This window comes from Xenorhabdus bovienii, from assembly GCF_024721015.1.
GTDB lineage: Bacteria > Pseudomonadota > Gammaproteobacteria > Enterobacterales > Enterobacteriaceae > Xenorhabdus > Xenorhabdus bovienii.
The window spans coordinates 1-93,812 of sequence record NZ_JANAIF010000008.1 but is presented as its reverse complement, the minus strand read 5'-3'; the positions used below and the strand labels follow the sequence as shown (position 1 = coordinate 93,812).

The 93,812-nt window shown below is 45.4% G+C and carries 76 protein-coding genes, 4 tRNA genes and 2 pseudogenes; 31 read left to right on the top strand and 51 right to left on the bottom strand.

Going from position 1 to position 93,812, the window contains the following annotated elements; translation table 11 throughout:
* From NXS07_RS04270 to NXS07_RS04195, 16 genes are all read right to left on the bottom strand, one after another.
* Positions 1-77 (bottom strand) — tRNA-Arg (locus NXS07_RS04270).
* An 87-nt stretch (positions 78-164) separates the two neighbouring features.
* A tRNA-Arg gene (locus tag NXS07_RS04265) sits at positions 165-241 on the bottom strand.
* A 10-nt stretch (positions 242-251) separates the two neighbouring features.
* Positions 252-344 (bottom strand) — tRNA-Ser (locus tag NXS07_RS04260).
* Positions 345-778: 434 nt separating this feature from the next.
* A complete protein-coding gene (csrA, locus tag NXS07_RS04255) occupies positions 779-964 on the bottom strand; it encodes a carbon storage regulator CsrA (protein WP_010845367.1) in 186 nt (61 codons plus the stop codon).
* Between the two features lie 247 nt (positions 965-1,211).
* Positions 1,212-3,839, bottom strand: coding sequence for an alanine--tRNA ligase (gene alaS, locus NXS07_RS04250; RefSeq protein WP_258086217.1), 2,628 nt, complete (start codon positions 3,837-3,839; stop codon positions 1,212-1,214).
* A gap of 314 nt (positions 3,840-4,153) precedes the next feature.
* Complete coding sequence (recA, locus tag NXS07_RS04245) at positions 4,154-5,230, bottom strand: recombinase RecA (protein ID WP_038192428.1); 1,077 nt, start codon at positions 5,228-5,230, stop codon at positions 4,154-4,156.
* A gap of 105 nt (positions 5,231-5,335) precedes the next feature.
* Complete coding sequence (gene pncC / locus NXS07_RS04240) at positions 5,336-5,839, bottom strand: nicotinamide-nucleotide amidase (protein ID WP_238126704.1); 504 nt, start codon at positions 5,837-5,839, stop codon at positions 5,336-5,338.
* A gap of 25 nt (positions 5,840-5,864) precedes the next feature.
* Positions 5,865-7,061, bottom strand: a complete 1,197-nt coding sequence (gene lplT / locus NXS07_RS04235) for a lysophospholipid transporter LplT (RefSeq protein WP_258086216.1) — start codon at positions 7,059-7,061, stop codon at positions 5,865-5,867.
* A 4-nt stretch (positions 7,062-7,065) separates the two neighbouring features.
* The gene (gene aas, locus NXS07_RS04230; protein ID WP_038218665.1) at positions 7,066-9,213 is read right to left on the bottom strand and encodes a bifunctional acyl-ACP--phospholipid O-acyltransferase/long-chain-fatty-acid--ACP ligase; all 2,148 of its coding nucleotides are present in this window, start codon (positions 9,211-9,213) and stop codon (positions 7,066-7,068) included.
* A gap of 134 nt (positions 9,214-9,347) precedes the next feature.
* Positions 9,348-9,872 (bottom strand): shikimate kinase AroL, encoded by a 525-nt coding sequence (gene aroL / locus NXS07_RS04225; RefSeq protein WP_038208310.1) that lies wholly within the window; start codon positions 9,870-9,872, stop codon positions 9,348-9,350.
* 165 nt (positions 9,873-10,037) lie between these two features.
* Entirely contained in the window at positions 10,038-11,291 is a 1,254-nt protein-coding gene (proA, locus tag NXS07_RS04220) for a glutamate-5-semialdehyde dehydrogenase (protein ID WP_038208313.1), read from the bottom strand.
* A gap of 39 nt (positions 11,292-11,330) precedes the next feature.
* Positions 11,331-12,434 (bottom strand): glutamate 5-kinase, encoded by a 1,104-nt coding sequence (proB, locus tag NXS07_RS04215; protein WP_038208369.1) that lies wholly within the window; start codon positions 12,432-12,434, stop codon positions 11,331-11,333.
* A 113-nt stretch (positions 12,435-12,547) separates the two neighbouring features.
* A complete protein-coding gene (gene crl, locus NXS07_RS04210) occupies positions 12,548-12,949 on the bottom strand; it encodes a sigma factor-binding protein Crl (RefSeq protein WP_038208316.1) in 402 nt (133 codons plus the stop codon).
* A 73-nt stretch (positions 12,950-13,022) separates the two neighbouring features.
* The gene (gene frsA / locus NXS07_RS04205; protein WP_038208319.1) at positions 13,023-14,270 is read right to left on the bottom strand and encodes an esterase FrsA; all 1,248 of its coding nucleotides are present in this window, start codon (positions 14,268-14,270) and stop codon (positions 13,023-13,025) included.
* Between the two features lie 15 nt (positions 14,271-14,285).
* Positions 14,286-14,747: a xanthine phosphoribosyltransferase gene (gene gpt / locus NXS07_RS04200; RefSeq protein WP_038208322.1), complete on the bottom strand. Its 462-nt coding sequence runs from the start codon at positions 14,745-14,747 to the stop codon at positions 14,286-14,288.
* A gap of 29 nt (positions 14,748-14,776) precedes the next feature.
* Positions 14,777-14,971, bottom strand: coding sequence for a hypothetical protein (locus tag NXS07_RS04195; RefSeq protein ID WP_038208324.1), 195 nt, complete (start codon positions 14,969-14,971; stop codon positions 14,777-14,779).
* Between the two features lie 43 nt (positions 14,972-15,014).
* On the opposite strand from NXS07_RS04195, the gene pepD reads away from it, so the two are divergent.
* Positions 15,015-16,475, top strand: coding sequence for a beta-Ala-His dipeptidase (gene pepD / locus NXS07_RS04190; protein WP_038218668.1), 1,461 nt, complete (start codon positions 15,015-15,017; stop codon positions 16,473-16,475).
* 62 nt (positions 16,476-16,537) lie between these two features.
* Here pepD and dinB read toward each other — a convergent pair whose 3' ends face one another.
* The 3 genes from dinB to NXS07_RS04175 all read right to left on the bottom strand — a co-directional run bounded on the left by dinB (position 16,538) and on the right by NXS07_RS04175 (position 21,234).
* Positions 16,538-17,593: a DNA polymerase IV gene (gene dinB / locus NXS07_RS04185; protein WP_258086215.1), complete on the bottom strand. Its 1,056-nt coding sequence runs from the start codon at positions 17,591-17,593 to the stop codon at positions 16,538-16,540.
* A gap of 156 nt (positions 17,594-17,749) precedes the next feature.
* Positions 17,750-18,943, bottom strand: coding sequence for a Cmx/CmrA family chloramphenicol efflux MFS transporter (locus NXS07_RS04180; RefSeq protein ID WP_238126699.1), 1,194 nt, complete (start codon positions 18,941-18,943; stop codon positions 17,750-17,752).
* A 248-nt stretch (positions 18,944-19,191) separates the two neighbouring features.
* A complete protein-coding gene (locus NXS07_RS04175; protein ID WP_038208333.1) occupies positions 19,192-21,234 on the bottom strand; it encodes a choline transporter in 2,043 nt (680 codons plus the stop codon).
* A 209-nt stretch (positions 21,235-21,443) separates the two neighbouring features.
* Between NXS07_RS04175 and betI the strand changes: the two genes are divergently transcribed.
* The 3 genes from betI to betA are packed head-to-tail and all read left to right on the top strand — an operon-like array spanning position 21,444 to position 25,258.
* A complete protein-coding gene (gene betI / locus NXS07_RS04170) occupies positions 21,444-22,040 on the top strand; it encodes a transcriptional regulator BetI (RefSeq protein WP_038208336.1) in 597 nt (198 codons plus the stop codon).
* Between the two features lie 20 nt (positions 22,041-22,060).
* Positions 22,061-23,539, top strand: coding sequence for a betaine-aldehyde dehydrogenase (betB, locus tag NXS07_RS04165; RefSeq protein WP_258086214.1), 1,479 nt, complete (start codon positions 22,061-22,063; stop codon positions 23,537-23,539).
* Between the two features lie 27 nt (positions 23,540-23,566).
* Entirely contained in the window at positions 23,567-25,258 is a 1,692-nt protein-coding gene (gene betA, locus NXS07_RS04160; protein ID WP_258086213.1) for a choline dehydrogenase, read from the top strand.
* 167 nt (positions 25,259-25,425) lie between these two features.
* Here betA and NXS07_RS04155 read toward each other — a convergent pair whose 3' ends face one another.
* Both NXS07_RS04155 and NXS07_RS04150 read right to left on the bottom strand, forming a co-directional pair.
* A complete protein-coding gene (locus NXS07_RS04155) occupies positions 25,426-25,863 on the bottom strand; it encodes a GNAT family N-acetyltransferase (protein ID WP_038218673.1) in 438 nt (145 codons plus the stop codon).
* Between the two features lie 156 nt (positions 25,864-26,019).
* Positions 26,020-26,541 carry an apolipoprotein A1/A4/E family protein gene (locus NXS07_RS04150; RefSeq protein WP_258086212.1) on the bottom strand — a complete coding sequence of 174 codons (522 nt, stop codon included), beginning with the start codon at positions 26,539-26,541 and terminating at the stop codon, positions 26,020-26,022.
* Positions 26,542-26,880: 339 nt separating this feature from the next.
* Here NXS07_RS04150 and NXS07_RS04145 point away from each other — a divergent pair, with 339 nt between their 5' ends.
* Together NXS07_RS04145 and NXS07_RS04140 are read left to right on the top strand one after the other, a co-directional pair.
* On the top strand, positions 26,881-29,196 hold the full coding sequence (locus tag NXS07_RS04145; protein WP_258086211.1) for a TonB-dependent hemoglobin/transferrin/lactoferrin family receptor: 2,316 nt from the start codon (positions 26,881-26,883) through the stop codon (positions 29,194-29,196).
* Positions 29,197-29,386: 190 nt separating this feature from the next.
* Entirely contained in the window at positions 29,387-29,902 is a 516-nt protein-coding gene (locus NXS07_RS04140) for a sigma-70 family RNA polymerase sigma factor (protein ID WP_038221817.1), read from the top strand.
* 79 nt (positions 29,903-29,981) lie between these two features.
* Here the strand turns inward: NXS07_RS04140 and nqrM are convergent, their stop codons facing one another.
* The 8 genes from nqrM to NXS07_RS04100 form a co-directional block, all read right to left on the bottom strand.
* Positions 29,982-30,206, bottom strand: coding sequence for a (Na+)-NQR maturation NqrM (gene nqrM / locus NXS07_RS04135; protein ID WP_258086210.1), 225 nt, complete (start codon positions 30,204-30,206; stop codon positions 29,982-29,984).
* A 12-nt stretch (positions 30,207-30,218) separates the two neighbouring features.
* A complete protein-coding gene (locus tag NXS07_RS04130; RefSeq protein WP_258086209.1) occupies positions 30,219-31,250 on the bottom strand; it encodes an FAD:protein FMN transferase in 1,032 nt (343 codons plus the stop codon).
* A 72-nt stretch (positions 31,251-31,322) separates the two neighbouring features.
* On the bottom strand, positions 31,323-32,549 hold the full coding sequence (gene nqrF, locus NXS07_RS04125; protein WP_238126134.1) for an NADH:ubiquinone reductase (Na(+)-transporting) subunit F: 1,227 nt from the start codon (positions 32,547-32,549) through the stop codon (positions 31,323-31,325).
* A 15-nt stretch (positions 32,550-32,564) separates the two neighbouring features.
* Entirely contained in the window at positions 32,565-33,161 is a 597-nt protein-coding gene (gene nqrE / locus NXS07_RS04120; protein WP_012989677.1) for an NADH:ubiquinone reductase (Na(+)-transporting) subunit E, read from the bottom strand.
* An 8-nt stretch (positions 33,162-33,169) separates the two neighbouring features.
* Positions 33,170-33,799, bottom strand: a complete 630-nt coding sequence (locus NXS07_RS04115; protein ID WP_038194182.1) for an NADH:ubiquinone reductase (Na(+)-transporting) subunit D — start codon at positions 33,797-33,799, stop codon at positions 33,170-33,172.
* A complete protein-coding gene (locus NXS07_RS04110) occupies positions 33,792-34,586 on the bottom strand; it encodes a Na(+)-translocating NADH-quinone reductase subunit C (RefSeq protein ID WP_038194180.1) in 795 nt (264 codons plus the stop codon). Before NXS07_RS04110 ends, NXS07_RS04115 begins: the two co-directional genes overlap by 8 nt.
* Positions 34,579-35,817: an NADH:ubiquinone reductase (Na(+)-transporting) subunit B gene (locus NXS07_RS04105; protein ID WP_238126120.1), complete on the bottom strand. Its 1,239-nt coding sequence runs from the start codon at positions 35,815-35,817 to the stop codon at positions 34,579-34,581. The genes NXS07_RS04110 and NXS07_RS04105 overlap by 8 nt, the downstream gene beginning before the upstream one ends.
* A gap of 3 nt (positions 35,818-35,820) precedes the next feature.
* The gene (locus tag NXS07_RS04100; RefSeq protein ID WP_046337332.1) at positions 35,821-37,164 is read right to left on the bottom strand and encodes a Na(+)-translocating NADH-quinone reductase subunit A; all 1,344 of its coding nucleotides are present in this window, start codon (positions 37,162-37,164) and stop codon (positions 35,821-35,823) included.
* Positions 37,165-37,597: 433 nt separating this feature from the next.
* Between NXS07_RS04100 and NXS07_RS04095 the strand changes: the two genes are divergently transcribed.
* Positions 37,598-38,338: a L,D-transpeptidase family protein gene (locus NXS07_RS04095; protein WP_038218677.1), complete on the top strand. Its 741-nt coding sequence runs from the start codon at positions 37,598-37,600 to the stop codon at positions 38,336-38,338.
* On the opposite strand, the gene NXS07_RS04090 is transcribed toward NXS07_RS04095, so the two are convergent.
* Together NXS07_RS04090 and lpcA are read right to left on the bottom strand one after the other, a co-directional pair.
* Positions 38,314-39,081 (bottom strand): class II glutamine amidotransferase, encoded by a 768-nt coding sequence (locus NXS07_RS04090; RefSeq protein WP_038218678.1) that lies wholly within the window; start codon positions 39,079-39,081, stop codon positions 38,314-38,316. The two genes, NXS07_RS04095 and NXS07_RS04090, sit on opposite strands and share 25 nt — an antisense overlap.
* Before the next feature lie 23 nt (positions 39,082-39,104).
* The gene (lpcA, locus tag NXS07_RS04085; RefSeq protein WP_258086208.1) at positions 39,105-39,686 is read right to left on the bottom strand and encodes a D-sedoheptulose 7-phosphate isomerase; all 582 of its coding nucleotides are present in this window, start codon (positions 39,684-39,686) and stop codon (positions 39,105-39,107) included.
* 252 nt (positions 39,687-39,938) lie between these two features.
* Here lpcA and fadE point away from each other — a divergent pair, with 252 nt between their 5' ends.
* Positions 39,939-42,386, top strand: a complete 2,448-nt coding sequence (gene fadE, locus NXS07_RS04080) for an acyl-CoA dehydrogenase FadE (RefSeq protein WP_258086207.1) — start codon at positions 39,939-39,941, stop codon at positions 42,384-42,386.
* 60 nt (positions 42,387-42,446) lie between these two features.
* Here fadE and lysA read toward each other — a convergent pair whose 3' ends face one another.
* On the bottom strand, positions 42,447-43,730 hold the full coding sequence (lysA, locus tag NXS07_RS04075; protein WP_258086206.1) for a diaminopimelate decarboxylase: 1,284 nt from the start codon (positions 43,728-43,730) through the stop codon (positions 42,447-42,449).
* Between the two features lie 185 nt (positions 43,731-43,915).
* Here lysA and NXS07_RS04070 point away from each other — a divergent pair, with 185 nt between their 5' ends.
* The gene (locus NXS07_RS04070; RefSeq protein WP_038192460.1) at positions 43,916-44,845 is read left to right on the top strand and encodes a LysR family transcriptional regulator; all 930 of its coding nucleotides are present in this window, start codon (positions 43,916-43,918) and stop codon (positions 44,843-44,845) included.
* Here NXS07_RS04070 and NXS07_RS04065 read toward each other — a convergent pair.
* Positions 44,828-45,742 carry a LysR family transcriptional regulator gene (locus tag NXS07_RS04065; protein WP_258086205.1) on the bottom strand — a complete coding sequence of 305 codons (915 nt, stop codon included), beginning with the start codon at positions 45,740-45,742 and terminating at the stop codon, positions 44,828-44,830. The two genes, NXS07_RS04070 and NXS07_RS04065, sit on opposite strands and share 18 nt — an antisense overlap.
* A 139-nt stretch (positions 45,743-45,881) precedes the next feature.
* Here NXS07_RS04065 and NXS07_RS04060 point away from each other — a divergent pair, with 139 nt between their 5' ends.
* Complete coding sequence (locus tag NXS07_RS04060; RefSeq protein WP_258086204.1) at positions 45,882-46,766, top strand: MBL fold metallo-hydrolase; 885 nt, start codon at positions 45,882-45,884, stop codon at positions 46,764-46,766.
* A 140-nt stretch (positions 46,767-46,906) separates the two neighbouring features.
* On the opposite strand, the gene NXS07_RS04055 is transcribed toward NXS07_RS04060, so the two are convergent.
* Both NXS07_RS04055 and NXS07_RS04050 read right to left on the bottom strand, forming a co-directional pair.
* Positions 46,907-47,722 (bottom strand): MBL fold metallo-hydrolase, encoded by an 816-nt coding sequence (locus NXS07_RS04055; protein ID WP_258086203.1) that lies wholly within the window; start codon positions 47,720-47,722, stop codon positions 46,907-46,909.
* 74 nt (positions 47,723-47,796) lie between these two features.
* Entirely contained in the window at positions 47,797-48,264 is a 468-nt protein-coding gene (locus NXS07_RS04050) for a prepilin peptidase (protein WP_258086202.1), read from the bottom strand.
* A gap of 342 nt (positions 48,265-48,606) precedes the next feature.
* Here NXS07_RS04050 and rsmE point away from each other — a divergent pair, with 342 nt between their 5' ends.
* The 4 genes from rsmE to ruvX all read left to right on the top strand — a co-directional run bounded on the left by rsmE (position 48,607) and on the right by ruvX (position 51,387).
* On the top strand, positions 48,607-49,338 hold the full coding sequence (gene rsmE, locus NXS07_RS04045) for a 16S rRNA (uracil(1498)-N(3))-methyltransferase (RefSeq protein ID WP_238126101.1): 732 nt from the start codon (positions 48,607-48,609) through the stop codon (positions 49,336-49,338).
* A gap of 9 nt (positions 49,339-49,347) precedes the next feature.
* Positions 49,348-50,307 (top strand): glutathione synthase, encoded by a 960-nt coding sequence (gshB, locus tag NXS07_RS04040; RefSeq protein ID WP_238126099.1) that lies wholly within the window; start codon positions 49,348-49,350, stop codon positions 50,305-50,307.
* Between the two features lie 91 nt (positions 50,308-50,398).
* Positions 50,399-50,962, top strand: a complete 564-nt coding sequence (locus tag NXS07_RS04035) for a YqgE/AlgH family protein (protein WP_258086201.1) — start codon at positions 50,399-50,401, stop codon at positions 50,960-50,962.
* Positions 50,962-51,387: a Holliday junction resolvase RuvX gene (gene ruvX, locus NXS07_RS04030; protein WP_238126095.1), complete on the top strand. Its 426-nt coding sequence runs from the start codon at positions 50,962-50,964 to the stop codon at positions 51,385-51,387. Before NXS07_RS04035 ends, ruvX begins: the two co-directional genes overlap by 1 nt.
* Positions 51,388-51,438: 51 nt before the next feature.
* Here the strand turns inward: ruvX and NXS07_RS04025 are convergent, their stop codons facing one another.
* Positions 51,439-52,440 carry a type IV pilus twitching motility protein PilT gene (locus NXS07_RS04025; RefSeq protein ID WP_258086200.1) on the bottom strand — a complete coding sequence of 334 codons (1,002 nt, stop codon included), beginning with the start codon at positions 52,438-52,440 and terminating at the stop codon, positions 51,439-51,441.
* A gap of 22 nt (positions 52,441-52,462) precedes the next feature.
* On the opposite strand from NXS07_RS04025, the gene NXS07_RS04020 reads away from it, so the two are divergent.
* Genes NXS07_RS04020 through hemW form a run of 5 tightly spaced genes read left to right on the top strand, consistent with a single transcriptional unit; the run spans position 52,463 to position 56,373 of the window.
* A complete protein-coding gene (locus NXS07_RS04020; RefSeq protein WP_038194049.1) occupies positions 52,463-53,164 on the top strand; it encodes a YggS family pyridoxal phosphate-dependent enzyme in 702 nt (233 codons plus the stop codon).
* Between the two features lie 43 nt (positions 53,165-53,207).
* The gene (gene proC / locus NXS07_RS04015; protein ID WP_038203178.1) at positions 53,208-54,029 is read left to right on the top strand and encodes a pyrroline-5-carboxylate reductase; all 822 of its coding nucleotides are present in this window, start codon (positions 53,208-53,210) and stop codon (positions 54,027-54,029) included.
* Positions 54,030-54,062: 33 nt separating this feature from the next.
* Positions 54,063-54,626 carry a YggT family protein gene (locus NXS07_RS04010; protein WP_038194045.1) on the top strand — a complete coding sequence of 188 codons (564 nt, stop codon included), beginning with the start codon at positions 54,063-54,065 and terminating at the stop codon, positions 54,624-54,626.
* A 30-nt stretch (positions 54,627-54,656) separates the two neighbouring features.
* Positions 54,657-55,250: an RdgB/HAM1 family non-canonical purine NTP pyrophosphatase gene (gene rdgB, locus NXS07_RS04005; RefSeq protein ID WP_038221835.1), complete on the top strand. Its 594-nt coding sequence runs from the start codon at positions 54,657-54,659 to the stop codon at positions 55,248-55,250.
* A complete protein-coding gene (gene hemW / locus NXS07_RS04000) occupies positions 55,243-56,373 on the top strand; it encodes a radical SAM family heme chaperone HemW (RefSeq protein ID WP_258086199.1) in 1,131 nt (376 codons plus the stop codon). Before rdgB ends, hemW begins: the two co-directional genes overlap by 8 nt.
* Before the next feature lie 180 nt (positions 56,374-56,553).
* On the opposite strand, the gene NXS07_RS03995 is transcribed toward hemW, so the two are convergent.
* The 5 genes from NXS07_RS03995 to trmB form a co-directional block, all read right to left on the bottom strand.
* Positions 56,554-57,498 carry a siderophore ABC transporter substrate-binding protein gene (locus NXS07_RS03995; RefSeq protein WP_258086198.1) on the bottom strand — a complete coding sequence of 315 codons (945 nt, stop codon included), beginning with the start codon at positions 57,496-57,498 and terminating at the stop codon, positions 56,554-56,556.
* Between the two features lie 122 nt (positions 57,499-57,620).
* Positions 57,621-58,343 carry a DUF2884 family protein gene (locus NXS07_RS03990; protein WP_258086197.1) on the bottom strand — a complete coding sequence of 241 codons (723 nt, stop codon included), beginning with the start codon at positions 58,341-58,343 and terminating at the stop codon, positions 57,621-57,623.
* Between the two features lie 80 nt (positions 58,344-58,423).
* On the bottom strand, positions 58,424-59,350 hold the full coding sequence (gene glsB, locus NXS07_RS03985; RefSeq protein ID WP_155362257.1) for a glutaminase B: 927 nt from the start codon (positions 59,348-59,350) through the stop codon (positions 58,424-58,426).
* A gap of 90 nt (positions 59,351-59,440) precedes the next feature.
* Positions 59,441-59,767, bottom strand: coding sequence for a YggL family protein (locus tag NXS07_RS03980; RefSeq protein WP_038203189.1), 327 nt, complete (start codon positions 59,765-59,767; stop codon positions 59,441-59,443).
* Positions 59,767-60,486 carry a tRNA (guanosine(46)-N7)-methyltransferase TrmB gene (trmB, locus tag NXS07_RS03975; RefSeq protein ID WP_038218710.1) on the bottom strand — a complete coding sequence of 240 codons (720 nt, stop codon included), beginning with the start codon at positions 60,484-60,486 and terminating at the stop codon, positions 59,767-59,769. The genes NXS07_RS03980 and trmB overlap by 1 nt, the downstream gene beginning before the upstream one ends.
* 243 nt (positions 60,487-60,729) lie before the next feature.
* On the opposite strand from trmB, the gene mutY reads away from it, so the two are divergent.
* The 4 genes from mutY (at position 60,730) to NXS07_RS03955 (ending at position 63,525) form a co-directional block, all read left to right on the top strand.
* Entirely contained in the window at positions 60,730-61,770 is a 1,041-nt protein-coding gene (gene mutY, locus NXS07_RS03970; RefSeq protein WP_258086196.1) for an A/G-specific adenine glycosylase, read from the top strand.
* 29 nt (positions 61,771-61,799) lie between these two features.
* Positions 61,800-62,072 carry an oxidative damage protection protein gene (locus NXS07_RS03965; RefSeq protein WP_012989710.1) on the top strand — a complete coding sequence of 91 codons (273 nt, stop codon included), beginning with the start codon at positions 61,800-61,802 and terminating at the stop codon, positions 62,070-62,072.
* A 152-nt stretch (positions 62,073-62,224) separates the two neighbouring features.
* A complete protein-coding gene (gene mltC / locus NXS07_RS03960; protein WP_238126057.1) occupies positions 62,225-63,298 on the top strand; it encodes a membrane-bound lytic murein transglycosylase MltC in 1,074 nt (357 codons plus the stop codon).
* A gap of 151 nt (positions 63,299-63,449) precedes the next feature.
* Positions 63,450-63,525: transfer RNA gene (locus NXS07_RS03955), tRNA-Phe, on the top strand.
* A 354-nt stretch (positions 63,526-63,879) separates the two neighbouring features.
* Here NXS07_RS03955 and NXS07_RS03950 read toward each other — a convergent pair.
* From NXS07_RS03950 to NXS07_RS03925, 6 genes are all read right to left on the bottom strand, one after another.
* Positions 63,880-64,887: a tyrosine-type recombinase/integrase gene (locus NXS07_RS03950; protein ID WP_238126055.1), complete on the bottom strand. Its 1,008-nt coding sequence runs from the start codon at positions 64,885-64,887 to the stop codon at positions 63,880-63,882.
* Between the two features lie 210 nt (positions 64,888-65,097).
* Positions 65,098-65,997: a TraI domain-containing protein gene (locus tag NXS07_RS03945; protein ID WP_238126053.1), complete on the bottom strand. Its 900-nt coding sequence runs from the start codon at positions 65,995-65,997 to the stop codon at positions 65,098-65,100.
* A gap of 209 nt (positions 65,998-66,206) precedes the next feature.
* Complete coding sequence (locus NXS07_RS03940) at positions 66,207-66,896, bottom strand: N-6 DNA methylase (protein ID WP_238126044.1); 690 nt, start codon at positions 66,894-66,896, stop codon at positions 66,207-66,209.
* Positions 66,897-66,991: 95 nt separating this feature from the next.
* Complete coding sequence (locus tag NXS07_RS03935; RefSeq protein ID WP_258086195.1) at positions 66,992-67,909, bottom strand: DUF1281 domain-containing protein; 918 nt, start codon at positions 67,907-67,909, stop codon at positions 66,992-66,994.
* A gap of 83 nt (positions 67,910-67,992) precedes the next feature.
* A complete protein-coding gene (locus NXS07_RS03930; protein WP_238126014.1) occupies positions 67,993-68,535 on the bottom strand; it encodes a hypothetical protein in 543 nt (180 codons plus the stop codon).
* A gap of 129 nt (positions 68,536-68,664) precedes the next feature.
* Positions 68,665-69,129, bottom strand: coding sequence for an antirestriction protein (locus NXS07_RS03925; RefSeq protein WP_238126012.1), 465 nt, complete (start codon positions 69,127-69,129; stop codon positions 68,665-68,667).
* Positions 69,130-69,272: 143 nt separating this feature from the next.
* Between NXS07_RS03925 and NXS07_RS03920 the strand changes: the two genes are divergently transcribed.
* Positions 69,273-69,557 (top strand): hypothetical protein, encoded by a 285-nt coding sequence (locus NXS07_RS03920; protein WP_238126010.1) that lies wholly within the window; start codon positions 69,273-69,275, stop codon positions 69,555-69,557.
* Between the two features lie 98 nt (positions 69,558-69,655).
* Here the strand turns inward: NXS07_RS03920 and NXS07_RS22535 are convergent, their stop codons facing one another.
* Both NXS07_RS22535 and NXS07_RS03915 read right to left on the bottom strand, forming a co-directional pair.
* Positions 69,656-70,153 (bottom strand): FidL-like protein, encoded by a 498-nt coding sequence (locus tag NXS07_RS22535; protein ID WP_498063292.1) that lies wholly within the window; start codon positions 70,151-70,153, stop codon positions 69,656-69,658.
* Positions 70,150-70,953, bottom strand: a complete 804-nt coding sequence (locus NXS07_RS03915; RefSeq protein ID WP_238126009.1) for a winged helix-turn-helix domain-containing protein — start codon at positions 70,951-70,953, stop codon at positions 70,150-70,152. The genes NXS07_RS22535 and NXS07_RS03915 overlap by 4 nt, the downstream gene beginning before the upstream one ends.
* Before the next feature lie 599 nt (positions 70,954-71,552).
* Between NXS07_RS03915 and NXS07_RS03910 the strand changes: the two genes are divergently transcribed.
* The 7 genes and pseudogenes from NXS07_RS03910 to NXS07_RS03885 all read left to right on the top strand — a co-directional run bounded on the left by NXS07_RS03910 (position 71,553) and on the right by NXS07_RS03885 (position 93,240).
* Entirely contained in the window at positions 71,553-71,870 is a 318-nt protein-coding gene (locus tag NXS07_RS03910; protein ID WP_155272393.1) for a hypothetical protein, read from the top strand.
* 276 nt (positions 71,871-72,146) lie between these two features.
* Positions 72,147-77,318 carry a Tc toxin subunit A gene (locus tag NXS07_RS03905; RefSeq protein WP_238126008.1) on the top strand — a complete coding sequence of 1,724 codons (5,172 nt, stop codon included), beginning with the start codon at positions 72,147-72,149 and terminating at the stop codon, positions 77,316-77,318.
* Positions 77,319-77,413: 95 nt separating this feature from the next.
* The gene (locus NXS07_RS03900) at positions 77,414-81,997 is read left to right on the top strand and encodes a Tc toxin subunit A-related protein (protein WP_238126007.1); all 4,584 of its coding nucleotides are present in this window, start codon (positions 77,414-77,416) and stop codon (positions 81,995-81,997) included.
* Between the two features lie 98 nt (positions 81,998-82,095).
* Positions 82,096-85,830, top strand: coding sequence for a Tc toxin subunit A-related protein (locus tag NXS07_RS03895; protein WP_258086194.1), 3,735 nt, complete (start codon positions 82,096-82,098; stop codon positions 85,828-85,830).
* Between the two features lie 29 nt (positions 85,831-85,859).
* Positions 85,860-86,825: pseudogene (locus tag NXS07_RS22170) on the top strand (SpvB/TcaC N-terminal domain-containing protein); the annotation flags it as partial.
* 1,011 nt (positions 86,826-87,836) lie between these two features.
* The gene (locus NXS07_RS22165) at positions 87,837-90,317 is read left to right on the top strand and encodes a toxin TcdB middle/C-terminal domain-containing protein (RefSeq protein WP_414079670.1); all 2,481 of its coding nucleotides are present in this window, start codon (positions 87,837-87,839) and stop codon (positions 90,315-90,317) included.
* 79 nt (positions 90,318-90,396) lie between these two features.
* Complete coding sequence (locus NXS07_RS03885) at positions 90,397-93,240, top strand: RHS repeat domain-containing protein (protein WP_238126004.1); 2,844 nt, start codon at positions 90,397-90,399, stop codon at positions 93,238-93,240.
* A 151-nt stretch (positions 93,241-93,391) separates the two neighbouring features.
* On the opposite strand, the gene NXS07_RS03880 is transcribed toward NXS07_RS03885, so the two are convergent.
* Both NXS07_RS03880 and NXS07_RS22160 read right to left on the bottom strand, forming a co-directional pair.
* Complete coding sequence (locus NXS07_RS03880) at positions 93,392-93,568, bottom strand: hypothetical protein (protein WP_238126003.1); 177 nt, start codon at positions 93,566-93,568, stop codon at positions 93,392-93,394.
* Positions 93,569-93,670: 102 nt separating this feature from the next.
* Positions 93,671-93,812 (bottom strand): annotated as a pseudogene (locus tag NXS07_RS22160) (IS6 family transposase); the annotation flags it as partial.

The following is a 93,812-nucleotide window of genomic DNA, read 5'->3' as shown; positions in this document are numbered from 1 at the left end:
TGGTGCATCCAGGAGGATTCGAACCTCCGACCGCTCGGTTCGTAGCCGAGTACTCTATCCAGCTGAGCTATGGATGCGTTATCAGTTTTCTATTTCTGGCTAGGCGCTATTGATTGCCTTATTTCCAGAATCTAAATACCATAATAAAATCATGGAATTGAATATGGTGCATCCAGGAGGATTCGAACCTCCGACCGCTCGGTTCGTAGCCGAGTACTCTATCCAGCTGAGCTATGGATGCATTCTTAAAATGGCGGTGAGGGAGGGATTCGAACCCTCGATGCAGCTCTTAACCACATACTCCCTTAGCAGGGGAGCGCCTTCAGCCTCTCGGCCACCTCACCATTCGCTTTAAAACTTGCGACTTTGAAGTTTTCACTTCGTGAACTTTCAGAACCTTTACTTCTGAATCTTACTCAGAAGCTTTTCTTCAAGCTCTTCGTCGCTGCGATGGCGCACATATTACTTTCCCTGCCTGATAAGTCAAACAATTTTTCGCAACTTTTTTCCGTTTGGATACTTAGCACGCATAATGCTTAGTTTAACGGCTAAGGGGATGTTTTATCAACAGCACAATCCCTTAAATCTCGCTAAAATTTATGAAAATGATTATTCACCGCTATAACCTCATGAACGATGCTTTTTCAACAGATAGAAAATAAAAAGACGTGAGAGAATAAAAATAAGGTAGTAACGAAGCGTGAATCACTTCAATTTGGAAAGAGGGGGAAGCAGAGTAGCGCCCAAGTCTTAAAAAAGAGTGGACGCCATTCTTGAATTAAAAAGTTGTAGGCTGAGATTTCTCTGCCTGAATCCGTTGATAAATTTCTTCACGGTGAACAGAAACTTCCTTGGGCGCATTCACACCAATGCGAACTTGGTTGCCTTTAACTCCCAGTACTGTGACTGTTACCTCATCGCCTATCATGAGCGTTTCACCAACTCGACGAGTCAGAATAAGCATTCTTTGCTCCTTGAAAATTTAAAAGAGTCGGGTCTCTAGGTTTCCCCGCTATTATCCATCAAACACCGTGAAAACGTAAAGCAATGATATCTACTTAAAGTATAAGCAGTTTTGAACACATTTCCTATATCTATAGGATAGCTAAAATATAAGTATGCGCCCAACATTTCAACAATTTCACAACAAAAAAACATCCGGCACCATAAAAAACACTTTCATGGTGCCGTGGCTGTCACGGCAATACCAACTATAACCGCAATGTTACCCACTCTTCTACACTAGCCAATGCGGAAGGAAGAGCTGCTATATCAGTTCCGCCAGCCTGTGCCAGATCAGGACGTCCTCCTCCTTTACCTCCAACTTGCTGGGCAACAAAAGAGATTAAATCGCCTGCTTTTATTCTAGCAGTCAAATCCTTCGTTATACCAACAATTAGGGTGACTTTATCACCAGTCACAGTAGAAAGCACAATAATTGCTGATCCCAGTTGGTTTTTCAGATCATCAACCATCGTTCTGAGCATTTTTGGTTCAGTATCACCCAATTGTGTCACCAGTAGACGAACTCCCTGGATCTCTTTAGTTTGATTCGCCAAAGAGGAGCTTTCCTGAGCTGCTTGCTGAGACTTCAACTGCTGCAACTCTTTTTCCAACTGTTTTGTTCTATCCAGTGTCGTTTTCACTTTTTCATTCAGGCTACTTATATCACCTTTCACAAGATGAGCAATATCTTGCAGTAAATCCGTCTGCTGATAAACAGAATTCAGTGCAGTTTGCCCCGTGATAGCTTCTATACGACGAATCCCTGCAGCTGTACCTGATTCACTGGAAATACGAAATAACCCAATATCACCAGTACGGCTAGCATGAGTTCCACCACATAACTCAGTAGAAAAGCCTCCCATGCTCAATACACGTACCTGTTCATCATACTTTTCACCAAACAGTGCCATGGCACCTTTGGTTTTTGCTTCTTCCAATTCCATTAATTCTGTAACAATTGATGAATTTTTGCGGATTTCTTCATTCACCAGATTCTCTACCTGACGGATCTGTTCTGGCTTCATTGCTTCAAAATGAGAGAAGTCAAAACGCAGATATTTATCATTTACTAAAGAACCCTTCTGAGAAACATGTTCCCCCAGAATCTGACGCAATGCCGCATGTAGCAAATGGGTTGCGGAGTGATTCAAACGAATCGAATCTCGGCGTACTATATTAATCTCGGCATTGGCTGTACAATTTACACTCAAAGTGCCATTTATCAATTTACCAATGTGACCAATTGCCTGACCGTATTTTTGTGTATCCGCAACCTCAAATATCCCGTTACCATTGGACAGATTACCTGTATCACCAACCTGTCCACCAGATTCAGCATAGAACGCGGTCTTATCAAGTATCACGATCGCTTCTTCACCTGCATGAATTTGGTCAACCGCTTCACCATGACGGAAAATCGCCATCACCGTCGCTTGCTGTGAGTTGTGTTCGTAACCTGAAAAATCACTGCGCCCGTCAACTTTGATCTGTTCGTTATAATCTGTGCCAAAACCACTGGATTCACGTGCTCGGCGACGCTGGTTTTCCATCGCAACATCAAAACCAGCTTCATCGACTTTGATATTACGCTCACGGCAAACATCCGCCGTCAGGTCAACCGGGAAACCATAGGTATCATAGAGGCGAAAAGCAGTTTCGCCATCAAGAATGTCCCCAGACAGTTTTGCCAGCTCTTCATCCAGCAATTGCAGGCCTCGTTCCAGCGTACGGGCAAATTGCTCTTCTTCAGTTTTCAATACCTGTTCAACCAACGACTGCTGGTGTTTTAGCTCATCGCCTGCCGCACCCATAATTTTGATCAGTGGAGCAACCAGTTTATAGAAGAAGGTTTCTTTTGCGCCCAGCATGTTGCCATGGCGAATTGCACGGCGAATGATACGGCGCAACACATAACCACGGTTCTCATTCGACGGGATAACCCCATCACAAATCAAGAAGGCGCATGAGCGGATATGGTCTGCAATAACACGCAGAGATTTGTTGGTAAGATCGGTTGTGCCAGTCACTTCTGCCACAGAAGCAATTAGATCGCTGAATAAATCGATATCGTAGTTGGAATTGACGTGCTGTAACACTGCGGTGAGACGTTCCAAGCCCATTCCGGTATCAACAGAAGGTTTTGGTAATAGCTCCATTGTGCCATCCGCGTGGCGGTTAAACTGCATAAAAACGATGTTCCAGATTTCAATATACCTGTCACCGTCTTCTTCTGGGCTGCCTGGAGGCCCACCCCAAATATGCTCGCCGTGGTCATAGAAAATTTCTGTGCAAGGACCGCAAGGACCGGTATCTCCCATTTGCCAAAAGTTATCTGATGCATAAGGAGCGCCTTTGTTATCACCGATTCGAATAATTTTTTCTGCTGGAACGCCAACTTCTTTGTGCCAGATATCATAGGCTTCATCGTCTGTCTCATAGACAGTAACCCACAGTTTTTCTTTTGGCAGATTGAACCATTCTTTGCCTGTCAGCAGTTCCCATGCGTATTTAATCGCATCTTGTTTAAAATAATCGCCAAAACTGAAATTACCCAACATTTCGAAGAAAGTGTGGTGACGGGCTGTATAACCAACATTTTCTAAATCGTTATGCTTACCGCCAGCACGAACACAGCGCTGAGCCGTTGTTGCTCGAGAATAAGGCCTTTTATCCAACCCAAGAAAAACATCTTTAAACTGGTTCATCCCTGCATTAGTGAACAACAAGGTTGGATCATTATTTGGCACCAGTGAACTGCTTGGTACTATCTGGTGCCCTTTAGTGTGAAAAAAGTCAAGAAACGCCTGACGGATCTCAGCGGTGCTTTTGCTCATAATTGTCCCGAAATCAAGCTGAAAAAACAGATTCATGTATGGTTGAGGTGGTATAGCGCATCACCATTTCAACTCACGAATAAATTAAAATAGGGTTAAGATAGAATGTCTTCCATAAGAAGTAAAATCCCATATAAATTCATCCGCTTTTCAGCATTGTAATTCGTCTGGACATTTTCTGAAAGTCTGTTTGTCAAGCCAGTTTCAGTATCCCTGTATCAATGATGTTGATTACTCCTATAAAAACAAAAACCACATCCCGACAGGATGTGGTTCTTCAGAAAACAGTTTGTCACAACAGAGTGAACGAGTAATTAGAACTCTTCGTTTTTCACTTCTTCACCGTTATCTTCATAATCGGCTACATAATCAGAGACTGCACTACTGAATCCACCTGTATTATTCAACAGCAATTCACGCAGTTTTTTATCCAGCTCAGCAGAGACTTCTGGGTGCTCTTTCAGGTAAATCGTGGCATTAGCTTTACCCTGCCCAATTTTATCTCCGTTATAGCTGTACCATGCACCTGCTTTTTCGACCATTTTGTGCTTAACGCCCAAGTCGACCAATTCGCCAAAGGTGTTAATACCTTCACCATACAAGATCTGGAATTCAGCTTGTTTGAACGGTGCCGCAATTTTGTTCTTGACTACTTTCACACGAGTCTCGCTGCCAACAACTTCATCGCCATTTTTTACGGAACCAGTGCGGCGGATGTCCAAACGGACAGATGCATAAAATTTCAGTGCATTACCACCTGTTGTGGTTTCTGGGTTACCAAACATCACACCAATTTTCATACGGATCTGGTTGATAAAGATTAGCAGAGTATTCGAGTTTTTCAGGTTACCTGCCAACTTACGCATGGCCTGACTCATCATACGAGCTGCCAAGCCCATATGGGAATCGCCGATCTCACCTTCGATTTCCGCTTTCGGGGTCAATGCAGCAACGGAGTCAACAACGATGACGTCAACCGCCCCAGAGCGTGACAAGGCATCACAGATTTCCAGTGCCTGTTCACCTGTATCAGGCTGGGAGCACAGCAGGTTATCAATATCTACGCCCAACTTTTTGGCATAAACCGGATCAAGGGCATGTTCGGCATCAATAAAAGCACAGGTTTTGCCTTCACGCTGGGCAGAAGCAATAACTTGCAGTGTCAATGTTGTCTTACCCGAAGATTCAGGCCCGTATATTTCAACAATACGGCCCATTGGCAAACCACCCGCACCTAATGCTATATCCAGTGACAGTGAGCCAGTAGAGATAGTTTCAACATCCATTGAGCGGTTTTCGCCCAGACGCATGATAGAACCTTTACCAAATTGTTTTTCAATTTGACCCAGCGCCGCTGCTAGTGCTTTTTGTTTGTTTTCATCGTTAGCCATGTTTACTCCTTCGTAAGCAATGAAGGGGCTGCCCCACTGCTGATAAACCGTTTCTGATACCAAAGTGCTGGAATTAATTATACTGTATAATCATACAGCATCAAGCTAATTTTTTATGATTTCTTCCAGCAGTGTTTTTAAAGAAAAAATGACAGCCTGGAGCCGTACTGCATTGCGATCACCCGTAAAATGCTGGCGATATGTCACGGTATGTACATCCTCACCATTACGGTAGGTAAACCCAAAGTAGACCGTTCCCGTCGGTTTTTCTTCACTGCCACCATCCGGACCTGCGATGCCACTGACAGAAACAGCAAAATCTGCTCTGGCCGCCTTTAATGCCCCTACTGCCATTTCTTTAACGACCTGTTCACTCACCGCACCAAACTGCACCAGTGATGCCTGTGATACACCCAGCATTTCATTTTTAGAATCATTGCTATAGGTCACGAAACTGCGGTTAAAATAGGCCGAACTTCCCGCAATATCTGTGATCACTTTAGCAATCCAGCCCCCTGTGCAGGATTCTGCACAGGTTAAGGATAATTTTTTCCGTTGGAGTTTCTTTCCAAGTTCAATACTAAGCTGATTCAGGATTTTTTCATCCATAACAAGCCTTCAATTCTATAAGAAATTAATTTTTCCGAAGCAGATCCCAAATCCATACTCCCCCCATTGTCAGCGAGAACAAGATACCAAAACCAATACCGACGGCAACGACCGAGGCGCCCAGCATGATGGAAATTAGGTACAGACCCAACATCACCAGCATCGCGCTGTTTTCACCAAAATTCTGCACAGCGACAGCCTTACCTGCGCCCATCTCGCGTTTTCCATGCTCCTGCAATAAAGCATTCAATGGAACGACAAAGAGGCCGCCAAATAGACCCAGGACAGTTAGGATCAAGTAAGAAGACCATATCGATTGCTGAACAGCAAAAACAATCACCATAATGCCAATCAGAATACCTGCGGGCATACAACGACGAACTGTTTTCAAGGTGATAAACCGTGCAGCCAGCCCGGCTCCCACAATGATACCAACGGCAACCATTGCATTCATCAGCGTAGGTGTCGTATTACCCTCAATCCCCAACACGACGGGAACCCACGCTACTAACAGGAAGCGCAGCGTTACCCCGGCTCCCCAGAACAGACTGGTTCCTACTAGCGAAAATCGTGTTTCCTGATTACGCCAAAGCGCAGAACAGACAGCCATAAAATCCACCAGCATTTTTTTGGGATTCCATCCCTTACCCTGGCGCGCAGCAGCAAGCCGGGGAATATAGAAATTAGCCACCACAGCCGCACCATACATCAAAGCACAAAGACCCAATGCCAATGCCAGATTGATATCAGACAGGAAACCGCCAGCCACTGAACCAATTAAAATAGCGGCGATTGTCGAAGCTTCCATCACACCATTGGCTTTGACCAAACGACCACCATCGGTTAATTCGCCCAATATTCCGTATTTAGCGGGAGAATAGGCAGCGGCGCCTATCCCCACAAGGGTATATCCGAGGAAAGGATTCATATCGATGCAGATACTGATGGCACCAAGTAATTTGATGCCATTGGCGAAAAGCATAACCCGGCCTTTCGAAAACCGATCAGCAATTTGCCCCACGAAGGGGGCAAGCACAATATAGGTCAGCACGAAAACAATTTGCAGGGCTGGCAGACTCCATCCAGGGTAAGCTTCAGCCTTCAATTGAGCTAAAATGGCAAAGAACAGCGCATTGTCAGCAAAAGCAGTGAGAAATTGAGACAGTAATACTGCTTTCATTCCTTTATTTAACAGTGGTTGTGTCTCTACAGTGCCATTCATTTACTTACTCCTGTTCTGCCATTTTTCTTAATGTGACAAAATCCGGTTTTCCGCTGCCAAGCAACGGTAATTGCTTCACATAACGAATATCGCGTGGAACCGCCAGTTCAGGCATTCCCATTTCTCGGGCAACCCCCGACATCGTATTTCTATTCAGATTAGCATCGGTTGTAAAGAGTACCAGCGCTTCACCTTTGCTAAGATCACTCTTAGCTGTAGCTGCATGTAATGCGTCAGGAGAGACTCGCGATGCAATTTGCTCTACAGCTTCGAGAGAAACCATTTCTCCTGCCAATTTTGCAAAACGCTTTACTCGCCCTTTGATCGTACAAAAACCTTCGTCATCAACAGAAACGATATCGCCTGTATCATACCAACCGATATGAGTATTACCTTCGGCATCTTCTGCGGTTGGTGGTTCCAGACGCTCAGGCGCTTCAACACGCAGATACCCCTTCATGACATTCGGCCCACGCAATTGTAAACGACCGCCGCCCTCAATGCCCTGTACAGGAAGAAGGCGAGCTTCCATCCCCGGTAAGATCCGTCCGACAGTTCCCATTTTAGCTGCCATGGGTACATTAATTGCTACAACAGGGGCACACTCTGTCACACCGTAGCCTTCCAGAATGCGAATACCGAATTTATCCAACCAAACACGCTTAGTGTTTTCTGACAGTTTTTCTGCCCCAGCAACCACATAGCGCAAGCGGGCAAAATCATAAGGATGGGCAAAACGGGCATAATTCCCCAAGAACGTTGAAGTCCCAAACAAGACGGTACAATTACGATCATAGACCAGTTCAGGCACGATACGGTAGTGCAATGGGCTTGGGTAGAGGAATACACGGCTACCTGTCATCAACGGAGTAAATAAACCGACTGTCAGACCAAAAGCATGGAACAGCGGTAAAGAGGACATAAAACGATCCTGAGGGGTAAAATCAGCAATCGTTTTAATTTGCTCAACGTTCGCCAATAAACTGGCATGACTGTGTACAACACCTTTCGGCGCACCTTCAGAGCCTGAGGTAAACAGGATCAGAGCATCATCATCAGGTTTCTGGGAAGACATGATGGCCTTGGTAGGAAAAATCAGGTGCCATAGTATCCAAAATTTATCTTCCCGCGTAATCGTGTCTTTCAGATCTTCAAGATATACCCAATTGGCTTCCGTAACCTGTTCTGGCAGGTGGGTTAATTGCCCTTTTTCCAAAAATTGACGAGATGTCACGATGGTTTTGATTGTTGCCGCTTTCATGGCATTTTTAATACCATTCGTTCCCGCAGTGTAGTTCAACAGAGCAGGCACCCGCCCTTTCAGCGAAGCACCGTATATGGCAGCGGCCATAACTGTAGCATTAGGTAACAGAAGTCCAACCCGCTCATTTTTTTGAGTAAACCGTTCTAAAATCCGACTGACACCCAATATTTTTTTCAGCAATGCGTGATAGCTATCTTCCTTTAAAGCCACATCTTCAATACAGGGTTTGAAGCGGCCAAAACGTTTTTGCGCAGCAAGGTAAGCACTAAATAACGTCTCTTTTGGACGGGTCTGCATCCTCACATCCATCATGATGGCGTGAAGATGTTCTCCCGCCAAACGACGACGAGTTGAAGAATTTGGTGCATCCGGCATAGGGAAATCGACCGCAGGCAAAACCTTGATGGTGATTTTCGGAAACCAATGCAGTTTCATAATCTCTTTCAGGCGCCCAAAAATACTTTGCTCTGCGCCATCAATACGGACTGGAACCACTTTTGCGCCTGATTTAGCCGCGACAAAAGCAGCACCGTCATAGATCTTCATGAAAGAGCCCGTTATCGTGATCCGCCCTTCTGGAAAAATAACGATAGGGCGCCCGTTATCAACCTCTTTAACCAACGTCCTGACTGCCATAGGATTGTTCGGATCTAAGGGGACAACATCTGCATAAGGCTTAATCAATCTGAGAAAAGCGGGGGTCGCAAGATGGGAATAAACGGCGAATACCGGCTTTACCGGCAGAAAAAGCCCAATCAGAAGACCATCCAAAAAAGAAATATGATTGGGTGTAATAATACATTTGGGATGGTTGAACTGCTTATCATCACCTTCTACCGTGACTCTAAAGAGCACACGAACAACTAATCGTATAAATTTTACGAACATATCCATATCTCAATATAATTAAATAAAATTAAAGTGAGTCAGTAAAATGATACTATAATTGGTATAAGCAGTCTGAGATATAAAATTTTCCGGCTATATAAAAAATAAGCACAAAGATATTTGGATATATCAAATTATCCTATTTCTTGGTTTAAAATATAGCTAATAATTAAAGATAAAATATTTTCTGTCGAAGAATTAGCATCCACAATGAAATTTGCACATTCACGGTATAACTGTTCTCTTTCAGTCAAGATACTTTCGATTTCTTCTGTGATCGATTTACCTGTCAGACTGGGGCGCTGTGTATTTTCTGGGTTGAACGATAGTCGTTTGATTAAAACTTCTGCTGGAGCCTGTAAATAAGTCACAATGCCATTTTGTTGCATATACTGGCGGTTTTCAGACGACAGTATCATTCCGCCTCCCGTTGAAATAACGCACTTATTCTGACTGACAGTTTTTAGTATTTGGCTTTCTAATTCCCTGAAATGTGTCCAACCATATTGTTCAACAAGGTCAGCAATGGTCATTCCACAGGAGGCTTGAATACTTTTATCAGTATCAATAAACGCATACGATAGTGCTTCAGCCAACAACTTACCTATTGTCGTCTTCCCAGCACCTCGTGCGCCTACGATAAATAGAGTCTGTTTCATTTCGTTGTTTTCCTGAAGGTATATAGTTAAGCTTAAACACAAAGTGTAGTAACTAAATATTTACACCAATATAAAAAATACTTTTCATCAAGCAAAAAGCCACACTTACGATAAAGTGTGACTTAACATCGCTTAATGAACGCTATCTAACAATGGATTTCGACATTAACGACGGGATAGATAATCGCCATAACCAATCCACTTATAAGTCGTCAACGCATCCAGCCCCATCGGGCCTCTGGAGTGTAACTTCTGGGTACTGACAGCAACTTCTGCCCCTAGGCCAAACTGGCCGCCATCAGTAAAGCGAGTACTTGCATTCACATACACGGCCGATGAATCCACATGACTGACAAAATAATTAGCCTGTTGCAGACTCTCTGTCAGGATAGCATCCGAATGAGCAGTACCATATGTGCGGATATGGCTAATAGCCTGATCGATACCACTGACAATCTCAACATTCATATCCAGCGACAACCATTCATCGCAGTAATCTTCTTCTATTACTTCAACGACTTTTGCCGGGCCATCTTTCAGCAGTGCCATCGCAGATACTCCTGCGTGCAGTGTCACGCCCTGCTCTTTCATTCTGGTACTTAATGCTGGCAGAAAATCAGACGCTATTTTTTCATGCACCAGCAAAGTTTCCAAGGAATTACAAGCACTTGATCTCTGAACTTTTGCATTAGTGATCACATCCAGTGCCTTTTCAACATCGACACTTTCATCCACGAATGTGTGACAGACACCAATCCCCCCGGTGATCACCGGGATAGTAGATTGTTCACGACAAAGCTTATGCAAACCAGCACCACCACGCGGGATCAACATATCAACATAGCTATCCATTTTCAGCAATTCAGCAACTAACTCACGATCGGGTTTACTGATGGCCTGAACCGTAGTGGCAGGTAAACCACTTTGCTCCAACGCCTGCTGAATAACTTTAACCATAGCCTGATTGGTATGATGAGTTTCCTTGCCACCACGCAAGATAACCGCATTTCCAGTTTTCAAGCACAGTGAGGCGACATCAATCGTGACATTTGGACGAGCTTCATAAATCACGCCAATAACGCCCAAAGGAACACGACGACGACTAAGTTGCAGACCATTATCCAATGATTGCCCATCTATCACCTGCCCAACCGGATCAGCCAAGCGACAAACCTGACGCACATCATCAGCGATGGCACGCAATCGTTCAGGTGTCAGCAATAATCGATCAAGTAGCGCTTCACTCATGTTTTGTTCACGAGCCTGTTCCATATCTTGCTGATTAGCTGCAAGAATCACTTCTGTTTCTTTTTCAAGCAAGTCAGCAATGTGACTCAGAGCCTGATTTTTCTGGCTGGTACTCAATTGAGCCAGTTGCCATGATGCTGCTTTAGCTGCTTTTCCCATCTGCTCTAGCATGGTGGAATCCTTAACTCACTATCAATTACGATCAGTTAACTAACTTACGATCATATCATCACGGTGCACAGCAACCGCGCCATACTCATAACCCAGTATCTGGCTGATTTGCTGTGAATGATGGCCTGCAATCAGACGTAAAGCGTCGCTATTGTAACGACATACACCGCGGGCTAGCTCCTTGCCGGACAAGCTGCGGATACGGATCACTTCACCACGGGAAAAATTACCTTTGACGTTTTTCATCCCTTTTGGCAGTAAGGAACTGCCTTTTTCAAGGATGGCGGCTTCTGCTCCGTGATCAACGATGATTTCCCCTGCGGGAGGCGCACCAAAGATCCAGCGTTTACGATTTTCCATCGGGCTGGCCTGACCATGAAAACGAGTGCCAACTGATTTGCCTTCGATGACATCTGCAACAACGTCCGGTTTATTACCCGCTGCAATGATGACATCGATCCCCGCACGCCCTGCAATTCCCGCAGCCTGAAGTTTTGTGGCCATTCCGCCTGTACCCAGACCTGAAACGCTATCCCCTGCCATCATTTTTAACTCATCGCTGATATCATGCACTTCAGGAATAAGCTTCGCTTCAGGGTTATTACGCGGATCGGCAGTATAAAGCCCTTCGATATCAGTCAAGAGCAACAATTTATCTGCACTACCCAGAATCGCAGCCAGCGCAGAAAGGTTATCGTTGTCGCCGACCTTGATCTCTGCTGTTGCAACAGCATCATTCTCATTAATAATGGGGATAATGTGGTTATCAAGTAGTGCATGAAGCGTGTCTCTTGCATTCAGAAAGCGTTCACGATCTTCCAGATCCGCACGGGTCAGCAACATTTGACCAACATGAATACCATAAATGGAAAAAAGCTGTTCCCACAATTGAATCAATCGACTTTGCCCAACGGCCGCCAGCAATTGCTTTGAAGCAATCGTAGCAGGCAAATCTGGATATCCCAGATGTTCCCGTCCTGCTGCAATCGCACCCGAGGTCACAATGATAATACGGTGGCCTTTTTCATGCTGTTGGGCACATTGCCGAACCAGTTCCACAATGTGAGCACGATTCAAACGACGAGAGCCACCAGTCAGTACACTCGTTCCCAGTTTCACAACCAATGTTTGGCTGCCATTCATCATATTTCTGCCATTACAGTAAGTTTGAAAAAACAATGCTCAGTTTTAACAGGAGAGGAGCGTTATGCCAACCGACATAACGCAAAATTAAAAAAAGCGGCCTTAGAACAGACTCATGCCATAATTTGAGTCTGAAGAGCGATGGTGTTTTTGGACGGGATCAACGTAAGTTTGAAAGTATTAAAAGAATCAGTCAGACGTTTGTGAAATGCCTGCAAAGTTGATTCAAGATGCTCAAGATCAGCAATTTTTTTGATACCCATCGGCTGCCATTCACCATTTTTATCAAATAGACCTATCTGATAGTTATAAACAAACCCTTTTTCGTCTTCTTCCAATTCCAGCCACCATCCCCAAAACTCCCTTTTTTCCGGAACCACCTTTGCACTGACACAAACAGCTAGGCAATCAAAGAAAAAATAGCCATTTTGGCATTTTAATTCACGTATATACGGTCCTAATGCAGAAAAGCTCTTCAACAACTTATTTCTAGAATAATTTACGGGTAAAGTCATACAAAGGTCTCCTTCATATACAGAAACACGGTTGCATCAAACGGTTTAAAAATATCATTCCTTAAATTTAAGTTTAAGAAGCTTTATCTTTCAACCATACACTTGTTTCATGTAACGCCTTATTAAAACCACTATAGACTGGCGTAGAAGGAATTGCCAATAACGAACCATCCATTGATGACATTGCAATAAATTTTGAGTCTTCCCTTGGGCTGAAAACATCATCTTTCCAATAAACGGAAAGCATTGGCACAGAACAGCGACGCCCCAGCAATCCTTGGTTTTTCAGTGAATAACAGCTCAATTCTAAACGTAAGGCGGCTTCATCGACGTGATAGAGTCCCAAACGATTAGCAAGCACATCAATGTACATTGACGGTATATTCTGCTGTCGTTTCTCGTCATTCAGCAATGTATGAACTATCGGGCCAATAACGGCCACGCCCTTAATAAGTTGAGGCTCCAGATAAGCAAGACGTACTGCAATATTTGCGCCGAAACGAAAGCCCATAACGCCTACACGAGTATGATCAATCCACGGAATTTGATTCAACTGCTGAAGAACCTGCTGATGGAGTATGCACGTATCCTGCGTCAATTTGAATTTGGCAGAGTAACCAACAGCAGGCATATCTACTGTCAACATGGCAAAACCGAGTGGAGCAAGATGATCACGAAACAGTCGCCAGAAGTCACTCTGCACATTGTCAAGGCTGGTACAGACCAATATTGTTGGACATGGCTCTTGAACGTTAGGAGGAAGATGCAATAAGCCTGTGACACTTTTGCCCTCTTCTAACTGAAATTCCAGCTTTTTCAATTCATAGTCAGAACAGTGAGCCGCATTTTCATAGGCTTTACTGGCCAACGCAGCAGCCTGTTCAGCCAGTTCATCACCGCGCAAATGAGGATAAGCCGCAATGCTATATAACATCGCAGCCTTTAGCCAAGATGTTCCTGCTTCAGATGTCTGCTCCGCACGCAGCGCCTCCTGTTGCCAGTACATAGCCTGCTGCGTCCATTCAAATGCCCAGTTTCCCTTACGATAGCCGATCACAGTATCCAATAAATGGTCATCACTGCGTTCGGCATCTATCACTGCAATCCTGCTGAGAACATCCTGAATTTCCAGTGGATTGATTCCCCTCCAGATCCAAGCAAGCCAATCAATCATCCGATACCAGTGCTCGCGGCGTTCTCCACTAAGTATCCTATCACTGGCCGCTGTGGACTGTGGACGGACATATTTTACCAGTGTAGACGTTTCCTGCTGTTTAAGCCGAGGCTTAAACAGCGATTCTGAAAGGTTTTGTTTAGTCATAACAAAAGAAAAAGATTACGGTTTATTACAAATAGGCGGAACGAATACCACACCCATATCCCATGGCTGTTCGATCCATGTATCTTGCGGGATATCAATCAAATAATCATCCACTAAAGGACGGCCGGCAGGTTTGGCGAAAATAGTCACGAAATGCGCTTTAGGATACATGTTACGGATTGCCTGCGCTGTACCTCCGGTATCAACCAAATCATCGACAACGATGAAACCTTCTCCATCGCCTTCCGCTTTTTTCACTACCGTCAATTCACGCTGATTGTCATGATCATAGCTGGAAATACAAACGGTATCGACATGACGGATTCCCAGTTCACGTGCCAACAATGCACCCGGTACAAGCCCACCACGACTAACGGCAATGATGCCTTTCCATTGTTCTACAGGAAGTAAACGTTGTGCTAATTTACGGGCATGCATTTGCAACATATCCCACGTTACAACATATTTTTCGCTCATATGATTTGATCCTGAAAACTAAGAATATCTCAGAAAAGAGTTTTTTGCGGAAAAAGAAAAAAAGGTTGCGCGGGATTATAGTGATTTGGATCGGCAAAAACCAGTAAAAAACAAGGGAAATACTGATCCTGACTGCACATCTCAAACAAGAAAATGATATCCTCGGGCATGGCATGGGCATTGGGACAGCTCAAGATGACAAAAGCTCCCAATGCGTCAGACATTACTATTTCCATCTCATCAAGATGCAGTTACAGGAGATTCGCCGTGTCCGAATTATCAACATTATCCCCTCAACCATTATGGGATATTTTTGCCCAGATTTGTTCCATCCCACATCCGTCCTATCACGAGGAAGCACTCGCGTCCCATATCATTGAATGGGCCAAGAGCAAAAATTTTCATGTAGAACGGGATGAAGTCGGTAATATTCTGATCAGAAAACCAGCCACAAAAGGTATGGAAAACCGCCAGTCAGTCGTGCTTCAGGCTCACCTTGATATGGTGCCTCAGAAAAACAATGATACACAACACGACTTCACAAAAGATCCTATTCGTACTTATATTGATGGTGACTGGGTAACTGCTGAAGGTACAACACTGGGCGCTGATAACGGCATCGGCATGGCTTCTGCTCTTGCAGTACTGGCAGATGAATCCGTCAAGCACGGCCCACTGGAAGTTTTACTGACTATGACTGAAGAATCCGGCATGGATGGCGCATTCGGACTGCAATCAGGCTGGTTACAGGCTGATGTTCTGATCAATACCGATTCAGAAGAAGAAGGCGAGATTTACATGGGTTGCGCTGGTGGCATTAATTTTGTCTCAACCCTGCCACTTTCCCGCGAAACATTGCCTGCGGGTTACCAAACTTTGCAACTGACTATTAAGGGATTAAAAGGTGGCCATTCTGGTGGTGATATTCATCTGGGATTGGGCAACGCCAACAAATTGCTGGCACGTTTCCTCGCCGCACATTCAGATGAATTGAATCTAAAATTGATTGATTTCCAAGGGGGAACCCTGCGCAATGCTATTCCTCGCGAAGGTTCTACCGTCATTGCCGTTCCGGCAACTCAGCTCGAAAAACTGCACCAATTGACAGATGACTATCTGGATACGTTGAAAAACGAATATGCGGTCGTTGAAGCAAATTTGATCGTCCTATTGGATGAAATCGAAACTTCCTCACAGGCACTCACTACAGATTGCCAGACTCGCTTCCTATCCATGCTAAATACCATGCCTAATGGTATGATCCGTATGAGTGATGTTGCTGAAGGCGTAGTTGAAACTTCCCTGAACGTAGGCATTGTCACTATGGAAGAAGATAAAGTCGAGATTATCTGCCTGATCCGTTCATTGATCGACAGTGGCAAGGCTTACGTTGTTGATATGCTAAATTCTCTGGCAAAACTGGCAGATGCAGAAACAGCAGCAAGTGGCAACTATCCGGGCTGGCAGCCAGATGCCAACTCGCCAGTCATGCATTTAGTTCGTGAAACCTATCAGCAATTATTCGACAAGATTCCCAATATTATGGTGATCCACGCAGGTCTGGAATGTGGTCTGTTCAAAAAACCGTATCCGGATATGGACATGGTTTCCATTGGCCCAACCATTCGTGGCGCCCATTCGCCTGATGAAAAAGTTCACATCAAGAGCGTTGGTCAATACTGGCAGTTGTTAACCGCTATCCTAAAAGCGATCCCGGTTAAAGAGTAATACGTGCCTCCCCTGCTTATCAGCCGTAGGGGAGCTTCCCTTTCAGCATTACCAGCCCAATATTACCATTCCAGTAATAATTGCCGTTCCAATTGTGGATTCTGTAAAGTCACATGCAGCCCAACCAACCGCACCCCCCTTCCTTCTCTGCGCATTTCCCAAGCCTGTTTTGCCACCTGAATTAGATCCGATTTATCCAATAATGGGTGAAGATGTTCCTGTGTCGTCAATTGAAAATCATCAAATTTTAACTTGATGCCCTGACGGGCAATGCGGAGATCGGGTTTTACCTTACCTAAACGTTTTTCCAATTCTGGGTAAAGTTTTTCAATGAGTCCAACACAATCACGCCATTCATGAATATCCTGTGCCAACGTTTTTTCTACGCCAACAGACTTACGTAAGCGATCGGGGCTAATTTGCCGCTCATCAATACCATGACTGCGCTCCCAAAGTGCCAGCCCAAATTTCCCCAGTTTTTTAATCAACGCAACCTTGTCGTAGTTTTGTACATCAGCACAGGTTTCCAACCCCATATCAGATAGACGCTTGGATGTGACTTTTCCCACTCCTGGAATTTTGCGTAATGGCAATGACTTGACGAATACCTCAATCTGTTCAGGGGAAATAACATATTGCCCGTTAGGTTTATTGATATCAGACGCAATTTTTGCCAGAAATCTGACCGGGGCAACACCTGCTGAAGCGGTCAGTTGCAATTCATCAAAAATCACCTGACGGATTTGCTGAGCAATTAACGTCGCCGAGCCGTGGCAATGTTGACAGTCTGTCACATCCAAATAGGCTTCATCCAGTGAAAGCGGTTCAATCAGTTCAGTGTAACGGGAAAAAATCTGGCGAATATGCTGAGAAACTTCTTTGTAGGATGCCATTCGCCCAGGTATGACTTTCAATTGAGGACAGAGTTTCAATGCCATTGCTGTAGACATGGCACTGTGTACACCAAAACGGCGAGCGGAATAACTTGCTGTGCTGATCACTCCACGCCTGTCTGCGCTGCCACCAACCGCCATGGGAATATCGCGGAGTGATGGATTATCCCGCGTTTCAATGGCAGCAAAAAAGCAGTCCATATCAATATGAATAATTTTGCGCATTTCACCTCTCCATGCCTCTTTCCACGCCAAAATAACTGTATAAATATACAGCCTCATATCATTGAGCGCTACTTGTTTTTTAAGAACTAATTCCTGTTACAAGTTAGCGCTCTGTATGAAGTTTTGTTTATATTTAGCCTTGATGGGATGAAATTTTTAATCGTTGTGACAATTTTTATGATGTAAACGCGCGTCAATCAGTATTGGGACAAGTGCAATAATTGCCAGTAATGCTCCCACTCCAGCCACAGAAGATAAACCGTAACCTGCCCCGATTGCAAAGCCAGCCAGCAAGGGGGCTAATGTGATCCCGAGCTGGAAAGCGGATACATTAGTTGCACCTGCCAGTGTCGGCGCATTAGCAGCAATGGTATAGACCCGGTTCATGACGGCAGGGTTAACAACGAAACCAGACACTCCGAGCAGAAATACCAGACAAGTTGTGGCTATCACGTTTTCAGCTAAAAAAGTCAACGCAATAGAAGACACAATGATACCAATAGTGCCAATCATCAGCGTCTTGAATGGGTATTTGTCTGCTGTCCGCCCACCTATAGTCAATCCGATAAAAGCGCCGATACCAAACAGTGCAAGCACCGCAGGAACCCAAACCACCGCCAGCTTGCTGATATCAATCAATAATGCCCCCAAATAGCCGAATGTCGCCATATAAGCGGCGGTTGTCAGCATAGTAGTGGTATAAGCTACCCATAATTTCGGTTGTGCCATGGTTTTCAATTCAGTATCTAATACCGGAACCTCTACCTGATTCGGTTGTATCTCCGGCAACATAAACCACAATGCTATCGCCATGACTGATGTTGCTGCGGCAACCGCCCAGAAACCGGCACGCCACCCCGCTATATCACTAATCACCGTTCCTAATGGCCCACCCACTACCATCGCCAGACTCAATCCGCTGACAACCACGGCCAATGCCCTTGCCGTGCGATCCTGGGTCACTAAATTAACTGCCGTCGTCGCAGCAACTGCCCAAAACCCAGCGTAAGCGATACCACTGACAACTCGGGCAATCAATAACGGCCAATAATCGGGCGACAGCATTCCAATGGCGGTAGCGGCAACAAACAGAGCCTGACTCAACAATAATGTTGCTCGTCTGGGCCAACGCAATGTTGCTACAGCCAACGAGGGCGCTCCGAACAGAACACCAACGGCAAATGCAGAAATTAACATCCCCGCAGAGGGTAACGAGACTTGCAGATCCTCAGCAATTTTTGGCAGCACACCTGCGATTAAAAACTCTGAACTTCCCATCGCAAACAAACTTAAACCCAGTAGATACACAGCAATAGGAATTTTGGATTGCATAGCATTCGAAATAGACATGGATGAGCTCCCAGAGCCTTCATTAAGGCGAGATGACTATAAATTACCGATTAAAGTACAACACTATTAATCAATAAATCAATTGAATAATTAAATATAGAATGGAGACTTATGTTGATATTCTTGAATATGATTGATATTGGTAGGCTCGAATTCGTTAACTTAATTAGCAATTACAGACAAGGTAAAAAACAAAAAAACTGCCAACAACTCAATATATTGCAGGCAGCTTCCGTTATAAATCTATATTATCCCCCGTTCGGGAAAATCAACGTCTGACCCGGTGCTTCGCGATTCAGATGAATAAAGTTCAGATGCTTTTCGTAGTGATCGAGAATATCGCTGATAATTTGTTCTTTGGTGTAATCCATCAAGTCATTGCCCTGAGTCCCTTCCATCAAGAAAGTTTCCAATCGGTAATAGTAAGATTTACCCGATCTGGCACGATAGGTAAATCCAGGCACGGAATAACGCTGCGGCCAGACTTGGTACACAAAGTTTTGTTCATCCCCCAGATCGACAATTAACTCAAGCGGGCTCAGTCGTTCGTCCCCTTCTGATGGCAGCGCATTAAACTGTACTTTCGCACCACGTAATTCCAGCTCTTTTGCCACTTCCTGCATGGCAGGACGACAAACCACATCCAGCATTCGTTGGGTACTTTTCGTGCCCGGAAAATTCATCATGCGGCTCAGACGTTGCTTCCAGTTCAACGAACCATTGTCATGTACCAATGTTGGCGAGGTATTCTGCAATGAACTGGCTTTGCGGAAATCCTCCACACGCAAAGATTTGTACAATCCTGCCATGACAAAAAAAATCACAAAGCTAAAAGGCAAGCCCATGATTACCGTCATATTTTGCAAAGCAGAAATGCCATCCGTCATTAATATACCCAGTGTTAATACACCAATCGCTACTGACCAAAAGACACGTAGCCAGTTAGGAGCATCATTATTGATATCGCTGAGATTTGAGGTGAAATTCCCCAGAACCAACGACCCTGAATCTGCCGATGTGACATAAAACAGCAATCCCGTGATCGTAGCAACAGAGGCGCTAAACGTGAAGGCCGGATAAAGTGCCAGCAAGCCATAAAAACCTTGCTCTGGGTGCTCCAATACCGTTTCGGCCAATTGACGATTACCATGCAGGATTTCATACAATACACTGTTACCAAAAATTGATAACCATAACAACGTAAAGACAAACGGAATGATCAGCGTTCCCATCACAAACTGGCGAATGGTTCTGCCACGGGAAATACGCGCAAGGAATAATCCAACAAACGGTGACCAGGCAACCCACCATGCCCAGAAAAACAGCGTCCAGTTATTCATCCATTCGGTCGGGCGCTCAAATGCAAAACTATTGAGTGTCATTCCCATGAAACGGCTGATGTAATCCCCCACATTCTGCACTAATCCATTAAGTAGAAATTCAGTATTCCCTACACACAGAATAAACAGGATCAAGCCCAGTGCCAACAGCACATTCAGCTCGGACAGGAACCTAATACCTTTGTTCACGCCAGAGGTGACAGAAACAATGGCCATCACAACCGACAACAGTATCAGCCCGCCCTGAACCCCCAAACCTTGAGGCAATCCAAATAGCACTTTCAGACCATAATTCAATTGCACCACCCCAATGCCCAGCGTGGTTGCAATACCGAAAATCGTACCTATCACTGCCGCAATATCTACGGCATGACCAATGGGACCTTTTATTCGATTGCCAAAGATAGGATAAAGTGCAGAACGAATGGTCAATGGCAGGTTATAACGATAGCTGAAATATCCCAGCGCGATCCCCATCAAGGCGTACATTGACCAGCCCGTCAGGCCATAGTGGAACAGTGTCCACACCATCGCCTGACGGGCTGCTTCAATAGTTTCTCCTTCACCCGTTGGCGGCCGCATGTATTGTGTGACTGGCTCAGCCACCGAGAAAAACATCAAATCAATACCTATCCCTGCGGCAAACAGCATTGCAGCCCAACTGAGTAAACTGAATTCCGGCTTAGATTGTTCCGGCCCCAATTTGATAGAACCAAAACGAGAGGCGGCAACAAAAATAACAAATACAATGTAAAGCGTTGCGGCCAGCAAATAATACCAACCGAATGTTTTGGACACCCAATTCAGCGTATTTTTTATCCAGATACTTGTCGCATCAGTGAAAAAAATCGTGAATAAAGTAAAAACGATAATCAGCCCTGCTGAGGTGAAAAAAACGACAGAGTTCAGAGTATCCTTCTGAGTGTTTTTTGGACTGTCTGGTATGTTCATAGGCAGTTCCTGAAATTAATAAAAATAAAAAGACAAAAAAGAATAAAACAATTAACCGTTTGAATAAAAAACAAAAATTATGCTATATCGAATAAATTTAACCTGCCATTGTGAAAATATTGTAATAAAACATATTTAATTTTGATTGAACATTCAATTAAAAAAAAGTTTAATAACTGCCGAATGATTGATTTTCTGAGCATAAAAACATGCCAAAAATTGGAATGCAGTCGATAAGAAAACAGCAACTCATTGATGCAACATTAGCCGTAGTCAATGAGGTTGGAATGCAGGATGCTAGTATTGCGCAAATAGCCCGAAAAGCAGGCGTTTCCAACGGTATTATCAGCCATTATTTCAAGGATAAGAATGGGTTATTGGAATCCACCATGCGTTACTTATTGCACCAACTCGGAGTAGCTGTAGCACGGCGGTTACGACTGCTCGATAATGCAACCCCAGCCCAGAGGCTGAAAGCCATTGTTGAAGGGAATTTTGATGCCAGTCAAATCAGCAACGCAGCAATGAAAACCTGGTTAGCTTTCTGGGCAAGCAGCATACACCAACCCAATCTATACCGACTACAACAGGTGAACGAACGTCGTTTGTATTCCAATATTTGTGTCGAATTCAGGCGTGTCTTACCAAAAACAGAAGCTCGGCTGGCAGCACAAGGGCTGGCTGCCCTGATTGACGGCATCTGGCTGAGAAGTGCATTAAGCAGCAAACCTTTTGACATAAAAAGCGCGTTTACTATCACCATTGATTACATCGAACAGAAACTCGGAACACCTTACACAGCCTGAGTTCTGACTAAGGAGAATCCATGACTCGTTTTGGCTTACAAAAGCTTTATATCCACGGCACTTACGTTAATAGCGTTAATCCCGATAAAAATACTTTTGATGCGATCAATCCAGCTAATGGTGAGGTCATCGCTCAATTACAATCTGCAACAGAGCAGGATGTTGAGCTGGCCGTCAAAAGTGCTCAGAAAGGGCAGAAAATCTGGGCAACGATGACTGCCATAGAACGTTCACGGATCTTACTCAAAGCGGTTAATATCCTGCGCGAACGCAATGATGAACTGGCTGAGTTAGAAACACTGGATACCGGCAAGCCACTGTCTGAAACTCAATATGTTGATATTGTCACTGGTGCGGATGTGCTGGAATATTACGCTGGCTTGATCCATTCTCTCGAAGGTCAGCAAATTCCATTGCGCGAATCTTCCTTCGTCTATACGCGCCGTGAGCCACTCGGTGTCGTTGCCGGTATCGGGGCCTGGAACTATCCAATTCAAATTGCCCTCTGGAAATCAGCGCCAGCACTGGCGGCCGGTAATGCCATGATTTTCAAACCCAGTGAATTCACGTCACTCACCGCCCTGAAATTAGCCGAGATTTATACTGAAGCAGGTGTGCCAGATGGGGTGTTTAACGTTCTGACTGGCGCGGGTCATGAAGTGGGTCACACTCTGACAGTACATCCGAAAATCGCCAAAATGTCGTTTACGGGTGGCATTGTCACAGGCAAAAAAGTCATGGCGAATGCATCAGGATCAAACTTGAAAGAAGTCACGATGGAGCTGGGTGGAAAATCCCCGCTGATCATCTTTGATGATGCCGATCAGGATCGTGCTGCCGATATCGCCATGATGGCAAACTTTTTCAGCTCCGGTCAGGTCTGCACTAATGGGACACGAGTTTTTGTCCCGAAAGGACTGGCTCCCCAATTTGAAGCCAAAATTGTTGAGCGTGTTAAACGCATTCGCATTGGCTCTCCCCTCGATCCAAATACCAACTTTGGCCCTCTGGTGAGCTTTCCACATATGGAATCTGTATTGCGTTACATCGAAAGTGGTAAGTCTACCCATGCACGACTACTGTGTGGCGGTGAGCGTCTGCTGGAAGGTGAATTGGCGAAAGGCGCATTCGTTGCACCAACGGTATTTAGCGACTGCACAGATGATATGCTGATTGCGCAGGAAGAAATTTTCGGCCCTGTCATGTGTATCCTGACCTATGAAACGGAAGATGAAGTGATCAACCGCGCCAATAACACCGATTATGGCCTCGCAGCAGGATTAGTGACACAAGATCTATCCCGTGCACATCGCGTGATCCATCAACTGGAAGCAGGGATCTGCTGGATCAACACATGGGGAGAATCTCAAGCCGCCATGCCAGTCGGTGGCTACAAACATTCTGGGATTGGCCGTGAAAATGGGCTCGTCACACTGCAAAATTACACACAAACCAAATCAATACAGGTGGAACTGGGTAATTTTGAATCCCTATTTTAATCCATGACTGAAACAGAGGAGATAACAATGGTATTTGATTACATTATTATCGGAGCTGGTTCAGCAGGTAATGTGCTTGCAACCCGTTTAACGGAAGATCGCGATGTCACTGTCCTGCTGCTCGAAGCTGGCGGGCCTGATTACCGATTCGACTTCCGTACCCAAATGCCAGCTGCGCTGGCATATCCCTTGCAGGGAACCCGTTATAACTGGGCGTATGAAACCGACTCTGAACCCCATATGAACAACCGACGCATGGAATGTGGCCGTGGCAAAGGGCTTGGTGGTTCTTCACTGATCAACGGCATGTGCTATATCCGCGGCAATGCGCTGGATTTTGACAACTGGGCAACGCTATCAGGTCTGGAAGACTGGGCTTATCTCGACTGCCTGCCCTACTTCCGCAAAGCGGAGACACGGGACATGGGGGCAAATGACTATCACGGTGATGATGGGCCAGTCAGCGTCACTACGCCCAAACCGGACAATAATGAACTTTTTCATGTGATGATAGAAGCCGGTACCCAAGCAGGATATCCACGTACTGACGATCTGAATGGCTACCAGCAAGAAGGTTTTGGCCCAATGGATCGTACCGTCACTCCTGAAGGCCGACGTGCCAGCACTGCCCGTGGTTATCTGGATCAAGCACGGGCGCGCTCAAACCTCACTATCATTACTCACGCCTTGACAGATACTCTCGAATTTGAGGGAAAAATGGCCGTCGGCGTTAATTTTTATCAAGGTAATGATTCAACTTTAACGCAGGCAAGAGCACGTAAAGAAGTATTACTTTGTGCTGGCGCGATCGCTTCCCCACAGATTTTGCAACGCTCTGGCATTGGCCCTGAAGAAGTACTAAACGAGTTTGGCATTCCGGCGGTACAGATATTACCGGGAGTTGGGCAAAATCTACAGGATCATCTTGAGATGTATTTGCAGTATGAATGCCTCAAACCTGTTTCTCTCTATCCAGCCCTGAAATGGTACAACCAGCCAAAGATTGGCGCTGAATGGTTATTCAAAGGCACAGGTATTGGAGCGAGCAATCAATTTGAAGCAGGTGGATTTATCCGTACCAGTGAAAAATTTGCATGGCCGAATATTCAGTTTCATTTTTTGCCTGTTGCCATCAATTACAACGGCAGCAATGCAGTCAATGAACATGGCTTTCAAGCTCATGTCGGCTCGATGCGTTCTCCAAGCCGTGGTCGAGTCAAGATCACTTCGCGTGATCCACGCCAACACCCCAGCATTTTGTTCAACTATATGTCAACCGCGCAGGACTGGCAGGAATTCCGTGATGCCATCCGCATTACACGTGAAATAATGACACAGCCTGCACTGGCTCCTTACTGTGGTCGAGAAATCAGCCCTGGTACTGACATCCAGACAGATGAACAATTAAATACCTTTATTCGTGAACGTGCCGAAACCGCCTTTCATCCATCCTGTAGCTGTAAGATGGGTACTGATGAAATGGCCGTTGTGGATGGTCAGGGACGTGTGCATGGTGTTAAAAACTTGCGTGTGATTGATGCTTCGATCATGCCGGAAATTATTACCGGTAATTTGAATGCCACAACGATTATGATCGCAGAAAAAATCGCCGATAAAATTCGGTGTCGTACTCCACTACCACGCAGTCAGGCAAAATATTATGTTGCCAATGGCGCACCAGCTCGCAAATCGGCACAGAATACGCCATCAGTGAATTAATTTTCGCCAATATAAAATCAACGACCAGTACGGGAAAATTGGATATATGCAATACTGTTTGCACAACCATATTTCTCGTATTGGTATTTAAAACAAGCCAGATATTGATGGATACCTATTTTCAATACCAAGACATTTTTCTTAAAAAGGAAGCAACGAAAAAATGATTATGCTAAATCCAATGTCATAAAAATATGTTCTGCACCTTCTTCCAAATAGATTTCCCCACGCGCTTGATAGCCTAAACTTTCATAAAATCGCTGGGCATGGCATTGCGAGGATAAACCGATAGCTACAACGCCATTTTTACGTCCATAATCTTCAATAAACTCCATGACCTTACGACCAATGCCTTTACCTCGATACTCCTTCAATACCGCGACACGCCCGACTTTGAGCATATTATTGTCCATTGGAACTGCGCGTAATACTCCAATGGGTTTTTCACCATCAAATATCAGTACATGCAGAGCAATATCATCATATTCATCGATATCAATTTCTGCGTCAAATCCTTGCTCATCAGTAAATACTTGTTTGCGAATGGCAAAAGCCTGCTGAATTAATTCTGGATTTTCTCTTCCTACGCTGTATTTGATTTCCATTATTATGTCCTGAATGTGATTTGCAGAATGGGTATTAAATTACGGGTGAGCAGATAGCTAAGTCAAGTTGATAACAGAGGAAAAATAAGGGCAACCTTTTTCAGGTCGCCCTTCAGTATTAATTTATTTTTACTGACAGGATATTAAATCGCAGAATTAACTTTCCTCTGTTTTATCGCCGTCATTTTTGAAGCTATTGATAAAATCATCAGCCTGCTTATTGGCATCAGATTTTATTTCTTCCGCCTTTGATTTCACATCATCTTTAAGCTGGTTAGCCTTATCGGTGGCTTGATGCTGTATATCATCCGTTTTGGTTTTCACCTTATCCAGCGTATCATTCACAGACTTCGTGACTTCATTTTGCACATCTGCCGCTTTAGATTTCACCTGATCGGCCAGGTGATTGGCAGAATGACTTATCTGATTTTGTACTTCCTTAGACTTATCTACCAGACTATGACCTTCACGCATGGCACCTTCTTTCACTTCCTGTGATTTTTCCTTAGCACTATCCACTATTCCAGTGGTTTTCTGTTCAGCGTCATTTTTCATCTGGGTAGCACTTTCTTCAGCTTGTTGGGTAGAGTCTTCCACTTTTTGGGAACCATCATCACAACCAGCAAGCAATGCTACGATACCTGCAAAAATCAGAGAACTGAGAATCTTTTTCTTCATTGACTAACCCCTTGTACTTAAGGAAATTGCACTTACAGAAATGACCTCGCCAATGAGTGTTCTGACCGTTTGGTGCCACAACATCCCATAAGCACTTTGATCTCACTGCCAACGCAGTCAGCAATTGAGAAGGCATAACGACACGGATAATCATTTCAATCATCCAGCAGTAAACCCGTAAAAATGTCAGACAACATGATCTATCACAGTGCATTTCATCTCCATAACACTTCTCAAAACATGCTTATAAAAATAATTCTCATTTTTATTTACCCGATTTGATTTCTTAGGTGACTTATAACAATGCAATATTTCATTCAGTTATGTTTCAGGAAATTTATGGCAAATAATAGTCAAAATTTAGGAAAACGCCCAATTATGGCCATCATTCGAAAAATTTTAAGAAGTACATTCTCAGGTACATTAGTGTTGGGTAGTGCATTTTCCAGCCAAGTTTTAGCCGCTGAAAATCCATCTGACCAGAAATCTGAAAAGCAAAATGAGGTGGTTAAATTACCATCGCTTTCAGTTGTAGGTAGTTTACACAACAGCATCAGTGCCGGTAGTTCCGTGCTAAAGAAAACTGATATTGAACGCACTCAGGCAGATAATGTTGCTCAGTTGCTGGATCAACTACCTGGGGTTTCTATGTCTGGTTCTCCACGTCCCGGTGGACAAACTTTGAATATTTGGGGCATGGGTGAGTCAGAAGATATCAAAATCACGCTGGACGACGCCCCAAAAGGATTTGAGAAATATCTCCAGGGTTCCATCTTTATTGAGCCTGAATTAATCAAGCGTATAGATGTTGATAAAGGCCCGCACAATTTGTTGAATGGCAATGGTGGATTTGGTGGCTCCGTTAAGATTGTCACCAAAGATGCCGGCGATTTATTACGTCCCGATGAAAATTTTAGAGGTTTGATCAAACAGAGCTATCACACCAATGATAGACAATGGATTAATAGTGGCACCATATTCGGCAGAGATCCCAATGGTTTTGTCGATGGGCTTTTATATGTCAGTAAACGCGATGGTCACAATATTAAGCGTCCTGATGGAACACATTTTGAATACTCACAAAATAACCAGACCTCCTATTTATGGAAAACGAATGTTTATCCCAATGATACTCATACATTGAGTTTTTCAGCCATGCGTTCTGAGTCAGATGGCTGGCAACCGTGGGCTGCCAAGCGGGATGGCATAAGTGCTCCATCCGCCAGTGATATAGAAAGATATGGTTGGAATGAGGCATGGAAAAGAAAACTAGTTTTTCGTGATCAGATCGACCAGAACTACTCCGCCAAATGGAATATTGCGCCAGAAGATAATCCATGGCTCAATCTGACACTCACGTCTGCCTATTCCATAACCAAGCAAAACGATCGTCGCCTTGATAACAAAGATATAAAACCTACTTCAGCGGGGCTTATGGGACAAAAAAGTTGGGTTAAATATATCGATACGATGGTCGATATCAACAACAAAAGCGTGTTTTCAACAGGCAGTATAGAACACAAATTATTAGTAGGAACTCGCTGGCATAAGAACGATCGTGATGTCTTAATGTTCGATAAAAATACAGTTAATGACCAAGAATTTAATTACGGTTATTACCAACCTAACTATATGCCAGCCGGAGAACAACAAATTTACAGCATATATATGCAGGACTCTTTGAAACTGGGAAGTGTAACCGTAACTCCGGGCGTCCGTTACGATCATATAAAGAATATTGGTGAAGAAAATAAAGCACCCAGGTATAACAACACATCACCTAAAATAAACCATGATTATAGTGGTGTAACTTATGCTGGCTGGTCTCCTCATTTGGGTATTATGTGGCGGACAAACAAAAATCTTTCGCTCTTTGCTGATATCAGCCGTACTTGGCGGGCACCAGTAGTCGATGAGCAATATGAAGTTCAGTCATATAAAACCAGCCTTCCGGGTTCCAGCCGCAATCTTGAAGTAGAAAAAATGACTGGCATACGCCTGGGTGCCATTCTCGATTTCGATAACCTGATGCTTGAGAATGACAGCCTGCAAATTCGCACTACCCTGTTCCGTAACCGTGGCAAAGATGAAATTTTCAAAACTCGTGGTGTTTACTGTAAAGCTCAGGCTGACGGTGCATCACCCACCTCATGTGAAAAACCGATAGCAAATCATCGTAATCTGCCGGGATATACCATTGAGGGACTGGAAATAGAAACGTTCTACGATAGCAATAAGTTATTCGGAAAACTTTCTTTCTCCACCATGCGCGGTCAGCGTGATGCTTCTATGCGTGATCCGTGGATAGGACAAAAAACCTGGATTGCTGAAATCCCACCCACTTCTGCACATGCAATGTTAGGATTTAAGATCCCACAATGGCAGATGTCTATGGGCTGGAAAGGTGATTTTATCCGCAAACAGGATCGTTCCCCTGTAGATGGGGATCCAAAAGCGAGTTATTGGTCTCTGCCAACCAGCAAAGGTTATGCCCTGCACGGGTTGTTTGCCAACTGGCGCCCGCCTTATATGAAAGGCTTTGAAGCTAGAGTCACTGTCGATAACCTATTTAACCGCGATTACTCCCCATATTTAGGGGGAACGATCCCAGGGATTGGCCGTAATTTCAAATTCAGCATTTCACAGCAGTTTTAACTGATATTCAATCAATCAACTACCAATAGATTTCAAGTTGCAGCTTTGTTGGCTGCAACTTGAAAGATGAAGAGTATAACCCTGTTAATTTTTAAGAGGATTATGCCTGCAATACTGCGTTGACTTTCAATCCATAAATGAAAATAATAATCATTATCGTATTTATCCTACCCCTTCAGGCAGTATCATCATGGCGGTACAAAAAAGCACATGCGGGCACAATGACATAGCCCAGAAACTCTATTTCGAATACCACCATTGGTTATGCAGCTGGATCAGGCAGAATAATGTCTGCCCCAACCATGCAGAAGATCTCACCCATGATACCTTCATCAAATTGATGCAGTCGGCAGATCTTGAAAATGTCCGCCACCCCAGAGCTTTTTTAATTACGATAGCCCGTAGAACTATCGCCAATTACTATCGACGGAAAAAGCTCGAAGACAATTATCTGGAATATGCCAGCACGATGGCGAAAACGACAACAAACTCGTCAGAGTATCGGCTTGTACTGCTAGAACAGTTGGAAAAAATAGATAAGACGCTTGATGAGCTGCCAAAAAAAGCCAGACGGGCATTTCTTCTCACGCAACTTCAAGGTATGCGCTATAAAGAAGTCGCAAAGAATTTGGATGTTTCAATGAGCTCCGTGAAAAATTACTTACAGCAGGCTCACAGCAAATGTCACTCTCTCAACATCATCTGAACAGCCAACAAAAACCCGCTGTGTATCTGACAGCGGGTCGCATTTTTTAGCTAAAAATTGTTTGACCGCAAAAACACCCTCAAAAAATTCGGTTTTTTTCCAGCTTCTCATGACGAGCAGCTTCCCTTGCCAGGCGTTTTTTACGAGTATCGCAGGGTTCTGGGCAATCACAAACTTTCTCCACACCAATACTCCCCAAACCACCACAACTTCCCTGAATACTTTTACGCTTAAAAATGTAGCCCAGTGCCATTCCTGCAAAAGCCAACAAGAAAAAGATAAAGGCTGCAATAAAGACTTCCATAACCTTTCCTCCTCATTTCTTCTGTTGTATGTATGGCTTAAAGGCTGAACTATAGCGCTCTTCAAAGCCATCTTGGGTTTTGACAATCATAAAGACGGGAATATTCAGCGTCTCAGCCACTTCCATTCCCTTATCTGGCCCCAATACATCCAACCCCGTAGAAAAGCCATCTGCACTCATGGATGTCGGGGCAATAACGGTAATTGAAACCAGATTATGGGTGATAGGCCTGCTCGTTTTGGGATTAATGGTGTGAGAATAACGCACTCCATTCTGTTCGAAATAATTGCGGTAATCACCCGATGTTGCAATAGACATACTACCCGGTTCAATAATTTCTTGAGCCTTCTGTTCAAGGCCACTATCCGATGGTTTTTCGATGGCAATCCGCCACGGAGCGCCTTTGCCATTATTACCCAGTGTGCGTACTTCTCCGCCAATATCAACCATATAATTTTTGATGTTCTGGGAGGCTAGATATTCAGCCACAACATCAACCCCATAGCCTTTGGCGATGGAGGAAAGATCGACATAAAGTTCAGGGATAGATTTAATCAGGCTATTGCCTTCAACAGACAATTTATCGATACCCGTCCACGCACGACGCATGACCAGTTCTTCATCCGTCGGCGCCTTGGTAATTCGCCCTTCCGGCCCAAACCCCCACAGATTCACCAATGGCCCCACTGTCACATCCAAAGCACCATCCGTCAGTTGATTGATCCGAATGGCTTCCTTGACCACTTTGGCCGTAGCGGCGGATACCAGAAAAGGTGTGTTGACTTCACGGCTTTGATTAAAACGACTTAATTCAGAATTTGGCCGATAAGTGGACATCTGGTCATTTACTTCTTCCAGCAGCCGATCAATCTCTTTTTGCAGGTTTTCAGGGGAAGGTATCGATGAGTCAGCAACATATTTGACGGAGTAATAAGTCCCCATCGTTTGCCCGCTCAGATTTTGCTGTTCGGGGCCACCACAGGCTGACAGCAGCAAAACCGCAAACATCAGCACACCCCAATGGATAATTTTTTTACTCAGCATAACTTACTCTTTCTGAATCGTCAGCGCCCACAAAGTGTGGGCGCTTGTCGTTAAATCAACGTGTTACAACCATCAACCACCGAAATCATCCAGCATGATGTTTTCGTCTTCCACGCCAAGGTCTTTCAACATCTTAATGACCGCAGCGTTCATGACCGGAGGCCCACACATGTAGAACTCACAATCTTCTGGGGCAGGATGATCTTTCAGATAGTTCTCAAACAGGACATTATGAATAAAGCCGGTGTAACCATCCCAGTTATCTTCCGGTAAGGCGTCAGACAGGGCCACATGCCAGTTAAAGTTTTCGTTCTCTGCCGCAAGCTGGTCGAAATCTTCGGTATAGAACATTTCACGTTTGGAACGCGCACCATACCAGAAGCTGATCTTACGTTTGGAATTCAGACGATTGAGCTGATCAAAGATATGAGAACGCATTGGTGCCATACCTGCGCCCCCACCGATGAAGACCATCTCCGCTTCGGTATCTTTTGCAAAGAATTCACCAAATGGACCGGAAATTGTCACTTTATCACCGGCTTTCAATGACCAGATGTAAGAGGACATAATACCCGGTGTCACGTCTGGATTTCTTGGCGGCGGCGTGGCGATACGCACGTTCAGCATGATGATGCCGTGCTCTTCTGGGTAGTTCGCCATTGAATACGCACGGACAGTCGGTTCTTTTACCTCAGAAACATAACGGAACAGATTAAATTTATCCCAATCTTCACGATATTCCTCTGGGACATCATAATCCGCATAGCGGGCTACGTGCGGAGGACATTCAATCTGAATGAAACCACCTGCACGGAATGGCACTACTTCTCCGTCAGGAATTTTCAGCTTCAATTCTTTAATGAATGTTGCCTTGTTATCGTTAGAGATAACTTCACATTCCCATTTTTTGACGCCGAAGATTTCTTCTGGCAATTCAATTTTCAGGTCTTGCTTAACGTTAACCTGACATGCCAGACGACAACCCTCTTTTGCTTCACGTTTATTGATGTGAGAAAGCTCAGTTGGCAGGATGTCACCACCGCCTTCCTTAATTTTCACACGACACTGACCACAGGAGCCACCGCCGCCACAAGCAGAGGAAACGAAAACCCCCTGACTGGAAAGCATGTTCAACAATTTGTCGCCAGCAGGAGCCGTAAAGCTTTTCTCCTCATCGCCATTGACTTCAATTTTAATATCCCCGGTGTTCACCAACTTTGATTTTGCGAACAAAATCATAGCCGTCAGCGCCAACACAATCAGGGTAAACATTACTACGCCTAGAATGATTATATCCATGAATTCTTCTCGCCTTTAGAGCTGCACGCCGGAGAAGGACATAAAGCCCAATGCCATCAATCCGGTGGTGACAAAGGTGATCCCCAATCCTTTCAGACCTGCTGGAACATCCGCATATTTCATCTTTTCACGGATCGCGGCCATCAGAACAATTGCCAGCATCCAGCCCATACCTGAACCGAAACCATATACAACGGATTCGCTGAAGTTATAGTCACGCTGTGCCATGAAAGAAACACCACCGAAAATCGCACAGTTCACGGTAATCAACGGCAGGAAAATCCCCAGCGCGTTATACAGTGCAGGCACATAACGATCGAGGATCATTTCCAGAATCTGTACCAGTGCAGCAATCACCCCGATAAAGGTGATGAAGTTCAGGAAGCTCAGGTCAACCCCATCCATCAAGGCGCCATCGCGGAGTACCAGATTGTAGACAAGGTTGTTGGCAGGAACAGAAATCCCCAACACAACAGTTACAGCAACGCCCAGGCCAAAAGCTGTCTTCACATTTTTTGACACCGCCAGAAACGTACACATACCGAGAAAGAAAGCTAACGCCATATTCTCAATAAAGACGGCGCGGACAAACAAACTAATATAATGTTCCATGTTGTCTGTTACTCCTTCTCAACCTGCGCAGGTTTCAGAGTCCGCAGACCCCAAATCAGCATACCAATGATGAAGAATGCGCTCGGTGCCAGCAGAAACAGACCGTTCGGCTGATACCAGCCATCATTCTTGACAGATTCCAGCACCGTCATGCCGAGCAGTTTTCCTGAACCAAACAGTTCACGTAAAAAACCCACCAACAACAGAATGACACCGTATCCCAAGCCGTTGCCGATACCATCCATAAAACTTTCAACGGGTGGATATTTCATGGCATAGGCTTCAGCGCGTCCCATCACAATACAATTGGTGATGATCAGACCCACAAACACAGATAACTGTTTGGAGATTTCGTAGGCATAGGCCTGCAAAATCTGGTCTACCACGATAACCAGCGATGCAATGATCGCCATCTGTACAATGATTCGCACACTGCCGGGAATGTAATTACGAATCAATGAAATGAAAAAGCTAGAAAATGCTGTCACCAATGTCACAGCAATCGTCATCACCAGCGCAGTTTCCAGCTTGGTGGTGACAGCCAGTGCCGAACACACTCCCAGAACCTGCAATGCAATTGGATTATTATCAAACAGCGGCCCAAGAAGGACGCGTTTTACCTCTTTACTATCAGCCATCTTTCAAGGCTCCCTCACGTACTTTTTTCAGGAATGGGCCAAAACCGTTATCACCCAGCCAGAAATCAAACATATGCTGAACACCGTTGGAGGTCAGAGTCGCTCCAGACAAGCCATCTACACCGTAAGGGTTATCGCCAGCACCACCGCGAACAATTTTAATCGCCGGAACACCTTGCGAGTTGTAGAGTTTTTTACCCACCCATTGCCTGCGCCATTGCGGGTTATCCACTTCGCCACCTAAGCCCGGTGTTTCACCATGAGAGTAGTAAGTAATGCCGCGAGAGGTTACGCCATCCACATCAATAGAAATAAATGCATACATCATTGACCACAGGCCAGAACCATATACTGGCAGCACCAGCTCGGTGGTTTTGCCTTGATCATCTTTCACCAGATAGATTTCTGCCATATCAGCGCGGCGGTGGATTCTCGCCAGATCCTGTTCCGATGACAGAGTCATACTGGTTTCATCACTACGCAGGGCATTTTTCAGGTCAAATTTACCATCGCCTTTTTCAAGCGTTGCCGTCTTCAAATCAAGCAATTCAGGTTGAATGCGGCTGCTATAGGTTTCTTTCATCTCCGCTGTAGTCATATTGGGTTTCAGTAAACCCGCTACATCCAGAATATTGCGCTGCTTATCCAGTAGCTTCTGTTCCTGTTGCTGCGCTTTCAAGCCTACGGCTGACCCTGCAACCACAATCGAACATATAAGGCACAGCACAAAAACAACGAGGAACGTTCTACCAACGCTGTCATTATTTTTTGGTTTCTCATTAGCCACGGGCTTTTCTCCGCTTGATATTGGCCTGCACGACCAGATAATCGAACAGTGGCGCGAACAGGTTAGCGAACAGGATCGCCAACATCATCCCTTCCGGATATGCTGGGTTTACGACTCTGATAAGAATACACATGACACCAATCAGAATGCCGTATGCCCACTTCCCTTTATCCGTGAATGCAGCAGATACAGGATCAGTCGCCATAAAGATCATGCCGAAAGCAAAGCCACCCAGCACCATGTGCCAGTACCACTCCATAGCGAACATTGGGTTAGTGCTGGAACCAATTGCGTTGAACAGGCTAGACATCGCTATCATCCCGACCATCACGCCGGCAACAATGCGCCATGAGGCAATGCGGGCAAACAGAATGATGGCACCACCGATGAAAATCATCAGAGTGGAGACTTCACCAATTGATCCTGGGATGTTACCAATGAAAGCATCCATCCATGTGACCGGCTGGCCGGTAATGGTATTCATTAAGCCGTGGCTACCCTCATTTGCCCACTGGGACAATGGTGTCGCACCGGAAAAGCCATCAGCCGCAGTCCAAACCATATTTCCTGAAATCTGAGCAGGGTAAGCGAAGAACAGGAAGGCACGGCCAGCCAACGCCGGGTTAAGGAAGTTACGACCCGTACCACCAAAGATTTCTTTCGCAATCACTACACCGAAAGTAATCCCCAGAGCAGCCTGCCATAATGGCAATGTCGGAGGAACAATCAGCGCAAACAGAATGGAACTGACAAAGAAACCTTCGTTGATTTCATGCCTGCGGATCATGGCAAACAGAACTTCCCAGAAGCCACCAACCGCGAACACAACGGCATAAATTGGCAGGAAATAGGTTGCACCCAGCAACATTTTACTGCCCCAGCCAGCATCCGGCGTCAGTGATGCACCAAGATACTGAGCAACCACGTAATGCCAGTCAGAAGCCAGAATCTGCTGTAATGCTTCTCCGCTGTATAAATGAGTCAGGGCGGGTATCGCCTGATTACCGACGTTATACATTCCCCAGAACATTGCCGGAAAAACAGATAGCCATACCAAAATCATCATGCGTTTGAGATCGATGGCATCACGGACGTGGGCACGTCCTCGCGTTACTGTTCCCGGAGTATAAAAGACGGTGGAAACTGCCTCATACAGAGGATAATATTTTTCCAGTTTGCCGCCGGCCTCAAAGTGATGCTCTACTTTTTCAAATAAATTTTTCAGGCCCATGAATTACCCTTCCTGCTCAATCTTAGTCAGCACGTCACGCAGTACCGGACCGTACTCATATTTGCCAGGGCAAACATAAGTACACAATGCCAAATCTTCTTCATCCAGTTCCAGGCAACCCAATGCCTGGGCACTGTCGCTATCGCCTGCAAGCAAGTCGCGCAACAAATGCGTTGCCATGATGTCCAGTGGCATCACCCGCTCATAGTTGCCGATTGGCACCATAGAGCGTTCCCCGCCATTCGTGCTGGTTGAGAAGGCAAAACGTTTATTTTTCAGGAAATGACCAATCGTGGTACGGGTAATCGAGAACTTATTAACTCCTGGTGCAATCCAGCCAAACAGTTCTTTCTCACGGCCTTCAGCAAGAACAGAGACCAAGGTATGGAAACGACCAAGATAATGACGAACTTCATCTGATTTTGTACCACACAGTACAGAACCAGAAACAATACGGTTTTCACCTTCTTTCAGCTGATCTTGCGTCAATTCCTGCAAATCAGCCCCCAGACGGCTACGTACTAAGCGTGGTGATTTAACTTGCGGGCCCGCCAGAGATACGACGCGATCAGTATAAAGCTCACCGGTTGTGAATAACTTACCAATGGCAATAACATCCTGATACCCCAAGTGCCACACGCTTTTCTTCACGCTGACCGGTTCAATGAAATGAATGTGAGTTCCAACCAGACCTGCCGGATGTGGGCCCGCAAATTGATTGTAAGTAATTTGAGTGTTGTTTCCTGCATTTGGAATATTTCCAGCGCCATGACAGACGTGGACTTTTCCCTCTGTCAATGTTGACAGAATATTCAGGCCATCAACAAAAGCCTCTTCCTGCGTCGCAATAACGACTAATGGATCGGCAGCCAATGGCTGAGTATCCATTGCAGTAACGAAGATTGCCTTTGGTGTGGAACCGGGAGCAGGAGAATGACTGAAAGGACGTGTACGTAATGCCGTCCACAGCCCAGATATGAGCAGGTTCTTTTCCACCTGTTCACGAGTCAGGCCAGCAAGTTCTGCGCGATCATAGCGATCAAACATGACTTGTTCATCACCACTCACCTCAATCACAACAGATTGAAGTACACGGCGTTCACCACGCCCGATGGTAATAATTTTCCCGCTAGCGGGACTCGTAAAAATAACCCCTGGATTCTTTTTATCTTCAAAAAGAATTTGCCCTTTTTTGACATGCTCACCTTCCTTAACCAGCATAGAAGGACGCATTCCAACATATTCTTCGCCTAATAAAGCAACATGACGAATTGTCGGACCATCTTCTATAACTTGGGCAGGCGCTCCTGCTATTGGGAGGTTGAGTCCTTTTTTAATTTTAATCATAAGATTTGCACAAGTTTATCAGTTAAATCATATGCTACAGATTACCCTGAGGTATTCCTTGGGTAATATAGCGACTTCAGTAATAAAAAACGCCTTGAGCGGCATATGTCTCAAGTTATTCACTCCGATAATCGTTACAATTTTCTCTTAATTTTCGCCGACGGTAATTCTAACATCTCCCCTCACAAGCTGTCTGATTAATCGAGTGATTCAGCTCAAGCAAATAAGAATAATTTCTCTGCTAAATCGTTAATCATTCGATAAAGACGAACTAAAGCCTCATCTTTCCCGATAACAGAGCATTTATTGGTCGCTCCACCATTTCACAGATGCCAAACATCGCTGCTATATTTGTATTCAGCTCATTGTCAATACATGGCAACTTTCAATCCGATATTTCATTAAATTTGTTATCCTTTTATACGGCTCTGTTATGAAAAAAACGGCGTTTTATCTTTCACTATTTCTGTTATTTCATATGCCCTGTTCTGCTCTGGCGCAAAGCACTCCATCGTGGCTCCAGTCACCCAATGAACGACTCCGGCTGAAACAACTTGGTGCCGAGATTTTCATTCAAATATTCAAGGAAGAAAAAGTGCTTGAACTTTATACGAAAGACAACACAGGCCATTACCAATTGGCTCAAAGTTACCCTATCTGTAATTACTCTGGAGGGCTTGGCCCTAAGACACTGACAGGTGATTTCAAAAGTCCCGAAGGTTTTTACCATGTTAGCCTTAAACAGTTAAAGCCCAATAGCCGCTATTATCGAGCGATTAATCTGGGCTTTCCCAATGAATTTGATAAATTCCGAGGCTATTCTGGTAATAACTTAATGATTCATGGAGGGTGTAAATCCATTGGCTGCTATGCCATGACCGATCGCTATATGGATGAAATCTACCGATATGCAGAAAGTGCAATATCTTACGGACAGGATGAAATCAAAATAAATATTTATCCTTTCAGGATGACGCAACAGAATATACAGCGTTATCGTAATAACGATAATTATTCGTTTTGGGCTCAATTACAGCCCGCCTATGAATACTTTGCCAAAAATGGCAAACTTACCACTATCAGCATAATAAACGGGCAATATATTGTTAGCGTGAAACCCGAAAGTTCGTCATTCTTCAGTAAATCAACTCAAACTATGCGTTCACCAAGGTGAAATAACTCATAGCACCCCGGTTCAATACGTTGCCAATCTTCATTACCAGTTAAAGGCTGGGTAGCAATCATTGACACCACATCATCAGGATGAGTATGTTGCTGAAAATCAATTTCAACATCCTGATCAAGCAATTTCGCCATGCCAAAAGGTGCCCTACGGGTGATCCAATGCAATTGGGTCGAGCAATAGGCCATGACAAACTGCCCATCTGACAGCAGCATATTGAAAACCCCTTTTTTCCTCAGCTCACCTGCCAGCGAGGCAATGAAGCGAAATACCGCAGGCCAATTGGAAGGCCGCTTAGGATACTTGATCGATAACTGTTGCAGTATCCAGCAAAATGCCCATTCACTGTCTGTCTCACCGACCGGCCGGTAATTGCCTGTTTTCAGGTTACGGTATCCCTGCAATTGCCCATTGTGAGCATAAGTCCAATATTTTCCCCATAGCTCACGGGTAAACGGATGGGTATTGACCAGAGAGACATTGCCTCGGTTCGCCTGACGGATATGAGAGACAATAACTTCTGACTTAATCGGATAGCTCTGAACAAAGCGAGCAACAGGTGAATGATAACTGGATTGGTGATCCTTGAACGTCCGGTATCCCAACCCTTCATAGAAGGTGATCCCCCAACCATCCTTGTGGGGGCCAGTATACCCTCCACGCTGAATGAGCCCACTCAGACTGAAAACGATATCTGTTGGCACATTGGCACTCATGCCAAGTAATTCGCACATTACCTACCTCTAACACACTACAATCAGGCTGTTACCATTTCTTTCTCAATCAGTTGAATCAAGATATGAATCACTTTGATGTGGATCTCCTGAATGCGATCTGCATAACCGAAATGCGGTACACGAATTTCAACATCCGCCGTTCCTGCCATCTTCCCGCCATCCTTGCCTGTCAGCGTAATGACTTTCATGCCTTTCGCACGGGCTGCTTCAATCACCTTGATAATGTTGCCGGAGTTACCCGAAGTCGAAATACCCAGCAGTACATCGCCTTTCTGCCCTACCGCTTCAAGATAACGAGAAAATACATAGTCGTAACCAAAATCATTGCTCACACAGGATAAATGACTCGGATCGGAAATCGCGATACCCGGATAGCCCGGACGATTTTCGCGGTAACGACCAGTCAGTTCTTCCGCAAAATGCATGGCATCACAATGTGAACCGCCATTCCCACAGGAAAGTACTTTTCCCCCTGCTTTGAATGAATCAGCCAGCAAAACGGCTGCTTGTTGGATAGCGTCAATATTTGCATCATCATTAAGGAATTTAGCCAGCGTATCTGCGGCTTCAGACAACTCACTGCGGATCAGATCTTGATACATGGGACTCATACTCCTGAACGGTCTTAGGAATTAATAAAATCTGCCGATCAGTGTAACGGATTCCCTCTCTCGAAAGAAGATGCCATCACATCTCCGTGAAATTATCACACCGCAAACTGCAATGACTTTGTGAGCTACATTGTAATTAAGATGTAAATATATTGATAAATACGTTTTCCTCATCTAAAAAGAAGAACACCACAACAGGTCAGACCTCTGATGTCTCACCTGAGATTAACAGGAGTTTTTACTATGACCGCTCTCAGCATTATTTTGTTTTTAGTCTTGATTGGCGGGCTTTGTTACCGCAAAGTCAGCCTGGCTGCCAGCAGCCTGCTACTTGTTGCCTATACACTCGTCATGGGCATAACGGGTCTTTGGAGTTACTGGCTACTATTACCACTTGCCATTATTCTGTTCCCCCTTATCTTCACACCAACGCGTATATCTCTATTTTCTGCACCCGGCTTAAAAGCATTCCGTAAAGTCATGCCAAGCATGTCTACAACAGAGAAAGAAGCCATTGATGCAGGAACAACCTGGTGGGAAGGTGAGCTGTTCCGTGGTAATCCTGATTGGAAAAAACTGCATAACTATCCGAAGCCACAGTTAACTGCTGAAGAGCAGGCATTTATTGATGGCCCTGTGGAAGAAGCCTGCCGCATGGCAAATGATTTCCAAATTAGCCATGAATTAGCGGATCTCCCGCCAGAACTCTGGACATACCTGAAAGAAAATCGCTTCTTTGCCATGATCATCAAGAAAGAATATGGTGGCCTGGACTTTTCAGCTTATGCCCAATCACAAGTACTACAAAAACTGTCTGGTGTCTCTGGTATTCTGGCGATTACTGTCGGTGTTCCAAACTCACTGGGGCCGGGTGAATTATTACAGCACTATGGTACAGATGAGCAGAAAAAACATTACCTTCCCGGCCTTGCCCGTGGCGAAGAAATCCCCTGCTTTGCCTTGACTAGCCCAGAAGCAGGCTCAGATGCCGGAGCGATTCCCGATACTGGCGTCGTCTGTATGGGTGAGTGGCAAGGCGAGCAAGTGCTCGGTATGCGTCTGAACTGGAATAAGCGCTATATCACCCTTGCTCCTATCGCGACTGTTTTGGGATTAGCATTCAAATTGTATGATCCTGAACATTTGATCGGGAATACCGAATCACTGGGTATAACCTGTGCCTTAATCCCCACTAGTACCCCGGGGGTTGAAATCGGCAACCGCCATTTCCCACTGAATGTTCCATTCCAGAATGGGCCAACCCGCGGTAAGGATATTTTCGTTCCTATCGATTACATCATTGGTGGACCGAAAATGGCAGGCCAAGGCTGGCGTATGCTGGTTGAATGTCTATCGGTCGGCCGTGGTATTACCCTGCCATCCAACGCAACAGGTGGATTGAAAAGTGCAGCTATGGCAATCGGTGCCTACTCCTATATTCGTCGCCAATTCAAACTCCCGATTGGCAAAATGGAAGGTATCGAAGAGCCACTGGCCCGTATTGCAGGTAATACTTACCTGATGGATGCCGCGGCAACGATGATTACAGGCGGCATTATGCTAGGTGAAAAACCTGCGGTTCTGTCTGCTATTGTGAAATACCACTGTACCCACAGAGGGCAACGCTCGATTATTGATGCAATGGATATCGCTGGCGGTAAAGGCATCTGTCTTGGCCCATCCAACTTCCTTGCCCGTGCCTATCAGGGTGCCCCCATTGCTATTACCGTAGAAGGCGCGAATATCCTGACTCGTAGCATGATCATCTTTGGTCAGGGTGCGATCCGCTGCCATCCTTATGTACTGGCTGAAATAGCCTCTGCAGAAAATAACAATGTCAAAGCCTTTGATAAAGCCCTGTTTGGCCACTTGGGCCATGTTGCCAGCAATACCCTACGCAGCCTGTGGCTTGGCATCACTAATGGCAGAACCAGCCGTACGCCAGTCAGCGATGCAACTCGCCGTTACTACCAGCACATCAACCGTCTAAGTGCTAACCTTGCCCTGCTCTCTGATGTTTCAATGGGCGTATTGGGTGGCAGTCTGAAACGCCGTGAACGCATTTCAGCTCGTCTTGGGGATATTCTGAGTCAAATCTTCTTGGCTACAGCAGCCCTGAAACGCTATGAAGACGAAGGCCGTCAGAAAGAAGATCTGCCATTGTTACAATGGGCGGTAGAAGATAGCCTGTATCAGGCAGAGCAGGCCCTGAACGATTTACTGCGCAATTTCCCTAACCGTTTGGTTGCTGGTTTAATGCGAGTGATGGTGTTCCCATTGGGCCGTTCACATACTGCACCGTCTGATAAATTGGATCATAAACTGGCTCAGATATTACAAACACCTTCCGCAACGCGCAGCCGGATTGGTCGTGGGCAATATCTGACACCAAGCGAGCATAATCCTCACGGGTTATTGGAAGAAGCTCTGCACGATATCATTGCCGCAGAACCCATTCATACACGCTTAAGCCGCGAAGCAGGCAAAAACCTGAGCTTCACACGTCTGGATCAGTTAGCTGAACGTGCATTGGCGGATCACAAGATCACCCAAGAAGAAGCGGATATCCTGAAACGTGCGGAAAATAGCCGGCTGCGTTCAATCAATGTTGATGAGTTTGAGCCGGATGCATTTGCTGTACCTCATTCAGCAAAAAAGCCTGAAAGTCAACATCAGACTAAAGCCGCTTGATGTTGACCGAACAATATAAGTCATCGAGAATACGGGGACAAAAAATGCCCCGTATTTTATTTATACCGCTTCCAATGCCAGCAATTCTTCTATTGTTTGCCCACGTCGAATCAAGCGGGCATCACCATCAATAAATAAGATTTCGGGGATCAAAGGGCGGCTATTGTAGTTTGAAGACATAGATGCACCATAAGCGCCTGTGTCGTGGAAAATCAAATAATCCCCTACACGAACACGAGGCAACAAACGCGGTATAACATCCCCACCTGCTGATTGGGTAAACACATCACCGGATTCACATAACGGCCCTGCAACTAACGTTTCATGTAACTCAGCATCCTGCGAATTAGCCTCATCAATATGTTTGCTATCCACCGACAAAACAGAAATATGATGGTAACTTCCATACATCGTTGGGCGCATCAAATCGCTGAAACCCGCATCCACCAGCACATAATGACGGTTCCCCATTGATTTCACCGCCCTCACTTCAGCCATCAAAATACCTGATTCAGCCACCAGAAAACGGCCGGGTTCAATTTCCAGTTCAACATGATGCCCCAAGTGCTGTTCAATGCGCTGGCGAGCTTCATGCCACAGACTGTAATAGTGTTCAGTATCCACTACTTCGTCACCCATTTTATAAGGAATTGATAATCCGCCTCCTGCTGAAATGGCCTGAATATCCTCACCGCACAATATGACTTGTTCCACCATAGCGTTACATACATTGGCAAGATGCTGATAATCCACTCCAGAACCAATGTGCATATGCAGTCCCACCAATTTCAGCCCATATTGGCGGACTTTCTCAATCGCCAGCGGTAAATCCTGAAACCAGATCCCGTGTTTGCTGTTTTCACCGCCCGTATTGGTTTTCTGACTATGACCATGACCGAATCCCGGATTAATGCGCAGCCAGATAGGATGACCCGACTGACGTGTACCCATCTGCTCCAGCATATCAATGGAACCGACATTGACTGGAATATCCAACTCAATCACTCGATTAAGTGTTGCTTCATCAATCAAATCCGCCGTGAACACAATTTCGGATCGATCACGGCCGGGCTGATATCCAGCGTAAAGAGCCCGTTCAATTTCCCCTAATGACACCGCATCCACTTTTACTCCCTGTGCTCTCATCAAACGCAGGATATGGGTATTGGAACAGGCTTTCTGTGCAAACCGAATGATATCGAATCGTTTTAATTTATTGATTTTTCGAATAATAATGTCACTGTCATAGACCCATAATGGTGTTCCGTAATCAACGGGCAAACGAAGCAGATTCTCTGGAGTAAAGTTTTCTCCTGAAAAACCAGTAAAAGTTGATGTCGTCATTGAAATTTCTCACAAGACCAGCAGATGCTTCATTATTGACAGCAATAAGGCAGGAAGAAAAATATCTATTTAGCTATAGTCTATTTATTTATGATATCGTTTTGATTGTTTTTCAAACTAATCATGTTATGTAGATAGCGCATTAACCATGATGAAATAGCAATCCGTATTAAAGAGATGAAATTATGCACTCTTGTTCATGGCGACACATTGAGATTTTTCATGCAGTAATGACCACCAAAAACCTGACTGACGCCGCGGTATTGTTGAAAACTTCGCAACCCACTGTCAGCCGTGAGCTCGCGCGTTTTGAACAGTTGCTGAAATTCAGGTTATTTGATCGGATCAAAGGGCGTTTATTTCCCACGGCACAGGGATTGCGGTTATTTGAAGAAGTCCAGCGTTCTTATTATGGGCTGGAGAGGATACTCAATGCAGCAGAAAGCATTCGTCAATTTGAACATGCACAGCTTTCCATTGCCTGCCTGCCGGTGTTTTCCCAATCTTTACTGCCAAAAGCCTGCCATAGTTTTATTCAACGCTATCCGGAAGCGAAACTGACCATCGTCCCGCAAGAATCCCCACTGCTGGAGGAATGGCTTTCAGCACAACGCCACGATATCGGTTTAACCGAACATTTGCAGGCTCCCGCAGGTACTGAGCAAGAAACGTTGATTACCTTGAATGAAGTCTGCGTCCTCCCTGCCAGTCATCCACTCAGTCAAAAATCACGACTGATGCCCGAAGATTTTCATGAGCAAAAATTTATCAGCCTGTCGATAACAGATAGTTACAGGCAGCTCATCGATACCATATTTAGCGAACATCATGTCAATCGCAATATGATCATGGAAACTCACAGCGCAGCTTCAATCTGTGCCATGATCAGTGAAGGTATCGGTATGTCTGTCGTGAATCCCCTGACTGCCTTGGATTATCTGGATAAGAATGCGGGGATCTGCGTCCGGCCATTCAGCATAGACATCCCATTCACGGTCAGTTTAATCAAGCCCATACATCGGCCATTCTCGGAACCCGTCGAAATATTCATTACCCATTTAAAACAACAGACCGGCCTGTTTCCGAGAAAATTGGCATTAGCTTTTCAACATTAACTGCTGCCAGTGGGGTGCATTAGCAAACCAGTCCACCAGAAAATCCAACAATGCCCGCAAAGTAACCGGCATATTCTGACGACTGGCATAAATACCATAGATCCCCATTGCCTGAGGTTGATAATCCGGCAATAACTCAACCAACTGCCCAGACATTAAATACGGAGCAGCAGAATAATGAGGCTGCATGGCAATGCCTGCTCCCTGTAATGTCGCTTCCATCAGTACTGTTGATTCGTTGGCACTAAGCGTACCACTGACAGGAACTGAATACTGCTCATGCTGTTTTTCAAACAGCCACAAACTTTTGCCAAAAAAATTATATGTCAGGCAGTTATGTGAGGCTAAATCAGTGGGTTTCTGCGGAATAATTTTTCCATCTAAGTAAGAGGGCGCCGCACAAACAACAGAATGACAAATGGATAATGGACGGGCAATCAGATTCGGTTCCAAATTATTAGTAATGCGAATCGCTAAATCAATACGCTCTTCAATCAAGTTGATGACTTTGTTGTTAATTTGTAAGTTGACGGCAATTTGTGGATACCTGCGCATAAATTCAGGAATAGCAACAGACAACGCGCTAGTACCCAGCGATTGAGAACAACTCACTCTCAGCAGCCCTCTCAGGGTTTGTGATTCCAGTGATTGCTGAACTGGCATTGTCTCCGCTAATTCCAACAACTTTAGACTGCGCTGATAAGCGTTTTCTCCTGCCGAAGTCAGACTGATTTTACGTGTTGTACGATGCAGTAGACGAACACCTGCCCATTTCTCCATTTCAGCCAGATAGCGCGACACCATTGCCCGTGACATATCAAGCCGTTCCGCCGCCGCAACCAAGCTCCCCTGCTCCACAATCGTGACAAAAACCTGTGCTGCCGTGATCCTATCCATTCTGCCTGTTTATCCCCTGCCGTAATTAGATCGATATATGCAACAAATAATTGCAGATTTTGCGGTTTTTAAATCGAAATATGCAACTTATTATACGTGCCATTCAAGCAAATAAACATTTTGATACAGGAATTCAATAATGGCTCGCAAAACAACATTAAATATCGCTCTGGCGGCGACCCTTTCTCTGGGAATGGCATCACTGGCTCAAGCAACCGATCTCAAGTTAGATATCTACAATCCAGGTGAAACCGGCATATTTCCTGTTTCTTCTGAAATCATCAGTGGTGACCATGAAGTTGTTCTGATTGACGCGCAATTTAAAAAGAGTGACGCCCAAGCGCTGGTCAAAATGATCCAGCAAACCGGAAAAAAACTGACAACGATCTATATCAGCCAGTCTGATCCTGATTTTTACTTTGGTCTTGATGTGATCACGACCGCTTTCCCTGAAGCCAAAGTGATCGCTTCACCTGAAACCATCAAAGCCATCAATGAAACCAAAGACGGTAAACTGGCATATTGGGGTGGCATTCTGCAAGATCAGGCCCCGAAAAAGGTTATTGTGCCAGAGCCACTGAAAGGAAATACCTTCACCGTTGACGGTGAAAAGCTGATTGTGGAAGGTTTAGATGGCCCAGCCGCAGATCGTACTTTCGTTTGGGTGCCTAAATTGAAAGCTGTTGTTGGCGGCGTCACCGTTTCTGGCAATATCCATGTATGGATTGCAGATACTCAAACCAAAGTATCACGCCAGCACTGGATGCAGACATTAGATCGCATCAAAAACCTGAAACCTGACACTGTTGTACCTGGCCATTATGTGGGTAGTGCACCGATGACGCTGGAATCAGTCACATTTACGCAAAAGTATCTGACCACACTGGAAAAAGAGTTACCAAAAGCCAAAGATTCAGAGGCGTTGATTGCAGCCATGAAGAAACACTATCCAAACCTTGCTGATGAATCCAGCCTTGAGCTGAGTGCCAAGGTATTGAAAGGTGAAATGAAGTGGCCTCAGTAAGTTGAAAATATAACCATACAGGATTTATTGGCATATTTCCTTTGGGCTCCATGAATAACGTTATTCATGCAACAAACTTTAAAGACGATGCTGTTATTTTAATATAGCAGCATCATTTTTTATCTAAAAATAGAATAACATTAATCAATCTCAATTGACTGCCCAGTAGAAAGACTTTTAGCATTAGGTAACCATAACTTCCCCCACATACCACTACAGTGGCAAGCATAAACATGCTGTATATTTTCTTTTTTGATGTACTTTCTGATAGGCAATAGTTTAAACGGCGAAGCATAACGTAAATGTAGCCCACCAATAACCGCATAAACTTGATCAATGCCCGTTATCTGCTTACAAAATTTGATAATTTCAATAACACCACGATGCCCACATCCAATAAAAATAATTAACCCATGTCTAGATTTATAAATTAAAACACCTTCATCTTTGACAAAATCAGGAGAATATTTTCCTTCATCTTTTTCTCCAACAATAACGCCATAGCGTTTATTCTCTTCTTTTTTTATTTCTCCTGAATAGATAAATTTATCATTAATATAAGTCTCACCCTTTGAAAAAAAAGTATCAAATTTTCCGTAATCAACTTGTTTGGATAATTTTTTGAATGTAAGTGCTTTGTTGTCCGTGATTACCCAACCATAATATCTTTCATTTTTAACCTCAGGATGGCAAATAACTTTAGCATCAGTAGAGAAAAAAGGCAGCCCACCGCAATGGTCAAAATGGCCATGTGATATCACAACCGCTGAAACCTTAGATAAGTCGATATTTAATTTCTTTGCGTTATCAATAAAGCTACCATCTGGCCCAGTGTCAAACAGGATTGTAGTATCTTGATCCTGAATCAGTAAACTCAGCCCGGGTTTACCCGTCAAAACCGTTTTGTAGGGCGCAAAAACCTGATTTTCCAGTAGTGCCGTAATCTTTAATACCATAATAGAAATTCTCTTCTCCAATAAATAAGGTGAGAGAATGAACGTTTTACACCAAACCTGCAAGTTGCTCTCGATTAAATCCCCATGATATGGATACCACTTACTCTAAACCCCATCAACACTATCGCAGACAAACAAATATAAGGCCCAAACGCAATAAAGTCAGGGTATGTTCTTCTTTTAAACCAAACTATCATAAACCCGAACAATCCAGATGTTGAAGACAGTAACATCAATACAGGGATCGTTTCCATACCCAGCCATGCACCAATAGCAGCCGTTAATTTCAGATCGCCATATCCTATTCCCTCTTTCTTTAAGTTATATCGACAGACCCTATTTAATAGCCATAAAAATAAATACCCTGATATAGCGCCATATATCGCACTCTTGATCGATACTAAATTTTCACTGCTATTAAAAACAAGACCAATCCATAATAAAGGCTGAGTGATAATATCTGGCAATTGATAAGTTCTAATATCAATAATTGATAAAAAAATTAATGTACTACAGAAAACCATAATCATGATATTATCCATGTTGGCTAAACAATCCTTTATTATCATCCATGAAAATATTCAACATGGCACTCGTGAGTAACATCCCTGTCATTAAATTCCTTATCTATTTTTCTGACCGCAATCAGAACACGAAGAATATTAATTTATCACTCAGGTGGTTAGCAATAAAAAATCAGTTAAAACAGTCATTATAAAATAAATATGCGAGCCGGCTCGCAAGTGCATACCGTGTTCTCTGTGGTTTAAGAGATAGCTTGATCACGCAATCAGCGCTCATTTATCATGGCGATGAATCAATTTTGTGATATGGCTATTGCGTCATACCGGAAACATCCGGAAAAAAAGAAGGAAAGAAGAAATATGCGAATTCCCCGCATCTATCACCCTGAACAGCTCTCTGTAGAGACTGAAATCTATCTGAGTGATGAGGCTGCCAACCACGTTGGCCGGGTACTTAGAATGAGTAATGGACAACCATTACAGTTGTTTGATGGCAGCAATCAGGTTTTCGATGCAGTACTTATTGAAACCAATAAAAAAACGGTCAAAGTAAGTATTACTGATGGCAAACTATCCGATCATGAATCACCACTAAACCTGCATCTGGGGCAAGTGATGTCCCGTGGGGAAAAGATGGAATTCACAATTCAAAAATCGGTTGAGTTGGGTGTCAATACTATTACGCCATTACTTTCTGAACGCTGTGGTGTAAAGCTGGATGCGGAAAGGCTAGAAAAAAAATTACAGCAATGGAAAAAAATTGTGATCTCGGCCTGTGAACAATGCGGGCGTAACCGTATTCCAGAAATTCGCCCGATCATGTCACTTGAAGCATGGTGCATGGAAAACGATAGCAGCCTAAAATTAAATCTGCATCCCCGTGCCAGCCAAAGTATCAACACACTGCCACTGCCAGTGGAAAAAGTACGCCTGTTAATCGGCCCTGAAGGGGGATTATCCGCTGAAGAGATCGAAATGACGGCAAATCACCAATTTACTGATATCCTGTTAGGCCCTCGCGTCTTGAGGACAGAAACTACGGCACTCACCGCAATTACGGCATTGCAAGTGCGTTTCGGTGATCTGGGTTAAGGAGAAAGAATGATCAAGCTCGGCATAGTGATGGACCCAATTTCATCCATCAAAATCAAGAAAGACACAAGTTTTGCCATGTTGCTGGAAGCGCAGAAACGCGGGTGGGAAATCCATTACATGGAGATGAATGATCTCTATCTATATCAAGGAGAGGCTCGGGCCCGTACCCGCCTGCTCACGATCGAAGAAAACCCGCAGCAATGGTATCAGTTCGGCAGCGAGCAAGAGATTGCTCTCGATACCTTGCAGGTGATTCTGATGCGTAAAGATCCTCCTTTTGATACAGAATACATCTACGCTACTTATATTCTGGAAAGAGCTGAAGCCAAAGGCAGCCTGATCGTTAACAAGCCGCAGAGTCTGCGCGACTGCAACGAAAAACTGTTCACAGCCTGGTTCCCAGAATTGACACCAGATACACTGGTGACTCGCAATGCAAAAACCTTACGTGAGTTCCATCAAAAACATGGCGATGTTATCTTTAAGCCACTGGACGGTATGGGAGGAGCTTCCATCTTCCGTTTAAAACAAGATGACCCGAATACAGGTGTCATTATTGAAACGCTGACCGAACATGGCAGCCGTTATTGTATGGCGCAAAATTTCTTGCCGGCCATTAAGGACGGGGATAAACGTGTTCTGGTTGTTGATGGCGAGTCTGTACCCTATTGCCTTGCACGCATCCCTGCACAAGGGGAGACCCGTGGTAACCTTGCGGCAGGTGGGCGCGGAGAAGCCCGACCTCTGACAGAAAGTGACTGGGCAATTGCCCGTGCTGTTGCGCCAGTCTTGAAAGAAAAAGGGTTAATCTTTGTCGGGCTCGATATCATTGGCGACCGTTTGACTGAAATCAACGTCACCAGCCCGACCTGTGTACGTGAAATAGAAGCTGCGTTCCCAGAAATTTCCATTACTGGTATGCTGATGGATGCCATCGAAAAACGATTGGAAAAACAGCCGGCATAACAGGCTGGACAGCACTTGCCATTTATAATGTTGGCTCACATACTGTGAGCCAAATCACGCTAACATTGCCAAAATAATTATCAGAAAACACATGAACCTACTGCACCATTTTCTTATTGCCATGCCTTCGCTCTCTGATCCTTATTTCAACCGTTCGGTAGTTTATATCTGCGAACACGATCAAAACGGGGCAATGGGGTTAGTTATCAATAAACCTATAACCCAAATTTCTATCCAAAGCATCCTAGAAAAGTTGGATATCACTCCCGAAGATAGAGACGATAGCATCAACTTAGATAAACCCGTGATGGCAGGTGGCCCACTGTCTGAAGAACATGGCTTTATCTTGCACACTCCACAATCCGGGTTCAGTTCAAGTATCCAGATCTCTGATGAAACGATGATAACCACGTCCAAAGACGTGCTGGAAGCATTAGGTACGCCACGCCAGCCCGAAAATGTTTTAATGACCCTGGGGTATTCAAGCTGGGAAAAAGGCCAGTTAGAACAAGAGATCATGGAAAATAGCTGGCTGATCGTCAGTGCAGAATCCTCTATCATTTTCGATACACCCGTTGCCGATCGCTGGCATGAAGCCGCTTCACTGCTCAGGATCAATATTTACAACCTCGCACCACAAGCAGGGCATGCCTGATGAAAAATCGCACAATAATCGCATTCGATTTCGGTACTCACAGCATTGGTACCGCTATCGGACAAGAAATAACCGGTACAGCCAGAGCATTGAGCGCCTTCAAAGCCAAAGAGGGTTCTCCCAGTTGGCAACTCATTGAAAAACTCCTCAAAGAGTGGCAACCCGATCTGGTCATTGTCGGATTACCACTGAATATGGATGGCACAGAACAACTCGTCACCGCTCAGGCGCGTAAATTTGCCAATCGGCTACACGGGCGTTTTGGCGTTCAGGTTGAACTGCACGATGAGCGATTGACCACCATAGAAGCACGCTCTCACCTGTTCGATCACGGTGGTTACAAAGCACTGGATAAAGGCAAAGTTGATTCTGCTTCTGCTGTCGTCATTCTGGAAAGCTGGTTTGAGCAACAATATTCACAATAACAATACTCACAATGAAATATGAGTGTCATTGTGGAACAACAGCCAGCAATACTATTCCGCCAGCAATCCCAACGATTCACGCTGTTGCCGGCTTTGCTCATGAGTTTGCATACCGCAGGCAGCACCTGTCTGCATTAATGTCGCGATTTGATGATTTTTTCCTTCCCTGATCAAATGGCTGGCCGCTTGGTTGACGACCAAAACTTCATAAATGGCTACTCTTCCCCCCTCTCTGGCCGGAAGCAGTTGTTGAGAAATAACTGCTTTTAAACTTCCTGCCAGTTGGCTGCAGATCCAGCCCTTTTCTTCTGCGCTGAAAACATCAACCAAACGGTCTAGTGCCTGAATTGCCCCACGGGTATGTAATGTTGACAGAACCAAATGCCCTGTTTCAGCCGCTGTCAATGCCAAGCGGATCGCCTCTTTGTCACGCAATTCTCCCAGCAAAATCACATCAGGATCTTGCCGTAATGCACCTTTCAAAGCCGTTTGATAATCCGGCACATCCCTGCCGATTTGTCTTTGCTGTATCAGGCAATTTCGGCTTTGATGAACGAATTCTATCGGGTCTTCCAACGTGATAATATGTTTGTTGCCATGATTATTGAACGCATTGATTATCGCCGACAAAGTCGTGGATTTACCGCTTCCCGTTGCGCCTGTCACTAATACCAGCCCACTTTTCTCCTGCAAAATCAGACGTTGGATAATGTCCGGCGCATATAATTGTTCCAGAGTAGGACATTTATCCGCGATTAACCTCAATACCAATGAAACCTGACACTGTTGGTAAAACAGATTCCCTCTGAGCCGCTGTTTATCTGGCATTTCCACCACAAAATCAACATGACCGTATTCCTGTAACTGCTGCTGTTGTTCTTCGGTCAATATTTTTCTGCTCCATGCCATGAGGGTATCATCCTGCATTTCTGCCAGTTGCATCTGTGGGTACAGCACACCATTGATACGCAAAACCGGAACTTTCCCGACACAAAGATGCAGATCAGAAGCATTATGCTTTACACTAAGAGCCACCAATTTTTCCATATTCATTTTTTAATCTCCTGAGTCACTTATGAACAATATCAAACAAAATCTTCACGATGTCAGGAACCGCATAGCCCTTACAGCACAGAATTGCGGACGCTCTCCACAAGAAATTACATTGCTTGCAGTCAGTAAAACCAAACCTGCGGACGCTATCGCAAAAGCCATAGCGACTGGTCAGCGGGAATTTGGTGAAAATTACGTTCAAGAAGGGGTTGAGAAAGTTCAACACTTTGCCAATCATCATGATTTGGTATGGCACTTTATCGGCCCCTTGCAGTCCAATAAAAGCCGCTTGGTAGCAGAACATTTTGACTGGTGCCATACCATAGACAGATTAAAAATCGCCCAGCGCTTAAGTGAGCAACGCCCTGAAAACATGGCGCCACTTAATATCCTGATTCAAATTAATATCAGTGGCGAAGACAGCAAATCGGGCATTATTTTGGAATCACTGCCGGAACTGGCAAAGACCATCAATGCGCTACCCAATCTGGTATTACGTGGGCTGATGGCGATCCCGGCACCAGAAAGCGATTTTGAACGTCAGATGGCGATATTCCACCAAATGGAACAGGCGTTTATTGAATTGAAAACGCAATATCCACGAGTTGATACACTTTCAATGGGTATGACGGATGATATGGAAGCCGCTATCTCCTGCGGCTCTACATTGGTGCGCATTGGAACGGCAATTTTCGGTGCCCGTCAGTACAATACTCAACCCTAAATTAACTGGCCAAAATCAACTGATTAATATGCGAGACTATTTAATGGAAAATCGTAAAATCACCTTTATTGGCGCTGGCAATATGGCTCATGCCATTATCGCCGGACTGGTCAGAACAGGTTATCCTGCTGGACTCATCACTGTCTGCTCCCCAAATACAACCCGTCGTGACGTTCTGGCAAAAGAGTATGGCATCAACAGCGAAAACGATAACATTCGTTATGCCCAAGAAGCCGATGTCATTGTTCTGGCAGTAAAACCTCAAATGATGGAAGAAGTTTGTGATTCACTGCGTTCACAAATAGATTTCAGTCATAAACTAGTACTCTCCATTGCCGCTGGCATTCCTGTTAGCCGTTTTTACACGCTATTACAGGATCAACTCAACATCATCCGCATCATGCCAAATACGCCCGCACTTGTAGGGCAGGGGCTCAGTGGATTATTTGCGCCTGAACACGTCACTCAGCCTGATCGCCAGTTTACCGAATCGCTGATGTGCGGTGTTGGTAAAGTCTGCTGGGTCAATGATGAGAATGGCATCAACAATATTATTGCCGTCGCAGGCAGTGCGCCGGCCTATTTTTTCCTGTTCATGGAATCCATGCAGCAAGAAGCTGAACGTCTGGGATTCGATAGCCAAACTGCCAGGGAACTTGTCCTGCAAGCGGTTACGGGTTCGGCTAAACTTGCTGAGTCACAGGCAGATCTTCCTTTTGCTATTCTGCGCGAGCAGGTAACATCTAAAGGCGGTACAACTGCCGAAGCTCTGCGCATTTTTTATGAAGGCCATCTACCAGAGATCGTATCCCGCGCCATGCAGGCAGCAATCCGCCGAGCGCAGGAAATGGAAAAACTATTTTAATTCAATCAAGTGTCATTTAATCAGGGCTGCTACATGCAATTCTTAAACTTTATCTTTCTTACAATTCTAGATTTATATATTGCGGTTTTACTGCTTCGAGTCTGGATGCAATGGGTACGTTGTGATTTTTATAATCCATTCGCGCAATTTATCGTTAAAATCACCCAACCCGTGGTACGCCCATTACGCAGGGTCATCCCCGCCATTGGTCCTCTCGATACAGCATCCATAGTATTTGCCTATCTGATCGTTCTTCTTAAGATGCTGATACCTGCATGGCTCGCAACGGGACAATTTGTGATACCTCTCGCGATTCTGTTCCCTGTCGGGCTGATTGAACTACTTACCGCAGCCGGAAAACTCATATTCTGGCTCGTCATTGCCCGTGCATTATTAAGTTGGATCAGTCAAGGGCGCAATCCGGTTGACTATGTTTTGATTCAATTGACTGAACCGTTAATGTCACCTATCCGTCGTATCATTCCTGCCATGGGTGGCATTGATTTTTCTGCCATGATTGTCATATTAGTTCTCTACGCGCTGAATGCCCTACGTTACGATGTCATGGCGTGGTTAATTTCAATGATAAGCGGTTGATTAGATAAATAGATTAATTGGATAAAAGCAATGCAAAAAGTTGTTCTCGCCACAGGTAATGCTGGCAAAGTTCGTGAGTTGGCTGATTTACTGACTGACTTTGGCTTAGATATCGTGGCTCAAACCGAGCTGGGTGTTGATTCAGCCGATGAAACAGGCCTGACTTTCATTGAAAATGCCATCATCAAGGCTCGCCATGCAGCGGCAATAACGGGATTACCCGCAATAGCAGATGATTCAGGGCTATCAGTCAACGCCTTAGGTGATGCACCGGGCATCTATTCTGCCCGCTACGCAGGTATTGATGCTTCCGATCGGAATAATCTGGAAAAGCTGCTGGAAGCGATGCGTGATATTCCTGATGAAGAGCGCCAGGCACAATTCAACTGTGTGCTGGTCTATCTACGCCATGCAGAAGATCCGACTCCACTGATTTTCCACGGTCGCTGGTCTGGCATCATTACCCATGAACCCGCTGGCAATGGCGGTTTTGGCTATGACCCGATTTTTTATGTGCCAGAATTTAGCTGTACGGCAGCAGAGCTGAGTCGCGAACAAAAAAGTGCAGTTTCACATCGTGGACAAGCGTTGAAAATGCTGTTGGAAGCCATGCTTAATGCTTAAATTACCGCCACTAAGTCTTTATATCCATATTCCCTGGTGTGTACAAAAGTGCCCTTACTGTGATTTCAATTCACATGCGTTAAAGGGAGATGTACCATATCAGGAGTATGTTGATCACCTGCTGGCAGACTTACGTGCTGACTTGCCGATGATTGAAAATCGTGAAGTATCGACAATTTTTATCGGCGGCGGAACCCCCAGCCTGCTCAGCTCTGAGGGTATGCAACGCCTACTTGACGGAGTACGGGCGTCACTGCCACTCTCTTCGCAGGCAGAAATTACGATGGAAGCCAATCCGGGAACCGTTGAAGCTGGCCGTTTCAGCGCTTACCAGAAAGCAGGCATCAATCGAATTTCCATCGGCGTACAGAGCTTTGGTTCAGATAAGTTGATTCGCCTAGGGCGCATCCATGGCCCAGACGAAGCAAAACGGGCTGCACATTTGGCTGCCGACCTTGGTTTACGCAGTTTCAATCTGGACTTGATGCACGGGTTGCCCAACCAAACACTGAATGAAGCATTGGATGATTTACGTCAGGCGATTGAACTTTCCCCGCCGCATCTGTCTTGGTATCAATTGACGATTGAACCCAATACCAGTTTTGCTTCCCGCCCGCCTGTCCTGCCGGACGATGATGCGCTATGGGATATCTTCTCCCAAGGGCATCAATTATTGACAGCTGCGGGCTACCAGCAATATGAAACTTCGGCCTATGCCAAAGCGGGTTATCAATGTCAGCATAATCTCAATTACTGGCGTTTTGGTGATTACTTGGGTATTGGCTGTGGCGCCCATGGAAAAATCTCGTTTGAAGATGGCCGTATTCTCCGTACAGTCAAAACCAAGCACCCGCGCGGCTATATGCAGGGACGTTATCTGGATCAGCAAACTCAAGTGGATAATGACGAGCGGCCATTTGAATTTTTCATGAACCGTTTTCGTTTGCTGGAAGCCATGCCACGACACGATTTCAGGGATTTTACCGGATTACCGGAAAGTGCCATTCGTCCACAACTTGATGAAGCACTGGCTAGAGGTTATATCACTGAAAACGCAACGCACTGGCAGATCACCAAACACGGCAAGTTATTCCTGAATTCGCTGTTAGAACTGTTTCTTTAAAAATATAATCTGCACCTGCAAATATCAGGTGCAGTTTTTATTGACGGATACCCTGCAAAAATTGTTTTAAATCTCGCCTGTTTTTGATGGTAATGATATCAATATTAATACCAATCAACTCATTAGAATTTAGTATTCATTTCTCGGGCTAATTGAATAAAGAATCATTGATTTATGGAATTACAATACATCAGCAACCGCATTAACTTGCCGCGCCAAACTATCCAGCCCGCCGCCAGACAAATACCATAGATCAGATTGTAGATAAACGATCTTGCTATTTTTATAGGCATTGGTTGATTTCACCTGATCATTTTCAAACTGATCTTTTGTCAATTCGCCTGCACCAATCGCTTTGCTGCGGTCGATGATAAAAATAGCATCAGGGTTTGCCTGAGCAATCACTTCTGCCGTTACAACACGGGACTTTTCTTTATCTGTAGGAAGTGGTAATTCCGCACGCTGTGCTTTAACCACGTCATAAACAATTGCTTGGTTGTTCGGATATAAGTTGCCGGCGTTATGTAAAAGAACTAATACCTTACTATCTGAAGATTTGGCTTTTTCCTGCGCTGTGGCAATCGTTTTTTCCAGATCTACAATCTGGGCCTTAACCGCATCCTGCTTGTTAAATAGTTCACCTAATAACTTTAAATTGCTTTCAACAGACGACAAATAATTTTTACTGTCAGTATCTAAATTCACTGTTGGGGCAATTTTTGACAGAGATGGATAGAAATTCCCCTGACGCCCGGTAATCACAATCAGATCCGGTTTCATGCCAGCCAATTTTTCTAAATCCGGTTCTTTCATTCCCCCTGCATTCTGCATATTTGCTGACATATTGCCACGCACATATTCAGGGGCATTGCCGACAGGTAATGCGATAACGCGATCGGATAAACCCAGTTTTACCAGTGAATCATAAATCCCAAAATCAAACAGGACGATCCGCTCAGGGTTCTTTTTAACCTGTGTTTCACCAGAAAGATGTTTTACTGTGACGAAATCACCAGATTGTACTATCACGGAATTAGGGGTGAATAACACTGATGGCTGACTGAATGCAGAATAACTAGTGACAGAAAGTAGTGACGCTAAAACAACTGGCAGGATTTTTTTCATTGTTACACCTGAATTACGCATGTTAGTAATAAGTGACTCGCATTCTAGGTGGCAACACTACGATGTCAATCAAATAAGAATCAATTTCATATTGATTCTTATTTTTAGTGATGTGCAGTGATTTACTTAATAGAATTCATGAGATTGATGCGTAGTTGTTCCAATTGGTTAGCTTTACTGCAAACTTCGCCTTTAAAGCGGTTCAGCTCTTGTTCCTGCTTTTTCCATTCTGCATCAAAACCATTTTGCATCCCGCCCAATCCACCGAGAAGAGACATCAACATCTGTTTGCCATCACCATTCTGCTCACTCTTCTTACGGCTCATTTCGTTAATGCTATCCTGCAAAATACCGCCAAGGCTCTGCTGAATAAGATTCTGCCCTTCGGACTCCACCTTCTTAATGGCCTGAGAGTTGAATGCAACGCCATCAGAACGAGTTTCAAGTACTTTATCAATTTGCTTATTGAGGCCAGATTCCAATTGGGATAAACGGTTACGGATATTACTCTCCTTCCCCATTGTATTGACGACAACTTTATCCAGCGCTTGACGGGCACTTGTCAGATGGCTCAGTGCTTCTGTCTTAACCCACGGTAGATCCTGCCGAATAGCCTGCTGATATTGCTGAGCCTTACCACGCTGTTCTGAATTCAATGACAGTGCTTTACCGTTACGGAGCATAGAACCATCTGGCAAAATTCTCAGGTTTCCACTGGCTCCAACAATCTGAACCGACTTTGACGTGACAATAATGTCATCCTGAATTGTCGTCTGACAGTCAGAACCTGCCTGTACCTGAGCGACAAATAATAACGATGCAGCAATCGCGATTCTGCGTAACATACGTTCTCCTGATTTGCTTTGCCTGACGACACCCGGCCTACAGAGACAAGGGTTTCGGCTGTTATTTACTAAGGTTTGAACTAAAAAATAGAACGCCCGATACGCTCAGCCAATTTTTCCAATGCCGCACAACCCGCCAGTGAGTTACCGGAGCTATTCAGTTCAGGAGACCATACAGCAACCGTGAACTCCCCTGGCACAACACAGACTATTCCTCCGCCAACACCGGATTTCCCGGGCATTCCGATCCTGAAAGCAAACTCTCCAGAACCATCATACATACCACACGTCAGCATCAGCGCATTAATCTGTCTGGTTTGCCGAAGACTTAAAATTTGTTGTCCAGAACCGATCATACGGCCTTGATTCGCTAAGTAGATAAAACATTGGGCCAGTTCAACACAATTCATTTTCAAGGCACAATAGTGGAAATAAGTTTGGAGAACCGTGAGCACATCATTCTCAAAATTACCGAACGATTTCATCAAATAAGCAATTGCAGCATTACGACTGGAATGCTCCATTTCTGAACGGGCAACGATATCATCATAGCAAATGTGCTTTTGCCCAGTGAGGCTACGAACGAACTCCAGCATTCTATGCTTAGGCGCACTTAACCGTGATTGCAACATGTCACAGATAACCAAGGCACCTGCATTAATGAAGGGATTACGGGGAATGCCCTTTTCCAATTCCAACTGTACTAATGAATTAAACGGCTGTCCCGAAGGTTCCGTCCCCACTCGCTGCCAGATATCCTGCTCTTGATAGCGCGTCATCGCCAGTGTCAGGCTCAATACCTTGGAAATAGATTGTATGGAAAAGCGCTTTTCCGCATCTCCCGCTTTAAAAACCTGCCCATCAACCGTACAGATGGCCATCGCCAGATTATTTACCGCAACTTCTGCCAAAGCAGGTATGTAACCTGCCACTTTTCCTTGGCCAATCAAAGGGCGTACTTCATCTAAGATATCTGCCAATAACGAATTAGAGAACCTTACCTTCACCACTTTTTCTCCAGACAAACAAGGGCCCCAAAGGAGCCCCTGTATACAGCGTTATTTCTGTATAAAACACTATTTTTATGCAATAGCGAATCAATCCCACCACACATCAAACAATTCTGATAGGGCAACGTCTTCCATACCGCGATCTTTCAGCCATTTCTCCACCAACTGGCGATGTTCTTCGGTACATTTGCCGATTTTTTGTAGGCAGATCAAACCTTCCCACTGTAAATAGCCGCTGGCATCCAGCGCCAGACCGTTTGGTTCAACCAGCTCTTCAATAAAGGCATCAACTGTGCTGTCAACGATATCAACTGGTGTATTGGCCGGGAAATTCCACTTTACGGAAAAACCAAGTTCCTGAAATTCATCAATATGCAATTTTTTACGCAGACGACGACTACGGTTTTTAGCCATTATTTTACCCTCTTAAACATTAGATCCCATACGCCATGCCCCAAACGCTGACCGCGCATCTCAAATTTCGTGACCGGACGTGAATCAGGACGTGGTACATAATCACTATTTTCCGACACGTTGCAATACCCTTCAGCCTCGCTCATCACTTTCAGCATATGTTCAGCATACGGCTGCCAGTCGGTTGCCATATGGAAGATACCACCGATTTTCAGCTTACTTCTGATAAGTTGGGCAAACTCAGGCTGTACAATCCGACGTTTGTTATGACGGGCTTTATGCCACGGATCAGGGAAGAAAAGCTGCACCATTTCCAGACTCTGTTCCGGCAGCATATTTTCCAAAACTTCAATGGCATCATGACACATTACACGCAGATTACTGAGATTTTCATCTTCTGCGGAAGCCAGACATGCACCTACTCCCGGCACATGAACTTCGATCCCAAAAAAATTTTTCTCTGGATTCTGGCTTGCCATCATCACCAGAGATGCTCCCATTCCGAAGCCAATCTCCAGTACGACAGGCGCTTCACGACCAAAGAGTTCGCCCATATCGAACAGTTCCGGCTGATAATCCATGCCCATCTTTGGCCACACATCATCAAGTGCTTGCTGCTGACGACTCGTTAACCGGCCCTGCCGACGCACAAAACTGCGGACACGGCGCAAAGCCCTGCCATTTTCATCATATTCCGGTGAAATTACGTTATTTATCATGGTACTTTTTATCAGTTTTAAAGGCATTTGCTCAGGCGTCTGGGACGTTATGTACCACAGGGTTGCCTAAAGAGAGCGCAATTATGCAAAGGTGGCTGATTTTATCAAGTTCAGTGCCCATAAGCACAACTTTAATGCTGATTTGAGTAGCGCTTCGAAACAAAGTTCGGGTTTACACTGAGGTTACACTATGTTGCAATCCTGTTCACGAAACAATGATCATCTATAAAGACAATTATTCTAATGATGGAAGCCGAGCAATTTTCACAGGCGGTACTTGAATGGTATCACTGCTATGGTCGTAAGACCCTGCCGTGGCAGTTGGAAAAAACGTCCTATCACGTCTGGCTTTCAGAGGTGATGCTGCAACAAACGCAGGTCGCGACTGTCATTCCCTATTTCCAGAATTTTATTTCACGTTTCCCCGATGTTGCCTCACTGGCCGCCGCACCATTGGATGAGGTTCTGCATTTATGGACGGGTCTGGGTTATTACGCACGCGCCCGTAACCTGCACAAAGCGGCTCAGCAGATTGTTGCGATACACAATGGTCAATTCCCGACTACCTTTGATGGTGTTATTGCCCTGCCCGGTGTTGGCCGCTCTACCGCAGGTGCCATTCTTTCACTGTCTCAGGGAAAGCACTTCCCGATTCTCGATGGCAATGTAAAGCGCGTTCTGGCTCGCTGCTACGCCATTGCTGGCTGGCCGGGGAAAAAAGAAGTAGAAAACCAGTTATGGGATATAAGTACCCGTGTTACCCCAGAACAGGGCGTCGAGTATTTTAATCAGGCGATGATGGATTTGGGCGCGATGGTCTGCACCCGCAGCAAACCCAAATGTGAAATCTGCCCACTCAATACAGGCTGCATCGCCTACGCCAATCATAGTTGTGCAAACTATCCAGGGAAAAAGCCGAAACAAACCATCCCTGAGAAAACGGCCTATTTTTTATTGATGCAGCATGGCGACACAGTTTGGTTGGAGCAACGTCCACTTTCAGGCATTTGGGGCGGGTTATTCGCATTTCCACAATTCACAGATCAGGCTTCACTGGAGCAGTGGTTGAAAGACTCCGGTATCTCTCACAGCAAACCTGATCAACTGATTGCATTTCGCCATACATTCAGCCACTTTCATCTCGATATCGTACCGATTAAAATCGATATTTTATCTTTTGATTCCTGCATGGATGAAAGCAAGGGACTTTGGTATAACTTACGCCAGCCAGCAACTATTGGATTGGCAGCTCCCGTTGAATATCTTTTGCAACAGCTGGGATAAACTTTGCCCTATTATTTTGAGGATTTATTATGAGCAGAACCATTTTTTGTACTTTTTTGCAACGAGAAGCCGAAGGCCAAGATTTTCAGCTCTATCCAGGAGAACTGGGCAAGCGCATTTTCAATGAGATTTCTAAAGAGGCGTGGCAGCAATGGATGAGTAAACAAACCATGCTGATCAATGAAAAAAAATTGAACACTATAAACCCAGAACATCGCAAACTACTCGAACAAGAAATGGTGAAGTTCTTGTTTGAAGGGCATGATATTAAAATCGACGGTTATACACCGCCGGAAAAATAATCTTATAACGCCTGTCATTGGGTGACATAACAAATAAAAATCACCCAATTAATGAGGTAGGTTCATAATATTATTATGCATTAACATAAAATAAGAGCCTCTTTATCGGGCTCTAATATTGATGACATCCCAATACCTAACGGCATTGTAAAATGAAAAGACTGCTGGCTCTGATTCTTCTCACTCCACTCCTAATTTCCTGCTCTAGCAAAAAAGATATTGAATACAATGAAGCATACGTAAAAGATACGAATGGTTTTGATATCTTAATGGGGCAATTTGCCCATGACATTGAAAACATTTGGGGCTTACAAGAAGTTTTAATCGCAGGCCCTAAAGATTACGTAAAATACACGGATCAATACCACACTCGCAGCCATATCAATTTTGATGCGGGAACCATCACAATTGAAACTCTATCGCCTATTGAACCCTCTGAACATTTACGCAAGGCGATTATTACCACCTTGCTGATGGGTGACGATCCTGGCTCTGTTGATCTTTATTCTGACATCAATGACATTCAGATCAGCAAAGAGCCATTTCTTTATGGGCAAGTTTTGGATAATGCGGGTGAGACAATTCGTTGGGAGTGGCGTGCACGTCATTTTGCAAATTACCTTCTCCAGAATAAATTACAAAAACGCCAATCAGGGCTACATATGATTTGGACCGTCACCATTCAATTGGTTCCTAATCATTTAGATAAACGGGCACATAAATACCTGCCGATGGTTCGCAAAGCCGCCATCAAATATGGCGTTGATGAATCCCTGATCCTTGCCATTATGCAAAATGAATCCAGCTTTAACCCTTACGCTGTCAGTCGTTCTGATGCACTGGGATTAATGCAGGTCATGCAGCATACCGCTGGGCGAGATGTCTTCAAAATGCAAGGAAAATCCGGCCAGCCTAGTCGCAGTTATCTCTTCGATCCTGAAAATAACATTGATGCAGGTACCGCATATCTATCGATCTTGCAGAATATCTATTTAGGGGAAATCAACAACGCAACCTCACGTCGATATGCCGTTATTACCGCCTACAATGGCGGTGCTGGCAGTGTATTGAGAGTGTTCTCCAGTGATAAGAAAAAAGCGGCACAAATCATCAATACCATGGCACCTGGTGATGTTTATGAAACACTGACCAATAAACATCCAGCTTCTGAATCGCGCCGTTATTTGATGAAAGTGAATAATACCCAGAAAGTCTATCGTCGATAGCTGATCATCGATATCAATGAATGGAGAGGCACTATCCTCTCCATTATTGTTTAAATTTATAACTACTTGAACAAGTTGAAAGCACACAGATAAAATTATGCAGAAAGTCGTTGACGGATTTATCTGAATACGGTTTAATTCGTCCCCGTTAGCCCGGATAGCTCAGTCGGTAGAGCAGGGGATTGAAAATCCCCGTGTCCTTGGTTCGATTCCGAGTCCGGGCACCAAATTTTAAAACTCGCTTGTTGATAAGAAAATTACTTAACAAGCAGTAAGTTGGGGCGAAACCATAAAACTGAAAATGTAAGCAACGGTTTTTTTTAAAAGCTTGCATTATTATGGCGATAAATTGCCAGCAACTCAAGATATCAGGGTACTCGCTTTAGCAGGTACCCTTTTTCTCGATCTAAATAATGATTTCAGTAATTGATTCTGATGTCAAGTAAGGTGAAGACTTACTGGATGCGGGATCAGGTATTCACGCTTTTTTCCATCCCATCAATGTTGATACAGAGCAGTTCACACCGCCTCCTTTCCAAACTGAAATCCGCCCTGATTTTTTTCTATGACTTTTATATCGGCTATACGGAAAGATCCAGATATAAAGCCAGTTCTTGCGCCAATGTTTTGCCGGCTATTTCCATATCGATATCAATATATTCCATCGTTGTCACCACACTGCGATGCCCCAGCAAGTTTTTCACCATCTGTAAATTACGATCCGGTGCTTTCATCAGCTCCGAGGCCAGCGTATGACGGAAACGATGCGGCGAAATCGCGAAACCACATTCCCGGGAAAGGCGGCGGAAAAAAGAGCGTATGTGTTGCTTTTCCCTGTTAATGTCGTATTCGTAGCTGGTCATCAGGCCGTTATAGCGAAAATTCAGTCGCGTTAAGTCAAAAATGGGTTCTGCATTACCGATGCCACAGGCTTTAGCACGTTCTACCAATTGTTTAAGCCTTACCTTTAATTGCGGAATGATGGGAACCCGCCATTCACAATGGTTTTTACTGCCCTGAAGTCGCAATTCAATGGAATTATTTTCCAGATTGATATCCCGCAGCCTCAGGTGCAGCAGCTGGTTCTGGCGCATGCCCGTTAACCGGAATGTATCCAGTACCGTTAACCAGTACCAGGCAGGATACAGCGCACAATGCCTTCCCTGTAGGGTTACCTTGGTTTTCTCCTCTTCTTCATGCTGCCCCATCCGCAGGTAGAGACGGATTATCTGGGATTTACTCAACACTTTTTTCGTTTTCTTGCCTTTCTTGACCGCAGCATCAAGAAAAGGGTTTTTGATCTGAGGTAATAACTTTTGCTCTATTCCAAAATTAAAGATGGCACGCAAATGAGTGACCTTATTATTCCAGGTATGACACGACTGCTTCTTTTCATTCAGCAGGTGGCGCCGCCACCGTAGTATATCCCTGTGGTTCACCTGTGCCGGCAGCACAGTTTCTCCCATAAAGTTGATAAATACCCGCACCACCTTGCGATAACTCCACTCGGTTGCCGGTCGCAACATGTGTGAGAAAAAATACTCGTCCAGCAACTCATCCCAGCCCATTATTCCCTCATTATCCAACATATTATTGTTTCCTTAGTGTGTAATATTGTGTTCCGGTACAGAAACGACCTGTTAATCCGTGTCTAAAGTCATTAATACGTTAAATTATTTTATTTTTCATATCATGACCTTTTGTCCATCAGGGAAACAAGGCATTCCGGCTCTGATATGGTGCGTTTGGATAATTTCAAATCGTTATCGTTATCATTTGCATTATTTTTCAGCAAAGATTTATTCCTGTGTCTGAAACAATGACAATAATGTCTGGGTATCATCGGCTGTGTCGGGAACAGCGGCCGCTTCCGGTGTGGCAAGCGGAAAAACCGGATGGGGGGCGGATGATGACTGAGCGGCAGCAGAAACCGGTTCAGAAGGCTCAACGGATTTCAGCAACGGCAACGGCGACTGCACCTGCCCTGCGGTTTCCTGAAGCAACGTGCCAATCAGCGGTATTGCGAATGAGCAACCACTGAGATGCTGTACCAGACAACGCCATGCTTCCGGCACTGAAACCAGCCATAGGATGGCCGCCTCCGGTAACAAACAGGCGGCCAGCAACGCTTCCTGGGGGACAGACGGCGTGTTTTCAGGGGGGCAAAAGCGGAAACGAAAAGGTTTGTCGGGTACACTGACGCCCGGTTGCCAGTAATGCCCGTCTTCCAGCTCACCTTCCAGTTGCCGCAGCAGGGGCAGGTGGTAAAACAGGGCGGCCCAAAACACCACCGCCTGCCATAAAACATTCTGTGCCGCCTGCGTTTCCGGGGCCGCCCCCGGAGGCAGCATATGACCCTTCGCCAGCCGCACAGCACAGGTGGTAAATTTCAGCGTCAGGTCGGCAAATCCCCCGCGACCTGACCAGTCACCTTCCTGTGCTGCCGGTATCTGCTGAACGCTGCCCAGCAATTGTTTAATCGGCGCGAGGTAAAAACGCTGATACAGTCCTTGCGGTAACGCACTGTTTTCCCATAATTGCTGAAGACACTGGCGGCGCAGGGGGGTTGACAGCAGTTCATCAGCAGATTGTGGCCTGAAATAGCCCCCGGTATCGCGTGAACTGTCCTGTTGTTGCTGTGCCGCGTTTTGTTGGGCTGTTGCCTGGCGGGTAAAACGTGATTTAAAACGGTTAAACATCGCTTTTCTCCTGTTCAGATTGGGCTCAGTGTCTGCCAATCCCAATCGGGTACAAGGAAAAACTCTTTATGCGATAATGAAAATTAATCTGACTCGATTCACCCCTTATTTCGCTTACCAAAAAGACTTAATTTTCATTCTAACATCAATAGATTAACGCCATTTAAACGCAGAAAAGCGCCCCGAAAGGCGCGATAGTGAAAAAGGGATTATGCGGCTTGTTGATGTTGATATTTCCTCAACCGCTGAAACCAGTTTCCCAGATAATGGGCCGGGGTATAGCGTGAACGTTTGTCGTCACTCTCATGCAGGGCATTCCCGATAGTGACCTGGGCCGGTATCCCCGACAGGGAAAGCTGAATGTAGGCCATGACCGCCGCCAGTGGGTCAATATCAATCACCGACACCCACAGGCTGCACAACGGATCATGTCCCTGATCTCTTAACTCTTCCGCTGCGGCCAGCGTCAGACAGCCCGCCCCGCAAGCGGGTTCGTACAGGGTCACAAACGGCTGTTCCTGCAATAGTGCGGAAACATCCTGAAACTGCATCTTCGCCATCGCTCTGGCGACACTCCAGGGGGTAAAAAATTGATTGAGTCCTTTATCGCCCAGCCCCAGCTGCATAAACGTACTGCCCAGAAAATCACGGGGGGTCTGTTCCAGCCCAAGGACAACGTGGGAAAATAACTGCGCGAACCGATAGACATCCGGCCGCTCATATTTTTTGATGGTTTTCAGGTAATACTGTTCAAGCTCGTCGCTGTAACACACCCGATTGTGGATCGCGGCCATCATGCAATAGCAAAAGTCCCGGAAGACCTGATAACGATGATGACAACGGGCTGTCTGGTTAAACAATGAGATAAACGCTTTCTGGTGATCTGTCTGTGATGACATGTTTTCCCTGCATAAAAATAAAGGGAAAACACGTCCCGGGCGGGGAAGGTGTTTCCCCTTTCGGTTGAAATGAAAATAACGGTGTCAATAACGGATTACTGCCCAACGGCAATCGCGGACAATCCGGATTCCGGTTTCTCACCACTGACCAGATAGAGTACCGGACGATTTTCCCGTCCGGACAGACCACTGCCACTGTCCACATGTTCCCCCTGGTCATAGCAATCGTAGCCCCGGAGAGCACTGACCGATTCGCTGTACCAGTGACGGATTTCACAGTCAAACAGAGCAGACAGTTCCCCCATCAGCTCAGCGGAAGGCGGTATCCAGGGTGAGTCAAAACTCACCGTCAGGCTGCTGACATTCCGGCGCGCCCAGCGGACATGATGACCAAAAGGCCATTCAATCCCATAATGCTGATTGTAGAACTGCGCGGTGGTTGTCACACCTTTTAGAAATCCACTGTTACCGTTGATTTCTGCAGCAAGACAAGTCGGCCTAATCATCAGCATATCGCAGGGCTGGGTTGATTCAGGATACTCACTCAGCTTATCCCAGCACTCCCCGGTATTGATGTGCTCAGTCCAGCCCGCCACACCAAACCAGTCGGCATACTGGTTCGTCAGAACAGAGGCAATGACAGACCGGGCCTCTGCCGGTACACGCTCCCAGCGCATCAGGCTGAGGGCGGACTGGCGGTACAGATTGTCAATCAGTTTGATGTTCTCACTGCTGAGCGGCACATTGTCCTGCAATAACTTCAGCCACTGTTCAAAGCCCAGATTATGGGCCGTCGGTGTACTGGTTCCCCGCACTAACTCCGGGTAAGGCGTATAGGTCTGCGGTTTTGTCGGCTTCAATATCCCCGCACAACCGGCCAGAAACAGCCGCAGGCTTTGTAACACCGCCTGACGGTAACGGGGCATTTCCTCACCGCACACCCACTGCTGCATCACATCCAGGCACACGGATTTCCCGGTGATTTCCAGTTGGTTTGAGCACCATTCTGACATGTTTATTCTCCTCATTTTTAAGGTAAAAAAGAGGAACCGCTCCATCAGGGAGTCCGGTTCCCCCGATGGGTAAAAATTAAGGGTTAAGCGCTAACGAACGCACTGTGCAGTAAGATGTCATTGACTTCGCGGCATTGCTGATACCGCGAGGCAACCACATGCAGTGACAATAAATGCGCCTTTTGCCATAACAAGCGGGCAGCACGGTAATTCTCCCAGCCGTGCTCAAAAACCGCTTCACGGCACAGCCGTTGCCGCTGTTTTTCCAGTGACATACGTTCCGACGCCAGTGTGACAGGCTGTGCCCAGATAATGTCGGTATCGAACCGGCCGCCGAGCACCTTCCGCCCCTGACGGTCATACATCATGACCGTTTGCGGAATAAAATTCAGTGTCCGCTTAGGTTGTCCGGTTTCAGTCGCCCCCTCCCGCACAGGCCAGTCACCTGCCAGATGGATGGCGTTCAGTTTCTGCACGGCTTCCGTGATAGTGGATGCCTTACAGACCGTCAGTGTGCTTTCCTGCTGAGGCGTGTCATCAATCAGGCCGGTGACCTGAGCGGTAAAAACGTCTTCACGTAATGCAACAACAGCTTCATCCGGTATCGGTAAAAAAATCGGGTTCATGGTATGTTTTCCTTGAGTTAATATCAGATAAAGAAAACACCCGCCCGATATCGGGAAGGTGTTTTCAGCTCCCCGGTCAGGCGCTTAAGAAAGTAGAAGAATCAACGGCAGCATGAGTAGGCTGAATCATCAGTCATTGTTATTATTGGCGCTGCCGATCAATGATGGACTGAGCACATCACCAGACGTCCTCAAATCCAGAACATTCCGTATCAATGCCGATTCCGGGTGTTGCAGCGCGTATTCCCGCAGTTCACAGAACCGGTACGCATCATCATCCGGTTCATCAAGCGCGGCAATACGGGCAAACACCACCATCGTCACGGCCAGCCCGAACGCATCCGCAGAGAGCGTCACTTTCAACGAATAATTCGGTAACCACACAGAATAAGTTTCCGCTGACATGGGCACCATATAAGTGAGATTGTCAGGCACGTTGCGGCTTTCCCATTGTTCATGCCGGTAAACGCCACATAACTGCATGGCCGTATTAGCAACCAGAAAACCCAGAAATATCCGCTCCAGCGGCTTTTTACCGGGAAACGTGGCAGACAGCGAGGGGCTGTCAAGCATGATAAGTTCACCTTGTTGCATGGTATTCTCCTGTAAAAAAGACGGGGAATACCTTGCCCGACGGGAAAATATTCCCCGTCCGGGTGATTGGCCTGTTGGCCATCATGGATTAAGTAACCTTCATCGCCAAATGACTGGCGATATCTGCTTCCAAAGGTGTGCAGATGTACCACACGGGCGTGTACTCCCTTTCAGGCTACAGGAGTGTTGTTGTCGCGACCCGAAGGCGATCCTCACAAGCGACCGGATCATTCATCAACGTGATGACGCTAATTGACAGCAATGACGTAGTCAAGGGGGGAATTCTTTTTCCGGCAGGGAAAAATAACGTTATTCTGTCTCAACATTCTGATAATACACCTGACGGATATAGCGTCCCCGCCCATCCTATAATTGATTTAATGTTGCAGAGAACGATATCAGGGAATGGCGAGGAGTGGCTTGATTAAAACGCCCTCGTAGAGGATAAATACGGATACGCTTTTTATAACGAAACACGTTCCAGGTAGCGCTCCGGATAGCCCCCTTTACTTGGGGGCTGGGATATTTAAAATCGTTTACACAAGAAAAGAGGCCCCAAAAGCCCGTTGAAAATGTAAAGATCTTTATCAACCGACGTAATATTTAGGTAAGAGGATGACGGTACTCTTCCCAATATGGGGAATATCGTATCAACTGTGGGTGGGGTATTGTCATTACCCCTCAATTTTACATTTATCATTTTGAATTTGTATATCTGATCATTATCAAAATCAGTGTAATCAATCTTTACTTCACGATCGATGATGTAATTTTTATTATCTATTGACAGTACACCTTTTTGTATCAAAAAACCGGTCCCATTACCATATAAAAATAAAAAAATTTTTCCATTTAAATTGGCTAGATCAGTGTTATTAACTTTTCTACGTGAAGTTAACTCACCCGCACATCGGATCTCGATGTTCTTTTTTTTATTGCTCACATTAATAATTTTAAATAATACTATTGACAAAATAATGAAAAGTAATGAAAGCGCAATATATAACCAATAATTTTTTTTCATCGAGTTACACCAATGTTGTTTAATATGCTTCTGCAGTCTTTAGGTTTGTTATTTTTGTCTAAGCCACATATGCCTATAAAACTCATTTGTGTGTCCTGACTGCCACTACGTGTTTTTTTGTAGTAAATATTCCCCTTCGCGAGGTCGCAATTAATGACTTCTTTGTTGATATCTTGTTTGGCTATATCAATATAATTCTCACCTACATCTATTGGGAGATCTCCCAATGCATAAACGTCACATTTTCCAACGCTATAAAGAAATGTTGTTTTTTCATACTGTACGTTTAGGTGTTTGAATGTAATAAAAGCTTTATAAGAAGCGTAGCTACAGAGGAAAACGAAGGCCATGCATATAACGAATTTTTTTATTTGTTGTTTTTTTGGCCTTATGACAATAGTTGTATCCGCGGGGTGCTTTAATGGTGCCTCACTTTCATTAATAGGAAAAACATTATCTTCACCCTGTTTAATAACTGGCTCTACAGCACCCTCAAAACGAAAACCTACTTTAGGAATGGTGATGATAAGCTTTGGATCCCTTCCCAAGGATTCAAATGATTTTCGGATCTCGCTTACAGCGACATTGAGGCTATTGTTTGAACGTATAAAACCATAATCCTCCCATACCCTTTTCAATAAATCTTCCCGATGAAGAGTTTTATTGCTGTTAGTGAGCATTTCAAGCAGCAGTCGCGCCGCTTGGTTTGATAGGGTGATGTCATGATTGCTATCGTTGAGTAATGACAGTTGCCTGTCTGCAGGTGAGTATATGATGGTAAAGTTTATGGCGTATTTCAATGACGTAATCCCAATCAGATTAAGAACTTTCTTAAAAAAATAACAGACAACAGATCTATAGATTTTCCATTTTACCGTCAATGGTTTTATTTAAAAGGCGTGCAAGTTGATCTACCCCTGTTTTTAAAGGGGTATTAACTGCTGCTGCGTGTGTTTTTTTTTATTATTATTGGAAGCTAATTATTATAATATGCATTAAATCGGAATAAAAACATTTTTAATGAAATAAATGAGTATAATGTTTTGTTTGTTTTTTTTATTCTTTATCATTGTCGCCGTTGTCACAGAGGTTCTCTGCTTGACTGGATGCCCAGTGTGACACGGGAAAACGGCGCTCAGGTTACAAGAGGTAAGTGTTGAGTTTTTCATTCATCGTAGGATGTGCTTATGGAGTGACTTATGCACTTGATGCACCTGCTTGTGGGCGCGGTTCCATTTCTTATGTTATTGCCTTTTGCTGTAAGTGCTTTTATAAGGATTGCACTGTTAAGGATGGAATGAGCCGAGAGTATCTTGGTTGGAAGACGCTAAATGATGGTGCGTCTGTTCATGCTGAGGGCAGCTTAAAATAGATTAAACCGCAAGCAATGGATTAAAAAATGGCCACTAACTATCGGGTTTTATTCTTAGCAGTCATATTATTTTTATTTGGATGTAGTAGTAACAAAGAACATGCATCAACTAAAACCTATGACAGAGTTAAATACACTGTTGTTAATAACACTCAATATAGCCTCTCTGTAATTCGAAAAAATGTGGCGTGGGGTAGCTGGGTTTCCATACCGCTATCAACTATTCAGCCTTATGGAAGGGATTCATTTTCTACCAAAGGAACCTTAATTGCAGGGACTGAGGGTAATGTAGAATATTCAATTTATGGAGGAAGCTTTGACGTTTATTGGAGTTTGTCGCATTAGGGTTCTGTTAAAAATCTTTTGCCGGTAAATAATCAAAACAAATTGTACGATATATATTGTGTAAATGATGCGAGAAACACATAACACACCCGAGAGCGAGTTATTGGAACGGATCTATTTTTATATAAATTAATTAATATTGCCTTTATGCAATTAAAGCTATTCACTATTATTCTTACTGTGATATGCCATATCAAACTGCAAAGTAACAATTAAACATATCATTTTAATAGACTAAATTCGTTATCACTCTTTGATAAATTATCGAGGTTTATCATGCCAGATCAGACTTCTGACAAAAAACAAAAAAAATTCACGGAACTAACCACCTCACACGACATTCTTGAACGACTTAATTCCCTGTCGCGAACATCAAATATTTCGCCAACCCGACTTAATCTAGACACATTAAGAGAATTTGAAAAATATACTTCAGAAGCTGAACTCAAAGAATTTCTTGCTAAATGGGAAACGGCTTTAGCCGTGGCGGCAACACGTAGCCGTGAAGATCGCCAGAAAACATCCCGGCAGCAAATATCTTCTCAAAAAACCGGAGTTCGTAGCCTGGTATCTGGACCCAGTTACAGCGATCAATTTTTGCCCGATGTGATAAACAGTAGCCAGCCGGGTTCAATTGAAGATCCAACCTCAGGGGTAGGATTTTTATATGAACAATACCAAATTACCAGAAAGCTGGAGGCACAAGCAAAAGATGCACCAGTCAATATTCCCTTAGCTAGCCGCCGCTCAGATATTTCTGAAACTATTATCGATAATGATGCCTACTCCAAAGAAGTGCCCGTTCTTAAATTGAACAACCAAGTACTTAAGGCCACTATCCAGAAATATATCAATGAAACTAAACCTGTTGGCACTACTGTTGATGATGTATTGGCTGAAACCTATTATCCGTTCGGTTTACCTTATGAGCGTTACCAGCATCAAATTAATTATGTTTTGGATAAGAAACGTGAAACACATACGGATAAATCATTAACTGAAAAAAATGGGTCACTGGGCGATATGATTCGCACTTGTGATATTGCTTATCCTTGGTTTAAGCAACCGGGTTTACATTCCGATCAAACCAATGATGCTCAGATGCTGGATACCTTTATGGGGCCGGCACAAGCAGAATTGTTGCTGGAAAAACCGTTCTTTCCTGCTTCACAGAAAGCCGTTCTTAATGCATATATCGCCAGTCCTCGTACCGCTCTTATCAGCAAAATCAGCGATCGGCAGAAAGATTTTTATAAAAAATGCTATGGAGTAGAGACCTCGGCAGATTTAGTGAACACAAAAGATTTTTGCATTAAGGTGGGAATTAGCCACGCAGAACTTGAATCGCTATTATCAATTGAAAAGTTCATGCCGGTACGTTCCGATTATGTAAGTAATAATGTTGCTGTACCTGCCTCACCCACGGTTTTTGGTTCCGTATTTATCAATGCCGGTAAAAGTGACTTTATTACTATTGAAACCATCAGCAGTGGTACGGGTGATGACAAGAGTACCCATCACATTTTAACCCATGTGACTGATGACAGTTTTGACAGAATGCAGCGTATTCTTCGTCTCAGTCGTTGGTTAAATCTCAGTTTTGAGGAAGTTGATCAATTGCTGATGGCGTTACTACGTGCGGAAAACCCCACGGAACAAAATATTGCTTCACTATGGCCGACACAAAATACCTTGCGAGGGCTGGGTTTGTTCCAGCGTTTCAGGAAAAAATACGATTTATCCGCAGCGAAATTTGCCGCCATCATTGATACTGTTTCCGTCTATGCCCGTGGTGACAGTACTTCTCAATTGGACACATTATTTCGTCTTAAAAATCAATTTGATAAGCAGTACATTATTGATAATAGTGAATTCTATATCGTTGGCCGTTCAGAGAGTGAACAAAAGAAAATTGCATTGCTGTGCGCTGCTCTGGGCATTGATAACGATACCTTTATTTTTATCGGCAGGTTGATTGCTAAAACGTTAAATTCATCAAATGCTCAGGCAGATGACTTCATTCCAGAAAAACTAACCTGGTCTATTGCGGTAATTTCAGCCTTTTATCGCGTTGTTACGTTTTCACGCGGTGTTAGCGTGGAGCCGGTAACTGCTCTGGCTCTGCTGAGTATTATTAATGATGGTGGGCAGCAATTCCTGACCAAACTCTGTCGGGTAGAGGTGAGTGGTAATCAATATAGCTCTGTGACTGACACATTCAATATTATGGACAATTTAGCCGATGCCATTGAATGGTGTCAGTCCAATCAAATAGATATTCCTTGGCTTTATCATGTCTTGTTGCCTGTCAGTAAAATGCCGGTGGCGACCGATCAGGAGCTTAACTTAGTTAAGGAAATGAATGCCAAAGTCAACCCGACGCTGATCACGGAGAAATCTTTCTCTGATGGCGGCGTTTTACCCCCTGAAAGTCGCAATGGCGCTACTAAAACCTGGATGCAAACTCTGTCTGCTTTTATTGATGATGGGAGTAGTGAAGAGAATATTCCGGGAATGTCAGGGCTGGTGAAAGATTTGGGCTACATGGATCCCCTCTCTTATCAAAGTATGTTGGCAACAGAACTGGCTAAAAAAGTCAGTGAAGAAGATAAAACACGTGATCCGGATATTATCTATAAACTCTCAACCATCATCATGTCGGCGAAAGCGAATCAGGAAGCGTTGGTTTGGGAAACGTTCTCTAACACTTTCAGCCTAGACGCGGATCAGGCCAGAGAGGTTTTGTTCTGGTCCGGTGGTAATTTCTATCAGGTACTGAAACATGTGATCCGTATTGCCTCTTCATCGGAAGCCCGTATCAGTATCGTGGAAGGCGATGCATTCTTAAGTCTGGTAAACAGAATCAGTAAACGGGCTGAAATTTGTCAGGCCTTTAACTTAAGCGCGGGTTTCCTACAAAGTTTCCGCAGTTATCCGCGGCGTTACCTGTTTAAGCAGTATGAATTAAGCAATCCTAATACGTCCAGTGCCCAAGACGATGGGGTCAAAGAACTGGATTTTATTACCCTCTATTCACTGGCCTGCTATGCAACCACATTGAAAGCCCTGGGGCGTGAGGAAACGTTAATCCTCAACTACTTGCAGCTTGCTTCAGTCATTCCTGGTCTGAACGAATTGTCAGAATCAGAATTACAGCTATACCGTGAGGATTGCGCACTAAAAGTTTCAGAATTTACTGGTTTTGCGGTGAAAGAGATTATCGATCTGTTCGACTCACTTTATCAGATGAATAGAACTATCGTGACAACGATGGAACAACTGGCTTTTATGATCCGTCTGCGGGAGGCTAAGGTCAGTATTAAGACGGGAGTTCGTGAACTTATTGCTCTTGCTCATCTGACGATATTTAGCGATAAAATGTCCTACCGTAATGCAGCTGAAGCAGGGCTAAGCAGTCTTGGTACAGGTAATGAAACCACGGCAATATCTCAATTGGGTGAGCTGGGGCAAACCGATACCTCGTTTATTACTGTCGATAAAGAGGTATTGATTGCAATTGACAAGAACAAGTATCCAAACGCACCAGAGCAAGTCGCCGTATTTACCGTAAAATTGCTTGATCCGTATGGCAATCCACGTGCTGGTATCCAAATCCGTTGGCAAACGACGTTAGGAAAACTGCGCACAGCCACTACAAGGACAGATGAAAACGGGGTGAGTCAGGCTTCTTTGTCGGAAGGAAGTTTGATGGGAGAAGCCAAAGTCACGGCGATCTATAGCCTGGAGAGAGAACTTGTTGCACCGTCAGTGATGTTGACTTATGACCAAAATAATCTCGTTATGTCCACAGTAGGTGATATTGTTGGCCGTCAGATAAAAGCGAATGGGAAAGATAAGGCACTATTTACTGTTTCGCTTAAAGATATTTATGGCAATGTGACTCTGGATGAAAAAGTTTCATGGAGCACGGATAAGGGCAAGTTAACACAGCAATTAACATCCATTAACGAGAAGGGAGAATCATCTGTTTATTTAACGGCAAATAATGTTATTGGTAATGCCCAGGTTTTTTGTGAAGCACATGATAAAAAAATTGAGTTTTATCCGGTACTCATTAATGACGTGCCTTATGTTGAATACGTAAAAGTTCTTGCTGTTGATAATTTAACACCGGGTTACTTTATTCTTGAAAAAGAATATCCGGTGGAATGTCGTCTATTGAGAGTGAATGGCGAACCTTTAGTTAATGAACCCGTAGAGTTCGGCTTTTTGGGTGAAGAAAGCGGAATATTTAACCCTGTTACCGGTAGAACAGATATAGAGGGTAGGTTTAGCAGCACGCTCACTTTTACGAAAGTGGGTTCATGTGTAATCACAGTGAAAGGAGAGGATACTGAATTAAAACAATCAGAGTCTGTCAATGCGATCCCACCCGTTAAGATTGTTGAGCAAAGCCAGTCATCTGAAGCAATATACACGCCAGATCAAAGCAGTGTAGATTGTAACGTTACTATAGAGCCCAAAGTTGCAAACTATCCTATTCAATGGCTAGCTAATAATATTCCAATTATGACAACAGTAACCGATTCAAATGGTACTGCTAAATTTACTTTTACTCCAGCTGATTATGGCAAACATCAATTACAAGCTAAGACACAGGATGATGATGCTGTTATTTTCACCATCAGCAAAGAACGTCGCTATGCGGTAGAAATGTTTACAACAGATGAAGAAGCACAGCAAGATATTCCTGATACATTAAGAACAAAAATTTACGACAATAATACGGGGGAGTATTTTGATAAATTCTTTATTAATTTCAAATCAAATCCTATGGTCGGTTTACAATTCCATGACAAATTAAAAGGTGATGTTAATAATCTTTCTTATATAGTCATAAGTTGTTTATTAGATTCGACTCCAGCTGAACAATTTAATATTAACATACCACAAAAATATTATGATTCTTATCAAGACATTGACGACAATGGGAAAGGAAACATTTCTATAGACGTTAAAAATGTCGATTGGAAAAATGTGAATACAAAAAATATTACGTTGAGCCTTCAACTCCAAAATGGAGAGATTATTACAGAAACATTCTCTGTGGCTATATTTATTAATCTTAAGGGCGTCTCTAAGGGTTCCTATGAGGAAAGAAGCATTCATGCCTATAGTCGTTACCCATTTACTCAAGAGGAATGGAAGTGCAATGATGATTATTGGGATAACATGGTTGCAATTGGAACACTGAGGGTACCCGTTTCAGGCCCTCCAACTCATGATATTTATAGCAATTTATCTTACTATGGAGGCGGCGGTGCCTGGCAGACGCCTGCTAGCGAATTTAGCATCTTGGCCCAAGGATTTGGTTGGGAGTTAAAAATAGGGGGGCTTAAAAATCTTGGTCCAGATGAATATTGTCATTCAGCATTTTACACAAAAATAGTTCTCAATGATCCGTCCACAATTCCTATTGAGAACTAATAATAAAATAAATTATTAACTATGTTTGCAGGCAGAGTCAAACACTGTCTGCGAGCAATATATTAGCAAAGAATTTTAATAATAAGGTAGAGACTATGCCAAATAGCCTTTCCATAATTAAACAACTTGATGAAAGTTACCGCGATGCCCTGCTGGATTACAGCCTTGGGCAAGTATTCTGTAATGATGAAAAACTTAAAATATTTAACATCGATACCGTTGATGAGCTTTATGAATATCTGCTGATTGACCCAGAAATGAATGCGGAATTTAAAACCACGCGGGTTGCCCATGTGATAAGCAGCCTGCTTCAGCGCAATCATGCTGTATATAATGGCATGGAGCCTGGTTTTTCAAATAATTTTTCCAAACAAGAGCTTGAGCAGTGGAATAATATTTCCAGTGATATGTCAATCTGGGCATCGAATAAACTGTTACAAAACTACCCGGAAAATTATATCGATCCGAATCTTCGTCTGAATAAAACCCATCTCTTTTCAAATTTTGTTAATGAAATCAATCAAAGTCGTATTTCTGAAGAAAGTGTACAAAAATCGGTGATGAGTTACCTTAGCCAGATGGAAGAATTATGTAATATTTCTACCGTCTCTGGCTATATGGATAATGCGACAGCAACGGATGCCAATTTCTGGTTTTTAGGTCAAAATCCACTGACACCCAATGATCTCTATTGGCGTAAAGCCGATAATATTCTCTACGAGCAGGATAACAATAACTGGGCAACCAACCCTGCTGGTTGGAGTGAGTGGAAAAAAATCAATCTCGCCGCCCAAAGTGTATTTTGTTCTCGTCTAGCTTATTTTAATAATCGGCTTTACTTGTTCTATTTTTCCAGTGTGCCAGAACAATCTGATAACCCAGAGGTAAAAAATAAGCGTTATACCACCCGTCTGGAAACCGTTTATCTGGGGCTCAATGACCAATGGTCTGAACCGACCGTATTGAAAACTTACACGGGCATGGAGGTTCCCAATGGGAATTATGAGCAATCAGGTATTGTACTTCGGGGACGCTATGATAAGGACAGAGGCAGCGAAATTCTGGATGTTATTTATAAAATAGAAAAAAATGTTATTCAGGCATTGTCACTCAACGGATGGATGGAATCTAAAGAGATTAGTGATCTGTCGAACAATCCTTTATATAAAGATATTTATGGTTTAATGAGCTCACGTAAATTACAGCTATATGGCTTTATTTATGAAGCGATAGACAAAAATATGTTTAATTTGAGTATTAAACCGCTTCCTGATGATCCTTGGAGTAATAAAGAGAAGTATAAATGTCGAGCCAGATTGTTTGACCCTAAACTGGAATTTAAAAAAGAAAAAGTATCCGGAAATGAGGTCTATGTTCCTTATGTCTCTGTAAGTACCGATTATGAGGATGATTTCAGCTATCGTGCTGCGAAAGAAATGCGCTATAAATCCAATCCCTGGATGCCTATTTTGAACGTAATGCGGGTTGATTTATGTTTTCAACGCAGAACACAGGATGGCCGTTATATTGCTAATATTACGCCCTATACTATTTGGGGATTATTACCCGTTCCTGTGATAATAACTGTTAACAATAAGATTATTTTTCATAACACAAGTCTATCATTAGTTAATGGTTATCAATACCCTCTTGAAAATACAGATGCAGTGAATGAGGCTGGAAAATATTTAAGCAACTTGGGTACAAATATACCTGCCGGAGCAATCCAAATCCATTTGCAAGGAATGGCTTTTAATTTTGGATTGACATCCTTTATTCCTGACACGTTGTATCAGGACGCTACTGTAAGAAGTTATTTTTTCCCCAGCGAATCGGGTACTGACAGAACAAATCAGCAGAAGACAATGGGAACGGTAACCGCAAGGGGACGGCATGAATTCAGCTCTCCATTTACGTTTTCCTTACGTAAGAATAAAGGTGATGGTGCTCTTCTCCCGATCATTGGTCGCTATCATATGGAAACCTATGTTACCCCCGGGAGAGATTACAACGCCGGAGATGGCAATACTCCCTTGCCAGACAAACCGAATCATTACGCTTTTCAGTTAGAAATTACGCAGGCTCAGGCTTTGCAGCTACCGGATATTGAATATGCAGCCGATGGTGGTCAGTATCTTGCCCTTAATGCAGTGGGTAATCATGGCCTTACCCATATCCGTCTGAATACCGTATTTGCTTCAGAGCTTTATTCCCGCGCTTCCGTCTCATTAGAGAATTTGTTCAGTTGGGCGGCACAAAATATACTGGAAGCAATTCCACCCGCAGAGTCAAATCTGCCAAAAACGCTCGATTTTCATGGTGCCAATGGCCGCTATTTCTGGGAAATTTTCTTCCATATTCCTCATGCTGTGGCCAATCGCCTGCATCAAGAGTTTAGCTACCGTGATGCGGAAAACTGGTATCACTACATTTTTAATCCACAGATCCGGGTGCATGAAGGTGAAGATAACGCCAACAAAACCCCATACTGGCGAGTACGTCCGCTGCTGGAACCCGGCAGTTATGCCTGGGAGCAGGAAACAGGGCGCGTGGCCGATCCGGATGCTATCTGCTATTCAACACCAGAACGCTATAAAAAAGCGATCTTCATGGAGTATGTCCGCAATATTCTGGCACAGGGAGATGCGCTGTACCGACGTCTGACGCGCGACGCACTGACGGAAGCACGAGTACATTACTCACGCGCCACCTCATTACTGGGGCCTCGTCCCGATGTGCTGGTCGCCTCGCGCTGGACGCCGGAGACCCTGGAAACGTTGTCAACGGATGCAACCGTACTGGATGGCTCGCTGAAACACTTTTTACCGGAGATGTTGCCGGAGATGAACAAAGTGCGAAATGGGCACTGGAAAGCACTGAATGATCCCAAAGCCTTTCGCACACCAGTCAATCCAGACTTGATAACACTGTGGGATACGTTGCAACAGCGTTTGGACACCTTGCACAACAATCTGACCATCGATGGCAAACCGATGTTGCTTGAGATGTATGCGGCACCGGTGAACCCACGTGACCTGCTACGAGCACAAAATAGTGCTTCAGGCCTGTCACAGCGAGCTGTCAGCGCATTGGCACCGATATTGCCGTATCGCTTCCGTGCCCTGTTACCACGGGTACAGAGCGCGGTGGAAACATTGACCCGCTTTGGTGATCTGGTCAAGCAGTACCGTGAACAGAAAGAACGGGCATTGCAGGAAGAACTGGTTCAGTCGCAGATGGATGAATTGTCGGCCTTTGCGGTACAACTACAAGAAGCGGCATTGGAGCAACAGCAGGCGGCTATAGATGCTTTGGCCGAAAGCCAGAAATCGGTGCAACAACGCCAAAAATACTATGCGGCACTGTATGACGAAAATATTTCAGCGGCTGAATCTCAATCTATGGATCTTTTGACCGAATCTTCAACACATGAAATCGCGGCATCCTCTTTTGACACCATCGGAGCCGTTGCCGATTTAGCACCTAATGTATTTGGCTTTGCCACGGGAGGAATGAATTACGGTGCCCCGCTCCGGGCGACGGCCAGTGGCTTGCGTGCGAAGAGCATTTCGTTGCAAATGAGTGCGGACAGACTCTCCCAAAGCGAACAATACCGGCGCCGTCGTGAAGAGTGGCGGTTTATGCGTGATCAGTCATCAGCAGAAATAGAGAGCATTCAAAAGCAAATTGATGCTGGCAAACTCGCCAAGGAAATGATTCAAATACAGATGAATCAGGCCCAGAAAGCGCAGGAGCACGCTAAAACGCATTATCAGTTCCTGTTAACACGTACCACAGGATCAGGTTTATATCAGTGGCTGGTTAGCCAGATGTCGACCTTTTATTTTCAGGCCTATGATGTCGTCACCTCATTGTGTCTGTGCGCAGAGGCGTGCTGGCAGTATGAAATGGGCGATTATGACACCCGTTTTATTCAACCCAACGTCTGGTTGGATAACTACTTTGGTCTGACAGCGGGTGAGGCTTTGAAACTGCAATTACTTAACATGGAAAGCGCTCATCTGAAACGTCACGAACGGCGTCTGGAAATTGTGAAAACCGTCTCATTAAAACAACTTCTCCAAAATGTGGCTGAGAACAATCTCAGCAGTTGGGACAAAATGCTTGAAAGTGGTCAATTAGATTTTGAACTGAATGCCTCTCTGTTTGATCATGATTACCCAGGCCACTATCTGCGACAGATTGTCAATGTTTCGGTCACAATGCCAGGATTGATTAGCCCTTATCAAAATGTGAAGGCAATGCTGACACAGGTGACTAGCCATACTCTGCTTAAACCGGATGTCTCCGCGCTCGATTACCTTTATAAGCAGGCGACGGCTAAACCGGCCAGTTTACTTTCTAATCCGCGAGTCAGTCAGAGCATCGCCTTATCTTCCGGTTCCGACGATCATGGTCAATTTATGCTGGATTTTGGTGATGAACGTTACCTGCCCTTTGAAGGAACCGGTGTTATGTCACAGTGGCGATTAAGCTTCCCATTACACGATCAGGAAGATCAACAAACATTTCTGAATTCGCTGGACGATATCATCATTCATCTTAGATATATGGCCCTTCAGGGAAACAGCACGTTTACCCAAGCGGTCAATCAACGTCTGGATGCTCAGGAAAAAGAGATTTTCGCTGATGATACAGAAGAAGCCGAGGCAAGGTAAAAAGCTATTTGACCAGAGATCATCGGCCAGGAGACAGCTTAAGCTGGCCCTGGCCAGAAAGGTGTCCTGATAAACATATTTTTATAAGTAGGTATATAATGTCTGAGACTTTTATTAACACGCTGGAGGAGAGTTACCGCGATGGGCTGCTTGCATATTGCCTCGGCCAGGTGTTTCCTCACACCGGATCTTTGCAAAAATTCAATATTAATACCGTCGAAGAACTTTACGATTATCTGCTCATTGACCCATTGATGAATGCGGATGCGAAGACAACCGTTATTGCGCATAGAATCAGCAGCCTCCTTCAGCTTAATCATGCAATCTATAATAATATGGAGCCGGGTTATACCAACGGGTTTGATAAGAAAGAGTTGAATCAATGGCAGTATATTGACAGTGATATGTCGGTTTGGGGAGCCAATAAACTGCTTCTTAATTATGCCGAGAATTATATCGATCCAGAGCTACGTTTAAATAAGACAACCGCATTTGCTGATTTCCTATCAGAAATCAAACAAAACCGTATCTCAACACAAAGTGTTCAACGGGCAGTTCAGAACTACCTCAGCAAACTAGAAAAGATCTGTAATATTTCAACAATAGCAGGCTATTTGTACGGGAATACGGTTACTGATGCTAAGCTTGTTTTTCTGGGGCAATCGCGTTTGCAGCCTGACCATTTTTACTGGCGTGTTGCGGAAAATATTATTCAGGATGTGGATGGTAAAGCCTCGCTATCGCCTACAGCATGGAATGAATGGCAAGAGATTCAACTGTCAACAGGCGAAATAATTAATCCCAAAATTATCTGGATTAATAATCGCGTTCATATTGTCTATTTTACTAAAAAATTCGAACAGGCCGCTGACAGTTCAGATCCCTCTGATACAACATTCACATACCAGCTTGAAATTATTTATCAAAAACTAAATAACACCTGGTCTACGCCAATTGTGCTAGCAATTTATCCTGATTGGCCGACTGACAAGCTGAAATTAACTGCCCTTGTCCTCTTTGGTAGAAAAAATACAGAGGGTAAAAATGGCTCATTTGATGTGATGTATGAATTGGATGATAGGCCTAGTCGATATGTAAGAAAAGTATTAACACTCGATTCACGTCTGCAATGCATTAAAGTAGAAGATATTCTGGAGCCACCTGCTGGGGGTAACGTACTTGCAATCTATGCAAAATTCTTTAGATCTAAAATAAACGTTTGTGATTCTGCATACTATTACGCCAAAGATTCAACTTTCCCCAATATTATCCAGGAAAACGGAGGGGAATATCTCGCTCTGCAAGATCAAAAGTTACCTGACCTAACTCATATCCGTCTTAATACCACTTTTGCAGCTCAACTTGTTGCCCGTGCTTCTTTATCTTTGGACAATTTATTTAGTTGGGAAGCACAAAATACACTTGAAGTAGCGCCTCCATCGAATGCTGTAGGTGTTCCGAATACACTGGATTTTCATGGCGCCAATGGTCGTTATTTCTGGGAAATTTTCTTCCATATTCCTCATGCCGTAGCCAACCGTCTGCATCAAGAGTTTAGTTATCGTGATGCGGAAAACTGGTATCACTACATCTTTAATCCACAGATCCGTGTGCATGAAGGCGAAGATAATGCCAACAAAACACCTTATTGGCGGGTATGTCCGCTGCTGGAGCCAGGAAGTTATGCCTGGGAGCAGGAAGCAGGGCGTGTGGCTGATCCGGATGCTATCTGCTATTCAACGCCGGAACGTTACAAGAAAGCGATATTCATGGAATATGCCCGCAACATTCTGGCGCAGGGAGATGCATTGTACCGCCGCCTGACGCGGGATGCACTGACGGAGGCACGGATACACTATTCACGCGTTACATCATTACTAGGGCCTCGTCCAGATGTGCTGGTTGCCTCGCGCTGGACACCGAAGACCTTGGAAGCGTTGTCGACTGACGCAACCGTATTGGATGGATCGCTGGCGCGTTTTTTACCGGAAATGTTGCCAGAAATGAGCAAAGTACGAAATGAACACTGGAAGGTACTGGATGATCCTAAAGTGTTTCGCACACCGGTCAATCCAGACTTGATAGCACTGTGGGATACGTTGCAACAGCGTTTGGATACATTGCACAACAATCTGACAATAGATGGCAAACCGATGTTGCTTGAGATGTATGCGGCACCAGTGAACCCACGTGACCTGCTACGAGCGCAAAGCAGTGCTTCAGGCCTGTCACAGCGAGCCGTCAGTGCATTGGCGCCGATATTGCCGTATCGCTTCCGCGCCCTGTTACCACGGGTACAGAGCGCGGTGGAGACATTGACCCGCTTTGGTGATCTGGTCAGGCAGTATCGTGAACAGAAGGAACAGGCATTACAGGAAGAACTGGTTCAATCGCAGATGGATGAACTGTCAGCCTTTGCGGTACAGCTACAGGAAGTCGCGTTGGAACAACAGCAAGCTGCTATTGATACGTTGATTTCAAGTAAAAAAGTCGTCACCGAGCGGCAAGCGTATTACCGCAAGCTCAAGGACGATGACATTTCTTCCGCAGAAAGAGACTCAATGGATAAGCGTAAGGAAACTATCCCTTATGAACAAGCTTCAGCGGGAATGGAATCTGCGGCATCGATTGCCGATCTCGTGCCAAATCTATTCGGTACTAGCGTGGGAGGCTCAGTTTGGGGGGGACCTGCCAGGGCACTCGGCTGGGCGCATCGCATTTCCGCTAGCGAAAAAAGAGTAATGTCTTATGTCACCTCAGAAAGCGAACAATATCGGCGACGCCGTGAAGAGTGGCAATTTCAGCATGATCAGGCTGCTGCTGAAGGTGAGATGCTCGATGAACAAATTAAAAGTGCTCAAAATGCAAAGAGAATGGTTCAGGTGCAACTTGATCAAGCTCGTAAAGAACAAGAGCAAGCCAAAGTGCGTTATCAACTCCTGCTGACACGTACCACGGGTTCAGCACTGTATCAATGGTTGATCAGTCAGATGTCTACCTTCTATTTTCAGGCCTATGATGCAGTCACTTCTCTGTGTCTGAGTGTTGAAGCGTGCTGGCGGTATGAAATGGGGGACTATGAGGCTCGCTTTATTCAACCTAATGTGTGGTTTGATAACTATTTTGGTCTGACTGCGGGTGAGGCGTTGAAGCTACAACTATTAAACATGGAAAGTACATACTTAAAGCGCCACGACCGACGTCTGGAAATTGTAAAAACAGTCTCATTGAAGCAGTGGGTGGAAAACTCGATTGATTCTCTGACATGGGATGAAGTCGTGGAAAAAATCAGAGAAACGGGACAATTTGATTTCAGTTTGTCACCTTTAGATTTTGATCGTGACTATCCTGGGCATTACCTGCGTCAGATAGTCAACATATCGATTAATATGCCTCTGTTACTTGGCCCCTATGAAGAAATAAAAGCGACGCTGACTCAGACATCAAGTGAAACCCTTCTCAGCCCTGATATGGCCGCTCTGAAGTATTACTATCCGGAGCAAGGCGGAGACATACCCATTAAGCCTGCCAGTATTCTTTCCAATCCTCGGGTTAGTCAAAGTATCGTTATCTCTAATCAGGAGAATAAAACTGGGGTGTTATACGCCAATATAAATGACGAACGTTACCTGCCTTTTGAAGGAACCGGAGCGATATCTTCTTGGCGTCTGGATTTTCCCCGCGCAGATAAACTTCAACAATCTAGGCTTATTAATGCACTGAAAGACATTGTCATAGAGTTTCGTTATACCGCTCAGACGGGTAATACAGCATTTACTCATGAGGTGTCTGGTTTGGTTAGAGAAAATAATAAACACTTTCGTCAGCAGTAAGTAATGAGAATCTGATCAGAGAAGCCAACATGGAGCTTTATATGCAAAATAGTCAAGATATTACGATAGCAGCACCATCACTACCTAAAGGCGGTGGGGCTATTCAGGGAATAGGCGAATCTCTTACTACTGGTGGTTCCAATGGAATGGTGACGTTATCACTGCCACTACCCATTTCCAGCGGGCGCGGCACTGCCCCTGCGCTATCCCTCACCTACAGCAGCGGCAGCGGTAATGGCGCTTTTGGCATGGGGTGGCACTGTGCTTCCATGGCTGTCAGCCTGCGTACCTCACACGGGGTGCCGCGTTATGAGGGCAACGATACCTTTTTGTGTCCGATGGGTGAGGTAATGCATGTTGCCCCAAACAAACAGGGCAAGCCGGATATCCGCACCACAAACCAGTTGCAGGGCGTCACGTTAGATGAGAACTGGCAGGTGACCCGTTATCAGCCCCGTATCGTTCATGATTTCAGCCAGCTGGAATATTGGCAGCCAGTACAGAGCAGTACACAAAAACCTTTTTGGGTGATGCTCAGTTCCGATGGTCAAGTGCATCTCTTTGGCAAAAATGCCCATGCCCGGGTGGCTAATCCGGCTGACGAGAGCCAGATTGCCCAATGGCTACTGGAAGAAACCGTGACGCCCACCGGCGAGCATGTTTACTACCAATACCGTGCCGAAGATGACGCCGGCTGCGATGAGCCTGAAAAAGGACAGCACCCGTTATCCGCTGCACAGCGCTATTTGATGCAGGTTCACTACGGCAATATCACGCCACAGGCAAGCCTGTTTGCCCTGGATAAGGCGCTGCCTGCCAATGACCAGTGGCTGTTTCATCTGGTGTTTGATTACGGCGAACGGACAAGTTCGCTGTATGACGTGCCTGCGTTTCAGGCAACGTCTGGAAACTGGCCTGTTCGCCAAGATTGTTTCTCCCGCTTTGAATACGGTTTTGAAATTCGTACCCGCCGCTTGTGCCGGCAGGTGCTGATGTTTCATCGCTTGAATGCGCTGGCGGGTAAAAATGAGACCAGCGAAGTGCCTGCATTAGTCTCATGTCTGATGCTAAGTTACGATCCCAATCACAGTATCAGTACCTTGGTTTCGGCCCGTCAGGTGGCCCATGAAAATGACGGGACGCCCGTCACCCTGCCGCCGCTGGAACTGGATTATCAACGGCTGGATACGGTGTCGTTGCCGGCCTGGCAGCCTATGCCGCAGTTGGACAAATTAAATCACCTACAGCCGTATCAGTTCGTTGACCTGTATGGCGAAGGGTTGCCGGGCATCCTTTATCAGGACGCGCCCCATGCGTGGTGGTATCGCTCTCCCATACGTGACACCTCGGCGGAAGTACGCAATGCCGTGGCCTATGGGGAGATAAAACCGCTGCCGCAGATCCCCGCCCAGCAGAATAATGCCTCGCTGATGGACATCAACGGGGATGGCAAGCTGGATTGGGTCGTGACCTCTGCCGGAGTCAATGGCTATCACTCGATGGCGCCAAACGGACAGTGGTCTCCTTTTATCCCGCTATCCGCCTTACCGGTTGAGTATTTTCACCCTCAGGCACAACTGGCCGACCTGACTGGCGCGGGGCTGGCTGATCTGGTCATGATTGGGCCACGCAGTGTACGCCTGTATGCTAACCAACCAACGGGCTGGAAAAAAGGCAACACCGTTATCCAGTCCGACGGCATGACATTACCGATCCCCGGTACGGATGAACGAAAACTGGTCGCCTTTGCCGATATGCTGGGTTCCGGTCAGCAACATCTGGTGGAGATTGCCGCTGACGGCGTGATGTGCTGGCCTAATCTTGGACACGGCCGTTTTGGGGAACCCATCAGACTGGCCGGATTGACGGTTTCAGCCAAAAACTTTAATCCCGATCAGGTGTATTTGGCCGATATAGAGGGTTCCGGCACCACCGATATTCTCTATGTCCACAGCACCTATCTGGAGTTGTTTATGAATGAAAGCGGCAATCAATTTGCGGCGCCGGTGCGCATCAATCTGCCTGAGAATGTCCGGTTTGACCGGACGTGTCAGTTACACATCGCCGACACGCAGGGATTGGGCGTATCCAGCATTATTCTGACTGTTCCCCATATGACGGTGCAGCACTGGCGGTTGGATATGACTCAACACAAACCCGGGCTGCTGAATACCATCAACAACAATATGGGCGCGGAGACCACCCTGTTTTACCGCAGTTCAGCGCAGTTCTGGCTGGATGAAAAACACCAGGCCGAAAGCGTGGGGCGTTCTGTGACCAGTTATCTGCCCTTTCCTATCCATGTGTTGTGGCGCACTGAAGTACGGGATGAAATCACGGGTAACCGGCTGACCTCAGAGCAGAATTATGCCCATGGTGCCTGGGATGGCCGGGAGCGTGAGTTTCGGGGATTTGGCCGGGTCAGCCAGAAAGATACCGACAAGCTGGCACAGGCAACCCATTCGTCAGTCACCGATCCCCTGCCGCCAGCCATCACGATCAGCTGGTTTGCTACTGGGATCCCCACCGTTGATGCCCTGCTGGCGGAGGAATTCTGGCACGGTGACAAACAGGCTTTCCCGCCCTTTACCTGCCGTTTTACGCATTTTGACCCTGATAAAGAACAAGATGTCACGCTCGTTCCCTCGACGGAAGAGGCTTACTGGCTGCACCGGGCGTTGCAAGGCCAACCGCGGCACAGTGAGGTCTATGGCGACGATGGCACAGCGCAGGCGGGTATCCCCTATACCGTTATGGACAGTCGGCCCCAGGTTCGGCTTCTGACGGGTTTACCGGGTAACTCACCGACAGTCTGGCCGAGTGTGATTGAACAGAGAACCTGGCAGTACGAACGGATTGCCGATGATCCGCAATGCCATCAACAGGTGGTGCTGAACAGTGACCGCTACGGTTTCCCACGGGAGACCGTCGACATTGCTTATCCCCGTCGTCCTAAGCCCGCGGTGTCAACTTACCCGGATACGCTGCCGGCGACGTTATTCGACAGCAGCTATGATGATCAGCAACAGCAATTGCGGCTTACCCGGCAACGGCAACATTACCATCACCTGACTGATACGGAATATCAGGTGCTGGGACTGCCTGATGTCGTGCGAAGCGATGCCTGGGGCTATCCGGCAGCGCGGGTACCCCGTGAGGGTTTCACCCTGGAGGACTTGCTGGCAGAGAACAGTTTGATAGCACCGGGCACGCCATTGACCTATTTAGGGCATCAACGCGTGGCTTATACCGGAACGACCGGAACCGAAGAAAAACCGACCCGACAGGCGCTGGTGGCTTATACCGAAACTGCGGTTTTTGATGAGTTGGCCTTGCAGGCCTTTAATGGCGCATTGAGCCCGGAAGCCCTGGAAAAGAAATTAATCGAGGCGGGTTATCTGCATGTTTCACGTCCGCTCAATACGGGTGCAGAATCGGCGGTCTGGGTCGCCCGTCAGGGATATACCGATTACGGCGGGGCTGAGGCGTTTTACCGTCCGTTGGCTCAGCGGACGACGGTGCAGATTGGCAAAAACACCCTCCATTGGGATACCCATTACTGTGCGGTCGTCCGTATGCAGGATGCGGCGGGTCTGTACACGGATGCCACCTATGATTACCGCTTCCTGACCCCTGTTCAGATAACCAATGCCAATGATAATCAGCAACACATCACGCTGACCGCGCTGGGGCAGGTGTCATCCGGCCGGTTCTGGGGTACTGAGGAAGGGACTCCGCAGGGTTACACCCCGCCTGAAGACCGCCCATTTACGCCACCGTCCTCAGTGGAGGAAGCCCTCGACTTGAAACCGGATCTTCCGGTCGCCAACTGCATGGTCTATGTGCCGCTGAGTTGGATGCCGTTGGCGCACACCTGTCAGGAATATATAGCCGGCTTTACGTGGCAGGCACTGCTTGACGCGGGGGTAGTGACGGAAGATAAGCGGGTTTGTGCGCTGGGTTTCCGTCGCTGGGTGCAACGTCAGGGCATTGTGCTGAATGGGCAGGCATTGGCCGATTCACGGGAACCCGTCCATGTCCTGACGCTGGCCACTGACCGTTATGACACTGATCCTGAGCAGCAACTGCGCAAGAGCGTCACCTACAGCGACGGCTTCGGGCGTTTATTGCAAAGTGCAGTCTACCATGCGCCGGGAGAAGCCTGGCAACGCGCGGCAGATGGCAGCCTGATCACGGACGCGAAAGGAGCGCCCCTCGTAGCCCATACCACAACCCGCTGGGCGGTCTCAGGCCGGACAGAGTATGACGGCAAAGGACAACCGGTTCGAACCTACCAGCCCTTTTTCCTGAATGACTGGCAGTACATTAGTGATGACAGTGCACGGCAGGATTTATATGCTGATACACACCGCTATGACCCGCTCGGCCGGGAATACCAGGTGAGAACCGCCAAGGGATATTTGCGTCAAAACCTGCTGACCCCCTGGTTTGTCGTGAATGAGGATGAAAACGACACGCTCTCTTAATTAACACGATAACGTTAAATAATCACACCTTCCTGCCAGGTGCGGGGGAAGGTTAACTACTCTATCAAGGAAAGGGTTTATGACTATAAACAGAGGCGATAACCTGCATCAAAAAACGCCGGAAGTGACGGTTCTGGATAACCGGGGGCTGACCGTTCGCGAGCTCCGTTATCACCGCCACCCAAATACCCCCGCCACCACCGATGAACGGATCACCCGCCATCGGTTTACCCTCGCCGGTCAGTTGGCGCACAGCATTGACCCGCGCCTGTTTGACTTACAGCAGACGGATAGTACCGTCAATCCTAATATGGTTTATGAGACGGCACTGACAGGCGAAGTGGTGCGCATAAGGAGTGTCGATGCGGGTAATACCCTGATGCTGAATGATATTACGGGGCGCCCCGTACTGGCCATCAATGCAACCGAGGTCACCCGTACCTGGCAATATGAGCATGAAACCTTACCCGGCCGCCCGTTCAGTATCACCGAACAGCCTGCTGGCGAAGTCGCTCGTATCACGGAACGTTTTGTCTGGGCCGGGAACAGTCAGGCGGAGAAGAACAGCAACCTGGTCGGGCAATGCGTGCGTCACTATGACACCGCCGGACTGAACCAGACAAACAGTATTGCGCTTAACGGCGTGCCGCTGTCCATCACGCGCCAATTGTTACCAGACGGTTTAAACGCAGACTGGCTGGGCGACAAGGAATCCGCCTGGAACGACCGGCTGGCACCGGAAAGCTTCACCACCCTGAGCACGGCGGATGCCACCAGCACGGTACTGACCACCACCGATGCGATGGGTAACGTACAACGGCTGGCGTATGACGTGGCAGGCCTGCTGACGGGCAGCTGGCTGTCACTGAAAGGGCAACAAGAGCAGGCCATCGTAAAATCTCTGGCCTATTCGGCCACAGGGCAAAAACTGCGCGAAGAGCACGGCAACGGTGTGGTGACTGCCTACACCTATGAACCTGAGACGCAGCGTCTTGTAGGCATAAAAACCGAACGCCCACAGGGGCATGTTCAGGGGGAGAAAGTGTTGCAGGATCTGCGTTATGAATACGACCCTGTAGGTAACGTGCAGCGCCTTACCAACGAGGCGGAAGCCACTCGCTTCTGGCGCAATCAGAAAGTGGTGCCGGAGAACACCTATAGTTACGACAGCCTGTATCAGCTGGTCAGTGCCACCGGGCGAGAGATGGCCAATGCCGGGCAGCAGGGCAGCCGCTTACCTTCCGTCACCGTTCCCCTCTCCACCGACAGTTCAGCGTACACCAATTACACCCGCTCTTATACCTATGACACCGGCGGTAACCTAGTGCAGATACGTCACTGCGCCCTGGCAACGAATAACCGCTACACCACCGCCATTACGGTCAGCGACCGCAGCAACCGCGGAGTACTGAGCCAGCTTACGGAAGATGCCTCGAAAGTGGACGCGCTGTTTACGGCCGGGGGGCACCAGAAAACGCTGCTGCCGGGGCGGACGCTTGCCTGGACACCGCGCGGGGAGCTGCTGAAGGTGATGCCGGTGACGAGTGAAGGCGCAGTAGACGACGGCGAAAGCTACCGCTATGACAACAGCAGTCAGCGTATCCTGAAGGTGAATGCGCAGAAGGTGAACGAGGCTGTACAGACGCAGCGGGTGGTTTACTTGCTGGGTTTAGAACTGCGCACGACCATCAACGGGAGTGCAGAAAAAGAGAACCTTCAGGTTATCACGGTGGGCGAAGCGGGCCAGGCGCAGGTGCGCGTACTGCACTGGGAGGCCGGGTTACCGACAGTCATCAATAACGACCAGATACGTTATAGCTACGACAATCTGCTGGGCAGCAACGGGCTTGAAGTGGACGGAGAAGGGAACATCATCAACCTGGAGGAGTACTATCCGTACGGCGGCACCGCCATCCTGACGGCCCGCAGCCAGACGGAGGTTGATTATAAGACGGTCCGGTACTCCGGAAAAGAGCGGGATGCGACGGGGCTGTACTACTACGGTTATCGTTATTACCAACCGTGGGCGGGACGGTGGCTGAGCGCCGACCCGGCAGGAACGGTGGACGGGCTCAACCTGTTCAGGATGGTGAGAAATAATCCTGTTAGTTATAGTGACTATCTTGGTTTGATGTGGAAAACAGTAATTAAAGGTGTTGGTGGAGCAGGTTATGCAGCCTATGCATATAGTCAACAACCAGGTAGGGATAACACCTCCTCTCCTCAACAAGAAACCTCGCGACTAGTAACTCCGGGAGAGAAGCTAGCCAATCAATGGATTGCCAAATCTAAAGAGGTATCCTTGAACGTTGCTGATAAAATCACAGGTGCATTCACTGGCAGATATGATGCTGCTGTTCACATATCAAAAGGTGAAATACCGGGTGCCAAGACCATCATTAAAGGGGCAGAGGTGGCAAGTGAGGCTGCACAATTTGCAGTCCATAAAGACTTGTCAGAGGTTAATAAAACTAGTTTGGCAGAATCGGCAGTTGTCGACGCGTACAACAATTTAGGTAACGTCATTACTGCCACCAAAAAAGTTGTTCATACAGGCGCGGTGGTTGCCACTCTTCCCACCCACAAGCAAAATGAACTTGCAGAGGAAATTGTGAGACGTTCCGATGAAACTACAACCGGTTTGAAGGTCTCTGTAGCGACAGGAGTAGCTGTTGCAGGAGCATTGGACACGGCTGCCATAGCGGCGGGACCTAATCTTCCCTTGAGGTTCGCCCTTATGAGCGCATCAGCACTCTGGAAGGCCACCGGAGTTGTTCATACAGCTGAACAACTATCCAAAGTAGCGACCGAGCATAAAGATCTCGTCTCTAACGAACTGGGAAAGAACGTAGCTAATCAAATGAGAACCATCAACAAACAAAAACTTGAAGAGCTTAAAAACAACATCTTTAAGGAGTTGTAAACTTAAGGTCCTGTCGCATTAGCGCAGGCAAGTTAGCAAAAATTGGCTGCCGGTTTGTTAGGCAGCCAACAGGTAAGATTGGCTAACGTTCAGCAAAACATTTTTCGGACAGTGCTCCTGTGTCAGCCTTCTCCTCCTTTGTCGCCTCGGCTTAACGCGAAAAACTGATCCCCCACACACTCATCTCCCGTTTTTGTGGATAACTGGTAAGCGTCTCATCTGAGCCGTATTGACGTTCAGTCAGTTGTGAGATCAACTTTCCAGGACAGCAGATCGCGCACGGCCTTGGTGCATGGATGGCTAAACCGGTATCATCGATGTTAGTCATCCATTATTAAACCGATTAACGATGCCGCATAAACATAACGCCGCCAAGCGGGTTCTGTCGCATTAACAGAGCGCTAGCAAGAGAAAATGATGTAATTGTTTTTTATGCAGCCAATTGATAGAAAAAGTCGGCGGGTGAAAGAAAACACTCTGGTTCTTGCGGATATTGTCCTTATAGTAACATACTGACCAATTCAATACCGCTCAATAACGTTTGAGCTCGCCGGAAATGTTTAAATCCCAGC

What these genes read in the sequence shown, in the direction of transcription:
- aas (WP_038218665.1), bottom strand. Translation starts at nt 9,213, where the DNA reads ATGTTCGTAAAATTTATACGATTAGTTGTTCGTGTGCTCTTTAGAGTC.
- nqrE (WP_012989677.1), bottom strand. Translation starts at nt 33,161, where the DNA reads ATGGAACATTATATTAGTTTGTTTGTCCGCGCCGTCTTTATTGAGAAT.
- NXS07_RS04090 (WP_038218678.1), bottom strand. Translation starts at nt 39,081, where the DNA reads ATGTGCGAATTACTTGGCATGAGTGCCAATGTGCCAACAGATATCGTT.
- NXS07_RS03965 (WP_012989710.1), top strand. Translation starts at nt 61,800, where the DNA reads ATGAGCAGAACCATTTTTTGTACTTTTTTGCAACGAGAAGCCGAAGGC.
- nqrM (WP_258086210.1), bottom strand. Translation starts at nt 30,206, where the DNA reads ATGGAAGTCTTTATTGCAGCCTTTATCTTTTTCTTGTTGGCTTTTGCA.
- NXS07_RS03910 (WP_155272393.1), top strand. Translation starts at nt 71,553, where the DNA reads ATGGCCACTAACTATCGGGTTTTATTCTTAGCAGTCATATTATTTTTA.
- NXS07_RS04100 (WP_046337332.1), bottom strand. Translation starts at nt 37,164, where the DNA reads ATGATTAAAATTAAAAAAGGACTCAACCTCCCAATAGCAGGAGCGCCT.
- pncC (WP_238126704.1), bottom strand. Translation starts at nt 5,839, where the DNA reads ATGGATGAAAAAATCCTGAATCAGCTTAGTATTGAACTTGGAAAGAAA.
- betB (WP_258086214.1), top strand. Translation starts at nt 22,061, where the DNA reads ATGACTCGTTTTGGCTTACAAAAGCTTTATATCCACGGCACTTACGTT.
- NXS07_RS03950 (WP_238126055.1), bottom strand. Translation starts at nt 64,887, where the DNA reads ATGTTGGATAATGAGGGAATAATGGGCTGGGATGAGTTGCTGGACGAG.
- NXS07_RS03980 (WP_038203189.1), bottom strand. Translation starts at nt 59,767, where the DNA reads ATGGCTAAAAACCGTAGTCGTCGTCTGCGTAAAAAATTGCATATTGAT.
- nqrF (WP_238126134.1), bottom strand. Translation starts at nt 32,549, where the DNA reads ATGGATATAATCATTCTAGGCGTAGTAATGTTTACCCTGATTGTGTTG.
- recA (WP_038192428.1), bottom strand. Translation starts at nt 5,230, where the DNA reads ATGGCTAACGATGAAAACAAACAAAAAGCACTAGCAGCGGCGCTGGGT.
- NXS07_RS04140 (WP_038221817.1), top strand. Translation starts at nt 29,387, where the DNA reads ATGGCGGTACAAAAAAGCACATGCGGGCACAATGACATAGCCCAGAAA.
- proB (WP_038208369.1), bottom strand. Translation starts at nt 12,434, where the DNA reads ATGAATGGCAGCCAAACATTGGTTGTGAAACTGGGAACGAGTGTACTG.
- NXS07_RS04010 (WP_038194045.1), top strand. Translation starts at nt 54,063, where the DNA reads ATGCAATTCTTAAACTTTATCTTTCTTACAATTCTAGATTTATATATT.
- NXS07_RS04055 (WP_258086203.1), bottom strand. Translation starts at nt 47,722, where the DNA reads ATGGTATTAAAGATTACGGCACTACTGGAAAATCAGGTTTTTGCGCCC.
- rsmE (WP_238126101.1), top strand. Translation starts at nt 48,607, where the DNA reads ATGCGAATTCCCCGCATCTATCACCCTGAACAGCTCTCTGTAGAGACT.
- frsA (WP_038208319.1), bottom strand. Translation starts at nt 14,270, where the DNA reads ATGACTAAACAAAACCTTTCAGAATCGCTGTTTAAGCCTCGGCTTAAA.
- NXS07_RS03935 (WP_258086195.1), bottom strand. Translation starts at nt 67,909, where the DNA reads ATGTCAGAATGGTGCTCAAACCAACTGGAAATCACCGGGAAATCCGTG.
- NXS07_RS04105 (WP_238126120.1), bottom strand. Translation starts at nt 35,817, where the DNA reads ATGGGCCTGAAAAATTTATTTGAAAAAGTAGAGCATCACTTTGAGGCC.
- NXS07_RS03995 (WP_258086198.1), bottom strand. Translation starts at nt 57,498, where the DNA reads ATGAAAAAAATCCTGCCAGTTGTTTTAGCGTCACTACTTTCTGTCACT.
- NXS07_RS04130 (WP_258086209.1), bottom strand. Translation starts at nt 31,250, where the DNA reads ATGCTGAGTAAAAAAATTATCCATTGGGGTGTGCTGATGTTTGCGGTT.
- NXS07_RS04180 (WP_238126699.1), bottom strand. Translation starts at nt 18,943, where the DNA reads ATGTCTATTTCGAATGCTATGCAATCCAAAATTCCTATTGCTGTGTAT.
- betA (WP_258086213.1), top strand. Translation starts at nt 23,567, where the DNA reads ATGGTATTTGATTACATTATTATCGGAGCTGGTTCAGCAGGTAATGTG.
- NXS07_RS03895 (WP_258086194.1), top strand. Translation starts at nt 82,096, where the DNA reads ATGTCTGAGACTTTTATTAACACGCTGGAGGAGAGTTACCGCGATGGG.
- fadE (WP_258086207.1), top strand. Translation starts at nt 39,939, where the DNA reads ATGACCGCTCTCAGCATTATTTTGTTTTTAGTCTTGATTGGCGGGCTT.
- ruvX (WP_238126095.1), top strand. Translation starts at nt 50,962, where the DNA reads ATGAAAAATCGCACAATAATCGCATTCGATTTCGGTACTCACAGCATT.
- NXS07_RS04150 (WP_258086212.1), bottom strand. Translation starts at nt 26,541, where the DNA reads ATGAAGAAAAAGATTCTCAGTTCTCTGATTTTTGCAGGTATCGTAGCA.
- NXS07_RS04175 (WP_038208333.1), bottom strand. Translation starts at nt 21,234, where the DNA reads ATGAACATACCAGACAGTCCAAAAAACACTCAGAAGGATACTCTGAAC.
- lplT (WP_258086216.1), bottom strand. Translation starts at nt 7,061, where the DNA reads ATGAATGGCACTGTAGAGACACAACCACTGTTAAATAAAGGAATGAAA.
- NXS07_RS04065 (WP_258086205.1), bottom strand. Translation starts at nt 45,742, where the DNA reads ATGGATAGGATCACGGCAGCACAGGTTTTTGTCACGATTGTGGAGCAG.
- NXS07_RS04050 (WP_258086202.1), bottom strand. Translation starts at nt 48,264, where the DNA reads ATGGATAATATCATGATTATGGTTTTCTGTAGTACATTAATTTTTTTA.
- NXS07_RS04025 (WP_258086200.1), bottom strand. Translation starts at nt 52,440, where the DNA reads ATGAATATGGAAAAATTGGTGGCTCTTAGTGTAAAGCATAATGCTTCT.
- NXS07_RS03990 (WP_258086197.1), bottom strand. Translation starts at nt 58,343, where the DNA reads ATGTTACGCAGAATCGCGATTGCTGCATCGTTATTATTTGTCGCTCAG.
- NXS07_RS04020 (WP_038194049.1), top strand. Translation starts at nt 52,463, where the DNA reads ATGAACAATATCAAACAAAATCTTCACGATGTCAGGAACCGCATAGCC.
- NXS07_RS04095 (WP_038218677.1), top strand. Translation starts at nt 37,598, where the DNA reads ATGAAAAAAACGGCGTTTTATCTTTCACTATTTCTGTTATTTCATATG.
- NXS07_RS03945 (WP_238126053.1), bottom strand. Translation starts at nt 65,997, where the DNA reads ATGTTTAACCGTTTTAAATCACGTTTTACCCGCCAGGCAACAGCCCAA.
- NXS07_RS04060 (WP_258086204.1), top strand. Translation starts at nt 45,882, where the DNA reads ATGGCTCGCAAAACAACATTAAATATCGCTCTGGCGGCGACCCTTTCT.
- NXS07_RS04070 (WP_038192460.1), top strand. Translation starts at nt 43,916, where the DNA reads ATGCACTCTTGTTCATGGCGACACATTGAGATTTTTCATGCAGTAATG.
- mutY (WP_258086196.1), top strand. Translation starts at nt 60,730, where the DNA reads ATGATGGAAGCCGAGCAATTTTCACAGGCGGTACTTGAATGGTATCAC.
- NXS07_RS03880 (WP_238126003.1), bottom strand. Translation starts at nt 93,568, where the DNA reads ATGACTAACATCGATGATACCGGTTTAGCCATCCATGCACCAAGGCCG.
- lpcA (WP_258086208.1), bottom strand. Translation starts at nt 39,686, where the DNA reads ATGTATCAAGATCTGATCCGCAGTGAGTTGTCTGAAGCCGCAGATACG.
- NXS07_RS03940 (WP_238126044.1), bottom strand. Translation starts at nt 66,896, where the DNA reads ATGTCATCACAGACAGATCACCAGAAAGCGTTTATCTCATTGTTTAAC.
- NXS07_RS03930 (WP_238126014.1), bottom strand. Translation starts at nt 68,535, where the DNA reads ATGAACCCGATTTTTTTACCGATACCGGATGAAGCTGTTGTTGCATTA.
- mltC (WP_238126057.1), top strand. Translation starts at nt 62,225, where the DNA reads ATGAAAAGACTGCTGGCTCTGATTCTTCTCACTCCACTCCTAATTTCC.
- hemW (WP_258086199.1), top strand. Translation starts at nt 55,243, where the DNA reads ATGCTTAAATTACCGCCACTAAGTCTTTATATCCATATTCCCTGGTGT.
- NXS07_RS04155 (WP_038218673.1), bottom strand. Translation starts at nt 25,863, where the DNA reads ATGGAAATCAAATACAGCGTAGGAAGAGAAAATCCAGAATTAATTCAG.
- NXS07_RS04035 (WP_258086201.1), top strand. Translation starts at nt 50,399, where the DNA reads ATGAACCTACTGCACCATTTTCTTATTGCCATGCCTTCGCTCTCTGAT.
- rdgB (WP_038221835.1), top strand. Translation starts at nt 54,657, where the DNA reads ATGCAAAAAGTTGTTCTCGCCACAGGTAATGCTGGCAAAGTTCGTGAG.
- NXS07_RS03905 (WP_238126008.1), top strand. Translation starts at nt 72,147, where the DNA reads ATGCCAGATCAGACTTCTGACAAAAAACAAAAAAAATTCACGGAACTA.
- NXS07_RS04115 (WP_038194182.1), bottom strand. Translation starts at nt 33,799, where the DNA reads ATGGCTGATAGTAAAGAGGTAAAACGCGTCCTTCTTGGGCCGCTGTTT.
- dinB (WP_258086215.1), bottom strand. Translation starts at nt 17,593, where the DNA reads ATGCGCAAAATTATTCATATTGATATGGACTGCTTTTTTGCTGCCATT.
- NXS07_RS03900 (WP_238126007.1), top strand. Translation starts at nt 77,414, where the DNA reads ATGCCAAATAGCCTTTCCATAATTAAACAACTTGATGAAAGTTACCGC.
- csrA (WP_010845367.1), bottom strand. Translation starts at nt 964, where the DNA reads ATGCTTATTCTGACTCGTCGAGTTGGTGAAACGCTCATGATAGGCGAT.
- NXS07_RS03925 (WP_238126012.1), bottom strand. Translation starts at nt 69,129, where the DNA reads ATGCAACAAGGTGAACTTATCATGCTTGACAGCCCCTCGCTGTCTGCC.
- NXS07_RS22535 (WP_498063292.1), bottom strand. Translation starts at nt 70,153, where the DNA reads ATGAAAAAAAATTATTGGTTATATATTGCGCTTTCATTACTTTTCATT.
- NXS07_RS04145 (WP_258086211.1), top strand. Translation starts at nt 26,881, where the DNA reads ATGGCAAATAATAGTCAAAATTTAGGAAAACGCCCAATTATGGCCATC.
- NXS07_RS04195 (WP_038208324.1), bottom strand. Translation starts at nt 14,971, where the DNA reads ATGTCTGACGCATTGGGAGCTTTTGTCATCTTGAGCTGTCCCAATGCC.
- proC (WP_038203178.1), top strand. Translation starts at nt 53,208, where the DNA reads ATGGAAAATCGTAAAATCACCTTTATTGGCGCTGGCAATATGGCTCAT.
- crl (WP_038208316.1), bottom strand. Translation starts at nt 12,949, where the DNA reads ATGACTTTACCCGTAAATTATTCTAGAAATAAGTTGTTGAAGAGCTTT.
- gpt (WP_038208322.1), bottom strand. Translation starts at nt 14,747, where the DNA reads ATGAGCGAAAAATATGTTGTAACGTGGGATATGTTGCAAATGCATGCC.
- trmB (WP_038218710.1), bottom strand. Translation starts at nt 60,486, where the DNA reads ATGATAAATAACGTAATTTCACCGGAATATGATGAAAATGGCAGGGCT.
- gshB (WP_238126099.1), top strand. Translation starts at nt 49,348, where the DNA reads ATGATCAAGCTCGGCATAGTGATGGACCCAATTTCATCCATCAAAATC.
- lysA (WP_258086206.1), bottom strand. Translation starts at nt 43,730, where the DNA reads ATGACGACATCAACTTTTACTGGTTTTTCAGGAGAAAACTTTACTCCA.
- aroL (WP_038208310.1), bottom strand. Translation starts at nt 9,872, where the DNA reads ATGAAACAGACTCTATTTATCGTAGGCGCACGAGGTGCTGGGAAGACG.
- NXS07_RS03920 (WP_238126010.1), top strand. Translation starts at nt 69,273, where the DNA reads ATGTACCACACGGGCGTGTACTCCCTTTCAGGCTACAGGAGTGTTGTT.
- NXS07_RS03885 (WP_238126004.1), top strand. Translation starts at nt 90,397, where the DNA reads ATGACTATAAACAGAGGCGATAACCTGCATCAAAAAACGCCGGAAGTG.
- alaS (WP_258086217.1), bottom strand. Translation starts at nt 3,839, where the DNA reads ATGAGCAAAAGCACCGCTGAGATCCGTCAGGCGTTTCTTGACTTTTTT.
- betI (WP_038208336.1), top strand. Translation starts at nt 21,444, where the DNA reads ATGCCAAAAATTGGAATGCAGTCGATAAGAAAACAGCAACTCATTGAT.
- proA (WP_038208313.1), bottom strand. Translation starts at nt 11,291, where the DNA reads ATGCTAGAGCAGATGGGAAAAGCAGCTAAAGCAGCATCATGGCAACTG.